Source organism: Thalassospira lohafexi (assembly GCF_002844275.1).
GTDB classification, from domain to species: Bacteria; Pseudomonadota; Alphaproteobacteria; order Rhodospirillales; family Thalassospiraceae; genus Thalassospira; species Thalassospira lohafexi.
The window spans coordinates 461,374-576,716 of the sequence record NZ_NXGX01000002.1 but is presented as its reverse complement, the minus strand read 5'-3'; the positions used below and the strand labels follow the sequence as shown (position 1 = coordinate 576,716).

Annotated in this window: 104 protein-coding genes and 4 tRNA genes (2 of these 108 only partly in view); 74 read left to right on the top strand and 34 right to left on the bottom strand. The window is 53.1% G+C overall.

All coding sequences use genetic code 11. The features are described from left to right. The 10 genes from COO92_RS06480 to COO92_RS06435 all read right to left on the bottom strand — a co-directional run. Window positions 1-271, bottom strand: the 5' portion of a protein-coding gene (locus tag COO92_RS06480; RefSeq protein ID WP_101300755.1) for a RidA family protein. 77 nt of this gene lie to the left of the window's left edge; 271 of the gene's 348 nt are visible here — the first part of the coding sequence; it begins with the start codon at window positions 269-271; the stop codon falls past the left edge of the window. Window positions 272-317: 46 nt separating this feature from the next. Further along, on the bottom strand, window positions 318-1,604 hold the full coding sequence (locus COO92_RS06475; protein ID WP_101300754.1) for a M20 family metallopeptidase: 1,287 nt from the start codon (window positions 1,602-1,604) through the stop codon (window positions 318-320). Window positions 1,605-1,636: 32 nt separating this feature from the next. Next, the gene (locus tag COO92_RS06470) at window positions 1,637-2,782 is read right to left on the bottom strand and encodes an NAD(P)/FAD-dependent oxidoreductase (RefSeq protein ID WP_101300734.1); all 1,146 of its coding nucleotides are present in this window, start codon (window positions 2,780-2,782) and stop codon (window positions 1,637-1,639) included. A 17-nt stretch (window positions 2,783-2,799) separates the two neighbouring features. Continuing rightward, window positions 2,800-3,852, bottom strand: coding sequence for a histone deacetylase family protein (locus tag COO92_RS06465; protein WP_101300733.1), 1,053 nt, complete (start codon window positions 3,850-3,852; stop codon window positions 2,800-2,802). Between the two features lie 90 nt (window positions 3,853-3,942). After that, window positions 3,943-4,872 (bottom strand): 3,5-dioxohexanoate:acetyl-CoA acetone transferase, encoded by a 930-nt coding sequence (kce, locus tag COO92_RS06460; RefSeq protein WP_101300731.1) that lies wholly within the window; start codon window positions 4,870-4,872, stop codon window positions 3,943-3,945. Next, window positions 4,869-6,245 carry an aminotransferase family protein gene (locus COO92_RS06455; RefSeq protein WP_101300730.1) on the bottom strand — a complete coding sequence of 459 codons (1,377 nt, stop codon included), beginning with the start codon at window positions 6,243-6,245 and terminating at the stop codon, window positions 4,869-4,871. The genes kce and COO92_RS06455 overlap by 4 nt, the downstream gene beginning before the upstream one ends. A gap of 51 nt (window positions 6,246-6,296) precedes the next feature. Further along, on the bottom strand, window positions 6,297-7,394 hold the full coding sequence (locus COO92_RS06450) for an ABC transporter ATP-binding protein (RefSeq protein ID WP_101300728.1): 1,098 nt from the start codon (window positions 7,392-7,394) through the stop codon (window positions 6,297-6,299). Between the two features lie 106 nt (window positions 7,395-7,500). Beyond that, window positions 7,501-8,655 (bottom strand): extracellular solute-binding protein, encoded by a 1,155-nt coding sequence (locus tag COO92_RS06445; RefSeq protein WP_101300726.1) that lies wholly within the window; start codon window positions 8,653-8,655, stop codon window positions 7,501-7,503. Window positions 8,656-8,766: 111 nt separating this feature from the next. Continuing rightward, window positions 8,767-9,615, bottom strand: a complete 849-nt coding sequence (locus COO92_RS06440) for an ABC transporter permease (protein ID WP_240626346.1) — start codon at window positions 9,613-9,615, stop codon at window positions 8,767-8,769. A gap of 11 nt (window positions 9,616-9,626) precedes the next feature. Next, window positions 9,627-10,499: an ABC transporter permease gene (locus COO92_RS06435; protein ID WP_101300725.1), complete on the bottom strand. Its 873-nt coding sequence runs from the start codon at window positions 10,497-10,499 to the stop codon at window positions 9,627-9,629. Between the two features lie 163 nt (window positions 10,500-10,662). Here COO92_RS06435 and COO92_RS06430 point away from each other — a divergent pair, with 163 nt between their 5' ends. Together COO92_RS06430 and COO92_RS06425 are read left to right on the top strand one after the other, a co-directional pair. After that, window positions 10,663-11,607: a LysR family transcriptional regulator gene (locus tag COO92_RS06430; RefSeq protein WP_240626345.1), complete on the top strand. Its 945-nt coding sequence runs from the start codon at window positions 10,663-10,665 to the stop codon at window positions 11,605-11,607. 159 nt (window positions 11,608-11,766) lie between these two features. After that, the gene (locus COO92_RS06425) at window positions 11,767-12,453 is read left to right on the top strand and encodes a GntR family transcriptional regulator (RefSeq protein WP_206186368.1); all 687 of its coding nucleotides are present in this window, start codon (window positions 11,767-11,769) and stop codon (window positions 12,451-12,453) included. Here the strand turns inward: COO92_RS06425 and COO92_RS06420 are convergent. The 4 genes from COO92_RS06420 to COO92_RS06405 form a co-directional block, all read right to left on the bottom strand. After that, complete coding sequence (locus tag COO92_RS06420; protein WP_101300721.1) at window positions 12,450-12,908, bottom strand: type II 3-dehydroquinate dehydratase; 459 nt, start codon at window positions 12,906-12,908, stop codon at window positions 12,450-12,452. The two genes, COO92_RS06425 and COO92_RS06420, sit on opposite strands and share 4 nt — an antisense overlap. Before the next feature lie 9 nt (window positions 12,909-12,917). Then, complete coding sequence (locus tag COO92_RS06415; RefSeq protein WP_101300719.1) at window positions 12,918-14,219, bottom strand: TRAP transporter large permease; 1,302 nt, start codon at window positions 14,217-14,219, stop codon at window positions 12,918-12,920. Beyond that, window positions 14,216-14,767, bottom strand: a complete 552-nt coding sequence (locus tag COO92_RS06410) for a TRAP transporter small permease (protein ID WP_101300717.1) — start codon at window positions 14,765-14,767, stop codon at window positions 14,216-14,218. Before COO92_RS06410 ends, COO92_RS06415 begins: the two co-directional genes overlap by 4 nt. A 72-nt stretch (window positions 14,768-14,839) precedes the next feature. Further along, complete coding sequence (locus tag COO92_RS06405) at window positions 14,840-15,841, bottom strand: sialic acid TRAP transporter substrate-binding protein SiaP (RefSeq protein WP_101300715.1); 1,002 nt, start codon at window positions 15,839-15,841, stop codon at window positions 14,840-14,842. Between the two features lie 211 nt (window positions 15,842-16,052). On the opposite strand from COO92_RS06405, the gene moaD reads away from it, so the two are divergent. Next, window positions 16,053-16,304, top strand: a complete 252-nt coding sequence (moaD, locus tag COO92_RS06400) for a molybdopterin converting factor subunit 1 (RefSeq protein ID WP_101300714.1) — start codon at window positions 16,053-16,055, stop codon at window positions 16,302-16,304. Window positions 16,305-16,377: 73 nt separating this feature from the next. On the opposite strand, the gene choV is transcribed toward moaD, so the two are convergent. From choV to COO92_RS06385, 3 genes are all read right to left on the bottom strand, one after another. Next, on the bottom strand, window positions 16,378-17,574 hold the full coding sequence (choV, locus tag COO92_RS06395) for a choline ABC transporter ATP-binding protein (RefSeq protein ID WP_101300712.1): 1,197 nt from the start codon (window positions 17,572-17,574) through the stop codon (window positions 16,378-16,380). A gap of 2 nt (window positions 17,575-17,576) precedes the next feature. Then, window positions 17,577-18,425 carry a choline ABC transporter permease subunit gene (gene choW, locus COO92_RS06390; protein WP_101300710.1) on the bottom strand — a complete coding sequence of 283 codons (849 nt, stop codon included), beginning with the start codon at window positions 18,423-18,425 and terminating at the stop codon, window positions 17,577-17,579. 127 nt (window positions 18,426-18,552) lie between these two features. Next, on the bottom strand, window positions 18,553-19,512 hold the full coding sequence (locus COO92_RS06385) for a choline ABC transporter substrate-binding protein (RefSeq protein ID WP_101300708.1): 960 nt from the start codon (window positions 19,510-19,512) through the stop codon (window positions 18,553-18,555). A gap of 376 nt (window positions 19,513-19,888) precedes the next feature. Between COO92_RS06385 and betI the strand changes: the two genes are divergently transcribed. The 5 genes from betI to COO92_RS06360 all read left to right on the top strand — a co-directional run bounded on the left by betI (window position 19,889) and on the right by COO92_RS06360 (window position 27,033). Beyond that, window positions 19,889-20,479: a choline-binding transcriptional repressor BetI gene (betI, locus tag COO92_RS06380; protein ID WP_101300707.1), complete on the top strand. Its 591-nt coding sequence runs from the start codon at window positions 19,889-19,891 to the stop codon at window positions 20,477-20,479. A 62-nt stretch (window positions 20,480-20,541) separates the two neighbouring features. Then, the gene (gene betB, locus COO92_RS06375; RefSeq protein ID WP_101300705.1) at window positions 20,542-21,999 is read left to right on the top strand and encodes a betaine-aldehyde dehydrogenase; all 1,458 of its coding nucleotides are present in this window, start codon (window positions 20,542-20,544) and stop codon (window positions 21,997-21,999) included. A 60-nt stretch (window positions 22,000-22,059) separates the two neighbouring features. After that, window positions 22,060-23,745 carry a choline dehydrogenase gene (gene betA / locus COO92_RS06370; RefSeq protein ID WP_101300703.1) on the top strand — a complete coding sequence of 562 codons (1,686 nt, stop codon included), beginning with the start codon at window positions 22,060-22,062 and terminating at the stop codon, window positions 23,743-23,745. Window positions 23,746-23,902: 157 nt separating this feature from the next. Next, window positions 23,903-25,492, top strand: a complete 1,590-nt coding sequence (locus tag COO92_RS06365) for an L-serine ammonia-lyase, iron-sulfur-dependent, subunit alpha (RefSeq protein ID WP_101300702.1) — start codon at window positions 23,903-23,905, stop codon at window positions 25,490-25,492. A gap of 224 nt (window positions 25,493-25,716) precedes the next feature. Beyond that, a complete protein-coding gene (locus tag COO92_RS06360; RefSeq protein WP_101300701.1) occupies window positions 25,717-27,033 on the top strand; it encodes an NAD(P)/FAD-dependent oxidoreductase in 1,317 nt (438 codons plus the stop codon). Window positions 27,034-27,043: 10 nt separating this feature from the next. Here the strand turns inward: COO92_RS06360 and COO92_RS06355 are convergent, their stop codons facing one another. The 5 genes from COO92_RS06355 to COO92_RS06335 form a co-directional block, all read right to left on the bottom strand. Further along, window positions 27,044-27,748, bottom strand: a complete 705-nt coding sequence (locus tag COO92_RS06355; RefSeq protein ID WP_101300699.1) for a cysteine hydrolase family protein — start codon at window positions 27,746-27,748, stop codon at window positions 27,044-27,046. A 46-nt stretch (window positions 27,749-27,794) separates the two neighbouring features. Continuing rightward, on the bottom strand, window positions 27,795-28,235 hold the full coding sequence (locus tag COO92_RS06350) for a MarR family winged helix-turn-helix transcriptional regulator (protein ID WP_165792288.1): 441 nt from the start codon (window positions 28,233-28,235) through the stop codon (window positions 27,795-27,797). A gap of 155 nt (window positions 28,236-28,390) precedes the next feature. Then, window positions 28,391-28,876 carry a group III truncated hemoglobin gene (locus COO92_RS06345; RefSeq protein ID WP_101300695.1) on the bottom strand — a complete coding sequence of 162 codons (486 nt, stop codon included), beginning with the start codon at window positions 28,874-28,876 and terminating at the stop codon, window positions 28,391-28,393. 86 nt (window positions 28,877-28,962) lie between these two features. Next, complete coding sequence (locus COO92_RS06340; RefSeq protein ID WP_101300693.1) at window positions 28,963-30,312, bottom strand: NAD(P)/FAD-dependent oxidoreductase; 1,350 nt, start codon at window positions 30,310-30,312, stop codon at window positions 28,963-28,965. Window positions 30,313-30,426: 114 nt separating this feature from the next. Continuing rightward, window positions 30,427-31,797: an aspartate aminotransferase family protein gene (locus tag COO92_RS06335; protein WP_101300691.1), complete on the bottom strand. Its 1,371-nt coding sequence runs from the start codon at window positions 31,795-31,797 to the stop codon at window positions 30,427-30,429. A gap of 315 nt (window positions 31,798-32,112) precedes the next feature. Here COO92_RS06335 and COO92_RS06330 point away from each other — a divergent pair, with 315 nt between their 5' ends. The 7 genes from COO92_RS06330 (at window position 32,113) to pgi (ending at window position 40,305) form a co-directional block, all read left to right on the top strand. Next, window positions 32,113-33,495, top strand: a complete 1,383-nt coding sequence (locus COO92_RS06330) for a glutamine synthetase family protein (protein WP_022732433.1) — start codon at window positions 32,113-32,115, stop codon at window positions 33,493-33,495. 46 nt (window positions 33,496-33,541) lie between these two features. Next, window positions 33,542-34,090: a cupin domain-containing protein gene (locus COO92_RS06325; protein ID WP_022732432.1), complete on the top strand. Its 549-nt coding sequence runs from the start codon at window positions 33,542-33,544 to the stop codon at window positions 34,088-34,090. Between the two features lie 84 nt (window positions 34,091-34,174). Further along, entirely contained in the window at window positions 34,175-35,680 is a 1,506-nt protein-coding gene (locus tag COO92_RS06320) for an aldehyde dehydrogenase (RefSeq protein WP_101300689.1), read from the top strand. A gap of 39 nt (window positions 35,681-35,719) precedes the next feature. Continuing rightward, window positions 35,720-36,691 (top strand): agmatinase, encoded by a 972-nt coding sequence (gene speB / locus COO92_RS06315; protein ID WP_101300687.1) that lies wholly within the window; start codon window positions 35,720-35,722, stop codon window positions 36,689-36,691. 114 nt (window positions 36,692-36,805) lie between these two features. Further along, entirely contained in the window at window positions 36,806-37,390 is a 585-nt protein-coding gene (locus COO92_RS06310; RefSeq protein WP_101300686.1) for a tyrosine phosphatase family protein, read from the top strand. Window positions 37,391-37,551: 161 nt separating this feature from the next. Next, complete coding sequence (locus COO92_RS06305; protein ID WP_101300684.1) at window positions 37,552-38,511, top strand: PfkB family carbohydrate kinase; 960 nt, start codon at window positions 37,552-37,554, stop codon at window positions 38,509-38,511. A gap of 147 nt (window positions 38,512-38,658) precedes the next feature. Further along, on the top strand, window positions 38,659-40,305 hold the full coding sequence (gene pgi / locus COO92_RS06300; RefSeq protein WP_101300682.1) for a glucose-6-phosphate isomerase: 1,647 nt from the start codon (window positions 38,659-38,661) through the stop codon (window positions 40,303-40,305). A 58-nt stretch (window positions 40,306-40,363) separates the two neighbouring features. Here pgi and COO92_RS06295 read toward each other — a convergent pair whose 3' ends face one another. Together COO92_RS06295 and COO92_RS06290 are read right to left on the bottom strand one after the other, a co-directional pair. Then, window positions 40,364-40,537 (bottom strand): DUF2256 domain-containing protein, encoded by a 174-nt coding sequence (locus COO92_RS06295; protein ID WP_101300681.1) that lies wholly within the window; start codon window positions 40,535-40,537, stop codon window positions 40,364-40,366. A gap of 23 nt (window positions 40,538-40,560) precedes the next feature. After that, a complete protein-coding gene (locus tag COO92_RS06290; protein ID WP_101300679.1) occupies window positions 40,561-41,640 on the bottom strand; it encodes an NAD(P)/FAD-dependent oxidoreductase in 1,080 nt (359 codons plus the stop codon). Window positions 41,641-41,825: 185 nt separating this feature from the next. Between COO92_RS06290 and COO92_RS06285 the strand changes: the two genes are divergently transcribed. The 3 genes from COO92_RS06285 (at window position 41,826) to COO92_RS06275 (ending at window position 45,849) form a co-directional block, all read left to right on the top strand. Beyond that, entirely contained in the window at window positions 41,826-43,421 is a 1,596-nt protein-coding gene (locus COO92_RS06285) for a choice-of-anchor I family protein (protein WP_101300677.1), read from the top strand. 163 nt (window positions 43,422-43,584) lie between these two features. Continuing rightward, entirely contained in the window at window positions 43,585-44,328 is a 744-nt protein-coding gene (locus COO92_RS06280) for a response regulator (RefSeq protein WP_028791561.1), read from the top strand. A 9-nt stretch (window positions 44,329-44,337) separates the two neighbouring features. Then, a complete protein-coding gene (locus COO92_RS06275; protein ID WP_101300675.1) occupies window positions 44,338-45,849 on the top strand; it encodes a sensor histidine kinase in 1,512 nt (503 codons plus the stop codon). A gap of 158 nt (window positions 45,850-46,007) precedes the next feature. On the opposite strand, the gene COO92_RS06270 is transcribed toward COO92_RS06275, so the two are convergent. The 5 genes from COO92_RS06270 to COO92_RS06250 form a co-directional block, all read right to left on the bottom strand. Then, the gene (locus COO92_RS06270; RefSeq protein WP_022732422.1) at window positions 46,008-47,120 is read right to left on the bottom strand and encodes an ABC transporter ATP-binding protein; all 1,113 of its coding nucleotides are present in this window, start codon (window positions 47,118-47,120) and stop codon (window positions 46,008-46,010) included. A gap of 4 nt (window positions 47,121-47,124) precedes the next feature. Beyond that, on the bottom strand, window positions 47,125-48,012 hold the full coding sequence (locus tag COO92_RS06265) for a carbohydrate ABC transporter permease (protein WP_022732421.1): 888 nt from the start codon (window positions 48,010-48,012) through the stop codon (window positions 47,125-47,127). Further along, entirely contained in the window at window positions 48,005-48,913 is a 909-nt protein-coding gene (locus COO92_RS06260; RefSeq protein ID WP_022732420.1) for a carbohydrate ABC transporter permease, read from the bottom strand. The genes COO92_RS06265 and COO92_RS06260 overlap by 8 nt, the downstream gene beginning before the upstream one ends. 97 nt (window positions 48,914-49,010) lie before the next feature. Next, window positions 49,011-50,273, bottom strand: a complete 1,263-nt coding sequence (locus tag COO92_RS06255; RefSeq protein WP_101300673.1) for an ABC transporter substrate-binding protein — start codon at window positions 50,271-50,273, stop codon at window positions 49,011-49,013. A 392-nt stretch (window positions 50,274-50,665) separates the two neighbouring features. Continuing rightward, a complete protein-coding gene (locus COO92_RS06250; protein ID WP_101300671.1) occupies window positions 50,666-51,946 on the bottom strand; it encodes an ABC transporter substrate-binding protein in 1,281 nt (426 codons plus the stop codon). 585 nt (window positions 51,947-52,531) lie between these two features. On the opposite strand from COO92_RS06250, the gene COO92_RS06245 reads away from it, so the two are divergent. Further along, window positions 52,532-52,696 carry a DUF1127 domain-containing protein gene (locus COO92_RS06245; protein WP_022732417.1) on the top strand — a complete coding sequence of 55 codons (165 nt, stop codon included), beginning with the start codon at window positions 52,532-52,534 and terminating at the stop codon, window positions 52,694-52,696. Between the two features lie 304 nt (window positions 52,697-53,000). Here COO92_RS06245 and COO92_RS06235 read toward each other — a convergent pair whose 3' ends face one another. After that, the gene (locus COO92_RS06235; protein ID WP_101300966.1) at window positions 53,001-54,575 is read right to left on the bottom strand and encodes a cryptochrome/photolyase family protein; all 1,575 of its coding nucleotides are present in this window, start codon (window positions 54,573-54,575) and stop codon (window positions 53,001-53,003) included. Between the two features lie 266 nt (window positions 54,576-54,841). Between COO92_RS06235 and bfr (COO92_RS06230) the strand changes: the two genes are divergently transcribed. From bfr (COO92_RS06230) to COO92_RS06210, 5 genes are all read left to right on the top strand, one after another. Continuing rightward, entirely contained in the window at window positions 54,842-55,318 is a 477-nt protein-coding gene (gene bfr / locus COO92_RS06230) for a bacterioferritin (RefSeq protein ID WP_101300667.1), read from the top strand. Window positions 55,319-55,338: 20 nt separating this feature from the next. Further along, window positions 55,339-55,830: a bacterioferritin gene (gene bfr, locus COO92_RS06225; RefSeq protein ID WP_022732415.1), complete on the top strand. Its 492-nt coding sequence runs from the start codon at window positions 55,339-55,341 to the stop codon at window positions 55,828-55,830. 184 nt (window positions 55,831-56,014) lie between these two features. Next, window positions 56,015-58,513, top strand: a complete 2,499-nt coding sequence (locus tag COO92_RS06220) for a heavy metal translocating P-type ATPase (RefSeq protein ID WP_101300665.1) — start codon at window positions 56,015-56,017, stop codon at window positions 58,511-58,513. Beyond that, entirely contained in the window at window positions 58,510-58,893 is a 384-nt protein-coding gene (cueR, locus tag COO92_RS06215; RefSeq protein ID WP_022732413.1) for a Cu(I)-responsive transcriptional regulator, read from the top strand. The genes COO92_RS06220 and cueR overlap by 4 nt, the downstream gene beginning before the upstream one ends. 33 nt (window positions 58,894-58,926) lie before the next feature. Beyond that, complete coding sequence (locus tag COO92_RS06210; RefSeq protein WP_101300664.1) at window positions 58,927-59,406, top strand: c-type cytochrome; 480 nt, start codon at window positions 58,927-58,929, stop codon at window positions 59,404-59,406. Between the two features lie 97 nt (window positions 59,407-59,503). On the opposite strand, the gene COO92_RS06205 is transcribed toward COO92_RS06210, so the two are convergent. Both COO92_RS06205 and COO92_RS06200 read right to left on the bottom strand, forming a co-directional pair. Next, complete coding sequence (locus COO92_RS06205) at window positions 59,504-60,616, bottom strand: PAS domain-containing sensor histidine kinase (RefSeq protein ID WP_022732411.1); 1,113 nt, start codon at window positions 60,614-60,616, stop codon at window positions 59,504-59,506. Window positions 60,617-60,654: 38 nt separating this feature from the next. Further along, on the bottom strand, window positions 60,655-61,905 hold the full coding sequence (locus tag COO92_RS06200; protein ID WP_101300662.1) for a D-amino acid dehydrogenase: 1,251 nt from the start codon (window positions 61,903-61,905) through the stop codon (window positions 60,655-60,657). Between the two features lie 230 nt (window positions 61,906-62,135). On the opposite strand from COO92_RS06200, the gene COO92_RS06195 reads away from it, so the two are divergent. The 10 genes from COO92_RS06195 to COO92_RS06150 all read left to right on the top strand — a co-directional run bounded on the left by COO92_RS06195 (window position 62,136) and on the right by COO92_RS06150 (window position 72,861). Then, a complete protein-coding gene (locus COO92_RS06195; protein WP_101300660.1) occupies window positions 62,136-63,593 on the top strand; it encodes an NAD(P)H-hydrate dehydratase in 1,458 nt (485 codons plus the stop codon). A 189-nt stretch (window positions 63,594-63,782) separates the two neighbouring features. Then, the gene (locus COO92_RS06190; protein ID WP_101300964.1) at window positions 63,783-65,189 is read left to right on the top strand and encodes a malonyl-CoA decarboxylase; all 1,407 of its coding nucleotides are present in this window, start codon (window positions 63,783-63,785) and stop codon (window positions 65,187-65,189) included. Window positions 65,190-65,356: 167 nt separating this feature from the next. Beyond that, a tRNA-Leu gene (locus COO92_RS06185) sits at window positions 65,357-65,441 on the top strand. A 115-nt stretch (window positions 65,442-65,556) separates the two neighbouring features. Beyond that, a complete protein-coding gene (gene tig, locus COO92_RS06180; RefSeq protein ID WP_022732407.1) occupies window positions 65,557-66,999 on the top strand; it encodes a trigger factor in 1,443 nt (480 codons plus the stop codon). A 60-nt stretch (window positions 67,000-67,059) separates the two neighbouring features. After that, a complete protein-coding gene (gene clpP / locus COO92_RS06175; protein WP_022732406.1) occupies window positions 67,060-67,689 on the top strand; it encodes an ATP-dependent Clp endopeptidase proteolytic subunit ClpP in 630 nt (209 codons plus the stop codon). Between the two features lie 300 nt (window positions 67,690-67,989). Then, the gene (clpX, locus tag COO92_RS06170) at window positions 67,990-69,255 is read left to right on the top strand and encodes an ATP-dependent Clp protease ATP-binding subunit ClpX (protein ID WP_022732405.1); all 1,266 of its coding nucleotides are present in this window, start codon (window positions 67,990-67,992) and stop codon (window positions 69,253-69,255) included. Window positions 69,256-69,386: 131 nt separating this feature from the next. Further along, a complete protein-coding gene (lon, locus tag COO92_RS06165; RefSeq protein WP_101300658.1) occupies window positions 69,387-71,798 on the top strand; it encodes an endopeptidase La in 2,412 nt (803 codons plus the stop codon). 264 nt (window positions 71,799-72,062) lie between these two features. Beyond that, on the top strand, window positions 72,063-72,335 hold the full coding sequence (locus COO92_RS06160; protein WP_008891813.1) for an HU family DNA-binding protein: 273 nt from the start codon (window positions 72,063-72,065) through the stop codon (window positions 72,333-72,335). A 109-nt stretch (window positions 72,336-72,444) separates the two neighbouring features. Then, window positions 72,445-72,521 (top strand) — tRNA-Val (locus tag COO92_RS06155). Between the two features lie 263 nt (window positions 72,522-72,784). Then, window positions 72,785-72,861: transfer RNA gene (locus tag COO92_RS06150), tRNA-Val, on the top strand. Between the two features lie 14 nt (window positions 72,862-72,875). On the opposite strand, the gene COO92_RS22045 is transcribed toward COO92_RS06150, so the two are convergent. Continuing rightward, entirely contained in the window at window positions 72,876-73,040 is a 165-nt protein-coding gene (locus COO92_RS22045; protein WP_165792287.1) for a hypothetical protein, read from the bottom strand. 219 nt (window positions 73,041-73,259) lie between these two features. Between COO92_RS22045 and COO92_RS06145 the strand changes: the two genes are divergently transcribed. Next, window positions 73,260-73,940: a hypothetical protein gene (locus COO92_RS06145; RefSeq protein ID WP_240626344.1), complete on the top strand. Its 681-nt coding sequence runs from the start codon at window positions 73,260-73,262 to the stop codon at window positions 73,938-73,940. 137 nt (window positions 73,941-74,077) lie between these two features. Here COO92_RS06145 and fliG read toward each other — a convergent pair whose 3' ends face one another. Beyond that, complete coding sequence (fliG, locus tag COO92_RS06140; protein ID WP_022732401.1) at window positions 74,078-75,097, bottom strand: flagellar motor switch protein FliG; 1,020 nt, start codon at window positions 75,095-75,097, stop codon at window positions 74,078-74,080. 312 nt (window positions 75,098-75,409) lie between these two features. On the opposite strand from fliG, the gene COO92_RS06135 reads away from it, so the two are divergent. The 39 genes from COO92_RS06135 to COO92_RS05945 all read left to right on the top strand — a co-directional run. Then, window positions 75,410-75,486, top strand: a tRNA-Asp gene (locus COO92_RS06135). Window positions 75,487-75,772: 286 nt separating this feature from the next. After that, complete coding sequence (locus tag COO92_RS06130; RefSeq protein ID WP_022732400.1) at window positions 75,773-76,138, top strand: NADH-quinone oxidoreductase subunit A; 366 nt, start codon at window positions 75,773-75,775, stop codon at window positions 76,136-76,138. Next, complete coding sequence (locus COO92_RS06125; protein WP_022732399.1) at window positions 76,129-76,671, top strand: NuoB/complex I 20 kDa subunit family protein; 543 nt, start codon at window positions 76,129-76,131, stop codon at window positions 76,669-76,671. Before COO92_RS06130 ends, COO92_RS06125 begins: the two co-directional genes overlap by 10 nt. A gap of 19 nt (window positions 76,672-76,690) precedes the next feature. Further along, on the top strand, window positions 76,691-77,320 hold the full coding sequence (locus tag COO92_RS06120; protein WP_101300657.1) for an NADH-quinone oxidoreductase subunit C: 630 nt from the start codon (window positions 76,691-76,693) through the stop codon (window positions 77,318-77,320). Continuing rightward, window positions 77,320-78,498, top strand: a complete 1,179-nt coding sequence (locus COO92_RS06115; RefSeq protein WP_101300655.1) for an NADH-quinone oxidoreductase subunit D — start codon at window positions 77,320-77,322, stop codon at window positions 78,496-78,498. Before COO92_RS06120 ends, COO92_RS06115 begins: the two co-directional genes overlap by 1 nt. Beyond that, window positions 78,495-79,157, top strand: coding sequence for an NADH-quinone oxidoreductase subunit NuoE (nuoE, locus tag COO92_RS06110; protein WP_101300654.1), 663 nt, complete (start codon window positions 78,495-78,497; stop codon window positions 79,155-79,157). Before COO92_RS06115 ends, nuoE begins: the two co-directional genes overlap by 4 nt. Before the next feature lies 1 nt (window position 79,158). Next, window positions 79,159-80,439 (top strand): NADH-quinone oxidoreductase subunit NuoF, encoded by a 1,281-nt coding sequence (gene nuoF / locus COO92_RS06105; RefSeq protein ID WP_022732395.1) that lies wholly within the window; start codon window positions 79,159-79,161, stop codon window positions 80,437-80,439. A 27-nt stretch (window positions 80,440-80,466) separates the two neighbouring features. Further along, entirely contained in the window at window positions 80,467-82,527 is a 2,061-nt protein-coding gene (gene nuoG, locus COO92_RS06100; RefSeq protein ID WP_101300652.1) for an NADH-quinone oxidoreductase subunit NuoG, read from the top strand. A gap of 87 nt (window positions 82,528-82,614) precedes the next feature. Continuing rightward, a complete protein-coding gene (nuoH, locus tag COO92_RS06095; RefSeq protein WP_101300651.1) occupies window positions 82,615-83,628 on the top strand; it encodes an NADH-quinone oxidoreductase subunit NuoH in 1,014 nt (337 codons plus the stop codon). 31 nt (window positions 83,629-83,659) lie between these two features. Further along, the gene (nuoI, locus tag COO92_RS06090; protein WP_022732392.1) at window positions 83,660-84,148 is read left to right on the top strand and encodes an NADH-quinone oxidoreductase subunit NuoI; all 489 of its coding nucleotides are present in this window, start codon (window positions 83,660-83,662) and stop codon (window positions 84,146-84,148) included. Window positions 84,149-84,231: 83 nt separating this feature from the next. Continuing rightward, a complete protein-coding gene (locus COO92_RS06085) occupies window positions 84,232-84,840 on the top strand; it encodes an NADH-quinone oxidoreductase subunit J (protein WP_022732391.1) in 609 nt (202 codons plus the stop codon). Then, a complete protein-coding gene (gene nuoK, locus COO92_RS06080) occupies window positions 84,840-85,148 on the top strand; it encodes an NADH-quinone oxidoreductase subunit NuoK (protein WP_022732390.1) in 309 nt (102 codons plus the stop codon). The genes COO92_RS06085 and nuoK overlap by 1 nt, the downstream gene beginning before the upstream one ends. A gap of 7 nt (window positions 85,149-85,155) precedes the next feature. Next, entirely contained in the window at window positions 85,156-87,159 is a 2,004-nt protein-coding gene (gene nuoL, locus COO92_RS06075; RefSeq protein ID WP_101300649.1) for an NADH-quinone oxidoreductase subunit L, read from the top strand. A 6-nt stretch (window positions 87,160-87,165) separates the two neighbouring features. Beyond that, on the top strand, window positions 87,166-88,683 hold the full coding sequence (locus tag COO92_RS06070) for an NADH-quinone oxidoreductase subunit M (RefSeq protein ID WP_022732388.1): 1,518 nt from the start codon (window positions 87,166-87,168) through the stop codon (window positions 88,681-88,683). Between the two features lie 11 nt (window positions 88,684-88,694). After that, window positions 88,695-90,134, top strand: a complete 1,440-nt coding sequence (gene nuoN, locus COO92_RS06065) for an NADH-quinone oxidoreductase subunit NuoN (protein WP_420823336.1) — start codon at window positions 88,695-88,697, stop codon at window positions 90,132-90,134. Window positions 90,135-90,136: 2 nt separating this feature from the next. After that, window positions 90,137-90,895, top strand: coding sequence for a biotin--[acetyl-CoA-carboxylase] ligase (locus COO92_RS06060; protein WP_101300645.1), 759 nt, complete (start codon window positions 90,137-90,139; stop codon window positions 90,893-90,895). Between the two features lie 42 nt (window positions 90,896-90,937). Continuing rightward, window positions 90,938-91,732 (top strand): type III pantothenate kinase, encoded by a 795-nt coding sequence (locus COO92_RS06055; RefSeq protein WP_101300643.1) that lies wholly within the window; start codon window positions 90,938-90,940, stop codon window positions 91,730-91,732. Window positions 91,733-91,799: 67 nt separating this feature from the next. After that, window positions 91,800-93,470: a ribonuclease J gene (locus COO92_RS06050; RefSeq protein WP_181951541.1), complete on the top strand. Its 1,671-nt coding sequence runs from the start codon at window positions 91,800-91,802 to the stop codon at window positions 93,468-93,470. Window positions 93,471-93,588: 118 nt separating this feature from the next. Next, window positions 93,589-93,993: a methylmalonyl-CoA epimerase gene (gene mce, locus COO92_RS06045; RefSeq protein ID WP_022732383.1), complete on the top strand. Its 405-nt coding sequence runs from the start codon at window positions 93,589-93,591 to the stop codon at window positions 93,991-93,993. A gap of 84 nt (window positions 93,994-94,077) precedes the next feature. Then, on the top strand, window positions 94,078-94,317 hold the full coding sequence (locus COO92_RS06040) for a DUF1467 family protein (RefSeq protein ID WP_022732382.1): 240 nt from the start codon (window positions 94,078-94,080) through the stop codon (window positions 94,315-94,317). A gap of 487 nt (window positions 94,318-94,804) precedes the next feature. Then, complete coding sequence (locus tag COO92_RS06035) at window positions 94,805-95,296, top strand: hypothetical protein (RefSeq protein ID WP_240626343.1); 492 nt, start codon at window positions 94,805-94,807, stop codon at window positions 95,294-95,296. A gap of 206 nt (window positions 95,297-95,502) precedes the next feature. Continuing rightward, the gene (gene proS / locus COO92_RS06030) at window positions 95,503-96,828 is read left to right on the top strand and encodes a proline--tRNA ligase (RefSeq protein ID WP_101300639.1); all 1,326 of its coding nucleotides are present in this window, start codon (window positions 95,503-95,505) and stop codon (window positions 96,826-96,828) included. 114 nt (window positions 96,829-96,942) lie between these two features. After that, window positions 96,943-98,193 (top strand): lipoprotein-releasing ABC transporter permease subunit, encoded by a 1,251-nt coding sequence (locus tag COO92_RS06025; RefSeq protein ID WP_022732378.1) that lies wholly within the window; start codon window positions 96,943-96,945, stop codon window positions 98,191-98,193. Continuing rightward, complete coding sequence (locus COO92_RS06020; RefSeq protein WP_101300637.1) at window positions 98,186-98,920, top strand: ABC transporter ATP-binding protein; 735 nt, start codon at window positions 98,186-98,188, stop codon at window positions 98,918-98,920. The genes COO92_RS06025 and COO92_RS06020 overlap by 8 nt, the downstream gene beginning before the upstream one ends. 126 nt (window positions 98,921-99,046) lie before the next feature. Beyond that, on the top strand, window positions 99,047-102,532 hold the full coding sequence (gene dnaE, locus COO92_RS06015; protein ID WP_101300635.1) for a DNA polymerase III subunit alpha: 3,486 nt from the start codon (window positions 99,047-99,049) through the stop codon (window positions 102,530-102,532). Between the two features lie 230 nt (window positions 102,533-102,762). Then, entirely contained in the window at window positions 102,763-103,545 is a 783-nt protein-coding gene (rpsB, locus tag COO92_RS06010) for a 30S ribosomal protein S2 (RefSeq protein WP_101300634.1), read from the top strand. An 87-nt stretch (window positions 103,546-103,632) separates the two neighbouring features. Continuing rightward, on the top strand, window positions 103,633-104,556 hold the full coding sequence (tsf, locus tag COO92_RS06005; RefSeq protein ID WP_101300632.1) for a translation elongation factor Ts: 924 nt from the start codon (window positions 103,633-103,635) through the stop codon (window positions 104,554-104,556). A 167-nt stretch (window positions 104,557-104,723) separates the two neighbouring features. Next, on the top strand, window positions 104,724-105,455 hold the full coding sequence (pyrH, locus tag COO92_RS06000) for a UMP kinase (protein WP_022732371.1): 732 nt from the start codon (window positions 104,724-104,726) through the stop codon (window positions 105,453-105,455). Window positions 105,456-105,457: 2 nt separating this feature from the next. Further along, a complete protein-coding gene (gene frr, locus COO92_RS05995; RefSeq protein WP_101300630.1) occupies window positions 105,458-106,021 on the top strand; it encodes a ribosome recycling factor in 564 nt (187 codons plus the stop codon). 2 nt (window positions 106,022-106,023) lie between these two features. Beyond that, on the top strand, window positions 106,024-106,764 hold the full coding sequence (locus COO92_RS05990; protein WP_101300629.1) for an isoprenyl transferase: 741 nt from the start codon (window positions 106,024-106,026) through the stop codon (window positions 106,762-106,764). Further along, window positions 106,751-107,569 (top strand): phosphatidate cytidylyltransferase, encoded by an 819-nt coding sequence (locus tag COO92_RS05985; RefSeq protein ID WP_240626342.1) that lies wholly within the window; start codon window positions 106,751-106,753, stop codon window positions 107,567-107,569. The genes COO92_RS05990 and COO92_RS05985 overlap by 14 nt, the downstream gene beginning before the upstream one ends. A 39-nt stretch (window positions 107,570-107,608) precedes the next feature. After that, the gene (locus COO92_RS05980; RefSeq protein ID WP_101300625.1) at window positions 107,609-108,769 is read left to right on the top strand and encodes a 1-deoxy-D-xylulose-5-phosphate reductoisomerase; all 1,161 of its coding nucleotides are present in this window, start codon (window positions 107,609-107,611) and stop codon (window positions 108,767-108,769) included. A gap of 38 nt (window positions 108,770-108,807) precedes the next feature. Continuing rightward, the gene (rseP, locus tag COO92_RS05975) at window positions 108,808-109,911 is read left to right on the top strand and encodes an RIP metalloprotease RseP (RefSeq protein ID WP_101300624.1); all 1,104 of its coding nucleotides are present in this window, start codon (window positions 108,808-108,810) and stop codon (window positions 109,909-109,911) included. After that, window positions 109,911-112,232 (top strand): outer membrane protein assembly factor BamA, encoded by a 2,322-nt coding sequence (bamA, locus tag COO92_RS05970; protein WP_101300622.1) that lies wholly within the window; start codon window positions 109,911-109,913, stop codon window positions 112,230-112,232. The genes rseP and bamA overlap by 1 nt, the downstream gene beginning before the upstream one ends. 1 nt (window position 112,233) lies before the next feature. Further along, window positions 112,234-112,815: an OmpH/Skp family outer membrane protein gene (locus COO92_RS05965; protein WP_101300620.1), complete on the top strand. Its 582-nt coding sequence runs from the start codon at window positions 112,234-112,236 to the stop codon at window positions 112,813-112,815. After that, window positions 112,815-113,834, top strand: a complete 1,020-nt coding sequence (lpxD, locus tag COO92_RS05960; protein WP_101300618.1) for a UDP-3-O-(3-hydroxymyristoyl)glucosamine N-acyltransferase — start codon at window positions 112,815-112,817, stop codon at window positions 113,832-113,834. The genes COO92_RS05965 and lpxD overlap by 1 nt, the downstream gene beginning before the upstream one ends. 11 nt (window positions 113,835-113,845) lie before the next feature. Further along, the gene (fabZ, locus tag COO92_RS05955) at window positions 113,846-114,295 is read left to right on the top strand and encodes a 3-hydroxyacyl-ACP dehydratase FabZ (protein ID WP_101300616.1); all 450 of its coding nucleotides are present in this window, start codon (window positions 113,846-113,848) and stop codon (window positions 114,293-114,295) included. Between the two features lie 2 nt (window positions 114,296-114,297). Continuing rightward, window positions 114,298-115,101 (top strand): acyl-ACP--UDP-N-acetylglucosamine O-acyltransferase, encoded by an 804-nt coding sequence (lpxA, locus tag COO92_RS05950; RefSeq protein WP_022732361.1) that lies wholly within the window; start codon window positions 114,298-114,300, stop codon window positions 115,099-115,101. Further along, on the top strand, window positions 115,082-115,343 hold the start of the coding sequence (locus tag COO92_RS05945; protein WP_101300614.1) for an LpxI family protein. It continues 587 nt past the right edge of the window; only the first 262 of its 849 coding nucleotides appear in the window; it begins with the start codon at window positions 115,082-115,084; its stop codon lies off the right edge, out of view. The genes lpxA and COO92_RS05945 overlap by 20 nt, the downstream gene beginning before the upstream one ends.

Below are 115,343 nucleotides of genomic sequence, written 5' to 3'. Positions count from 1 at the left end.
CCGGGGTGTGACCCTGCGGAACCCATGCATCCCAAACCGCATTCATGGCGGCGAAATCTTTCATGTCGGCCAGCCAGATGGTGGTCGACAGGATGTTTTCTTTGCTCGAACCGCATTCGGCCAGAAGGGCATCAACCTTTGCCAGACATTCTTTGGTCTGGTTGGTGATGTCGCTGTTGGCATCGCCAACTTGACCGGCAAGATAGATGGTGTCGCCATGGACAACGGCCTGGCTCATGCGTGGGCCGGTGTGAAAACGTTGAATGGTCATGAAACTCTCCTTGTGGGGTTTAGTATATATTATTCAATAATACTAATTAGCTAGCACGCTTTTGCACGCCACACCAGTCGGCAATAAACAGGGCAAGGACCTCGGTGACTTCCATCATGCTGGCAATCGAAACCCGTTCATCAATGCCGTGAATGCGTTCGGCTTTGGGACCATAACAGGTGGCCGGGATGTTGCCGTAAATCTGGAAAAACCGGGCATCGGTTGTTGCGGTTGAGGCATAGTTTTTGATCGTGTTGCCGGTGACTTCCTGATGGATGTCGCCCATCATCGTCATCATCGGATGATTGACATCCATCTCGCATCCTTCGGCCTGAAACCCGCGATAGGTGATGTCAAACGACGCACCCTTGCACGCCGGGTGGTTGTCAATCGCACTTTGTTTAACCGCCTCAATCGTTTCGCGGACTTTTTCAAGTTCCATGCCCGGGTAAAACCCAACCCGGATGTCGGCAGTGCATACCGGCGGTACGGTTGATGCCCATTCGCCGCCGTCAATTTTGCCAAGATTAAAGTTCACCGGATGAACATGCGCGCCATAGGTGGCATGACGGTGGGTTGGATGGTTCCAGATTTCTTCGACTTCTTTAAGAACTTCAAAGAAGCCAAAGGCCGCTTCAATCGCGTTGCTGCCCGCCGAGGTATCGAGAACATGCGCCGGGCTACCCGACACATGAAGCTGAAACCACATCACGCCGAGCTGGGCGGTCATAAGGGTTTGGTTGAACGGTTCGGGAATGATCGCACAATCGGCCTTATACCCGGCATGAAGACAGGCCAGCGCGCCGTTGCCCGTGCATTCTTCCTCAATAACCGATTGTAAAATCACCGGTGCGGCGGGTTCCAGCCCGATATCGTGAAGGGCGCGAAGTGCGTGGCAATAGGCAATAATCCCGGCCTTCATATCCCCGGCACCACGCCCATAAAGCCAGTCACCCTCGACATAAGGATCAAACGGGCCGCGCCGCCATTTGTTTGCTGGCCCGGTTGGCACAACATCCATGTGGCCATTAAGGATCAGGCTGCGCCCGGTTGGGTTTTTGGGGCGGTGCAGGCCAATGACGTTTTCGCGTCCGTCATAATCATCAATCACCGGCGGGGAAAATCCTGGTTGATCGCGCAGAGCGTCGATATCAATCGCAACCCGTTCGACATCAAGGCCCATATCGGCAAACTGATCGGCAATCCAGCCTTGTGCAGAGGTTTCGTTGCCCAGCAGGCTGTCATGACGCACCAGCGCACACAGGTCATCGACCGCCTGCGTCGTGCGGTTTGATACGGCCTTGCGCAAGCTGTTGCGGTCAAAGCGGGTCATTGATGTGTCTCCGTTCGGGGCGGTGCAGCCGGTTATTTCCCGGTCACCAGCGACGGCCGGGTTGCCGAGAGCGCATCCTCGGTAATGCCAAGCTTTTCCATGTGGACCGGAATGCCGCCGCCACAGATCAGGCTGGCGGCATATTCGCCCATGGCCGGTGCGGTTTGAATGCCATATCCGCCCTGACCGGCCAGCCAATAGAAACTGCCATCGGCGGGATCAAATGCCGAAACCGGGTCGCCATCGGCAAAGAAGCTGCGCAACCCGGCCCAGCTTTCGCCGGGACGGCGGACTTCGATGCTGGTTGCAGTCATCAGCCGGTCAATCGTGATCGCGATATCGAGTTCTTCGGGCTGGACATCATGGGGTTCGGTCGGGGTGGTATCGGCGGGGGAGACCAGCAACCGTCCGGCGTCTTCCTTGAAATACAGGCTTTCATCAAGGCTGGCGACCAGTGGCCAGCCATGGGCATTCACATCCGATGGTAAATCCACCATCACGGCGGTGCGGCGTTTTGGCGTAATGCCAAGCGGTTTGACACCGGCCTTGGTGGCGATGTCATCGACCCATGCGCCTGCGGCATTAACGATGATATCACCGCTGTGGGTTTGCCCATTGCCAAGGGTTACCTGCCATGTGCCATCGGTTTTGCTGATCGCACAGACATCGGCCTTGGTGATCAACGTACCGCCCAGTGATTTGAACTGGCGGATAAAGCCCCAATGAAGTGCGTGAACATCAATGTCCATGGCATCAGTTTCATGGGCCGCACTGGCAATCAGATCGGTATTGATCACCGGGATGATTTCTTTGAGCTCGGCCGGGGTCAGGGAAACAAAATTTGCCCCGTTTGCGCGGCCTTCGGTCAGGATTTCGTCAAGTTTGGCTTCTTCGCCGGGGGCGGCGGTCATGATGATGCCGCGCGGGGTCAGGATTGGGTGGTCGGTAAACCCGTCGGGCGGGGTGATGAAGAAATCCCGGCTTGCCGTCGACATCTTGCGAATGATTTTGGGACCATAGGTTTCGCTATACAGGGCCGCAGACCGGCCGGTGCTGTGATACCCGGGCTGGTCTTCGCGTTCCAGAACCGTGACGGACTTTCCGGCCTTTGCCAGAAAGAATGCCGCAGACATACCGGCGATGCCGCCGCCAATAATCAGGATGTCGGAATGGGTCATTTGGGGCCTTCTGATGTCTAAGCGTTTTTTGGGGCGTTTTTGTCGTTGGTGGTGCGAAACGCGCTGATGAATTGATACAGGTTTTCTGCCAGCGTGTTACTGACATACCCCCCTTCCTGCACTAGCACGGTTGGGCACTTAAGGGTGCCAATTTTTTCACCGATTTTGGCAAATCCGTCCGGACTGACGGTCAGGCCGCCAAACGGATCATCGCGCGATGCATCAAGTCCAAGGGCGATGACAACCGCCCCCGGATTGAAATCATCCATCACGGCCAATGCCCGGTCAAGTGCGCCGAGAAAAGCGGTGTCACCGCTGCCAAGGGGCAGGGGATCGTTATGGTTAAAGCCAACCCCGGCACCTTCGCCACGTTCCTGCGCATGGCCCCAGAAAAATGGATAAAAATCACTGGGGTCGGCATGGATCGAAAGCGTCATGACATCATCACGGCCATAGAAAATATGCTGCGTGCCATTGCCATGATGCAGATCGACATCAAGGATCGCCACCCGGTCATATTTGGCGCGCAATTCCTGTGCAGCAATCGCACTGTTGTTGAGATAACAGAACCCACCGGCGATGTTGGAACTGGCGTGATGGCCGGGTGGGCGGCACAGTGCATAGGCGGTGTTGGCCCCGTCATCACGGACATGACGCGTGGCGGCAATGGCGGTTTGCGCACTGGCATAGGCCGAATACCATGTAGTTTCCGATACCGGACAGGATGTATCACCCAGATGGAAGCCTGCCTTACCGACATGATGACGCGGATAGGGACCATTGCGATCAAAGGGGTGAATATTGGGGATCACCAGTTCCGACCCACCAGCGGCCTGCCATTCCGAGTAGATGGTTTGAAGGAATGTCAGATAATTGGCATCGTGAATGGCGGCAATCGGGTCCATCCCGAAATCACGCGGCGTATGCAGAGAAAGCCCAAGGCGCGATACCGCACCACTCAGGATTTCGGCGCGTTCGGGGACTTCGGGGATCGGTTTGCGTTCACCGGCAACAATGAATGTTTTGCCGTGATGGCGTAACTGATCGTCTGAGAAATAGGCATGCATCATGGCTGCCGCCTTTCACGTTAAGCGTGGTCGTAACGGGTGATGGCGTCTTTGTCTTTGTTCCTTGGCGCTGGTCGCGCGATGGTGTTTTGGCTAAAAGGCGACCTTGTCGCCGCCTTTCAACCCAAGTTGAGCACGGGCATCAATGGGGGTTGCGATTTCAAGCGATAATCCGTCAAGAACCTCTCGGATTTTACGGACTTGGGATGCGTTATCGGGGGCCAGTTCGCCCTTACGCAGATAGAGGTTGTCTTCCAACCCGACCCGCACGTTTCCGCCCATGGCCGCGGCCATGCTGGCAAGTGGCATTTGATGGCGACCCGCGCCTAAAACCGAAAACTGGTATTGGTCGCCAAACAGCTTGTCGGCGGTGCGTTTAAGATGGGCGAGGTTGTCCGGGTCCGCCCCGATGCCGCCCAGAATGCCCATGACAAACTGGATGAAAAGCGGGCCTTTGATCAGGCCGCGTTCAACAAAATGGGCCAGCGTATAAAGATGCCCGACGTCGTAACATTCAAATTCGAACCGCGTGCCATTGGCTTCACCAAGATCGGCGAGAATGGTTTCGATGTCGGCAAAGGTATTTTTGAAAACAAAGTCGCGGCTGTTTTCAAGGAATTCCGGTTCCCAGTCATGTTGCCAGTCGCGATCCACCGCAAGGGCGGGGAACAATCCAAAATTCATCGTTCCCATATTCAGCGATGCCATTTCGGGCGCAGCAATGCTGGCGGCGCGAATGCGGTCTTTGACCGTCATGGTCATGCCGCCACCGGTTGATATGTTGATCACCGCATCTGTTTCGGCCTTGATCTTGGGCAGGAATTCTAAAAACAGATCGGGGTCTGGGCTGGGAAAACCGGTTTTGGGATCACGCGCATGCAGATGCAGGATCGATGCCCCGGCATTGGCGGCATCAATGGCCTGTTTGGCAATGTCATCGGGGGTGATGGGCAAATGCGGGCTCATGGATGGGGTATGAACCGATCCCGTAATCGCACAGGTAATGATGACTTTGCGGTTCATGAGAAGGCTCCGGCAAGGGCAAGTTCGTCCTGAAGATCGCTAAGGGCGGCGCGCAGCGGACCCAGAATGTCGGAAAACTGATCTGGAGTGATCGACATCGGCGGGCAGATCATCACGTGATCGCCGCGATACCCGCCGCGTGTGCGGCGCCAGTAAATGATCAGGCCCATGTCATAGGCGATATCGACCAAACGGGCGGCTGCCATATGTTTGGGATCAAGCGGTTCCATGGTGCTGCGGTTTTTAACCAGTTCAATCGCGAGCAACAAACCAAGGCCGCGCACATCACCGATCATGGTGAAGTCATCGGCAAGTTTGCCAAGTTCGGTCTTTAACGCAGCCCCACTGGTTGCGGCATTTTCAAGAAGCCCGTCTTCGTCAATGACATCAAGAACCGCATTGCCCGCCGCACAGGCCAGCGGGTTGCCAGCATAAGTGTAGCCATGAATGAACCCGCCGTGATCAAGTACCGGTCCGACAATGCGGTCGGGCGCAATCATCGCACCGAGCGGGGCGTAACCCGCCGCCAATCCTTTGGACACGGCAAGGATATCGGGCGTGATACCCCAATGTTCGGCGGCGAAATATTTGCCGGTACGACCGGCCCCGGTCATGACCTCGTCATAGATCAGAAGGATGCCGTATTGATCGCAAATTTCGCGGATGCGGTGATAGTAGCTGTCGGGCGCAACCAGTGCCCCAGTCGCGGCCCCGCCAACCGGTTCCATGATGAAACCAAGGACGGTTTCGGGACCCTGTTTTAGGATTTCAGCCTCAAGCAAATTGGCATATTTGATGCCGCGTTCATGGTCGGTCAGATCATCGCGATCCAGATAACAGGTCGGGGCGGGGATTTTCGGTTGATCGACCATCATCGGTGCAAAGGGCGCATGCATTGGCGTATAGCCGGTCAGGGCCAGCGCGCCCAGTGTCGCACCGTGATAGCTTGGAAACCGTGAAATAACCTTGGTGCGTTGGGCATCACCCTTTGCCAGTGCATATTGGCGGGCAAGTTTGATGCAGCTTTCGACAGCCTCGGACCCACCAGACACAAAGAAAACCCGTTCCAGATCACCCGGTGCGCGTTCGGCCAAACGCCACGCAAGGTTTTCCGCCGCATCATTTTCAAAATGCAGGCGATAGGCAAAGCTGGCTTTTTCAAGCTGTGCATTCATCGCGGCAATCACGCGTGGGTCGCTATGGCCGATATTGCTGACCATGGCACCGCTGGATGCATCGATATAGCGTTTGCCATCGACGTCCCACATATAGACGCCTTTTGCACGGTCAATCAGCGGACGGCGCGACCGGCTTTGGTAAAACAGGCGGGATTCCCGGTTGTGACCGACCGGGGCTTTGTCGGTATGCGTCATTTTTGGTGGCTCTCCTGATCCGGTCAGATTGGCAAATCAATCTTGGTGAAATCAATCCTGGTGACCGGGCAACAACACACAATTACGGGCAGCGATATGCATAAAGATATCGGCACCTTCCTGATGGGGGCGGGCATCTATCGGATTTATGACCTGCCAATCGCGGCCATTTGCTTCGACAAAATATCGGGCCTGTTGACCGAGATAATCGACAGTCTTGATCTTGCCGGGAATGGAAATGACGCCGTCTCCCGATCCGTCCTGTTCGGACAGACCAATTTTTTCCGCCCGAATAACTGCGCGGACGTCTTTGGAGCCATTGGCCTTGGCCGTTTGCTCATCGGTGGTCAAAAGCGTTTCGCCCGATTGCAAGTTTACATTGGTAAAGGCCGCATCGGGACCGCCAAGGGCCCCGGCAATGATGTTTGAATGGCCAAGGAAGTCGGCAACAAAGGCCGACGCCGGATTGTTATAGACGTCTTGGGGCGCGCCTTCCTGTTCGACAAAGCCATTGTTCATCACAACAAGTTTGTCAGACATCGCCAATGCCTCGGACTGGTCATGGGTGACGAATACCGTGGCAATACCCAGTTCGCGCTGAATGCGTTTAAGCTCGACGCGCATTTCTTCGCGGAGATTGGCATCAAGGGCCGATAGCGGTTCATCAAGCAGCAAAACATCGGGTTCAATCACGATGGCACGTGCAAGCGCGATACGCTGTTGCTGGCCACCGGAAAGCTGACTGGGATAGCGTTCGGCAACATTGGGCAATTGCACCAGATCAAGGGCCCGATTGACCTTGTCGCGGATGTCAGACTTGCTGATTTTGCGGTATTTCAGGCCAAAGGCAATATTGTCGAAAATCGATTTATGGGGGAACAGGGCATAGTTCTGAAACACAAGGCCCAGATTGCGCTTGTGGATCGGCAGGCTGTTGACCCGCTTACCCCGGATCAGCAAATCGCCCTCTGTGATATCGGTCAAACCGGCAATCATGCGCAATGTCGTGGTTTTGCCACAGCCCGACGGACCCAGAAACGTGACGAAACTGTTGTCTGGTACGGTCAGGTCAATGCGTTTGACGGCAGTAAATTCGCCGTAGCGTTTGACGACATTTTGCAGTTCAACGGCGTTTTTGGTGTCTGCCATTGTTAAATACCCTGTCAGAAATAAGCCGCAGCTTGAAAAAGGCGGCGAAGGTGTCCTGGCCGGTTGTGCAATGGCCAGGACACCGGTTCACGTAAGCAGGCGGGGCTTAGTAGCCGCGCTGCACACGGGAGAAGGTTTTCGACCAGTCAGCTTCGTTTTCGTTCCAATACGCCGGATCGAAGAAGCTGAGTGATGAAAGCGTTCCGGACGGATCGAATGCTGGCAAGGTCGGGATGATCTTGCCAAGTTCGACTTTGTTCGGATCAAGGGCAGGCGGATAGCTTTGACCTTCGGCAACCGCAATCGCGACTTCTGGCTCAAGCATGAAGTTCAAAAGCTCTTCACAGGCAGCCATCGGGCTTCCGCGCAGGACAAAGATACATTCCTGCCACCCCAGACCACCGGCCGGATCATGATAGCCGATGTCATGGCCCTGATCCTGAAGTGCCTTGATACGGCCAGACCAGCCTTCGGTGACATAGATTTCTTCTTCGGCCAGAAGGCTCATCAATTCGGCCCCTGAACTCCAATACTTAAGAGCCAGATCGCGATGCGAACGGATCATGTCCCAAACCGCATCAATGTCCTTGATGTTGTTCGGATCCTGATCGGACTGAAGTGCGCCGTACCAGATACGGGTTTTCCATTCACCCCAGCCGCCGATTTTGCCTTTGTAGGCTTCATCGACCATCAGTTTTGCACCTTTGGCCTTGGCTTCTTCATCGCTGATGTATTTGCGGTTATAGGCAATGCCGGTGGTACCATAGTCATATGGTACAGCCGACAGGGTGCCGCCGGTGATTTTGCGCAACGGCTCAATCAGGCTGGGAATGACGTTTTTAAGGTTTGGAATGTTGTCTTCGTTCAGTTCCGACGTCAGTTCCAGGCCATGATAACGGGCATAGTCAAACACACCGGAAAGATGGGCGAGGTTAAACTCACCCGGCTGACCGGCTTTGACACGCGCGATATATTCATCCGCCCCGCCAAAGGTGCCCGAGACAACGTCGATGCCGGTTTTTTCAGTATAGGGTGCAAAGGCATATTTCTCAAACGCCTCGGACACAACGCCGCCCCAGCCGTCAAAGCGGACCTGTTCAGGTGTTGCGGCATGTGCCTTGCGAGCCAGCATGCCCATCGGGCCACCCGTGACACCGGCAACAACACCGGCAGCACCAAGGGCGGTCAGGAAAGTACGGCGGCTGATGTCACCGTCGCGATAGCGATTAAGCAGGCGTTCGTAACGTTTGGTATCGTCCATTTAGGCCTCCTGGTAAGGAATTATCCGTTAATCGGTTATGTTCTTGGTCGTTGTTATTGTATTGGTCTTGTTGTTGGTTTTGGCGGTTTCCCGCGATATCTAAAGTCCATATTAAGCAGTTTGTTCAGAGCTGTTATTGGCACGGTTATTTGTTCTGTTACTGGCGCGTATTTTGCGCATTGAAAGAACGCGTGATACCGATGCGGCCACCAGCGGCAGCGCAATGGTAAAGATCACCATCACAGCGCCCAGTGCGTTGATTTCCGGGCTAATGGAATTGCGCAGCATGGCGAAAATCTGGGTCGGAACGGTTTCAACGCCACCGGGTTTCCAGAACAGCGTGCCAGTGATGTCATCAAAGGAAATCGTGAATGAAAACAGCATCCCAGCCATCACCGCCGGCAGCATCAAGGGCAGGGTGATTTCAAAGAATGTCTGGATCGGTGTGGCGCCAAGGCTCATGGCGGCTTCTTCGACGTCGCGGCGGATGGAGACAAGCCGGGCCTGAACCACCAGCACAACAAACGGCAGGGTAAAGACCACATGCCCCATCAAAAGAAGGCCAAAGCTTTTGGGCATGGACAGGAACTGCAAGAACAGCAGCAATGCCACAGCCAGAACGACTTCCGGGATCAGGATCGGGGCAACCAACAGGGTCGAAATGGTCCGTTTTCCCGGAAAATCGTATCTGACCATGGCAAGGGCGGCGAGGGTGCCCAATGTGGTCGAAACCGCACTGGTCAAAAGCCCCAGCAAGAGCGATGTTTTAAACGCCCGCACAATGGCATCATTGTTCCAAAGCGCATCAAACCAGCGCAACGAGAATCCCTCGATCGGAAACCCGCCAAACTGATTGGCGTTAAACGCCAGCAGGATCACAACCGCGACCGGGGCAAACAAGAACAGATAGACAAGGATCGTGGCAATTCGGATCAGGGACCAGCCAGACATGATTTTCATCTTCTTGCCCCTTACTTGAAACTCTTGGCGATTTGATCGACGCCAAGATAACGGGTGTAGATGACGACCAGCACACCCAAAAGGGCCAGCAGGACGAGTGAAAGTGCCGATCCAAGCGGCCAGTTGAGCTGGGTGACGATGGCCTCAAACACCAGATTGGCAAACATCGCATCGCGCGGTCCGCCCAGAACAATCGGGGTGATATAGGTGCCCGCTGCCAGCACAAAGCAAAGAAGCGATCCGGCGGCCAAACCCGGCATGGATAGCGGCAAGGTGACTTCGCGAAATGCCTGCCATCCCGTGCAGCCAAGACTTTGGGCAGCTTCGGTCAGGTTTTTATCAATGCCATCAAGGCTGACATAGACATTGAGGATCATGAACGGCAGCAGATAATGCACCAGACCCAACACAACGGTCGTCTGGTTATAAAGCATCTGGATCGGTTCATCGATGATGCCAATCGACAGAAACAGCGTGTTGAGCGCGCCCGATGTGCCCAGGATATTGATCCACGACATGGTGCGGATGATGTAGCTGATCCAGAATGGCAGCATCAGCATCAAAAGCAAAAATGCCTTGGACTTCATCGGCGTATTGGCCACGAAATAGGCCGGGATATAGCCAACAAACGCACAAATTACCGTGGTGTAAAAGGCAATGGCAAAGGTCTGAAACAGGATATCGCGGTAAAACCTGTCGCCCAGCACTTCGATCCAGTTATCAAGATAGAAGCCAACCTGATCCGCCCCGGTTGCGGTGCGCAGCCAGAACGAATACACGACGATAAACAGCATCGGGATGATGAGTAACAACCCGACTGTTGCCAGCGATGGTGATAACAGCACCCACGGGGCTCTGCGCTCCCCGGCGATATCTGCGGCCATTTATGCCTCCCGTTATGTGCTCCGGCTGTGCCGTGCGAATTTATTTGGCCGTGATTAAATGGTGAAGCTATTCCACCCCAGACTTGCATATAGCGCAAATAGATAAGTAGAATAGATCCCATAGCCAATGTCTATGGGTGCAAAGGAATGGGGAGAAACGGGTATGAATGAACTGCTGCGCCGCCAGTTTGACTGGAACCTTTTGCATACCTTTACCGTGATTGTCGAAGAACGCTCCATCACCGGGGCGGCCAATCGGCTGTTGTTGCGCCAACCCAGTGTGAGCAACGCGTTGAAGCGGCTTGAAGACCAGATTGGTGCGCGGTTGATTGACCGCGAACGCGGCCGGTTTGAGGTCACCGAACAGGGGTTGGCACTCTATCATGAGTGCCGGGAAATATGCGGCGCTATTGGGCGATTGTCTGATGTAATGTCAGACAGCGGCAATCAATTGACCGGGCATTTGCATCTTTGGTTGGCCAGTCATGTGGTGTTTCCGCCACTTGATGATGCGTTGTTCGAGTTTAACCGATCCCATCCGGAAGTGACCTATGAGATCAATGTCGCGACATCGGGCCATGTGATTGATCAGGTCCTGTCCCAGCAGGCCAGCTTTGGCATCTGCCTGGTTCGCGAACAGCATCCCCGATTGGAATATCGCCGACTTTACCGCGAACATTTCGGGTTTTTCTGTGGGCCGACCCATCACTTGTTTGGCCGAAAGGACCTCAAACTCGCCGATTTAAAAAGCGAGGCCTTTGTGTCCTTCTCCACCGATCAGCTTTCCGACGCACTGGCACCTGTGGCGGTTTTGCGCGCACAGGAAGGCATGAAGGGTAAGGTGGTTGCGGTCAGTCCCCACCTTGAAGAAGTCCGGCGGTTGATCAATGCCGGGCTTGGCATTGGGCCGCTTCCGATCCACGTTGTGCAGAATGCCACGGAACGGGGGCAGCTTTGGCGGTTGCCGCCCTATGACGCCCCGCCCGCAATTGACATTTACCTTGTCACCAATCCGCGCATGTCGCAAAGCCGGGCGGAGCGGTTCTTCATCGACAATCTAACGGCACGGTTGGAAAACGCGCCTGAGGGATACTTTGTATATCCCTGATGGCTGGTACAGGGTGCGTGGGATGAGTGTGGTCTTCGAAAGACCAAATGAACAATATTGGCAAAATATATATTTTTTCAATTTTGCCTTATATTTTGGATAATATATTGTAAAGTATTGAAATAATGTAATTGAATTGGTTTAGAGACCGTATCGCGCATGAAACACAAGTCATTTTTTATTGCCTCAGAGAACGAAACCGTTGGTGAGGTTGCCTTTCGCAATATTCGTGCGGATATTATCCGTGGCAAATTAAAACCGGGTCAGAAGTTGAAGCTGGAAAAGCTGAAAGCTGATTACGGTGTGGCGGTGCCGACATTGCGTGAAATCCTTAGCCGACTGGCCGCTGAAGAATTTGTCGTGGCCGAAGGCCAGCGAGGCTTTGAAGTGACCAGTGTGTCCGAGGCTGGACTTCGCGATATTGCCGCATTGCGGTTGTTACTTGAAACCCATGCTTTGCGCCAATCCATCGCCACCGGGGATCTTCAGTGGGAAGCCCGGGTTGTGTCGTCGCACTACATGCTTAAGGTTGTTGAAACCAAGCTGATAGACGGTGACATCAGTCAGGTTGAACAATGGGTACAGCAAGATTGGGAATTCCATCATGCAACCATTTCGGCCTGTGCATCCCCCGCGATGATGGCGGCCCATTCAACCGCATTTGACCGTTTCCTGCGCTATCACATGCTGGTTCTTGATTTTCGGGGGAAACCGGCGGCCGATGAGCACGCACAACTGCGTGATCTTGTGATTGCGCGCGATGCCGAGGCCGCGATAAAGCTTTTGACCAGCCATGTCGAAAGCGGATTAAACCACGTACTCGGCACCGGAAAAATCCCTGCTTAGGCGGGGACCGTTTCCTTTTCTGCTTCGGTGATCATTTCCTTTAGGGCCTGAACTGCGGTGGGATACCCACGTGCGCCCAGCCCGGCAATGACAGACGTCACAACCCCTGACATCAATGACTTGTGATACATCGGTTCGCGCCGGTGAATGTTGGTGATGTGCAGCTCAATCGCCGGAGCAGGGAACATTTTCAGGGCATCCATGATCGCCATGGATGTGAATGTATAGGCCGCCGGGTTAATGACAAGTCCGGCTGCCTCGTCGCTGGCTTCATGAAGCCAGTCGATCAACTGGGTTTCAGAATTGCTTTGGCGAAACTCAAGTGGCGTATCACCAGCCGCTGCGCGACACATTTTTTCAACATCAGCAAGCGTTGTGTGACCATAGATTTCCGGTTCACGACGGCCAAGACGGTTCAGGTTGGGGCCGTTCAGGACGTAAATGGGTTTTGACATGGGATCCTCTTAACCTTTGTAACCGAAGACTCTGGGCAGCCAGAGCGCGATGTCGGGCACCAGTGTAAACAACAGCAATGCAACGAGCATGGCCGTTAAGAATGGGAAAATTTCACGGGCAATTTCACGCAATGGGCGCTTTGAAATTGCCGTCATGACGAACAGCAATAATCCGTATGGCGGTGTGATCAGGCCGATCATGATGTTGATCACGCAGACCACGCCAAAATGCACCAGATCAATGCCCAGCATGTTTGCCGTTGGAATAAAGACAGGCACGATCACCAAAAGAATGGTGGTGCCTTCCAGCAGGCAGCCAAGCACAAGCAAGATGACATTGACCATTAACAGGAACGTCACCGGCGAAAGATCAAATCCACCCAGCCAGACGCTAAGGATTGATGGGATGTTTTCAACAGTCACAACATAGTTAAAGACCATTGCGCCTGCGATCAGCATGCCAATCGATGTTGTTGTTCGCGCACTTGATAACAGGGAATGATACAGGTCGCGGAAACTGACGCTGCGATACAGGAACGCCGATACAAGCAAGGCATAAAGGGCCGCGATGGCCGCAGCCTCGGTCGGGGTGGTTACACCTCCGTAAATACCGCCCAACAGGACAACAGGCATCAAAAGTGCCGGAAACGCATTCAGGGTAACTTTGGGCAGTTCACGCAGAGGTACCGGGGCTTCAACCGGGAAATTGCGCCGACGGGCCGAAAACACGATATATCCGGCCTGAAACAGGCCCATAATAATGCCCGGAACGACGCCCGCCAAAAACAGATACCCAATTGATGCGTCGGATACGAGCGCATAGACCACCATCGGAATGGATGGTGGAATAATCGGGCCAATCACGGCGGAGGCCGCAGTAAGGGCCGCGGCGAAGGCGGGCGGATATTTGCCGTCTTTGGTCATCATACGTTGCATCATCTTGCCCGTGCCCGCCGCATCGGCAATTGCCGATCCTGACATGCCCGCAAAGATGATGCTTTGAACGACGTTGACCAAGGCCAAGCCGCCGGGAAAACGCCCAACAACAGCGTTGCAGAACCCCAGAAGACGCATTGTCATGGTGCCGGAGTTCATCAGTTCGGCCGCCAGAATGAACAGGGGAACCGCCAGCAGGATATAGCTTGAAAACATACCGTTCAGCAGCTGTTCGGAAGCCGTCCCCATATCCAGCCCGGATATCAGCAAATACAGGATCGAGGACGCAATCATCGCGTGCCCGATTGGCAAGCCAAGAAGGCTGAGGCAGACAATCGAGATGATGCAAAGTGTGAAAGGATCAACAAAGCTCATGGGCGGGTATCCGTGTCTGAGTGATCCAGAGGATCAGGCGCGTTTTCATGCAGTGTACCGGTGGGGAATGCTTCCTTGCCCCGGAGTGCTGCAATAAGAATCCACGTGTAACGGATCAGGATCGCAACGGCGAAAATCACATAGATTGAAAAAAGCCAGTCAAACCGGATGTCGAGATATGACGTGTCCTGAATTTTCATGAAGGTCACGAAATCCCAAGTCGCTGGGAGCGATACCCCATACAGGAACAGCAGTGCGAGTGCCGCGAGAATGGTCATGACGCGGCGGACTTTTCGCGGTACCGCGCTATAGACGATGTCAAAACGGATTTCATCGTCTTCACGCAAAACAAATGCAGCCCCCCATAGGACGATCCACAGCCACATGATGATTGTGAGTTCCGATGCGCCGCCAATCGGGAAGTTCAGCAAATAGCGACATGCCACCTGAACGATAAAGGCACCGAACATTACCGCAAGCATCAGGGCTGCGATGTTCTCGGCCCGGCGATGTAGCCATTGGCCGATCTGTCTGATCTTGTTCGTCATGTATTGTGACCCAGTCTGCGCGCGCAGGGTTGCCCCTGCGCGCGGTGTTATCTTTACGTCGGAAGACGGTGCTTAAAGCGCATTGATGCGTTCAAGCATGCCTTTCGGCCAATCTTTCGACAGGTCCGATTCAAGATACATCTTCTGGGCATGGGCGCGGAAGGCATCTACATCAGGTGTGTAGATTTCAAGGCCTTGCTCCTTAAAGAAGTCGGCCAGTTTCTGCTCGCGGGCAAGGTGCTGTTCCTGACTCCAGTTGATGGCGTCATCAGCAGCCTTCTGGAATGCTTCTTGTTCGTCAGCTCTCAGATCGTCCCAGACCTTGGACGAAACAACCAGCATGTCATACGCAACAAGATGCGAGGTCAATGCGATCTGCTTCATGACTTCATAGAACTTCATGTTCTCGACATTTGGCAGCGGATTGTCCTGACCATCAATCGCACCGGTCTGAAGGCCGGTATAGACTTCGGCATATGCCATCGGGGTTGGATTGGCACCAAGCGCCTTGCCAAGGAACTGCCATGCATCGCCGCCGGGCATGCGCAATTTGATGTCTGCCATGTCTTCGGGCGTATTGATCTTTTGATCCGTGCGCAGGCCGACCTGACGGGTACCAAAATAGGTTGGGCCGAGAATATGAATGCCCAGCTGGTCTTCGGCCAGTGACTTCATTTCCTGACCGGCGTCACTTTTAAAGAATTTCCGCATGTGATCGGCATCGCGGAACAAATAGGCCGAGCTCAGGATCGAGAAAGCCGGAACCTGTGTCGCGATGTCTTGCGGGGAAACGTTCCCCATTTCGAGGTTGCCGCGCTGGATCGCAAGGATTTCGGTGGTCTGCTTGAACAGGTTGCCGCCGTAATACAGCTCAGTTTCATAGTTGTCGCCAAGATCGGCCGCGAATTTCTTCATCATGTCGGCACGGATGTCTTGTTCCGAGAAAACGGCCGAAAAACGAAGTTTTGTTTTTTCAGCAGCGCTCGCAACATTGCCAAAACCAAGCAATGCGACGGTTCCGATTGCAGCAATGCCTGTTGCCAGTATTGACCGGCGGGTGAAGGTGCGTGTCATCTTATGCCTCCCTAGATGTGTTGTTTGTAAGACACTATCACTTTTGTAAGGTGATTTTGATTATATATGCGAAAAATGATGGTGCTGCAAGGCAGAAGCCCGCACGCGGTCATGAGCGCACCAGTGGTTATCGCGTGCGATGGGGGCTTGTGCGGCGTCTTTGAATGCGCAACGATGCGGCAACAGATGAATTTGAAGTACGGAAAATGAAATGAAGCTGGTCTATTTCTCGTGGGTCAAAGACCGTATCGGCATGGCCGAAGAAACCGTTGAACTGCCAGAAGATGTGAAAACCGTTGCCGATCTTTTGGAATGGTTGCCTGGACGCGGGGCGAATTTCGCCGATGCGCTGGCCGAGCCTGCGATTATCCGGGTTGCGGTTGATCAGGAATATGCCACACCGCAAACCGATGTGACCAAGGCATCCGAAGTTGCCTTATTCCCGCCGGTAACGGGCGGATAGGTTGTATTTGCATTCCTCATACAAAAATGGCGGCCCATGATTGAGCCGCCATTTTTAATGTGATGATTTGAAGTCAGTCCGGTGCAGATGCGGTCTGCGTCAGGCTGTCAAAGAATTCCCGACGGCCCAAGGTGCCCGATATCTTGCCCTCGCGGGTCAGGATGACCGGGTTCTGGGTGATCGACCGCATTTCAATCAGGACCTTAAGCAACACGTCATCAGGTGCGACAAAGATCACCGAGTTATCGGTGGCATCAAGATCGACGGGCAGGGTGCCATCATAAGTGATCAGCTTAAGCTGTCCGCTTTCAGTCGTGCTGGCGGCCTGAACCACCCCATCATCAAGCGTGATGCGAAGATCTTCATCGTCAATCGCGACGTCCCCGGTTGCGTCGCGTTGATCCTTGGTCACGCGATGCATGATTGCCCGTCCGCGCAGGATATTGACCGGATTCATATGGGCGACAAAGTCGGCAACATATCCATTGGCCGGACGAAGCGCGATGTCTTCGGGCGTGCCGTGCTGAACGACATAGCCGCCTTCCATGATCGCGATGGAATTACCAAGTTTCATGGCTTCATCAAGGTCATGGCTAACAAACAGAATGGTCTTGTTCAGCTTTTCCTGAAGATCAAGCAATTCGTCCTGAAGGCGGTTACGGATCAGCGGATCAAGTGCCGAAAACGGCTCATCCATCAAAAGGATCGGCGCGTCGGTGGCAAACGCGCGTGCAAGGCCAACACGTTGCTGCATACCGCCCGACAGTTCATGGGCATATTTATCCGCCCACTGATCTAGGCCGACAAGGGCCAGCTTTTCATCGACGATGTCGCGGCGTTCCTTTGGGGCAAGGCCGCGGAGCTCAAGCCCGAAACCGACATTCTCGGCAACGGTCCGCCACGGCAGAAGGCCAAATTGCTGAAACACCATGGCGACACACTCACGGCGCAATTTGCGCAACGTCGGGCCATCACACTTTGTGACGTCGACCGACCAGTCGCCATCATATACCCGCAGCGACCCGCGTGAGACTTTGTTCAACCCGTTCACACAGCGTAAAAGCGACGATTTACCAGACCCTGACAGACCCATTAGAACGCAAATCTCGCCCTGTGGGACATTGAAGCTGACATCGGCAACGCCAAGAACGTTGTTTGTCACCTTGGCGATTTCTGCGCGTGTTTTGCCTTCATCAAGCAGTTTTAGTGATTCTGCCTGACGGTTGCCAAAGATCACGTCAATATTATCAAATTCAACAGCATTGCTCATGATCACTGCCCCGATGTTTCGTTGTTATCACGACGGCAGATGCGGTCCAGCACAATGGCAAGGATCACAATCGCAAGACCGGCCTCGAACCCTTGGGCAATGTTCACGGTATTAAGGGCGCGCACAACCGGTTTGCCAAGGCCATCTGCCCCGACAAGGGCAGCAATCACCACCATCGAAAGTGACAACATGATGCACTGGGTCAGACCGGCCATGATCGATGGCATGGCGGACGGCAGTTCGACCTTAAACAGCAACTGGCGCGGCGTGCAGCCAAAGCTTTCGCCCGCTTCAAGCAGTGCCTTTGGCGTACTGGAAATGCCAAGATGTGTCAGGCGGATCGGGGCGGCAATGGCAAAGATGACGGTCGAAATCAGACCCGGTACAACCCCTAGGCCAAACAGGATCAGGGTCGGGATCAGATAGACAAAGGTCGGGATCGTCTGCATCAGATCAAGAACCGGACGCATGGCTTGATACAGCCACGGGCGGTGGGCGGACGCCACACCAAGCGGCACCCCGATAACCATGCAAAACAGCGACGCATAGATCACAAGCGCCAGCGTTTCCATGGTTTCTTCCCAATAGCCAAGATTGACGATCAACAGCAGGGAAAGAATGGTAAAGGCGGTCAGTTTCCAGGACCTATGCAACACAGCAGCAAGTGCGCCAAATCCGGCAATAATCAAAAGCGGTGGGAGCCACAGCAGAAAATCGATGGTGTTTTCAATAATGAATTCAAGAACATCCGAGATGGTATAGAAAACGAAATCGGCATGTTCGTTAAGCGCATCCATCAAAGACGAAATCCACTGTCCCAGCGGAATCTTTGTTTCCGTGAGCCATTCCATGGGAATATTTCCGTTTGTTTTTAAAATCAGTTAAATGCACGATACGCCCACGCAAAGGTCCGAATTATCGGGTGCGGGGCGTATCGGCAGGATCATAAAACCGGACGTTGCCGGTTAGATGTGAAGCTTAAAGGCCAAGATCGCTTTTAAGGGCAGCCTTGGCATCGCCACCGTCAAAGGTGGTCACACCGTCAAGCCATGCATATGCCGCGTCCGGGTTGGCTTTAAGCCAGGTGGAGGCTGCTTTGGCCGGGTCGGTACCATCGTTCAGGATCGCATCCATGATTTCGTTTTCCATGGCGAGGCTGAATTTCAGGTTGGTAACGAATTTACCGGCGTTCTGACATTCATCGGTGTAACCGGCACGCAGGTTGGTGTGAACCGTGGCACCGCCAAAGTTCGGACCAAACACGTCGTCACCACCATCAAGATAGGCCATGTCGTATTTCGCGTTCATCGGGTGCGGTTCCCAGCCAAGGAAGACGATGAACTGATCGCGCGATGATTTGCGCTTAACTTCCGACAGCATGCCCTGTTCAGAAGATTCAACCAGCTCAAATCCGCTGAGACCGAACTGATCACCATCGATCATGTCCTGAATCAGGCGGTTGCCATCGTTGCCCGGTTCAATGCCATAAATCTCGCCATCAAGTTTGTCTTTGAACTTGGCGATATCAGCGAAATCTTTCAGACCTGCGTCATAGGCGTTCTTGGAAACCGCAAGGGTGTATTTCGCCCCTTCAAGGTTTGCACCGGCGCTAACAACCGTTCCTTTGTCAAGGTAGGGCTTGATATCAGCGGCCATGGTTGGCATCCAGTTGCCAAGGAATACGTCAACGTCGCCATTGGCAAGGCTGGTGTAGGTTACGGGAACCGACAGAAGTTCGGTTTCGGTGTTATAGCCCAATGCGTCGAGAATAACCGATGCGGTTGCCGTGGTTGCGGTGATGTCGGTCCAGCCAACATCAGAGAACGTCACGGTTTTGCAGGCTTCGCTATCAGCAGCCTTGGCACTTGCCGCACCAAAAAGTGCACCGGCAATAATGGTGCTGCCAAGAAGACGGCCGAAAGTGGAAAGATTGGTCATGTTTCTGGTTCTCCCTTGTGTAAACCTAATGTTACTGCGGACCGCAATCGGCGGTCTGCAGAAGCTCTCGGTTCCGGAGGCCAGACGAACATCAACGCAATATCGTTGTCGCTAACACTCGCCCAGAGCCATACGAAAAGGTTCCCCCGAACCTGTCCGTATGGACCGGAATAATCACAAAAACAGCCGCAAAGCCGCGCAGCAAAGGAAGCACCCTTGATCATTGCGCCGCAAATATCGGCGTGTTTTATTGATTGATTGTTCAATTAAAATACAGCATATTCCCGATACGTCAATTAAGAAGGGTTAAAAAGTACGCTGCATGACGTTGCAGCGGTTTCAAGCCCTTCAGATCGCTTTGAATTGGATTGCTTGAATGCCCAAAGTTGGTATGCAGCCTGTACGCCGCAGGCAGTTGATCGACGCAACGATTGAAACCATTCACCGCCATGGGTTTGCCGATACGACGATTTCGCGTATCGCAAGTGCGGCGGGGATGTCATCGGGCATTATTTCGCATTATTTCGGTGGCAAGAACGCGTTGCTCGAAGCAACCATGCGGTTTCTGATGCAGGAATTGCGCAACGATTACCTCATGCGTCTGGATCGTGCCAAGACGCCGATTGATCGGCTCGAAGCGATTGTAAACACCAACTTTAACGAAGAACAATTCACCCCACAGGTGACTGTGGCGTGGTTGTCCTTCTGGGCGCAGGTGCCGTTTTCAAAGGCGTTGCACCGGATCAACAGCATCTATTTCCAGCGACTGGCATCCAATTTACGCCACGAGCTGCGCCAACTGACAACAGATCAGCGGGCAGACGAAATTTCGGCCGCAATGGCGGCCATGATTGATGGCATCTGGGTACGTTCGGGGCTTTCGTCCGGACGCGCAGATGTCGGGGCCGCGCGTGTGATGGTTCTGGGTACCATGCATCTCTATTTGGCCAATTCGCCGGCGCGCTGAGCCGAACAGACACACCAAGATCACGGTCGCCCGGTTTGGATGCGGCCCGCAGGAGTTTTGACATGAGCCTTTACCAGATACAGAATTTCATCAACGGCAAGAAAGCCAACGGTTCTGGCGCGGAAATGACCACGCTGAACCCCGCGACCAATACTGTTCTTGCCAAGGGCAATGAAAGTACAGCCGCCGATGTTGATGCGGCGGTAAAGGCCGCGCGGGCCGGATTTGAAATCTGGAAAGCGACACCTGCCGCACAGCGCGCGCGCGTGTTGTTCAAAGCAGCCCAGATTTTGCGCGATCGCAACGATGAACTGGCACTGGTTGAAACCCGCGATACGGGCCGCGCCATTCAGGAAACCGAAATTGTCGATGTGGTTTCCGGCGTCGAGTGCCTGGAATATTTCGCCGGTGTCGCCGGGAGCCTTGCGGGTGAGCATATCGATCTTGGGGCGAACTTTGCCTATACCCGCCGCGAAGCGGTTGGCGTTTGTGCCGCGATTGGCGCATGGAACTATCCGATCCAGATCGCCTGCTGGAAAGCTGCCCCGGCCTTGGCGTGCGGGAATGCGGTTGTTTACAAACCGTCCGAAGTCACCCCGCTGTCGGCGATTGCGGTGGCAGAAGCCTTGCAGGAAGCAGGTCTTCCAGATGGTGTTTACAATGTCGTGCAGGGTGCGCGCGAATGTGGTGCTTCGCTGGTTGAGCATCCCGGCGTGGATAAAGTATCGCTGACCGGGTCGGCGGCAACTGGGGCCAAGGTGGCGTCTGTTGCGGCGGGTGGCATGAAGGCCGTGACCATGGAGCTTGGCGGAAAATCACCGATGATCGTGTTTGAAGATGCCGATCTTGATAACGCGGTGTCGGGTGCGCAGATGGCGAACTTCTATTCATCGGGCCAGATTTGCTCAAACGGGACGCGGGTTTTTGTCCATGAAAGTGTCGCCGATGCCTTCATCGAAAAACTGATCGCGCGCAGCAAGGATCTTGTGTTGGGCGATCCGGAAAAGCCCGATACACAGGTCGGCCCGATTGTGACCAAAACCCAGTATGACCAGATCATGTCGTTCATCGAAACCGGCAAGAAAGAGGGCGCGAAATGCGTTCTGGGTGGCCATGCGGTTTCAGACGGCATGCCAGAAGGCGGTCTGTTTATTGCCCCAACGGTGTTTGCCGGATGTACTGATGACATGACCATCGTGCGCGAAGAAATCTTTGGCCCGGTGATGTCGGTTCTGACATTCACCGATGAAGACGAAGCCATCAAGCGCGCCAACGATACGCCATATGGCTTGGCGGCAGGCGTCTTTACCAAGGATTTGTCGCGCGGACATCGTGTTGTGTCGCGCCTTGAAGCAGGGACCTGCTGGATCAACACCTATAACATTACCCCGATTGAAATGCCGTTTGGCGGGGTCAAGAAATCGGGTGTGGGTCGTGAAAATGGCCGCGCGGCGATTGAACATTATACCCGTATCAAATCGGTCTATGTCGAAACCGGCGATGTAGAGGCGCCGTACTGATTGGCTTTTACCAATCAGAGAATGGCTGCGCGCAACGCTTGAAAGATAAAGGGATCAAACATGTCGACCCCGACCAAAACTGAAAAATATGATTACGTAATTGTCGGTTCTGGCTCCGCCGGGGCTGTTTTGGCCAACCGGTTATCTGAAGACCGTGATGTTAAGGTGCTTGTACTTGAAGCTGGCCCCGTCGATCATTGGTGGGATTGGCGCATTCATATGCCAACGGCTTTGTCCTATCCGATGCAGTCGGAAACCTATAACTGGGCCTATTGGACCACCCCACAAACCAATCTGAACAACCGCCGCATGGAAACGCCGCGTGGGCGGGTTTCGGGCGGTTCAAGTTCGATCAATGGGATGGCCTATGTCCGTGGTCACGCGCTTGATTACAATCGCTGGGCCGAAGAAGACGCCGCACTTAAGGAATGGGATTATGCGCGGTGCTTGCCCTATTTCCGCAAGGCCGATACCCGTAATGAAAATACCGGTGGCGATGAATATCACGGCGGGGATGGTCCGCTACATGTGACCACCGGGGCGTGCCAAAACGATCTTCACAAGGCATGGATGAAGGCCGGTGTTGAGGCCGGATATACCCATACTGACGATCAGAACGGCTATCGCCAGGAGGGTCTCGGGACCATGGATATGACGGTCTATAAAGGCCGTCGCTGGTCCACCGCACAGGCGTATCTTCACCCGGCAGCCAAGCGTGATAACGTCACAGTTTACAATAAGGCATTCGCGCAGCGCGTTGTTTTTGAAGGTAAACGTGCGATTGGTGTTGATTTCATCCACGAAGGCGAAACAAGGCGTGCCTTAGTTGACCGTGAAGTCATCCTATCGGCGGGATCAATCAATTCGCCCAAACTTTTGATGTTGTCGGGCATTGGTCCAGCGGCCCATTTGCGCGAACATGGCATTGATGTTGTCGCCGATCTTCCCGGCGTTGGTGAAAACCTTCAGGATCACCTTGAGCTTTATGTTCAAATGGAATGTACCAAACCGGTCAGCCTGAACAGCAAGCTTGATTGGTGGAGCAAACTTAAGATCGGTCTGGAGTGGTATCTGTTTAAAACCGGCCTTGGTGCGACCAACCATTTCGAGGCGGGTGGTTTCATTCGGTCCAAAGCAGGCGTCAAGCATCCGGACCTGCAATATCATTTCATGCCAGCGGCGATTAACTACAATGGGTCGAAGGCCGCCGAAGGTGATGGTTTTCAGGCCCACATTGGTCCGATGCGATCGAAATCACGCGGCACGGTGCGACTGGCGTCAGCAGACCCCAAAGACCGTCCGATCATTGATCCAAATTATATGAGCCATCCCGAGGACTGGGAAGAAATGCGCGCATCGGTGCGCCTGACCCGTGAAATATTTGGTCAGGAAGCCTTTGCCGATTTACGCGGGCGTGAAATTGCCCCGGGCAAAGACATTCAGACAGATGCGGAAATTGACGCATGGGTCGCCGATCACGCCGAAAGTGCCTATCACCCGTCATGTTCGTGCAAAATGGGCAGTGATGACATGTCGGTGGTTGATGCGCAAACCCGTGTGTATGGCGTCGAAGGCCTGCGCGTGGTCGATAGTTCAATCATGCCAACGATTGCCACAGGTAATCTGAATGCGCCGACCATTATGATTGGCGAAAAGGCGGCTGATATCATTCGCGGGCGTGATCCGCTGGCACCATCGAATGCGCCGTATTTCGTGCATCCTGAATGGGAAACCAAACAGCGTTAAAATGCTGCGAAGGACGCTATTTGTTCTTAAAATCCCCGGTCGATTGGCCGGGGATTTTTTGTTTGGGTGATTGCATTCGCATCATAAGCAGGTGATCATTCGAACATATTGTATCGACCACATCGCACTTTCCCGCGCCCCTTTAAAGTATCCTGTCATGCAAGAAATCAGTCTGCTGAATTCCGTTATTGGTCCCGTCATGCGTGGGCCGTCAAGTTCGCACTGTGCCGCGCCCTATATGATGGCGAAACTGGCGCGTGAACTGTCTTGCTCAAACGGGGAAGTGTTGAAAGATGCGGTTGTAAGGTTTGATCCACGCGGCTCTTTTGCGCCGGTGTATAAGGCGCAAAGTTCGGATGAAAATTTTGCTGCCGGTCTTGCCGGGGCGCAGCTTACCGATGCGGATTACCGCGATATCTTGCCGCGCGTGATGCGGGGAGAGGGATTTCAGTTCGCCATTGAGATATGTGAGCTTGAAAACAACAACCATCCTAACCGCGTTGACCTTGAACTGACGGTTGAAACCGTCGAGGGGGAAGCGCGAACCGATCTGTATGCCGGTGCATCAGTTGGCGGGGGGATGTATTACATCGACGCGATGAATGGTGCACCGGTTTTTCAAACGGGTAAAAGTGCCACTGTCTTTATCTGGGGCGAGGCTGCTGTTTTGGCGGTCGATGATATTGCCGGGCAACTGGCGGCTGGCGGCAACAAGCTGCTTGGAACATCGGTTGATCCGGAACGCAACCGCATTGAAGTTTCCCTGCAATCTTTGCCGAGTGCGGCTTTGATTGCCGCTGTGCGTGGGCGTGAGGGTGTTACTGACCTTCGGTATGCTGATGCATCGCAATATCCGGTTTGTGCGACCGATGATTTGTTTTCAACCAGTGATGCTGTGATCTCGGTTGCCGAGGAGCAGGGCGGATCATTGGCCGATGCCGCCCTTGTGCTGGAGGCCAAACGTCTTGGCCTGTCACGCGACGCGACGCGCGTCCTTTTCCGCGAACGGTGTGAGTTGATGTTGCGCGTGGTTGCCGAAGGGTTCGATGCCAAACCTGAAGACAACGTGATGCGGTTTTTAACTCTGCGCGCACGGAAAGTCCGCGATGCCAATCTGCCAGCTGGTCTTGGCGGTGCGGTTTTGCAGGATGCCATGGCGGGCGCACTGTCGGCGATGGAACGGGATTCAAACCGCGGGCTGGTCTGTGCCGCACCAACGGCGGGCAGTGCCGGTGTTGTGCCCGGAACGCTGTATGGCTTGATCCGCCATGAGATTGATATCGAAGGTGCCACCGATTCACTTCAGGTCATGGCTGTGATCGGGGCGGTGTTTGCCGCTCGCGGGACATTTGCCGCCGAATGTGGTGGATGTTCGGTCGAAACCGGCGCATCGGCCGCGATGGCGGCCGCAGGTGTTGCGCAAGCACACGGCGGGGATGCCAAGCAATGCTTTGACGCAGCCGCGATGTGTTTGATGAATACGCTTGGTCTGGTCTGTGATCCGGTCGGCGGGGATGTTGAAATTCCGTGTCATGCGCGCAATGTCGCGGGGGTATCACACGCCTTTTCATCGGCGATGGCCGTTCTGGCCGGGTTCGATGCGGTTCTGGCCTATGACGAACTGGTTGATCAGACAGTGAAAATTGGTGCGATGATGCATCCTGATTTGCGCTGCACAGCGCGTGGGGGCTGTGCCGCAACCAAAACCGCCCTTCGTATGGTCGAAGCTGTGACCCAAGGGGCCTAAGACTCTGTTTTAATTGCGCAGGTCTTGGTCGGTGAGATTAAAAAGGGCCGCAGGTATCGCGTTCTATCGGCGTCTTTGCGCAATCCTTTTTCCTTGGCGATGCCTATTTTGGTATAATCGGTGAAATCCATCCAAATAGAGCTGGAAACGGCTGTTTTCCCTTGATAGATGCCCCTGATCGGGCAGGATGTCGCGATAAAGAACAACCAAATTGAGGCTCCCTCGTGTTTACCCCGAATTTGCTGACCGCCAATGACAAGGCAGGAACCTATCCGGCATCCTATTATGCCGCGACCGCCAATACGACCGCTCCGTTCGAGACAATCGAAGGGGATCAGTCGTGCGATATTGTGGTCATTGGTGGCGGCTTTACCGGGTTGTCGTCAGCCTTGCATCTGGCCGAGCGTGGTTTTGACGTCATCCTGCTTGAAGCGCACCGGGTTGGCTGGGGGGCTTCGGGCCGGAATGGCGGGCAAGTCGGATCGGGCCAGCGGCGTGAACAAGATGACCTTGAAAAAATGGTCGGGCGCGATGATGCCAAAAAACTTTGGGATATTGCCGAGCAATCCAAGGATATTGTCAAATCCCTGATCACTAAACACGACATCAAATGTGATTGGAAACCGGGCATTTTACATGCGGATCATCGCGCGCGGTTTGTGTCAGATACCCATGCCTATACCGAAAAGCTGCAAAACGAATATGGCTATAACCAGATCCGCACTGTTGACCGTGCTGAAATGCGCGAGATGCTGGGGACGGAATTTTACCATGGCGGGTCGCTTGATATGGGGGCGGGGCACATTCATCCGCTGAACTTCGCGCTTGGTATTGCCGATGCAGCCCGCGTCGCAGGGGCACGCATTTTTGAAAATGCGGTGGTGACATCCTATGAAAACCAGTCGGGCAAGGTCATGGTTAAAACCAGCAACGGTGCGGTTGTTAGCGCTAACAAAGTGATCCTTGGCTGCAACGGGTATCTTGATGCTCTTGAAGACCGTGTGGCAAAGCGCGTGATGCCGATCAATAATTTCATCATTGCGACCGAGCCGCTTTCCGATGATTTGGCGCGCGACCTGATTCGCGACGATGTGGCGGTTGCCGATTCAAAATTCGTGATCAACTATTACCGGCTTAGTGCGGATAACCGCATGTTGTTTGGCGGCGGGGAGACCTATGGATATAATTTCCCCAAAGACATCAAATCGTTTGTGTCACCCCACATGATCGAAGTCTATCCGCAGCTGAAAGGCGTCAAAATCGATTATGGCTGGGGCGGGACACTTGCGATTACGATGAACCGCATGCCGTTCTTCCGTAAAATCGAAGATAACATCTTTACCGCAACCGGCTATTCCGGGCACGGCGTTGCCATGGCGACCCTGGCCGGGCAAATCATGGCCGATGCGGTTGCCGGAACGATGGAACGGTTTGATGTGATGTCGAACCTGAAAATTCCGGTCTTCCCGGGCGGCAAAGCATTGCGCTTCCCGCTTTTGGTCGCAGCAATGGTCTGGTATTCGATCCGCGACCGGCTTTAGGGTCTTAATCCTAAGCCGGTTCGTTTTGCTTGGTTGTTCTGTCTGAAACTGCATCGCCGGGTTTTTCTTCAATCCCGTCTTTTGCCCCAAGGGCGATAAGGCGGGATTTTGTTTTGCGCCAGCTTTGCGGATTGTGGGCCAGCGTGGTTGCGTCACTGAACGACACATCATAACCGCGATCAAGGGCGGCCTTCATGGTGGCGTTGACACAAAAATCCCCGTCCAGTCCGACAACGATCAATTTGCCAACATGATGCCGGTCGAGAACCCGCGACAATTCGGGTTCATGAAAGGCATCTGCGCGCGATTTAACGATGTCATGGTCGATATCGCCGTCAATCCGGGCATCAATGTCCAGCCCCTTTGATTTCGGGCTGCCGCGTCCTTCATTGAGCAATTTCACAAGAACGTTGATGTACCAGCCTGCAAATGTCTGTCGGATCGAAATGACCGGAGAACCATTGGCATTGGCGGTTTCGACAAGTTTGTTGATGGCCATGATGCCATTTGTCATCGCATCGGCGGGATAGGTGTGTTTTGCGCTGTCCGATGTAAAATCGTCTTGCAGGTCAATCAACAGAAGGGCGGTGTTTGGGCGTGATGCCGGGTCAATTTTCGGGCCGGTGCTGATGGCCAGATGACGGCGATGTCCGTACAGAGTATAGGCAATCAGTGCAATAAGCGGAATGGCGATAAGGATCATCGTTAGCCACATGGCAGCTTTCCCTGTCGTTCGATTGGGTCCGTGGAGTGATTTTGTTTCAGGATTTCAGGTTCTGCGAGAACCAACTAATGAGTTTCTGCTGTACTTTGAAATGAGCTTCAATCTCGTCTGCGCTAAACTGTTTTTCAAGTTCGCTTAGGCGTGTCATCTCATGATCGCGAATGGTCTCGATGGCAGCGTGACCCGCATTGGTTAGTACATGCATATGGGCGCGTGCATGATCAGGGTTTGGGAGCTGCTCAACCAGACCTGCATCGGATGCCTCGGACAACATGCGCGCTACGAACTGGCGTTTGAGTTCAAGCATTCGGGTTAGTTGAGGTGCTGTAAGCGGGCCTTGATTGTAAAGCACTTCAAGCACGGCGCGTTGCCCAACGGAAACACCCGTGTCTGTTAGTTCCTGTTCAACATATGCCGAAATACGTCGCAACAAGGGGCGCGTCAACTGTATGGCGCGATAGAGATTTTCGGTTTGCAAGACTGGTTTGGTTTCCATTGTGCGATTGAAACGTATCCAATGAGTTTTGTCAACTGAGTTGACAAATCTGGTGTGATAATCGCGAGAAAACCGTTCCTTGTTCTTGTGCCTCGATGATTTCGTTTAATTGAATTCGGTGTGTCCGGGCAAACAGTTTAGCTCGGGTCCCCGTTGGCAACCGGGTCATAGCGTTCGCCTTTGGACAGAATCACGCCGTTATGCGCGGCAATGCCGATTTCAAAGCTTGAAGCAATGCGAAGGGCCCGTTCCATGAAATGTCTGGCGGCAGGTTCGTCGCAATATTCCGACAGTGTTTGGGCAAAAAGCTGCAACCAGCGGTCAAAGTGGTGACGGGTGATTTTAAGCGGCATGTGCTTTTGCATCGGGCGGCCATCATAATTGCCTGTTGCCAGTGCAACCGATGACCAGAACATCACCATGCGATCCAGATGGTTGTCCCAGTTTTCGACTTTCTCATCAAATACAGGGCCGAGTAAATTATCGTCGCGGACCTTGGCGTAAAAGCCATGCACGATGTTTTTGATCATGTCCTGATCAATCCCGGTGTCTTCCTTGATCCGCCTGGTGGCGATTTCGCGGCGTTCCTTGATTTCGGCAAGGGTTGGCTGTTTGTCGGACATGGTCAATCGGCCTGTGATGCGGTCAGAATGTCACAGGATTAGCGCAACCTGCGACGGTTGATCATGACATATGTCAGTTTGCCCAATTACGCAAACCGATCCCGTAATCCGTAATATCGATAGGCCGCTGACCGGGCGACACGGCGCAACTTTGGCAACGGGAAATTATCCATCGGCGTGCCAAGAACCGCGCCCAGATCTTCGTCGCCAATTGCACCTTGCATCCGTTGGGCCAGAAGTTTGCCGCCCTGACTTGCCAGCGCAACACCATTGCCGTGCCAGGCAAGGGCTGTCCACACATCCCGATGACCGGGAACCCGCCCGATATAGGGCCGCCAGCTTTGCGACAGACAGGCAAGCCCATTCCAGTGATGGGTAAGCTCAATATCACGCCATGCCGGGAACATACGGTTAAAGTTGCTCAGCAAGTCACGTTTGCCCGCATCAAAGGCCGCCGGGGTGGCGGTAATGCCGCCGCGTCCACCAAACAGAAACCTGTTGTCGGGCAGTTTGCGGAAATAATGCAGTAAAATCCGGCTATCAAATGCCATCAGGTCGCTGGTCCAGCCCTGTGCAGCAAGTTCATCGTTGCTCATGGGGCGGGTGACAAAAATGCCCGAAAAAACCGGCATCAGCTTGCCCCCAATCCAGTCGGGCAGGTTTTCCGCACTGTATCCGTTGGTGGCGATGATGATCTTGTTGGCAGTGATTTGGGTTGCGCCTGCATGCAGAGTGTATTTGCCGTCAGCTTCGTCAAAACGGCCGATCTTTGCCTGTTCGAATATTCGAACACCGGCCTTGATGCACTGTGCGTGTAATCCGATCAGATACTTCATCGGGTTGAGGCCAAATCCGGCTTTCACATGCAGCCCGCCGTAAGTTTCCCCGGCATTCAGGCCACGTTCCACAAGGGCATCACGATCAAGAAGTTCTGATTTAATGTCAGTGAAATGGTTGAGTTCGTCGATTTCTTCGTGCAGTTCACGCACCCGGTTGGGTTTATGAGCCAGAACGACCTCGCCATCCGAATGGCGGTCGGCATCAATGGTCCAATCGCTCAGGCGTTGATCGACCAGATCAATTGCATCGCGTTGAATACGGGCAAATTTACGGGTTTCATCCTCGCCAAATCGTTTGGCGAGATAGCCGTATCCCTTGCCACTGCCGCCCATGCAACAAAACCCGCCATTTCGTCCCGATGCACCCCAACCACTGCGCCCGGCATCAAAGACGGTAACATTTGTGCCGCTCGTCGCAAGTTCCAGGGCCGCTGACAAGCCGCAGTACCCGCCGCCAATAATCGCGACGTCGGTTTTAAGCGCGCCAACAATCGGAAGCTTTTCGCAATCTGGTAGTGGTGCGGCACTTTCGACCCAATAGCTGTCGGGCAGGGTGTCAGTTTGATAGGCGGCGGGCTGGTAAATGCGTTTGAGCATGGGGCACTCGTTGCGATGGGGTAAAACGATGGGATCGGATGCGCTGGATTAAAAATACCCGGCGATGATAGGTCATGCCGGGTATTTCGTTAAGTCACAGAAATTGTATGATGATTACATTTTGCCGATCTTCTTGGCAGTATCATCCAGTGCCGCACGGAGCCGTTTGACCAGCTCGTCGACTTCGTCGTGAGTAATGCAAAGCGGTGGTGACAGAACCATACGGTCACCACAGGCTCGTGAGATAACGCCGTTGGCAACGCATGCATCGCGGCAGATGGTGCCAACGGTGCCCGGCTTATCAAATGCTTTGCGGGTTTTCTTGTCATCAACCAGCGGCATACCAGCAATCAGGCCAACCGCTTCAACCGCCCCGACCAGCGGATGGTCTTTAAGGGTGTCAAGCTGTTTGCGGAAATACGGGCCGATGTCATCACGGACCCGTTCGACCATTTTTTCATCGCGCATGATGCGGATGTTTTCAAGGGCGACAGCGGCGGCGGCCGGGTGGCCGGAATAAGTAAAGCCGTGGGTGAATTCACCGCACTGGTTGATCAACACATCGGCAACACGTTCGCCAACCATAACCGCCGAAATCGGAAGGTAGCCAGACGACATACCCTTTGCCATCGGCATCAGATCGGGTTTGATGTCAAAGGTCTCAGACCCGAACCAATTGCCGGTCCGACCAAAGCCGCAAATGACTTCATCGGCAATCAGAAGAATGTCGTATTTTTTGCAGATACGCTGAATTTCTGGCCAGTAGGTTGACGGCGGAATGATTACGCCGCCAGCCCCCTGGATCGGCTCGCCGATAAAGGCGCCAACGCGGTCTGCGCCAAGTTCCTCGATTTTTTCTTCAAGCTTGCGCGCGGTCAGCAGACCGAATTCTTCGGGGGTATGGTCGCCGCCTTCGCCGTACCAGTAGGGCTGATCAATATGAACGACATCGCGCAGCAGTGAGCCACCCTGCGCATGCATGCCCGACATGCCGCCAAGCGATGCACCGGCCACGGTCGAGCCGTGATAGGCGTTCTTGCGACTGATGATGTGGGTGCGCTCAGGTTTGCCCTTAAGATTCCAGTATTGATGCACCATACGAACAACCGTGTCGTTCGCTTCAGACCCGGAATTGGCGTAAAATACGTGGTTGAGGCCTTTGGGCGTGATTTCGGCGAGAACTTTGGAAAGCTCAATCGCAGGCGTATTCGCACACTGGAAGAAGTTGTTGTAGTAGGGCAGTTCAAGCATCTGCTTATAGGCCGCTTCGGCAAGTTCCTTGCGACCATAACCGATATTGACACACCAAAGACCCGCCATGCCGTCAAGATAGCGCTTGCCGTTGGAATCCTCGATAAACACGCCCTTGGCGCTGGTAATAACGCGCGTGCCACGATTGTTCAGGTCCGCCGTATCGGTGAACGGATGAATATGGTGTGCCTGATCTATGTCCTGCCAATAGGCGGTTTTGTCGAAATTATTCATAGCGTCTCCTGACAGCGGTACTTGCCTGTTTTGTGCGATATGTTGAACATCTGCTTTTAGTGTTCGTTTTTTTGAACACCTTTGCAAGAGGAAATTTTGGATAATATTTTGCGGTAAAATGCGTTGTTTTTTGTTATCTGCTGGTTGTTGTGGGATGCTGGTGTCAGCTGATTAATTTCACGTATTCAGAAATTGTGCGCTGCGCGAATTGCACGATATATCGCACGAATGGGCTTGACCGGGGCTGTTTGGCACGGCACGATGCGGCAGGGATAAACCCTGCGAATACGAGGCCTTTTCTGGGAGTACAAGACGATGAACAAGTCGTTCGTCGAAGACAGTAGGGCAGAAGCCCAACGATTCTTTGAAGAAAATCCTGATATCGAACTTATTGAATTGCTGATCCCCGACGTTAACGGGGTGTTTCGTGGCAAGCGAATCAGCAAACAGAAATTCCTTAAAAGCTTTCAGGAAGGCGTTAATCTGCCGGGTTCCGTCTGTCTTGTCGATATCACCGGTGACAATCCGGAAGGCACGGGACTTCTGTGGTCCAGTGGTGATCAGGACAATATAGCAAAGCCTATTGCCGGTACGCTGTGCCGTGTTCCATATGGCGAACTGCCTTTGGCCCAAGTGATGATGAGCTTGTATAACCTTGACGGTTCGCGCTTTTTTGCCGATCCGCGCAATGTTTTGCAGTCGGTTGTTGATCGCATGGCCGCGGACGGTTTTTATCCGACTGTGGCACTTGAGCTTGAATTCTATCTTGCCGATCAGGATCGGGAAACAGCCGTGCCATTGCCCCCGCAGCCGCTTGGTGGCGGGATCGCATCGGATGGTGTGCAGGTTTATGGTCTTCAGCAGATTGAGGATTTCGAACGGGTTCTTCATGATGCGGTTGCCGAACTGAACCGTCAGGGTATCCCGGCCGATACCATCGTTGCCGAAGCAGGCCCCGGACAGTTTGAAATCAATCTGGGCCATGTCAGTGACCCGATGATGGCCGCAGACCATGCCATGCAGCTTAAACGCGTGGTTAAGGGCATTTCATGGGATCACGGTGTAACCGCGACCTTCATGGCAAAGCCGTATTCTGATCAGGCTGGTAACGGCTTGCACGTCCACGTTAGTTTGCGCGATGAAGACGGCAATAATGTTATGTCGCCCAAAGGCGATGAAGAAGTGTCAGACAATCTGCGCTTTGCCATTGGTGGCCTGCAGGAAGCGATGTTTGAAAGCATGGCGATCTTTGCGCCGAACCCGAATTCATTCCGTCGGTTCCAGAACAAGGCCTATGCGCCGATGTCGCCGAACTGGGGTTTGAACAACCGGACTGTGGCATTGCGTATTCCCGCAGGCAGTCCGAAGGCCGCACGTGTTGAACACCGTGTATCTGGTGCGGATGCAAACCCCTATCTGGTTTTGGCCTGTGTTTTGGCTGGCGTGCATTACGGCATGAAAAACAAGCTTGATCCGGGTGAGCCAACAGTTGGCAACGGCTATGAACAGCACGGAGGCAAGATCGTCCCACGCAGCATGATTTCTGCCCTCGACCGGTTTGTTGAAGGCGATATCGTCAAAGAATATTTGGGCGAGAAGTTTGTTGAAGTTTTCGACATTTGCCGTCGTGCCGAATATGACGAGTTTTTCTCTGAGGTGACGCAGCTTGAATATCGCTGGTACCTTGATGCGGTCTGACCGCGCATAAAAATATAAAAAGCGTGCGATAGGGAAAAGAACAGGAATGTCACAGAAGGTAGGGGATCGCCTGAAGGCTGTGCGCAGCATGTATGGGCTGTCACAACGGGAACTGGCACGGCGTGCCGGTGTCACCAACAGCACGATTTCGACGATCGAACAAAACCGCGTCAGCCCGTCGATTGATAGTCTGGCCAAGGTTTTGGCAGGAATCCCCATGACCCTGATCGATTTCTTCACCATCGATCTTGATACCGGTGAAGAGATTTTCTTTAACAAGGAAGATCTTGTTGAGCTGGCCGACGGGACGATGTCGATGCGTCTTGTCGGGGCAACGCGCAAGGATCGTAATTTGCGTGTTCTGCATGAAACCTATCCGGCTGGCGGTGACACGGGTGACAAACTGATTGTCCAGAAGGGTGAAGAAGCCGGTGTTATCGTGCGTGGCAAACTTGAGGTAACCGTTGGGGAGCGGGTCAAGATTCTTGGCCCCGGAGACGCATATTATTTCAATGCGGAAATCCCGCACCGTTTCCGAAATGTCGGGGATGGTGAATGCGAAGTTGTCAGTGCCGCGACACCGCCATCTTATTGATCACGTCATAAAACGGGCAAAATGCCCGTGTATGTTTATCTAAATCGAACAAGGCCCAAAGCGCCATCCGTCAGGAGACTTCCGATGACCAATCCGTTGAATTTTGAACAGCTGACCGCACAGGCCGCAGCCCTTGATATTCGCAATAAGGCGTTCATCAATGGCGCCTATGTTGATGCGGCGTCCGGCAAGACCTTTGACTGCATCAGTCCACGTGATGGTTCGGTTCTGACCAAGGTTGCCGAATGTGATGTCGAAGACGTCAACCGCGCGGTGGCGTCAGCCCGTGCTGTGTTTGAAAAAGGCAGCTGGTCGGAAGCAGCACCGGCAAAGCGCAAGGCAATCCTGCTGCATTTCGCCGATCTTCTCGAAAAGAATGCTGCTGAACTCGCCTTGCTTGAAAGCCTTGATATGGGTAAGCCGATCACGCTGGCGTCGCGCGATGATATCCCGCTTTCATACAAATGCATTCGTTGGTATGCCGAGGCGATCGACAAGGTTTATGACGAAGTATCGCCATCGGAAATCAATGCAATTGGCATGATTACCCGTGAGCCGCTTGGCGTGATTGCGGCTGTTGTGCCTTGGAACTTCCCGTTGATGATGGCGGTGTGGAAACTTGGCCCGGCCTTGGCGATGGGCAATTCCATTATCTTGAAACCGGCAGAACAATCGCCGCTTACCGCCCTGCGAGTGGCGGAGATCGCGGTTGAAGCGGGTATTCCCGAAGGTGTCCTGAACGTTGTTCCGGGCTTTGGCCCAACAGCGGGCAAGGCGCTTGGCATGCATGAAGATGTCGATTGCGTGACCTTTACCGGGTCTGGCGAAGTCGGCAAGCTGTTCTTGCAGTATTCCGGTCTGTCAAACATGAAACGTGTTTGGTTGGAATGTGGCGGGAAAAGCCCGAACATCGTTCTGGCCGATTGCCCGGATATAGATGCGGCGGCGGCGGCTGCCGCAGGTGGTATTTTCTATAATCAGGGTGAAGTCTGTACCGCGGGTTCGCGCCTGATTGTCGAAGAAAGCATCAAGGACGAACTGATCGAAAAAGTCATTGCTGCGGGTGCAAAAATGCAGCCGGGTGACCCGCTCGATCCCAAAACCGAGATGGGTGCTATTGTCGATGAAGGTCAGATGAACCGTGTTCTGGGCTACATCGAAAAGGGTTCTGCCGAAGGCGGCGTTTTGCGCACCGGTGGTAAACGTGCGCGCACCGAAACCGGCGGTTATTACGTTGAGCCGACCGTGTTTGATGGTATCAAAAACGACATGACCATCGCCAAGGAAGAAATCTTTGGTCCGGTTCTGTCGGTTATTTCGGTCAAGGACTGGAAAGAAGCTGTTCAGACCGCAAATGATACGCCATATGGTCTGGCCGCAGCCGTCTGGACGCGAGACATCAACAAGGCACATCTGACCGCAAAGAAACTGCGGTCTGGTCTTGTCTGGGTCAATTGTTGGGATGGCGGCTCCATCACCATGCCGTTTGGTGGCTACAAGCAGTCAGGGACAGGTCGCGACCGTTCCCTGCATGCGTTGGACAAATATTGTGAAATGAAGTCGACCTGGATTGCACTGGGCGACGCCTGAGCAGACTTTTAGTCTTCATTCAGAGATAAGGGATGAAAAATGAGCAGCACCGGGGTCATTGATTCCAAAGGCGGCGATAACGCCTTTACGGCGAAATCCGTGCATCAGAACACCAGCGAGCCGATGTATTCCGGCGCACTGTCGTTCATGCGTCGCAAATATTCCCGCGATCTTACCGGCATTGATGTGGCGGTAACGGGCATTCCCTATGATCTGGCGACATCAAGCCGACCGGGCACGCGACTTGGCCCGCAAGGTGTGCGCCGTGCCTCGGCCAATCTGGCATGGGCGCCGCACTTCCCATCAGGTCGTGATATTTTTGCCGAACTGTCGGTGATTGATTACGGCGATATGGTCATTGATCCGGGTCATCCAGAAAAGCTGCCCGATATGATCGAAGATCATGCGCGCGATATCGTGCAGTCAGGATCCAAGATGCTGACGATTGGTGGCGACCATTTCATCACCTATCCGGTGTTAAAGGCCCATGCCGAGAAATACGGCGATGGTATTTCGCTGATCCAGTTTGATGCCCATTCCGATACTTGGGAAGATGACGGCGACCGGATTGATCATGGCACCATGTTCTGGCACGCCGCCCAGAAGGGCATTGTCGATCCATCAAAATCCATTCAGGTCGGTATTCGCACCCACAATGAGTCGGCGCATGGGTTTAACATACTGTATGGCCCGGATGTTCAGAACATGTCGATTGACGCCATTGTCGCGAAAATCAAGGAAACGGTTGGCAATCGTCCGGCCTATATCACCTTTGATATCGATGGTCTGGACCCGTGCTATGCACCGGGGACGGGAACACCTGTTCTGGGCGGGATGACCACCCATCAGGCCGTTTCAATCCTGCGTGGCCTTGCCGGACACATTGATCTGATCGGCAGCGACGTTGTTGAAGTTTCCCCGCCGTATGATGTTTCTGACATCACATCGCTTGCCGGGGCGACAATGGCATGGGAAATGCTAAACATTCATGCGGTTAACCGTTCGAAATAAGCATTGCGACATAAGTGTTTAACGCATTGGGCCGGGCTTATTTCATGAGTCCGGCCCTTGTTTTTTTAGATTGCTGTGCTCTTATGTCGTGAAAACATCACTTAGGAGGACGACATGAAACAGATTTCCATTTCCATGCTGACAATTTGCGGCATTGATGAGCTGCCAACCCATCGCAGCAGTGCTGTTTCACATGTGTTGTCCATGATTGATCCTGATCGGGATGATCCCGATGTTTTTACGCATTACAGCCCGCATGAACGGACCTTGCTGCGGTTTCATGACATTATTGATGATAAAGCCGACATGATTGCGCCGAGCCCCGACATTGTCGAAGAGGTGCTGCGTTTTGGTGAAGCACTGAAAAATACGGTGGATCAGCGGTCAAACGGGCATTTGCTTGTTCATTGCCATATGGGGGTGTCACGTTCGACTGCGGCAATGCTGACATTGATGGCACAAGCGCAGCCTGACCTTGACGAAGATAGTCTGTTTAACGAGCTTCGGACCATTCGTCCGATTGCGTGGCCAAATTCACGCATGATTGGCTATGCCGATGATTTACTGGGCCGTGATGGCCGGTTGGTTGCGGCGTTGCATCGCCATTACCGCGCACAGCTTGATCGCGATGCCAGTTTTGATGAGTGGATGCGGTCCCTTGATCGTGGACGTGAAGTGGATCAGGGGTGGGCGGTCTGAGTGCCGCGCGGTCATAGTTCGAAGATCGGAAAACAGGTCGTTTCGAAAGAAACGGCCTAATTCCTTTGCGTGATGAATTGAATCGATTTAAAAGCGGTGCGTCCCACAGCAAATGATATGATCCCGATCCATGATCCGGGTGATAAAAACGGAGAAACGTAATGACGGCAAAAGCTGTTTGCCTTGGGGAACTTCTGATCGATTTTGTGCCGACTGTGACGGGAACCGGCCTTGCCGATGCGCCTGCTTTTGCCAAGGCTGCGGGGGGCGCGCCGGGGAATGCGGCTGTGGGATTGCAACGTCTGGGTATTGAAACCGGCTTTATTGGCAAATTGGGCGATGATGCCTTTGGTCATTTTCTGGTTGATACGCTTAAAAGTGCCGATGTTGATACATCCGGTATCGTCCTGACCAAGGAAGCCCTGACCGGGCTTGCTTTTGTGTCGTTGCGCGCTGATGGGGAACGTGAATTTTCGTTCTATCGCAGCCCGTCGGCCGATATGCTGCTGTCACCGGCTGATCTTGATCAGGATATGCTGAAATCGACCGATCTGTTCCATTACGGAACGCTGTGTATGATTGATGATGATCCGCGTGCAGCCACGCTTGAAGCAATCAAGATCGCGCGCGAAAACGGTGCGATTATTTCCTGTGATCCCAACCTTCGTTTGCCTCTATGGCCAAGCGAAGAGAAAGCGCAGGAAATCCTGCGTCTGGCGATCAGTCAGGCCGACATTGTCAAAATGTCGGATGAGGAAATCCTGTTTGTATCGGGCAAGGATGACCTTGAAGACGGCATCAAGGATTTGTGGTGTGACGGATGGCGGGCCTTGGTTGTGACCTATGGTCCCAAAGGGTCGCGCTTTATCACCCCGGAATTTGATGGTTTTGTCCCGTCTTATAAAATCACGGCTGTTGATGCGACTGGGGCAGGGGATGGCTGCACGGCGGGTTTCCTGTCGCGACTTTTAAAAGACCCGGCTTTGCTGGGATCAGAAGAAAAGCTGCGCGCCGCATGCGCCTTTGCCAATGCGGTGGGCGCGATTACAGCCACCAAACGCGGTGCGATCAACGCGCTTCCGACCGAGAAAGAAGTCGAAGCCTTTCTTTCCGCGCGTTGAGGATTTAGGAATACCGTGTAAGCGTGGCGGCAGCCCCATCACCGCCACACTCTTTACGCAAACTGTCCCACAAACAGTGTGATCACCGTGCTAGGCTGCCTGGCATGTTGATTGTGTGTGAAATGATTTGAATTGGCCGAGGGTGGTATGTCCGCAGATAAAATGACCGATAGCTGGGAAAAACTTGATCGCCTTGGTGCGGATGTTTCCGAAAAATTGAACCTGCGTCAGGCGTTCGCCGACGATCCCAAACGGTTTGATCGCTTTAACGTGTCACTGGATGACCTGTTTGTTGATTATTCGAAAAACCTGATCAGCGATGACGTCATGGTCGCCCTGCGCGAACTCGCGATGACGGCCAATGTCGAAGGTTGGCGCGACCGGATGTTTGCCGGGGACCGGATCAATGTCACCGAAAACCGTGCTGTTCTTCATACGGCCCTTCGCAATCTTGATGGCGGTTCGATCGAGGTTGACGGCGAAGATGTCATGCCCGCGATCAAGGACGTTCTTAGCCGGCTCAAAGCCTTTGCCGCGCGGGTTCATTCGGGTGCGTGGAAGGGCCATACGGGCAAAAAAATTACCGATGTCGTCAATATCGGCATTGGTGGATCGGACCTTGGTCCGGTGATGGTTAATGAGGCGCTGCGCCCGTATCATGTTGACGGCATCCGGTGCCATTTTGTGTCGAACGTGGATGGTGCGCATATTGTCGATACGCTGAAACACCTTGATGCGCAAACAACGCTTTTCATCATCGCATCCAAAACCTTCACCACCGATGAAACCTTGACCAATGCTTATTCGGCGCGCGATTGGCTGATTAAGGCATTGGGCGACGAAAATGCCGTCGCCAAGCATTTCGTCGCTGTTTCAACTGCGCTTGAAAAGGTAGCGGCATTCGGGATTGATACCGATAATGCGTTTGGTTTTTGGGACTGGGTTGGTGGGCGCTATAGCCTGTGGTCGGCGATTGGCCTGCCGATTATTCTCGCGGTCGGCTATGACAAGTTCGAAGAATTGCTGCGCGGTGCCCAGGCGATGGATACTCATTTCAAGACGGCACCGCTTGACGCCAACATTCCTGTGACCCTTGCCCTGATTGGGGTGTGGTATCGCAATGTGTTGGGCGCATCGAGCCAGGCCATCCTGCCATATGATCAGCATCTTTCGCGGTTGCCTGCCTATTTGCAGCAGGCCGATATGGAAAGTAACGGTAAATCAGTGACCCGTGATGGTCAGCCAATTGCCTATGAAACCGGCCCGATCATCTGGGGGGAGCCCGGCACCAATGGCCAGCATGCGTTTTATCAGCTGATCCATCAGGGAACCGAACTGATCCCGGTGGACTTCATTGTCGCGGCTAAGGCGCTGCATCCGTTGTCAAACCATCATGACAAGCTGGTTGCCAATTGCTTTGCACAGGCCGAAGCCCTGATGCGCGGTAAGACCGAAGCAGAAGTTCGTGACGAGCTTGCTGGTGGTGATTTGACCCCGGCTGAAATCGATGTGCTTGCCCCGCAAAAAGTTTTTGCCGGTAACAAGCCCAGCACGATGATCCTCTATAAGCAGCTTGACCCGTTTACGCTGGGCCGTTTGGTGGCGATGTATGAACATAAAATCTTTGTTCAGGGCATCATCTGGAATGTGAATTCCTATGACCAGTGGGGTGTTGAACTTGGCAAACAATTGGCCAAGGAACTGCTTCCAATGGTGCAGGGCACTGAAAGTGCTGCATCACGTGATGCCTCGACTGCGGGGCTTGTCAAGCAATTGCAATCGTTACGTAGCTGACTGCCGGGGGCGGTCATCGCGTGCATTTAATGCGTGAAAAGATCGACGTTGGCTTTGACTAACATCGCTCTTTTTGTGAACGCTGGTTGCGGCATCTCTCCGAACAATATCGCACAGTATCCCAGCAATCCTTCCATTTACGCCGCCATGAAAATGGTCGATTGCAGGCCGGGCAGGTCTTTTGTGGCAAGTCGGCCTTTGAAGGGCGTTGTCCGTTTGCGTTACGCGGCATGTTGGTACGTTCTGTTGTTAGCGCTACCCTATCAGGGTTTCCATCATGGCGTGCGCGGCGGTTTGGCCGCTGCGCCATGCGGCTTCGACCCGCGCGCCAAGGCACCAGTCACCTGCGGCAATCACCCGACCATTCATACCGTTTAAATAGCTTTTGCCAAGGGGCACTTCCGTACGAGCATAGCGCCAGCGATGGGCGGCGATGCTATGCAGTTCGGGCAGTTTGACACCACTTGCGGCGCGAAGGGCCGATAGAAGCTTTTCAATCACCCGGTCTTTGTCTTCTTCGAGATGGTCGCGCGACCATTGTGGTGTTGCGTGCAAAACCCATGGGTCGGGGGTGCGGGTATGAAAGACGCCTTCGTTTTGTGTGCTGCGCGCCGCCCAGCTAATTTCCGGAGACGGATAGAGCATGGCATCAAAGGCCGTCGGCAGCGGCTTTTCAAATGCCACCATTACCGCCCAGCAGGGTGCCATCACCACATCACCAATCGGATCAAAACGGGGGCTGAGCGGGCGTAAAATATCCGCAGTTTGTGGTGCGGGTGCGGAGACAATCACTCCGTCAAATGGCCCAAATGCGCCATCAAGATCATCATGCAATATGAACTGGCGCGGGCCGGATGGCTCAATCGCGATGATGCGATGCTGTTTTTTGATGCCAAATTCATCCACCAGCGGATGGATCAGCTTATTCATCTGCGGTGCGCCTTGAAACCAGCAATCAACCGCAAGGTTACCGACCGTGCTGGTCTGAGCTGTTTGATCAAGTTGCGATATGGTGTCGGGGTTTTGTGATGTCTCTTTGGTAGGGTATATCGATCCACTTTCTATGTCGCCGCGATGAAGGTTCGGGCGCCAGTTTCGCGCGGATTTATGATCGGTTGCCTGACGCAGGAATGCATCAAATCCGGGATTTCGGGCAGTCACATATTGAGCACCATGATTGAAATGACCAAAATCGGTGCGCCGGGATGCCAGACGGCCGCCAAGACCACGGCTTTTTTCAAAGACGGTGACGTTCATTCCAATATTATACAGCGTGCTGGCGGCTTTTAGACCGGCCATTCCCGCACCTATAACGGCGATGTTAATCTGTGGCATGAAGGCAATCCTGTCTGGCTTGGGTCCTGACAACGCGACGGTTTGACTATTGTTACGGCTTCGCACGCCGATTGGAGCAGTCATTGCCGAAAGATATTTATGAAATGGTCACCATTTGGTCATCAAACCGTTACATCAAATCCGCAGGTTGTCTGTTTTGATGAACCATTTACCAAGGGGGAATTATGCGTTCTTCACTTCTGGCAACTGCCGCCGTTTCCGTACTATTGAGTGCCTGTGCCGGGACCGCCAGTAACAGTGTCATGATGGCCGATGAGAACACCAATGTTGGTGCACATCCACTCACGATTGTCCCGATGGGCGAATATCGGACAGGAATACTTGACGAAAGTGCGGCTGAAATTCCGGCCTTCGACCCGGAAACAAAGCGTATTTTCGTGGTCAATGGTGCCGACAAGGCGATTGATATTCTTGACATGTCGAACCCGGATGAACTGATCAAGGTCGGTGCTATAACACTTTCGGCGTGGGGCAAGGGTGCCAACAGCGTTGCGATCATGAATGGGGTTGTCGCGGTTGCGGTTGAAAATGCCGACAAGCAGGCCTCCGGACAGGCTGTGTTTTTCAATACTGATGGCGACTTCATCTCGGCTGTTACGGTCGGGGCATTGCCCGACATGATCAAATTCAGCCCGGATGGTAAACATGTTTTGGTTGCCAATGAAGGTGAGCCGAACGATGCGTTTACCAACGACCCGGAAGGCAGTGTTTCGATCATTTCACTGTCAGGCGGTGTTGATGGGCTGAGCGATTCCGATGTGCGCACAGTTGATTTTACGTTCCTCAATAATGCCGACCTGCCATATGGCATGCGGACATCAAGCCCCGGCACCTCCAGCGTCGCGCAGGATGTCGAGCCGGAATATATTGCGGTTAGCAAAGACAGTAAAACCGCCTATGTCTCGCTTCAGGAAAACAATGCAGTTGCGATCATTGATATTGAAACAGCCAGCGTAAAACGCGTTGCCGGGCTTGGTTTCAAGGATCATTCGGTGCATGCGTTTGATGCCAGCGACAAGGATGAAAAAATCAACATCCGCCCATGGCCGGTCATGGGCATGTATATGCCAGACACCATTGATGCGATTGAGATTGATGGCAAGACCTGGGTTCTGATCGCCAACGAGGGCGATTCACGTGATTACGACGGGTACAGCGAAGAAACGCGTGTCGGTAAGCTGACCCTTGATCCGGTTGCCTTCCCGAATGCAAGCAGCCTTCAGAAAGATGAAAATCTGGGCCGGTTGAAAACAACAACTGCACAAGGCGACACCGATGGCGATGGTGACGTCGATGTGATTTACAGCTATGGGGCGCGGTCGTTCTCGGTCCTTGATGCCGATGGCCAAATGGTCTTTGACAGTGGTGATGCGTTTGAGCAGTACTTGGCAGCAAATTACGCCAATGTATTTAACGCATCGGATACCGAAAATTACAGCCGCGACAACCGTTCTGATGACAAGGGGCCAGAACCCGAAGGCATCGCATCGGGCTATGTCAACGGCACGCCGTATGCCTTTATCGGTCTGGAACGTCAGGGTGGCTTTATGGTTTATGACCTGACAAACCCGACCAACCCGCAATTTGTCACCTATCACAGTGACCGTCGTTTTTCGGGAAGTCCGGAAGCCGACACTGCTGGTGAACTCGCACCGGAGGGCTTCCAGTTTGTCGCGGCCACAGACAGCCCGACCGGCAATGCGATGCTTATTGTTGCGTCTGAAGTATCGGGCAGCACGAAGGTTTATGACCTGAAATAGTCCATCACATTGCAGGATGTGAAGGCGTTGAAACGCATTGGGGAAAGCCGGGAAACACCCGGCTTTTTCTTTTATCAGCGACAATTGGTAAAATGGTTCAAACCGTTGGCATTATCGACTAAACTCCGCCCAAGGCTCAAACGGGCCTGTCTACCATAGGGAGGTGGGGACTCTGACTACGCGACGTGAACCTCATATTCTGGTTGTCGATGACGATCAGGAAATCCAGAAGCTTTTGAAAAAATTCCTGCTGCAACATGGCTTTCGGATCACCACGGTGTCTGATGGTAATGAGATGCACAGGGCTTTACGCGACTGGAAAATCGATCTGGTGATCCTTGATATCATGTTGCCAGGTGAAGACGGCTTTGCATTGTGCCGTGACGTGCGTCGTACATCCAAGGTGCCGATTGTTATGCTGACGGCGGTGGGTGAGGATACGGACCGTATTCTTGGGTTGGAACTTGGTGCGGATGACTATCTGACCAAGCCGTTCAATCCACGCGAATTGCTGGCACGTATTCGTGCCGTGTTCCGCCGGTTTGAAACCGGTACTGCGGGGCCGGTTGATAATGAAGTCGCGCCAACCAAACGGATCATTTTTGGCGAATGGACCCTTGATATTGGGTCACGCGAATTGCTTGATGCCGACCGCGTGGCGGTTCACCTTTCGACCGGTGAATTTTCGCTGTTGCTGGCATTGGTCAAAAACAACAAGCGTGCGCTTTCGCGTGAACAACTGGTTGATATCGTGCGCGGGCAAAGCTCGCTGCCGTTTGATCGCAGCATCGATATCCAGATCAGCCGCCTGCGCCGCAAAATCGAAAAAGATGCCAAAAACCCCAAACTGATCAAGACCGTGCGCGGTATCGGTTATCAGTTCTGCGCAGATACGCAAACGCTTTAGGGTCGGTTGATGGGCGGTATGTTCGCGGAATTTAGCAACCATCTTCGCCGCTATAAACCGCGTACCCTTGGCGGGCGCATCTTTATGCTCATGATGCTGGGGGGCGTGATCATCGCCATTCTCAGTACCATGGCATCCCTCTATGTCATTGAACGCAACGAGCGGATCGGCCGGGCTTATACACTGGGCTTCACCATCCGCGAATTGCTTCGTATTGCCGAAAATCCCGAATTTGAGTCCAATATCGTTGATATCGCGGCGCGCGATGGCATGGTACTGCGGATATTACCACCCGATGATCTGGGGACGTTGCTTTTGTTCTCACGCCCGGCACAGCACATTGCCCTTCCGGTCAGGTTGGCCAACACCGGGTGGCCGATTTCGGTAAAGGTTCATTTTCTGCGTGGGCGGCTCAGTGCTGAACAGCGCGCCGTCATCGAGGCCACCGAAAATCCCAGCCTGTTTCTCGCCGAGCTGTCGCGCGAAATTGCACGGCTTGGTCTGGAAGCCCAGGTCGAAATCATGATGCCATCTGGCAAACGGTTTCTGGTGAGCCATGATGAACTTTGGGCAAACTATTCGTCGCCGTCGCTTGTTTTCTTGATGTTTTTGATGGGGGTCGCCGCCGTTTTGGCGGTGTTTGCAGCCCTTGCCGATTTACTGGCTGGACCGTTCAAGAACCTGACACGTGCCATCATCAATCACGGAGATGAAGTCGATAATCCGCCAGTCGAAGAACGTGGCCCGACCGAAGCCCGGTCGATGGCAGCAGCCTATAACGATTTGCGCGAACGGATATCGCGCATGCTTGGCGACCGAACCCGGATGCTGGCGGCGATTTCGCATGACTTGCGCACACCCAGCACGCGGTTGCGTCTACGTGCTGAATTCATTGAAAATGATGAGTTGCGCGAAACGGTCCTGCGCGACCTTGATGAAATGGACAGCCTTTTAAACGATGCGCTCGACTTTCTGGGCGACTGGATTCAGAAGGAAGAAGAACGCACCGTTGATTTCGTGTCTGTTCTTGAGGCGATCTGTGACGATTACGCCGATCTTGGTCGCCCTGTGTCCTTTGATGGCCCCCAACCATTGCAATTCAGTTCCGTCCATACGGTGTTTGGCGGCGGGGATGAACCACATTCCTTCGACGGCAAACGCAGCATTCGTTTGTCCTGTCGACCGGGTACTCTCAAACGTGCCTTTACCAACCTGATTGAAAACGCCCTGAAATACGGTCATCGGGCAAAAGTCAGTCTTGAAGCAACAGCCGACACGGTTTTGGTCACGATCCGTGATGAAGGCCCGGGTATTCCCGATGAGCATCAGGATAAGGTGTTTTTACCGTTCTATCGGGTTGAAGGATCACGCGCGCGAAAGACAGGCGGCAGTGGCCTTGGACTGTCGATTGTCAAAACCGTGGTTGATGCCCATGATGGCCATATTGCGTTGCGCAACATGCCGGGCAGGGGGCTTGAGGTGATTATATCGCTGCCCCGTCGGGTTACGGTCAATCCGTGATCTGTTGAATGCGGTAACAAAAAAAAACGGCCCACATCGGGACCGTTTACAATCTACGTGAACCTGCCATTTGATGCATGTTCTGACGCCGCCTTCGATTTGGGCATACGCCAAAAAGAAGAATGGCGGGTGGCCCCCAGAACCACCCGCCAGTCAGATCAGATCCGCAACTCGGAATCCGGGTCAAACAGACTGATCTGAGACATGTCGGCCGAGAACGTCATGCTCTCGCCCGGTGTCGGTGCCCGGTCTGGCCGGACACGTGCGACGATTTCTTTGCCGGCAATTTCAATCACAGTCATGGTGTCGGCACCTGTCGGTTCGATCACTTCGACTTTGCTATCGAAATTGACGTACTGGCTGTCGGCAGAGTCTGAGCTACTACGTTTGTGCGTAAGCGCCTCAGGACGGATGCCAAAGACAACCTTCTTGCCAGCATATGCGCGGTAGCTTTCCGGTGCTTCAAACAGCGGAAGACTGATCGGGCTGCCTTCGCGGTCAATATGAACCGAAAGCGTGCCGTTTTCATCGCGCAGGGTCGCATCCATGAAGTTCATCGACGGTGAGCCGATGAAGCCAGCAACAAACATGTTGTTCGGGCGCTCATAGATGTTCTGCGGGGTATCAAACTGCTGCAGGATGCCGCCCTTCATGACAGCGATCCGCGATGCGAGGGTCATGGCTTCGATTTGATCGTGCGTCACATAGACAATGGTCGATCCAAGACGCTGATGCAGTTTCTTGATCTCGGTACGCATGTCGACGCGCAGCTTGGCATCAAGGTTTGACAGCGGCTCATCGAATAAGAAGATGTCCGGATCGCGCACAAGTGCGCGACCCATGGCAACGCGCTGGCGCTGACCACCTGAAAGCTGGGCTGGTTTGCGATCCAAAAGCGGTTCGATCTGCAGAAGTTTCGCGACATCGGCAACTGCCTTGTCACGTTCCGCGTTTGAGACGCCACGGATTTCCAGACCAAAGGTGATGTTCTTACGCACCGTCATATTCGGATAGAGTGCATAAGACTGAAACACCATGGCGATGTTACGGTCTTTGGGATGCACGTCGTTAATGACGCGATCACCAATGCGGATTTCCCCGTCCGTGGACGTTTCCAGACCTGCAATCAGGTTCAGAAGGGTCGATTTACCGCAACCTGATGGACCGACAAGGACGAGAAACTCGCCATCGTCAATCGACAGGTTGATTTCCTTGAGAACTTCAACAGGGCCAAATGCCTTGCGAACTTTATCGAGGGTGAGTGATGCCATTTGCTTATCCCTTCACCGAACCAGCGGTCAGGCCGCGGACGAAGTATTTGCCTGCCAGAACATAAACCAGCAACGTCGGAAGACCCGTCAGCAGGGCTGCGGCCATATCAACGTTGTATTGCTTTACGCCGGTAGTGGTGTTGACGATATTGTTGAGTGCGACAGTCATTGGTGCGTTTGCGCCAGAGGCGAATGAGGCACCAAACAGGAAGTCATTCCAGATCTGGGTGAACTGCCAGATGACCGAAACCACGATGATCGGGGTCGAGATCGGCAGAATGATACGCCAGAAAATGGTGAAGAAACCCGCACCATCAATGGTGGCTGCTTTAACCAGTTCGTCGGGGATCGAAACATAGTAGTTCCGGAAGAACAGGGTGGTAAAGCACAGGCCGTAAACGACGTGGACCAACACAAGGCCCGGGGTCGAACTGGCAAGACCAAGCTTGCCAAGAACCTGCGACATTGGCAGCAGAACGACCTGAAACGGAATGAAGCAGCCAAACAGCAGAAGGGCAAAGACGATGTTCGCACCCTTGAACCGGAATTTGGTCAGCGCATAGCCATTGATCGCACCAAGGAAGGTCGAAATCAGAACAGCGGGAACCGCCATTTTGACCGAGTTCCAGAAATAGATTTTGATACCCGTACATTCCACGCCGACACATGCCTCGTTCCAGGCATAGTTCCAGGCATCAAATGTGATGACACGCGGAAGTGAAATCAGGGAGCCTTCGCGAATTTCGTCAAGCGACTTCAATGAAGTTGAAATCATGACAATCAGCGGGAAGAGGTAGTAGATCGCAAACAGGATCAAAACGAGATACAGCAACCCGCGCAGTACGACGTTTTTCCAGCCTGCGTCTTGGCTATAGGTCTGAATATCAGCCATTTTTCTTGCCTCCGCGCAGTTCGGAATACAGGTACGGCACAATGATCGCCATAACGGTTGCCAACATCATCATCGCACTGGCCGCGCCAATACCAAGCTGGTTGCGCTGGAATGCCATGGTGTACATGAAGGTTGCCGGAAGATCGGATGAATAGCCCGGGCCGCCACCGGTAAGGGCGATGACCAAATCAAAGCTTTTGACGGCCAGATGGGCCAGAACGACAATCGCGCTCAGGAAGACCGGGCGAATTGACGGAATGATAATGCCGAAATAGATGCGGGGCAGGCTGGCACCGTCCATGTAGGCTGCGCGAATGATGTCTTGATCAACGCCGCGCAATGCCGCAAGGAACATTGCCATGACAAAGCCCGATGCTTGCCAGACGGCTGCAATTACAACGGTGTAAATCGCCATGTCTGAATTTACCAGCCAGTCGAACTTGAAGCTCTCCCAGCCAAGGTTATGCATCATGCTTTCAAGACCAAGGCCCGGATTAAGTAGCCATTTCCAGACAGTACCCGTCACAATGAACGACAGGGCCATCGGATAGAGAAAGATCGTGCGAAGAGCGCCTTCGGCGCGAATACGCTGATCGAGAAGAACTGCCAAAAGGCACCCGATAAACAGGCAGGTCACAATAAACAGACCGCCAAATATAAACAGGTTTTCAATGGCAACATGCCAGCGTTCCATCTGCCACAGACGTTCGTATTGCCGCAAGCCTGCCCAATCCCAAACGGGAAGCATGCGCGACTTGGAAAACGCCATATAGCCGGTCCACAGGATAAACCCGTAAACGAAAAACAGGGACGCAGCAAAGGACGGTGCAACCACGATCTTGGAAAGATGACGTTGGATGCTGGCCGCCAGGTTGCTTTCGGTGCTTTGAGAAGCCCCCATACCCTTTGCCTCAAAAGTTAAAGTAGTGGGAAGCAGGCCCCGGAAAACCGGAGCCTGCGCGCTATTCAGACAGAAATACTGTTCTGATCAGATGAGATTAGTCTTTGGCCAATTCAACAGCTTCGACAAGACGTGAGACAGCTTCGTCAGACGTCATGTCGGAGTTGAAATGTGCTGTCACGACGTCAACGATGGCACCCGAAAGGTGACCGCGAAGCGCCATGCCATGTGCCATCGACGGCAGGAAGCCGCCAGCATCCTGAGCAGACTTGAGGTCAGCTTCGGATTTTTTCGCACAATCATCAAACTTGTCCATCGGAACGCCAAGACGTGCCGGGATCGAACCTTTGAGAAGGTTGAAGGTTTCCTGGAATTTTTCACCAACAATCAGCTCAGCAAGCAGTTTCTGACCAGCGATTTTGTCGTCGCCCGAAACGTTGAACATTGCAAAGCTGTCGGTGTTGAACAGGTAACCATTTTCTGACGGGGTCGGTGCGCAAAGGAAGTCTTTGCCCGGGACTTTACCAGCAGCAAGGAATTCGCCTTTGGCCCAGTCACCCATGATCTGCATGGCGGCATCGCCATTCATGACCATTGCGGTTGCAAGGTTCCAGTCACGACCCGGGAAGTCAGCATCGACATACCCGCGGATTTTGCGCATCTGGTCAAACACCGCTTTCATGGTGTCGGAATTCAGTGCGTCGTCGTCCAGATCAACCAGTGCTTCCTGATAGAATTCCGGGCCGCCAAGGCCAAGAACAACGGTTTCAAAGATGGTTGCGTCCTGCCAAGGCTGACCACCATGGGCAACCGGCGTAATGCCAGCAGCCTGCAGTTTGTCAGCAAGGGCATTGAACTCGTCCCAAGTGGTCGGAACCGTATCAGCACCGACTTTCGCCAGAAGGGTCGGGTTTGCCCAGATCCAGTCAACGCGGTGGATGTTCACCGGAACAGCAACATAGTCGCCTTCGTACTTCATGACGTCCTGGATTGCTGCCGGAATGACATCATCCCAATTTTCGGCTGCGGCAACGTCGTTGAGATCAGCAAGTGCGCCTTCTTCGGCCCATTCCTGGATCGCCGGACCTTTAAGCTGCACAGCAGCCGGTGCATCACCCGACAGAACGCGCGAACGCAGAACAGTCATGGCTGCATCGCCAGCACCACCAGCGACCGGGCTATCGACCCATTTGCCGCCTTTGGCTTGAAAATCTTCTTTAAGAGCTGCGACAGCTTTTGCTTCGCCGCCCGAAGTCCACCAATGCAGGACTTCAGCGGTTGGCTCGGCATGAGCAAAGCTGGCAGTTGCGAGAGCTGATAACGCCACACCTGTGGCGAGGATGGTTTTGCGCAGATACATTATATGTTTCCTCCCTGGCTTTAAACCAATTACAGCGACAACATGCTGCGAGAGGCGATCTATTGCATCCACAAAACTGTAACAGGGCGTTTCCAGAATGCGAACTGAAACAAAGTGTTACAAAAATAACATGATAAATGCTGATAATACACCAGCAGGCGATTATTTTTATCCACCACATCGGAATGACAGTTGTTCCGCATGGGAATAATTGTTGGTGGACTGGCCTCGAACCTGTGCGCCTTTGTCCGAAGTGGGTAGGTGCAAGTTTATCAAGCTACCAAGTTATCAAATTTTTTTTGTATGAAAGATCGGAAATTCTGTGTTGCTGAAATATGGAAATGACCCGTTGCACACGCATTGAAGCTGACATGCAACGGGTCCGTCCTGTTTTAGTCGCGTGCAAGGTTGATATTTTCAAGCAGCTTGGCGACAGCACTTTCTGATGCCATGTCTGAATTGAAATGTGACGTGACTGTATCGACGATCGCCCCGGTCAATGCACCAGGCAATGCCATATCGACCCCAACTGATGGCAAGAACCCATCAGACACCTGAGAATCCTGCATGTCTTTTTCCGATTGCAGGGCGCACTCGTCGAAATCGTCCATCGGCACCCCAAGGCGGGCAGGGATGGAACCTTTGAGAAGGTTAAAGGTCTCTTGGAACTTTTCGCCAACGATCAGTTCGGCCAAAAGTTTCTGACCCGCAATTTTGTCGTCGCCCGAAACGTCAAACATTGCAAAGCTGTCGGTGTTAAACAGATAGCCATCGTTTGATGGTGTTGCTTCACACAGGAAATCCTTGCCCGGTTCTTTGCCAGCAGCAAGGAATTCGCCTTTGGCCCAGTCCCCCATGATCTGCATGGCCGCCTTGCCATTCATCACCATGGCCGTCGCAAGGTTCCAGTCTCGACCGGAAAAGTCGGCGTCTACGAAACCGCGCAGGGTGCGCATTTGATCGAACACCTTTTTCATCGTGTCCGATTTCAGGGCATCTTCATCAAGGTCGATCAATGCCTTTTGATAAAAGTCGGTGCCACCAATTCCCAGAACGACGTTCTCGAAAAGAATAGTTTCCTGCCAGGGCTGACCACCAATTGCGAGTGGGATGACACCTTTCGCCTGAAGTTTTTCGGCCACGGTGTTGAATTCGTCCCATGATTTGGGAACTTCCGTTGCTCCGACACTGGCAAGAAGTTTGGGATTTGCCCAGATCATGTCTGTCCGGTGAATGTTCACCGGTACTGCAACATAATGGCCGTCATACTGCATCAATGTTTGCAATCGTTTGGGCAGGACATCGTTCCAGTGTTCTTTTTCTGCGACCTCATCAAGGTTCGCCAATGCGCCCTGATCCGCCCATTCTTGAATGGCAGGACTTTTAAGTTGTACGGCTGTTGGGGCGTCTCCTGAAAGAACCCGTGACCGCAAAACGGTCATTGCGGCGGATCCGCCACCACCGGCAACCGGGCTGTCGATCCATTTTCCACCGTGATCTTCAAAGTCCTTTTTGAGTGCCGCTGCAGCCTTGGCTTCCCCACCGGACGTCCAGTAGTGCAGAACCTCAACTGTTGGTTCTGCTTGTGCGGCGGTTAGGTTCAGGAGCAAAGCGGGCAGACAGATCGCTGCGCGTAAGGCAAGGCGTTTTGAAAATTTATATGTGCGGTTCATTTTTTCCTCCCGGAATTTTTTATTTTGACCGGAGGACCTTAACAAGCAGATCAGAATGTTTGCACTTACAGAACTGTAACGAATTACGTCTAAGGGGCAAATTGAAACAAATTGTTACCAAAAAATGTTAGCGCTAACATGGTCTGTATCTCTTTGTTTTCCTCAATAAATTGATGTCGCTGTGTAAATGTTTCAGCTCTAATATATGGACTGTGAAGTGGGTGTCTTTCTAGCATCAGCGCGGAAAATTAATGCAGATTATATGGTGTTAGGGGGAGAGAAGAAATCGTTAGGCAATAGCGAAATTGTTGCGTTGCGGTGTAGTTTGGCCATGTGTGGCTGTTACCAATGTCGCGCGAAAAACATGGCTATTAGTCCAAAGCTTAACGGTAAGTTCCAGCGATACGCTGCTATCTGTGAATTTTTGGAATAGATGATATGCAAACTTAGGTAATTGAGGATCGAAAGAGTTTTGGGCATATTGCATCGCAGAAGTTGACGAGCAGAACGCGCCAACAAATACAGAAGCTCAAAACGATCAGGCTTTAGGCCGCGTTCTTTTTTAGTAACCCAAGGAGGTTCAACATGATCTTATCTAGTATTTTTGTTGCTGTTCGCCGTTGGGCCTATGCTCGCTCTGTTGCGAATGAACTTTACGGTCTTGATAAACGCGACCTTGATGATGTCGGGATTTCCCCATGGCAGATCCGAGACGTTGCACGTAAGGCAGCTCGCGACGCGATTGCATAACGCCAGCGATATATAGGCGCCCTTTCAATAAGGGAATGCCATGCGAAAGCCGGACATCTGTCCGGCTTTTTGTGTTTCTGGAGGTGTGTTTGGGGCGGGGACTTAAGAGCCCAAACCGATCTGCACGCCGTGCACACACAGAAATTTGGGCCATTCGCAAGAATGACACCTTCCGCGATCAAGCCCGCCAAATTGTTGATCAGCGCGGCAGTCGTACCATCAAATAACGCAGACCCGCCAGTGGTCGTGATACGTCAGATACGCAGATTCCCTTTGATTTCTGACATGTTTCGAAAAGTACCCTTCATAACAAGGTGGGTTGTTCCGGACGTTTGATCAGCTTGCCGCCATCAAGCTGGCGCAGGAAAATATCAGCCTGCGTGATCAGATCGCGTTTCGTATCATCTTTCATTCGGGCCCAGTTGCGATAGGGCATGCCAAGGCGCGGGTTTTTACCAAGTTTATCGGCATTACGATCAAGGAAGTGCCAATACAGCGCATTAAACGGACAAGCATCCGGACCAGTGTTCTTGCGCGGTGAAAACTGGCATTCAGCGCAATAATCCGACATTCGGTCGATATATTTACCACTGGCGGCATAGGGTTTTGATGCCATGACCCCGCCATCAGCATAAAGCGCCATGCCGAATGTATTGGGCAACTCGACCCATTCAAACGCATCAATGTAAACGCCAAGATACCAGTCGCAGACCTCTTTGGGGTCAAGTCCAGTCAGCAATGCAAAATTACCAATGACCATAAGGCGTTGGATATGATGACCATAGGCGTTTTCAAGAGTCTCACCAATCGCCTGATGCAGGCAGTTCATCGGCACATCCCCAGTCCAGAAAAAATCAGGAAGGGGTCGTTCTGCCTTGAAATAATTGTCTTTTCCGTAATCTGGCCCCACGAACCAATACAGCCCGCGAACATATTCCCGCCAGCCCAGAATTTGGCGAATAAATCCTTCAACTGCGTTTAAGGGGGCCATGCCGTCATAATAGGCCCGTTCGGCCGCGCGACAGACTTCATCGGGTAACAATAGGCCAACATTGATATAGGGGCTGATCAGGGAATGATAAACGGTGGGACTTTTAACCGTCATCGCATCCTGATAATCGCCAAACTTGGGCAGTCGATGGGTGATGAAATGATCAAGTGCTTCCAGTGCATCTTGTCGCGTTACCGCCCAGCCAAATGTATCCACCGTACCAATCGCGTCTGGAAAATCGTCGGTCACTGTCGCCAGAAGTTTCTGGGTAAGATCGTTTGGCGAAAACGATTTTGGGGCAGGGGGCGTGACATCGTCGGGCAGACGTTTGCGATTGTCGTGATCAAAATTCCACTGACCGCCGACGGGCGTACCATCGGGTTCCATCAGAATTCCGGTGTCACGTCGCAAGCCGCGATAGAAATATTCCATCCGCAATTCTTTTCTGCCCTCGGCAAAGTCTGCAAAGGCAGACAACGGAGCAAAGAAACGGTCATCAGGGCGAATGGTCAGTGAGACATTGGCTTCTTGTGGCCATCGATCAATCTCGCGCCGGACCCGCCATTCGCCGGGTTCGGTAATGATCACGGACGATATATCGTGCTTGGACACCGCCAATTGCAGCGCATCGGTGAAACTGTCTGTTGGGTGATGTGTGTAATCAAAATATTCGACAGTGAAGCCTTGTTCGCGCAACTCGGCGGCAAAATGGCGCATGGCCGATAGGACCAGGACAATCTTTTGACGATGATGCGCAACATAGCGTGCCTCGCACCGTGGTTCGGCCATGACAATCAGGTCATGATCGGGATTGGCATCAGACAGGCTCGACAGGGATCGGCTCAGCTGATCGCCAAGTACGAAACGGATGGTGCTATAATGGGACATTATATTCGGCATCACTTGGTTGCATAACAGTTACGACTCGTACGAACCAAAACCACCAAAAGATCGAAATTCGTTGGAAATTTCGCTAAGCGATTTGCATTCTCATGTGGCAGTGTGCGAATGATTTTTACTAAACCGAGATTGAAACCGGATTTTGGGAAAAACGCCTAAATTATTGATAATGGTAATCAAAGGCGTGGTTTTCCCTTGAAACAAGGGTGTATGGTTACCAATATCTGGTCAGCCGAACCATCAGGAGAGCCACGATGAAAGGTGATCCCAAGATCATCACGTATCTTAATCGCATTTTGACCAGCCAGTTGACTGCGATTAACCAGTATTTCCTGCATGCCCGTATGCTCCGTGACTGGGGTGTCGAAGAAATGGGCGAGTATGAATACAAGCTCTCGATCCAGGAAATGAAACGCGCCGATGATACCATCGAGCGCATTCTGTTCCTCGAAGGGCTGCCCAATCTTCAGAACCTCAATAAACTCATGATTGGTGAGAATGTTGAGGAAATCGTCACCTGCGACATGAAGTTTGAATTGGCATCCTTGCCGCTGCTACGCGAAGCAATCACGGCCTGTGAAACCGCCGAGGATTTTATAACCCGCGACCTGCTGGTTAAATTCCTTGAAGCACAGGAAGAGCATGTCGATTGGCTTGAGACCGAGCAGTGGCAGCTTGAGAACATTGGAATGCAGAATTACATCCAGAGCCGTTCGGGCGACGGCGATTAATCAGATCAGGAGCTTACGCCATGAAGGGCAGTAAAAAGGTTATCGCCGCGCTAAACAAACAGCTTACAGCTGAATTGTCGGCAGCCGATCAATATAATACCCACGCAGAAATGTATGCTGATTGGGGTCTGCACGCACTTTATGAACGCATGCATCATGAAAAGGACGAAGAGCTTGAACACGCAAAGCGTTTGATCGAGCGTATTTTGTTCCTTGAAGGTGTGCCAGATACCGCATCACGTGAGCCGATCAAGATTGGCAAAACCGTGCCCGAGATGATGAAAAATGATCTCGAACACGAGTATCATGTGATCAATCTTCTCAAAAAGGCGATCAAGGTTGCCGAAGCAGAAGACGATTTCCAGACCCGGAACATGCTGACCGTGCTGCTTGATGATAGCGAGGAAGACCATGCATATTGGATCGAACAGCAAATTCGCCTGATCGATATGATGGGTCTGCCAAACTACATCCAGTTCAAAGCCGCAGGTGAACCAACCCCGCAGGGGTAAGGCTTGATACGTTAAGATCAAAAAGGCCCCGATGCAGTGTTGCATTTCGGGGCCTTTTTGTTTGTGGCGACCTTGCTTTGGCATTTGGTTTGCGGCTGTTTGATTTTCCTGCTTGACCTTCCAGTTGCTGGAAGGTCTATCGTCGCCTATATCAGACATGAAACCACGTTAAGGGTTCAGGAAAATGAATAGCCGGACAAAAGCAAAAGACGCCGCGATCAACGATCCTGCGTCAGACGCGAAAACACCACAAAGCCCAAGCGCCAACAGCCGCGACGTGAACCTTGAAATCACCGGTATGAGTTGTGCCGGATGTGCCGGACGGGTGGAAAAGTCGGTTGGTGGACTTGAGGGGGTCACAAGCGTTGATGTCAATCTTGCCCTCAATACCGCACATGTCGCCTTTGATGGCGACAAAGTGGATGTGCGGCGCATTGCGCAGGCGGTCGCGGATGCCGGTTATTCCGTCGCCGAAGAAACCTGGTCCTATGACATTGATGGCATGACCTGTGCCAACTGTGCCGGTCGTGTGGAAAAGGCATTGGCCGCATTGCCCGGTGTGACAGAGGCCACTGTGAACTTTGCTCTTGAGCAGGCCAGCATCACCGCACTTCCCGGTCAGATGAGTGACGACATCGCCATTCGTTCGGTCGAAGGCGCCGGGTATCATGCGACATCACGGAATAAATCATCTGCAAACGACAATAATGATAGCGAAACCGCGGCGCGGTCAGACAAACCGGTTGACCGGTCGTTGCTGTTGCTGGGCGCGTCGGTAGTTCTGACCGCACCGCTGGTGCTTCAGATGGTCTGGATGTATCTCGGCGTTGAATATCATTTACCTGCGTGGGTTGAACTTGCCTTGGCAACACCGGTTCAGTTCCTGATCGGGTGGCGGTTTTATCGCGGGGCGTTTGCCGCATTACGCCATCGCAGTGCCAATATGGACGTTCTCGTCGCATTGGGCACGTCATCGGCTTATTTCCTGAGCCTGTACAACATGATTGTCGCCCAGAGTGGCCAATCACATCTGTATTTTGAGGCGTCTGCCGCCATCATTACCCTGATCCTTGGCGGTAAGATCATGGAAGATCGCGCCAAACGCGGGGCATCTGCCGCCATTCGCGAATTGATGGCATTGCGTCCGCGCCGTGCCCGTAAAATCGTCGATGGCAAGGATATTGATGTTGCCATCGACGAACTGAAGGTTGGCGATATCGTGCGGGTATTGCCCGGTGAACGTTTGCCTGTTGATGGCATTGTTGACGCGGGCGAAAGCGAACTTGATGAAAGCCTGATCACCGGTGAAACACGCCCGGTTGCACGCGTGGGCGGGGATGAGGTTGTCGGTGGGGCGGTCAATGGCACCGGACGGATTGATATCAAGGTCAGTGCTGTTGGCGATGACACCACGTTGTCGCGCATCATTCGCTTGGTAGAAAAGGCACAAACTGGCAAGGCACCCGTTCAAAAACTGGTGGATAGGGTTTCTGCTGTCTTTGTCCCCGTCGTCATCGTTATTGCGCTTGTGACGCTGGCTGGTTGGTTGTTCGCCGGTTTCGGGATGGAAGAATCCATCGTGGCCGCTGTGTCAGTGCTGGTGATTGCGTGCCCTTGTGCGCTTGGTCTGGCAACACCAACGGCGCTGGTTGCCGGTACGGGCAGTGCAGCGCGTGCGGGTATTCTGATCCGCAATTTTGATGCGCTTGAACAGGCTCATAACATTGATACCGTCATCTTTGATAAAACCGGCACCCTGACCGAAGGCAGCCCGACGGTGCGCGATGTCAAACCTGTTGACGGTGTTGATCAAAATGATCTTTTGCGTCTTGCCGCTGCGGTTCAGGCGGCCAGCGAACATCCATTGGCCCGTGCTGTGGTGTCGATTGCTCGTGATAAGGGGATGGATATCCCAGATGTGATCGAGTTCCGGGGCAAAACCGGTGCTGGCGTGATGGCAACGGTCGAAGGCAAATCTGTTGTCATCGGAACGGACACCATGTTGCGCGATCAATCAGTTTCCATGCCGGATGCCGATGCCATTTCGGCTGATATTTCGCAACATGAGGCGCGTGGGCGAACTGTCATCCTGATCGCGATTGATGGCAAATATGGCGGTTTTATAACCCTTGAAGACCGCATTCGCGAAAGTGCCAAACAGACGATTGCCGACCTTAAGGCGCGCGGGATTAACAGCATCATGCTGTCAGGTGACAGTCAGGAAGTTGCAAGCTATGTCACCGAACAACTTGGTCTTGAACGCGGTGAAGGGCGTATTCGTCCGCAGGACAAGGCGCTGGCAGTTGAAAAACTGCGTAAAGAAGGCCGTCATGTCGCCATGGTTGGCGACGGGATCAATGATGCACCAGCGTTGGCCGCAGCGGATGTCGGTATTGCTATGGGCGGGGGAACCGATGTTGCCATGGAAACGGCTGGCATTACACTGATGCGTTCCGATCCAGCGTTGGTGGCCGACGCCATTGATATTTCAATCGCAACCCGTCGCAAAATTGCCCAGAACCTGTTTTGGGCCTTTGCCTATAACGTCATCGGTGTTCCTTTGGCTGCCTTTGGTGTGCTGAGCCCGGCGATTGCCGGGGCGGCTATGGCACTTAGTTCCGTATCGGTTGTCAGTAACTCTGTGATGCTGCGACGCTGGAAAGCGCGGGGGGCACAAAAATGAATATTTCCGACGCTGCAAGTGCCTGCGGGTTGCCCGCCAAAACCATCCGGTATTACGAAGATATCGGTCTGGTGACGCCGGGACGTCTTGCCAATGGTTATCGCGATTATGGTGAGGATGATTTGCACAAGTTGCGCTTTTTACAGCGTGCACGCGGGCTTGGGTTCTCGGTTGAGGATTGCCGCGTGTTGTTGTCGCTGTATGAAGACCGCAACCGCGCGTCATCGGACGTCAAAAACATCGCAAAAACCCATCTGGCGGAAATCGAACGCAAGATTGCTGAGCTGCAAAGCCTGCAAAAGACATTGTCTCATCTGGTGCATGCCTGTCATGGGGATGATCGCCCGCATTGCCCCATCATCAATGATCTCGCCAGTTAAAAACGCGCGATATAAACAAAGAGAGAGTTCACAGTGAAAGATAAAGGCGTTTTCGTCATCGGCGGGGTGGTTGGTGCCGCCATTGTTTATGGCATCATCACTTTCTTCGGGCCGGGGGCTGGTGGAGATCAATCCGTTGAACTTCGCCCGGATGATTTGAAGTTGGTCGCACTTGGCAAGAAAGTCTATGACGCCAATTGTGCGTCGTGCCACGGTCGGCAATTCGAAGGACAGGACAACTGGCGTGAACGCGATGCCAACGGATTGCTACCTGCACCACCTCATGATGAAACCGGACATACGTGGCATCATCCTGATGCGGTGCTGTTTGCTCTAACCAAATATGGGCCATCGGTCATGGCCGGGGAGGATTATCAGTCGGCGATGCCCGGGTTTGAGGATGTCCTAACGGATGAGGAAATTCTGGCCAGCCTTTCTTACGTCAAAAGCCGTTGGCCCGCCGAAATCAGGCAACGCCACGATCAAATAAACCTTTCTGCCAAGCAGCAATAAGCCAGACCAGAGGCCAACAGACAGCAAAGCCCGCATCAGAGCCAAAGTGCTCCGTTGCGGGCTTTGCGTGTTTTGGGTCGGTCTATTCAGGCGGTGATCAGAGACGGGGCAGGGTAATGCCCACAGTCGTTCCCTTGCCAAGCGCACTTTCGATGCTCATGCGGCCACCATGCAGTTCGACCAGAAGCTTTGCCAGCGGCAAACCAAGACCGGTCCCTGTGCTTTCCTTAACTCCGGAAGGATGAAGCTGTGCAAACCGCGCAAAGGCGCGCGGGATGTCATTTGGGCTCATGCCCACACCAGTATCTGCGATGGAAATCGTGATGTCCTTGTCCGTCTGGGCAAGTTCAACGGTTATGACACCGCCGTCGGGGGTGAATTTTGCCGCGTTGCTCAGGATGTTGATCAGGATTTGCTTGATCTTGAGCTTGTCACAGCGCATCGGAACTGGTGTTTCGGCAATATTGAAGTGCAGGCTGTGCTGGTGGCGGGAAATATCTTCACGTGCAAGCTTTGTGGCTTCTTTGATGACGCACACAAGGTCTTCGTCGTTTAACTGCAACGTCATGGACCCTGCCGACAGCTTGGAAACATCAAGAACGTTGTTGACCAGTTCCAGCAGGTGCTTGCCAGCCTCAAAAACATCGCGTCCACAATCACGGTATCCGTCGGTAATATCGCCAAGCACACCTTCGGCAATCAGTTCGGAATTGCCGATAATTGCATTCAGCGGTGTGCGCAACTCATGGCCCATATTGGCGATAAAGTCGGATTTTGACGCATTGGCATCGGACTGATTGCGGTTTTGTTCCATCAGGCTGCGTTCGGCCTGTTTTTGACGGTCATTTTCAAGAAGTGTCATCAAGACAGCCGTGCGGGTCTCATTGTTCTGGAAGTATTCCAGCGGCGCAATCGACAGGTCACAGACGTGGCTGTCGTTATTTGCGCTGACCAGCACAATGTCACCGCGCCAGGACCGCCCGGATGCGAAAACATCTTCAATGTCGTTCAGAAGGCCTTTGGACAGGAAGCCGGCGGTGGTGCCCAGCATGCGTTCCTTGGAAACGCCAATCATCCGTGCAATGGCTTCGTTACATTGCAGGACCTTTCCGTTGCGGTCACAAATGATCGCGGCATACGGAAGGGCGTTAAGAACGACCTGATCTGCCAATGGTACGGTATGCGTGCCAATCGGTGTATTGCTGGTCATGTCGTCCCCTGATCCCATCATTCGTCAGTAACGCCCGTTCAAAAACGTTCGATACCTAACCCCGTTAGTGGAATGTCTGGGCGTTTGCGGCTTATCAGGTCGGCGATTGCCTTGCCTGATCCACAACTCATTGTCCAACCCAACGTCCCATGCCCCGTATTTAGAAATAGATTACCATATTTTGTGCTCCCAAGAATAGGGGCAGAATCCGGGGTAACCGGGCGCAGGCCTGACCAAAACTCAATTTTGGACCGATCTCCGGAATTCGGGAATAATTCGAATGCTTTATCAACAATCAACTGTTTGCGACGTTCGGACATCCGCAGGGAATATCCATCCAGTTCGGCTGTTCCCGCCACGCGAAGCCGGTTGCCAAGGCGCGCATAAACCATTTTCACACTGTCATCAATCAGGGCGGTTTGCGGAGCACCATCATGCCCGGTGGTGTCGATGCTGATGGAGTAGCCCTTACAGGGATATATCGGAAGATGGATACCAAGGGGTTTGGTCAAAAACGGGCTGTAACTGCCCAAGCAGACGGCAAAGGCATCGCCGGAAATCTTCCCTTGATCGGTGCGCACAGACGTAACGCGCCCCTGATCATGGTCAAGGCCCGTGATCGTGGTGCCAAATTTGAAAATTGCGCCACGTTCGATACATTTTTCTGCCAGAAGGCTGGTGAATTTTTGCGCGTCCCCGCTTTCATCGTCGGGGGTAAAGCTGCCGCCGATGATGCGGGCCTTGCTGTGACGCAAGGTTGGTTCAATTTCGTAACATTCTTCGGCACTGACCACGCGCCGGTTCAGACCAAAGTCACGCATTTGCGCGGTGGCTGTCTCAACCGCGGTTAATTCATCGTCATCACGGCATATGTGCAGGATGCCCTGTTGGCGGTGATCATAGTCAAGACCGGTATCCTCGCGCAGTTGCCTTAGGCAGTCACGGCTGTAGACCGCAACCCTCAACGCCTTTTCAAGGTTTTCTTTTGCCCGTGCATCGGTGCAATTGCGCAGGAAACGAAGCCCCCAGGCAAACAGCTTTGGGTCAAAGCGCATCCGAAACAAAAGGGGTGCTTCTTCGCGGCCCAGCCATTTCAGGATTTGTTTGGGAGTGCTTGAATTGGCCCAGGGTGTTGCATGACAGGCCGAAATTTGCCCGCCATTGGCAAAGCTGGTTTCCTGTGCGCTGGCATGTTGGCGGTCTATGACAGTAACCTGATGGCCATTTTCCAAAAGATACCAGGCCGCCGTCGTCCCAATGACGCCAGCGCCCAAAACGACAACATGCATGCCGGAAAAGCCTCGTTGTGAATTCTCGCGTATGCGGGCCGATCAGACCAAAACACCGATGCAAATGATCGTAACTGTCTTAACTGTCTGACTCGCGAAATCGTTTGCAATATACTGAGCCGAAAAACAAATGGCTACCGATGTCTGTTGCTGATTTACAGTCGGTGCTTAGGTTGACTGAGCAGAGGATGTTGATAGGGAATGTTGGTAGGGAATTTTGAGGGTGAAAAATGTTTGAAATTCTAACAACCGACCAGATGTATGACGCTGACCGAAAGACGATTGACGGTGGCATTCCCGGTGATGTCCTGATGGAAAATGCCGGGCGGACGGTGTTTGAGGAAATCATACGCCATTGGTCACCCAGATCAGTTTCGGTTCTGTGTGGTCCGGGCAATAACGGTGGTGATGGTTTTGTCATTGCCAGATTGCTGCGTGACGAAGGCTGGTCAGTACGGCTTGGGTTACTGGGTGAGATTGAACACCTTGGCGGTGATGCAGCCTTTCATGCCAAACAGTGGGACGGTGCAACCGAACGCTTGTCACCGGCATTGGTGGTTGGTGCGGATCTGATTGTTGATTGTATTTTTGGCGCGGGGCTGGCGCGTGACATTACCGGCGACGTTGCCGACCTTGTTGCATCGGTCAATGACAGCATATCTGTGGTGGTTTCGGTCGATGTGCCAAGCGGTGTTGACGGAAACAGCGGCTGCATTATGGGGTGTGCGATCAAGGCGGATCTGACGGTGACATTCTGTCGGGCCAAGCCGGGGCACTATTTGTTGCCGGGACGGCAGCTGTGCGGTGAACTTGCCATCCGTGATATTGGCATTTCCGATCAGGTGGTGTCGGAAATCCGTCCGACATGCTGGCGCAATGATCCGGTGTTGTGGCGGGCTGGTATTCGCTGGCCGGGGCTTGATGGTCATAAATATCATCGTGGCCATTTGCTGGCTTTTGGCGGGACCATGATGACGGGTGCGACACGACTTGTCGCGCGCGCCGCACGGCGTTCGGGCGTTGGGTTGTTGACCATTGTTTCCGATGCGTCTGTATTGCCGGTCTATGCCGCCGATGCCCCGGGCACTATGACGGCATCCATTTCCGGGCTTGAAGCCCTTTTGAACGACTGTCGGCATAATGCTTTTGTTGTTGGGCCGGGCTACGGGGTTGGTGACAGTACGCGCAGTCTGGTGTTGCAGCTTTTGCATCTTTGCCGATCAACCGTTTTGGATGCGGACGCGCTGACCAGTTTCTCCGACGATCCATCCACATTATGTTTTGCCGTTCAGGGACCAACGGTTGTGACGCCGCATGAAGGCGAATTTACACGCCTGTTTCCCGATATTGACGGCGATAAGCTGGCCCGTGCGCGTGCGGCGGCCAAGCGCAGTGGTGCCACGGTCCTGATAAAAGGGGCGGACACCGTTATTGCGGCCCCGGATGGACGTGCCGCCATCAGTGCGGTTGATGCCCCATGGTTGGCAACAGCCGGGTCGGGGGATGTTTTGGCCGGGGTGATTGCAGGGCTTATGGCACAAGGCATGGAGATGTTTGATGCGGCCTGCATGGGTGTTTGGTTGCACGGGCGCAGTGGCACGGACATCGGGCCGGGTTTGATTGCCGAGGACATCCCCGATCATTTGCCGGTGATCTTGCGCGAATTGTGGCTGGCATCGCGCAAATAGCTTTTACTTAGCCTTTGCGTGGTCATTTCGATGACATCTTTGTTGCGATGCTGGACGCAGAACAAAACAACACCGATATATCAGGACATCAAGCATGACGAAGCGATGCGTATCTTGTTGTTGTCATGCCAGATTTTGAAATTGCCGGCGCAGTACAATATTTCTCCCAACAGAGCGTTGGAGGCCATCATGTCGCAAACATTTCTCGACAGAACACTTGATAATTTGCGTGGTGCGTGGCGTGAACTGCGTGACAGTTCGGTCGTACGCAGTTTGGGACGCGACGAAAACCAGAGCCGTCAGGAACACTGGCGTCGGCAGATTGCTGATTGTCTTGCCGGGCGCGGTGGGGCGGTGTCGGCACGGGGGCGGGCGGCCGCCCTTGGTCATGATTTCTTGCGTCTTGATGACGATGGCAAGCGGGCGTTCTTGCATTTGCTGGTCAATGAATTTGGGATTGATCGTGACCGGGTTGCGGCCATCATGACAGATTGGGATATGGCCGATGATCTGGCGGAAAGGGCGTTGCTCGAATCTGAACTGCGCGATGCGCTTGTGCCGCCATTTCGATCAATTCTTAAGGAATTCAATTCATTACCGCAGGGGGTGAAGTTTCTGGTTGATCTGCGCGGTGATCTTTTGCGGTGGCGCAAAGAAGCCCCCGGACTGGCAATGTTGGAACGTGATCTCAAGACCTTGCTGGCGGGATGGTTTGATATCGGGTTTCTTGAACTCGAACGGATTACGTGGAATTCACCCGCGTCGCTTTTGGAAAAACTGATTGCCTATGAAGCCGTTCATGCCATTCAAAGCTGGGATGATCTGAAACGTCGGCTTGCACCCGACCGGCGTTGCTTTGCCTTTTTCCATCCGGGAATGCCAGATGAGCCTTTGATCTTCGTCGAGGTTGCCTTGGTCAACGGAATTGCCGGAAACATCGACAAGCTTATTCAAGCCGACGATGATGATGAAGGTCATGATGGCGATGACGCGGGATCAGTCGAGCGGGCTGATACAGCAATTTTCTATTCCATTTCCAATGCGCAGGCCGGTTTGGCCGGGATCAGCTTTGGTGATTTCCTGATCAAGCGGGTGGTAAGCCAACTACAACGCGATTTGCCGCATCTAAAACAGTTTTGCACCTTGTCCCCCATACCGGGGCTGCGGACATGGATGGATCGTCAGCTTAATGCCATGGCAAAGGGTGCGGAAACAGGCTTACCGAAGGTTATCGAAGCGGCATTAAACGATTGTGATGAATTGATGGGGCCAAAACCACCTGCACAAAGCCCTGATGCGGTGGGGGAACGCACCAAAACCAATATCGAGTTTCTGACTGCATGGTATCTTTTGAATGCCAAACGACCAGAAACCGGGTCGGCATTTGATCCAGTCGCACATTTCCATCTCAGCAATGGCGCACGCATCGAGCGTTTAAACTGGAACGGTAATGGTAAGCCGGACGGCTGGGTGCAGTCATTTGGTATGATGGTCAATTATCTTTATCACCTGCCGATGATCGAAAAAAATCATGAAAACTATGTCGGGCAGGGCGAAATCGCTGTTTCAAGCAGTGTGAAGCGCCATTTGCGTTAGTTTCATGACATAACGAAGCCAGCAGAACCGCAAGGTTTTGGGGTGTTGAAGCGGTTTAATTGAAGCCAGAACGCAAATGTCGAAAGGCGATGCTTGCATGAGGTCAGCGAAGTTTGTATTAAGGCGCACTCATGCCGGTTCGTCCGGCGTGTTTGGTATGCTTGTGTGCGGGCGTGGCGGAATTGGTAGACGCGCCAGGTTTAGGTCCTGGTGAAGCAATTCGTGGGGGTTCGAGTCCCTTCGCCCGTACCACTCTGCAGACCATACATTTGGACCAGATTACATATTCGTTTAGTCATTTTGACTTTCTGACGTCCGGACTGCGTCGCGTAACGGACATTATTCGAACCAAGCAAAAGAGTTATCTATGCAGGTTACTGAAACCAAAAACGAAGGCCTGGCGCGCGAGTTCAAAGTCGTGGTGCCAGCCGCACTTATCGAAGAAAAAGTCGTCGCCAAGCTTGACGAGATCAAAGACCAGGTTCGCCTTCCAGGATTCCGTCCGGGCAAAATCCCGGCGAAACTCCTGCGTCAGCGCTACGGTCAATCGGTCATGGGCGAAGTTCTTGAAGCCACTGTGAACGAAAACACAGGCAAAGTTCTTAACGACAATGACCTGCGCCCGGCCGTTCAGCCGAAAATCGAAGTAACCAAATTCGATGAAGGCGGGGATCTTGAGTTCGACATTGCTGTTGAAGTCATCCCGGCGATCGAAGCCATGGACTTCAAAAAGCTGAAGCTGACCCGCGAAGTCGTTGAACTCGACGATGCCAAAGTCAATGAAACGCTTGAGCGTATTGCAGCGGCACAGGGCACCACTGCTCCGTTGGCGCGCAAACGCAAATCGAAAACCGGTGATGTTGTCGTTATCGACTTCCTCGGCAAAATCGATGGCGAAGCATTCGAAGGCGGCAAAGCCGAAGCCTACGAACTTGAGCTGGGTTCCGGCTCGTTCATCGAAGGTTTCGAAGAGCAGCTTACCGGTGTTAACGCAGACGACGAACTCGTCGTTAAAGTTAAATTCCCGGAAGAATACGGTGCTGCTGAACTTGCCGGCAAAGATGCCGAGTTCGACGTAACCGTCAAAGAAATCAAAGAAAAGAAACCGGCTGAGCTGGATGATGAACTGGCCAAAAAACTCGGTCAGGACAGCTTTGAGGCGCTCAAAGACGCAATCCGCAAGGATTACGGTCGTGAGTACGAATCGGTCGCGCGTCAGAAAATGAAGCGCGAACTGCTTGACGCGCTGGCTGAGAACCACAAGTTCGAACTGCCGACCTCCTTGGTCGACAACGAACTCGAAGGTATCATTGGTCAGATCAAACAGGCCCGTGAAGCTGGACAGGAAGACGACGAAACCAAAGGCAAGTCCGAAGAAGAGCTGACCGCCGAGTTCCGCGAAATCGCAGAACGCCGCGTTCTTCTTGGTCTGCTTCTGGCTGAAGTTGGTCGTAACAACGACATTCAGGTTACTCAGGAAGACGTCAACAAGGTTCTCGTTGCCGAAGCCCAGAAATATCCGGGTCAGGAACAGCAGGTTATTGAATTCTACAAAAATAACCCGCAGGCCTTGCAGGCGCTTCAGGGCCCTGTATATGAAGACAAGGTCGTTGATTTCATCGTTGAGCTTGCCAAGGTTGAAGAAAAGACCGTTACCGTTGAAGAGCTTCTGAAGCCTGAAGAGGAAGAAGAAGCTCCGAAGAAAAAATCGGCTGCCAAAAAGGCACCGGCGAAAAAGGACGCAGAGAAAAAGGCTCCGGCCAAGAAAGCTGCTGCCAAGAAGCCGGCTGCTAAAAAGAAAGCTGACTAATCGGAAGTGAATACATCCTTACCGGAATCGGTTTGGGATCATGCAGGAGGATTGCAGTTGATGATTGAAGAACGGATGAACTCGCTCGTACCGATGGTGGTTGAACAGACCAGCCGTGGTGAACGGGCCTATGACATCTTTTCGCGTTTGCTCAAGGAGCGGATCGTCTTCATCAACGGTCAGGTTCATGACGGCATGTCGTCGTTGATCTGCGCGCAGCTCCTGCATCTCGAATCGGAAAATCCTGATAAGGATATTTCGCTCTATATCAACTCTCCGGGCGGTGTTGTGACTTCTGGTCTCGCCATCTATGACACCATGCAGTACATCCGTTGTGATGTCTCTACGGTGTGCATGGGGCAGGCGGCTTCCATGGGCTCACTGTTGTTGATGGCCGGTGCAAAAGGTAAGCGTTATTGCCTGCCAAATGCACGTGTCATGATCCACCAGCCGTCTGGCGGCTTCCAGGGGCAGGCATCGGACATCGAAATCCATGCCCGCGAAATTCTGGCACTGCGTCAGCGTCTTAACGAGATCTATGTCGAACATACCGGCCGCGATCTCAAGACGATCGAAGATGCGATGGAGCGTGATAACTTCCTGACCCCCGATCAGGCCAAGGAATTTGGTCTGATTGACGAGGTGGTCACGTCGCGTCCGAAGACGGAAAGCGCCGAAAAGAAAGACTGATCGTCTGATAACGGTCGGTGAAAACGCCCCGGTCGTTGGCCGGGGCGTTTTTTTATGACTTGCCTCATGGCAGTTTTAAGTCATAGACAAGAGGGTGCGTGGCTTTTTGGCCGTTGATTGGAACTTGCGGGTTACTCAAACGTTTGGGTGATTAGAGTAAGGGGTTTCGCAACCACAATGGCGATCCCATATCAATCAAGTAGCCAAATGGCCGAAAAGCGCAGATTAAACGTTGAGATCGGTATCGTTTACCGGCTAACATGGCGATAAAAGATAACGTCAAACGTAATTGGGGTTTGTATGAGCAAATCGAATAGCGGGGACTCCAAGAACACTCTGTACTGTTCTTTCTGTGGAAAGAGCCAGCACGAGGTTCGCAAGCTCATCGCCGGTCCAACCGTATTCATCTGTGATGAATGCGTAGAGCTTTGCATGGACATCATCCGCGAAGAGCACAAAACCCATCTCGTCAAATCGGCTGACGGGGTGCCTTCTCCGCAAGAGATTTGCAAGGTCCTTGATGACTATGTCATTGGTCAGGGCCATGCGAAAAAAGTTCTCTCGGTCGCGGTTCACAACCATTACAAGCGTCTGCATCACGCCAGCAAGAACGAAGATATCGAACTGGCAAAATCCAACATCATGCTGGTAGGTCCGACCGGTTGCGGTAAAACGCTTCTGGCCCAGACCTTGGCACGGATTCTTGATGTTCCCTTCACCATGGCGGATGCCACGACACTGACCGAAGCCGGTTATGTCGGTGAAGACGTCGAGAACATCATTCTTAAGCTGTTGCAGGCTGCAGACTACAACGTCGAACGCGCCCAGCGCGGCATCGTCTATATTGACGAAGTCGACAAAATCTCGCGCAAGTCGGACAATCCGTCGATTACGCGTGATGTTTCGGGCGAAGGCGTCCAGCAAGCATTGCTGAAGATCATGGAAGGCACTGTTGCCTCTGTGCCGCCGCAGGGTGGCCGGAAACATCCGCAACAGGAATTCCTCCAGGTCGACACGACCAACATCCTGTTCATCGTAGGTGGCGCATTTGCGGGCCTTGATAAGGTGATCTCGCAGCGTGGCAAGGGCAGCGCAATTGGCTTTGGTGCCGATGTTCGTAGCCCTGAAGAGCGGCGCACGGGTGATGTCTTGCGCGGTGTCGAGCCGGAAGATCTTTTGAAATTCGGTCTTATCCCGGAATTCATTGGTCGTCTGCCGGTTTTGGCAACGCTTGAAGATCTCGACGATGATGCTTTGGTCCAGATCCTGACCGAGCCGAAAAATGCGTTGATCAAGCAGTATGAGCGTCTGTTCGATATGGAAGACGTTAAACTGACCTTCCAGACCGATGCGCTCAAAGCAATTGCCGAGAAGGCGATTCAACGTAAAACCGGTGCACGTGGCTTGCGGTCGATCATGGAAGGCATCTTGCTTGATACCATGTTCGACTTGCCAACCCTCGAAAGTGTCGAGGAAATCGTCATCAGCGCTGATGTTGTCGAAGGAAAAGCAAAACCATTGCTGATCCATGCGGAACGTCAAGAAGGTGTCGAGCACTCTGCCTGATATCAATTTCCCGCACCGGCAACCTATTGCGGTGCGGGAATTTCAGATTATCTTCTGAATGTTCGCGTTGCTGGCGGGGCCTAAAGCAGGACCGCAGCAACGTTTTGGCTCAGATTAGGGAATAGAACATAATGGTCGAATTAGCGCGTGGCGAAATATATCCGGTGCTGCCGTTGCGCGACATTGTCGTGTTCCCGCACATGATTGTCCCCCTGTTTGTGGGACGTGAAAAGTCTGTGCGTGCGCTCGAAGATGTCATGCGCGAAGACAAGCAGATCCTGCTTGTCACACAGAAAGACGCCGGTCTTGATGATCCGGCAGTCGAAGATCTCTATGAAGTTGGTACTGTTGCAACTGTTCTGCAGCTTCTCAAGCTGCCGGATGGTACGGTAAAGGTATTGGTCGAAGGCGGTAAACGCGCCGAAATTTCGGGATACGTTGATAATCCGGAATTCTTCCAGGCCCATGCCGGTGTGCGTGAGGATACTGACGAAGACGACAGCGAACTCGAGGCCCTTGCCCGTTCTGTGGTCACACAGTTCGAACAGTACATCAAACTCAACAAGAAAATTCCGCCAGAAGTCCTGGTTTCGGTCAATCAGATCGAAGAACCGGCGAAGCTTGCTGACACGGTTGCATCGCACCTGTCGCTTAAGATTTCCGAAAAACAGGAACTTCTGGAAACCGCCCTTGTTGGTGACCGTCTGGAACGTATTTTCGGGTTCATGGAATCCGAAATCGGTGTGCTGCAGGTCGAAAAGAAGATCCGCAATCGCGTCAAACGCCAGATGGAAAAAACCCAGCGCGAATACTATTTGAATGAGCAACTTAAAGCCATTCAGAAAGAACTGGGCGAGGGTGAAGACGGCAAGGATGAAGCTTCTGAACTCGAAGAGAAGCTGAACAAAGCCAAAATGCCCAAAGAGGCAAAGGAAAAGGCCGAAGCCGAACTCAAGAAACTGCGCAATATGAGCCCGATGTCGGCAGAAGCCACCGTGGTGCGCAACTATCTTGACTGGATGGTGTCTATTCCATGGAACAAGCGTTCGCGCGTGTCGCACGACCTGAAAAAGGCTAAAAAGGTTCTGGATAAGGATCATTTTGGTCTGGAAAAGGTCAAGGAACGCATCCTTGAGTATTTAGCGGTTCAGGCACGAACCAAAAAAGTCAAAGGCCCGATCCTGTGTCTTGTTGGTCCTCCCGGCGTTGGTAAAACCTCGCTTGGTAAATCAATGGCCAATGCGACCGGTCGCAGCTTTGTGCGGATGTCGCTTGGTGGCGTACGTGATGAGTCTGAAATCCGCGGTCACCGCCGGACCTATATCGGGTCCATGCCGGGCAAGATCGTGCAGGGCATGAAAAAAGCCAAATATTCGAACCCGCTTTTCCTTCTTGATGAGATTGAAAAAATGGGATCGGATTTCCGTGGCGATCCTGCGTCGGCATTGCTTGAGGTGCTCGATCCCGAACAGAACTCGACCTTTAATGATCACTACCTTGAAGTCGATTACGATCTTTCTGATGTCATGTTCGTCACCACGGCGAACTCGCTTCGGATGCAGCAGCCGCTGTTGGATCGTATGGAGGTCATTCGTCTTTCGGGGTATACCGAGGACGAGAAGGTCGAAATTGCCAAACGTCACTTGATCCCCAAACAGGTCAAAGATAACGGCTTGAAAAAGGATGAGTGGAGCATTTCGGACGACGCGTTGCGTGATCTGATCCGTTACTACACCCGCGAAGCCGGGGTGCGTAGTCTTGAACGTGAACTTGCCCGTCTTGCCCGTAAGGCGACCAAGCGGATTTTGCTCGAAAGCATCAAATCTGTGCGTGTAACGCCGCGGACCCTTGGTAAATATGCCGGGATCCGTAAGTTCCGCTATGGCGCAACCGAGGGTGAAGATCAGGTCGGTGTTGTTACCGGTCTTGCCTATACCGAATTTGGCGGCGATCTGTTGCAGATTGAATCGGTCACTGTACCGGGCAAAGGCAACATGAAAACCACCGGTAAGCTTGGTGAGGTCATGACTGAATCGATTCAGGCCGCAACATCGTTCGTGCGCTCGCGTGCCGTAGACTTTGGCATCAAGCCGACCCTTTTCCAGAAACGTGACATTCACGTTCACGTTCCTGAGGGCGCAACACCAAAAGACGGTCCGTCCGCTGGTGTTGGCATGGTGACGTCGGTTGTTTCGGTTCTAACAGGAAATCCGGTGCGCAAAGATGTCGCTATGACAGGCGAGGTCACCTTGCGTGGTCGTGTTCTTCCGATTGGTGGTTTGAAAGAAAAACTTCTGGCCGCATTGCGCGGCGGGGTGAAAGTTGTCCTGATCCCGCAGGAAAACGAAAAGGATCTCGAAGAGATTCCCGATAACGTCAAACGCGGTATGGAAATCATTCCGGTGTCGCATGTCGACGAGGTTCTCAGCCACGCACTGGTCAATCCGCTGGTGCCGATTGAATGGGAAGAGGGTGTCGATGACGTTGTCGTCAAATCCAAAGACGACGAAGAATCGGATGTTGGTGGTGTGACCACGCATTAACAAACGCCCGAACTGGCAGAAATCAAAGGGGAGCAGCATGATTGCTCCCCTTTTTCTGTGGATAACTTTGGCCAAGAATCGACAAAGGTCTATGTCTGGGGGAGTGTAAAGTGCAAAAAATTGAAAAAAACGTCGAAAACCGCAGAAAACTGCGTCTCTCGCATTGACGAGGTGTTTGCGACCTGCTTACACTGCCCATGCAACAGGTTTGGGGCAAACCAAATTTCCTCATAACTCCGAACGTCCAAACAAGGGGGCCAGGAAGTGAATAAAAACGATCTCGTTGGAAGTGTAGCTGCTAAAGCCGATCTTTCAAAAGCTGACGCCGCTAAGGCAGTTGATGCTGTTTTCGATTCCATCACCGATTCTTTGAAATCCGGCGACGAAGTTCGTCTGGTTGGTTTCGGTACCTTCGCTGTCGCTGCTCGCGCTGCTTCAAAAGGTCGCAACCCGCGCACCGGTGAAGAAATCGACATCCCGGCATCGAAACAGCCGAAATTCAAGGCTGGTAAAGGCCTTAAAGACGCCGTCAACTAAGTTTGGCGATGTTTTGAATAAAAATGCCGGTGACATTAGTCACCGGCATTGCTTTTTCTAAAATCCATGCTATGTTCCGCCCGCTTTCGCAAAATAGCGCGGAAACATCGGGTGATTAGCTCAGCTGGTTAGAGCATCTCGTTTACACCGAGAGGGTCGGGAGTTCGAATCTCTCATCACCCACCATGATTAAGGCACCCCTAAAGGGTGCCTTTTTTCTTTGTCTGTTTTTGATCGAATCACATCGCCATTAAATTCGTTTCGAGCTGTTTCGATATCGCGCCATTTTCTGCTGTAAAACGCGTAAAACAGGGTGCCACGGTTGACCATGTGGCAATGTTAAATACCCTTGAAATAGAAGTTTCAATTTTCTGCAATGTATCGATTGCTTTTTGCAAAAAGCATGCTAAGTTCCGCCCCGCTTCCGCAGAATACAGCGCGGGAACATCGGGTGATTAGCTCAGCTGGTTAGAGCATCTCGTTTACACCGAGAGGGTCGGGAGTTCGAATCTCTCATCACCCACCACGATTAAGGCACCCCTAAAGGGTGCCTTTTTCTTTGCCTGTTTCACATTCCCGATAATTCCTGCATTTCCCCACATAACGCCAGTTTTCACAGTGCGTCCAAAACAGCCACGCTTTTGGTGTACCAAATCCATTTTGCGGATCAAACGGCGTCAGGACATCCTGCAGTGCGTCATCCATAAAATGTATGATCCATATGGATGTTGGGCCCACAGTGTCGCAGTGTGATGATATTTGCGGTGCATACGCACAAATCGCGCGAGGCCTGGCGAATCGGATCGGTGGCGTATCAGGGCCATTCATGGCGCTGGCCGGTGTAAATGACTGTAAAAGTTGACGCTTGCCAGCCTGACAGGCAATCTTGCCCTTATGGCCATGAGAAATTGGAAAATAACCATAATGAACGACCGTCAATCCAAACTGATTTCAACGTGGCTCACACCGTTTTGCCTGGATCTGTCATCACTGGGCGGCAAAGTCGCTCTACGACGCCTCAGGAGCTTCCTGCTAGCGCTGTTGATGCCTGTGGTCCTTGTTGGCTGTTATCTCCCCGAAGCCTTCACCATTGATCTCAGTATGGAGCGCAACGGTGATTATCGGCTGAGCTACCGGGGCTTGCTTGTGCAGCCAACCATCACAGAGGGCCTTTTGGATGGCACCCTTGATGCTGATGCGGAAAAGGAAAAGGTCGCAGTTGTTTTGGCCGACCTGAAACGCGATTCCGGTGTGCGGCAGCTAACGTACAACGGGCGCGGGGTGTTCAACATTGTTTATGAACGCCGCAGCAATATCATGCGCGATAAAAGCTTTGTGTTTGTGCGCCGCAATTCCCGTATTCTCGAGATGTTCTTTTACACAGACTCCAATACCGTCGAAATTCGTGGCGGGTTCGTTCCTGATCGCTATGAGGAGCGCCTGACCGCATTGGGCTATCAAATGACCGGCAAGATTGAAGTTCGGACGTCTGCTGGCATCCGCAGCCATAACGCAGATGAGTTTACCAAGGTTGGGGGGCAGAACCGCCTGCGTTGGGAAATCAAGTCGATTACCGACCCGGTCCCGAACGTCATCATTGGATGATCAAAGCACATAATTAAAATGGCGGGCAGGGGTAGGCTGCGCTGCAAAGCAGCCTTAGCCATTGTTGAGGGTGCATAAGAGAAAAAGGACAGCGCGAGGCTGTCCTTTGTGAAATCGTTTTGACGTGGCCGCGAGGTTTAATAAACCATTTCGTCTTCGCCGCCGCCTTCGGAAATAACGATTTGGCCCTGTGCCGCCAGTTCCTTGGCCAGTTGCACAATCATCATTTGCGACTCTTCGACATCCGACAGGCGGACAGGCCCCTGTGCGTCCATGTCTTCGCGCATCATCTTGCCTGCACGTTCGGACATGTTCTTGAAGAACAGGTCGCGCATCTGATCGGTCGACCCTTTGAGCGCCAAGGCCAGTTTGTCTTTTTCCACCTGACGCAGCAGGGTCTGAACACCGTTGTTGTCCAGGCGTGCAAGGTCTTCGAAGGTGAACATGAGGGCTTTGATCTTTTCCGCAGAGTCACGGTTACGTTCCTCAAGTGCGGTAAGGAACCGGTCCTGACTCTGTCGATCAAGGCTGTTGAAGATATCGGCCATAAGTTCGTGGTTATCCCCGCGCGAACCGCGCGCAAGGTTGGACATGAACTCGGTGCGAAGCGTTTTTTCGATATTGTCGAGGACTTCTTTCTGCACGGCCTCCATGCGCAACATACGCATGATCACTTCCATCGAGAAGTTTTCCGGCAAAAGCGACAGCACGGCCGCAGAGTGGCCAGGTTTAAGCTTTGAGAGCACAACACCGACTGTCTGTGGGTATTCGTTCTTAAGGTAGTTGGCCAGAACGGCTTCGTTAACGTTGTTGAGCTTGTCCCACATGGTGCGACCCGCAGGGCCGCGGATCTCTTCCATGATGCCGTTAACACGGTCTTCGGACAGAACTTTCGAGAGCAGACGTTCGGTTGTATCAAACGAGCCGACAAGCGAGCCGGTTGAAGAAAGCTGATCTGCAAATTCGACAAACAGGCGTTCAACGATGTTGGACCCGATGGTGCCAAGGCTCGACATGGTTTGGGAAATCTCTTTGATTTCCTCATCATCCATCATGCTGAACATTTTGGTCGCGTGTTCTTCGCCAAGTGCGAGCATGAGAATCGCAGCTTTCTCAGGACCGGCCAGTGATCTGTATTCTTCTTTAACGCGCCCCACGAGTGGTCTTCTCCGTCCTAATGACTCTGTTCGAAATCAGTTGTGGGATGTTCGAACTTGCCCCTATCGCACCGTAAGATAGGAGAAATTTGTCAACAATTCTATAAAAGCTGACGCCCCAATGCAAAACCCCAAACGAATTGAGGGCGTAAAATGTGCAGAAAGGGTTAATTCAGTACAAAAGGAGGCGAAATTGTCATTCACAGGGTGATGTTGGCGCGCCTAAATGTCGAAAGGGTTGAAAACACTGCTAGCTGCTTGACTTGGTTTTGGGTGTGGTCTAACAAAGGCGCGCCGAATGATGGTCATTTTGCGGGCGTAGCTCAGTTGGTTAGAGCGCCGGCCTGTCACGCCGGAGGTCGCGAGTTCAAGTCTCGTCGCTCGCGCCATGACCCTTCATCTGTTGCCTTTTATCGGGCGTTTCGTCTTTTCCGCGATCGCCTTTTCATGTGTTGCTAACGTTGCTTCGCACGATTGGGTCTTGATCATATTGATGTGCGGCCCGATATCGGACGATAGTAAACGGTACGAAAAGATTAGAAAGTTTCTGGACTTAAGGCGGGTCAAACTGTTCGAATGTCTGGAACTTGTGCGGTGCATACGCTATGGTGCGCCGATATTGGCCAGGTGGGGACCTGGTCGGGTCAGAAGGCCTGTTCTTGAGAGGTCAGAGAGATGCAAGAGCTTCTTTCGGAATATCTTCCGATCCTGGTGTTTATCGGGATCGCCGTCGGTCTTTCGGCGGTAATCATCATCGCGTCGCTGGTTCTTGCCAAACAGGCACCGGATGTCGAAAAACTGTCCGCATATGAGTGCGGTTTTGCGCCGTTCGAAGACGCGCGCATCAAGTTTGACGTGCGGTTCTATCTGGTTGCAATCTTGTTCATTATTTTCGACCTTGAAGTCGCGTTCCTGTTCCCGTGGGCTGTTACCCTCGGTGATATCGGCACATTCGGCTTCGTTTCGATGGTGATCTTCCTGGCCGTTCTGACGGTCGGATTTATCTACGAATGGAAGAAGGGAGCTTTGGAATGGGAGTGAGCACCAATACAGGCGCATCCCTGGCACCCGGCACGGATCAGGATACCCTGCTTAAGGGCGTGTTTGACGAGATGAATGACAAGGGCTTTGTCCTTGCCAATCTTGACAAGCTCGCAAGCTGGGCAAGCACTGGTTCGATGTGGCCAATGACCTTTGGTCTGGCATGCTGTGCTGTTGAGATGATGCATTCGGCTGCGTCGCGTTATGACCTTGACCGGTATGGTCTTGTCTTCCGCCCAAGCCCGCGTCAATCAGACGTCATGATCGTTGCTGGTACACTGACCAACAAAATGGCCCCGGCACTGCGTAAGGTCTATGACCAGATGGCAGAGCCGCGCTGGGTTATTTCGATGGGGTCGTGCGCCAATGGCGGCGGTTACTATCACTATTCCTATTCGGTGGTGCGCGGTTGTGATCGTGTTGTTCCGGTTGACGTATATGTTCCGGGGTGCCCGCCGACAGCCGAAGCGCTGATTTACGGCGTGATGCAGTTGCAAAAGAAAATCCGCCGAACTGGTGTTTTGACACGCTGATCCGTAATAGGGGGCTTGCATGAGCGAACTGCTCAGCGATAACAGCGCCGCATTGAAAGATCTTAAAGATCTTGTGGTGTCCCAGCTTGCAAACGAAATTCTCGAAACCGAGATTCGTTACGGCGAGTTGACCGTCATTGCCAAGCGCGATGACATTCTAAAAGTTCTGACCTTCCTTCGGGATGATACCGGCTGCTTGTTCAAGCAGCTTATCGACGTTTGTGGTGCGGATTACCCGGAACGCGTAGAGCGTTTCGACGTCGTCTATCATATGCTGTCGCTTAAGCATAACCTGCGCATCCGCGTTAAGGTACGTACCGACGAAGAAAGTCCGGTACCAAGCTGTGTCTCGCTTTTCAGCGTCGCCGACTGGTTTGAGCGCGAAACGTGGGACATGTACGGTATCTTCTTTGCCGGTCATCCCGATCCCCGTCGTCTCCTGACCGATTACGGTTTTGAAGGTCATCCGCTGCGTAAGGATTTCCCGCTGACCGGTTATGTCGAAGTTCGTTATGACGATGAGCAAAAGCGCGTCGTCTATGAGCCGGTCAAACTGGTTCAGGATTTCCGCAATTTCGATTTCGAAAGCCCATGGGAAGGCATCCAGAATGTTCTTCCGGGCGATGAAAAGGCGGAGGGCAAGGCCTGATGTCCGAGCAAAAAATCAAAAATATGACCATGAACTTCGGCCCGCAGCACCCTGCGGCACACGGGGTTCTGCGTCTGGTCCTGGAAATGGACGGCGAGGTCATTGAACGTGCGGATGCCCATATTGGTCTTCTGCACCGTGGTACGGAAAAGCTGATCGAATATAAAACCTATATTCAGGCAACGCCGTATTTTGACCGTCTCGACTATGTCGCACCGATGAACCAGGAACATGCGTATTGCCTGGCCATCGAAAAGCTGATGGGCGTCGAAGTTCCCAAGCGTGCTCAGTATATCCGTGTTCTGTACGCCGAAATCGGCCGTATCCTGAACCATATCCTGAATATGACGGCATTTGCGCTCGACGTTGGTGCGATGACGCCGCTTCTCTGGGGCTTTGAAGAACGTGAAAAGCTCATGGAATTCTATGAGCGCGCCTGTGGTGCCCGTCTTCACGCCAACTATTTCCGTCCGGGCGGTGTTGCTGCCGATCTTCCGGCTGGTTTGCTCGAAGACATCGATGCCTGGGCTGATCAGTTTGACATCTTCCTGAACGATTTTGATCGCGTTCTTACCGGCAACCGTATCTTTAAACAGCGTACGGTTGATATCGGGACCGTGACCGCCGAAGAGGCGCTTGATTGGGGCTTTACCGGCCCGAATATTCGCGCATCCGGTCTGGCATGGGATCTTCGCAAGTCGCAGCCTTATGACTCGTACGAAGATTTCGATTTTGACATTCCGGTCGGCAAGAACGGTGACTGCTATGACCGTTTCCTCGTGCGTTTCGAAGAAATGTGGCAATCTCTAAAGATCATCAAGCAGGCCGTCAAGAATATGCCTGATGGTCCTGTTATTGTTCAGAATAACAAAGTGGCACCGCCGTCGCGCGCGCAGATGAAGCGTTCGATGGAAGCCCTTATTCATCACTTCAAACTCTTCACCGAAGGGTTCCACGTTCCGGCTGGCGAATGCTATGCCGCGGTCGAGGCACCTAAAGGCGAGTTTGGTGTGTATCTTGTTTCGGATGGCTCGAACCGTCCGTATCGTTGCAAAATCCGCGCCCCGGGGTTCCCGCACCTTCAAGGCATCGACTTTATGTCAAAAGGCCACATGCTGGCCGACGTCGTTGCAAATATCGGGTCGCTAGATATCGTGTTCGGTGAGATTGACCGATGAGCCATTTGAGAAGACCAGCTCCGAAAGAGCTTCAGCCTGTCAGCTTCGCCTTTACGCCAGAAAATCTGGATAAAGCGAAAAAGATCATCGCCAAGTATCCGGAAGGCCGCCAGCAAAGTGCGGTCATGCCGTTGCTTGATCTGGCACAGCGTCAGACCGAAGGCAATTGGGTTCCGACAGTCGCAATGGATTACCTTGCCGACATGCTCGAAATGCCTGCCATTCGTGTCTATGAGGTTGCGACCTTCTATACGATGTATAACCTTGCCCCCGTGGGTAAGAACTTCATCCAGGTCTGCACCACAACGCCGTGCTGGCTTCGCGGTTCTGCCGACGTTGTCGATACCTGTAAAAAGGAACTCGGCATTGGTGTTGGCGAAACGACGCAAGACGGTCAGTTCACCATGATCGAAGTTGAGTGCCTTGGCGCGTGCGTTAACGCACCGATGATGCAGATCAACGACGATTATTACGAAGACCTGACCGCAGATACGACCAAGGCCATCCTTGATGCCCTCAAAAAGGGTGAAAAGCCAAAAGTCGGTCCGCAAAGTGGCCGTAAAGGTTGCGAGCCGATTGATGGTCCGAAGGTTCTGAAAGCATTCTGTGGTTGCGGTGCTGCACCGCAGGACGCCGATGCAAGCAAAGGGGACGCCTGATATGCTGCAGGATAAGGATCGTATCTTTACCAACCTTTATGGTTTTCAGGACTTTGGCCTTAAGGGCGCGCAGTCACGTGGGAACTGGGATGGTACCAAGGGTTTGATCGAGAAAGGTCGCGACTGGATCATCGATGAAATGAAATCATCGGGGATGCGTGGTCGTGGCGGTGCCGGTTTCCCGACCGGCCTTAAATGGTCGTTCATGCCCAAAGAATCCGATGGTCGTCCAAGCTACCTCGTGGTTAATGCCGATGAGGGCGAGCCGGGCACCTGTAAAGACCGTGAGATCATGCGTAATGATCCGCATACTCTGATCGAAGGGTGCCTTCTGGCCAGCTTCGCGATGAATGCGCATGCGGCCTATATCTACATTCGTGGTGAGTTTTATCACGAGGCATCCAACCTGCAGCTGGCCATTGATCAGGCATATGAAGCAGGGCTCGTTGGTAAAAATGCCTGTGGGTCGGGTTGGGACTTTGACATTTACCTGCATCTTGGTGCCGGTGCTTACATCTGCGGCGAAGAAACCGCATTGATCGAAAGCCTCGAAGGTAAAAAAGGTCAGCCGCGCCTGAAACCACCATTCCCGGCGAACTCGGGCCTTTATGGTTGCCCGACCACGGTGAACAACGTTGAATCCATTGCAGCGGTTCCGACCATTTTGCGTCGGGGCGGTTCGTGGTTCTCAAGCTTCGGCCGCGAGAACAATCACGGCACCAAGCTTTTTGCCATTTCCGGTCACGTCGAAAAGCCGTGCACCGTCGAAGAGGCCATGAGCATTCCGTTGCGTGAACTGATCGAAAAGCATTGCGGCGGTGTTCGCGGCGGCTGGGATAACCTTCTGGCGGTTATTCCGGGGGGCTCGTCAGTTCCGTTGATGCCTAAAGACGTTTGTGACGACGTGCTGATGGACTTTGATGGTCTGCGTGAAGTGGGCTCGGGTCTGGGTACGGCGGCAGTGATTGTCATGGATAAGTCGACTGACATTGTTTATGCCATCGCGCGTCTGTCGGAATTCTACAAACATGAAAGCTGTGGCCAGTGCACGCCGTGCCGTGAAGGTACCGGTTGGATGATGCGCATGATGACGCGTATGGTCCGCGGCGAGGCTACGCTTGATGAAATTGATCTGTTGTGGGATGTGACCAAACAGGTCGAGGGCCATACCATTTGTGCGCTTGGCGATGCTGCTGCATGGCCAATTCAGGGCCTTATCCGTCATTTCCGTCCCGAAATGGAACGTCGGATTAAGGAATATCGCGCGCGGATCGCGGCCTGAGAAGGACCTGTTGAGAGGGATTGAGACATGCCGAAACTAACAGTTGACGGTATAGAAGTTGAAGTAGAAGCCGGGGCGACAGTCCTTCAGGCCTGTGAAGAGGCAGGTAAGGAAATCCCGCGTTTCTGCTATCACGAACGCCTGTCAATCGCCGGCAACTGCCGTATGTGTCTGGTTGAAATGGAACGCGCGCCGAAACCGGTCGCATCCTGTGCCATGCCTGCAGCAGATGGAATGGTGATTAAAACCGATTCTGATCTGGTTAAAAAAGCGCGTAATGGCGTGATGGAATTCTTGCTGATTAACCATCCGCTTGATTGCCCGATTTGTGACCAGGGTGGTGAATGTGACCTTCAGGATCAGGCCATGGCCTATGGTTTTGACTCTTCACGTTACGCCGAGAAAAAACGTGCCGTGAAAGACAAGGAACTGGGCCCGATCGTTAAAACGATCATGACCCGTTGCATTCACTGTACCCGTTGTGTGCGCTTCTCCGAGGAAGTCGCCGGTGTTGGCACCATGGGTGCTGTCTACCGCGGCGAAGATACCGAAGTCGGGCCTTACATCGAAGCATCGATCAACTCCGAACTTTCGGGCAACCTGATTGATCTTTGCCCGGTCGGTGCCTTGACCTCGAAACCATATGCGTTCACCGCCCGTCCTTGGGAATTGAAGAAAACCGACAGCATCGACGTTATGGATGCGGTTGGCTCGAACATTCGCATTGATGCGCGCAGCTCCGAAGTTCTGCGTGTTCTGCCGCGCATCAACGAAGACGTGAACGAAGAATGGATTTCGGACAAAACCCGTTACGCCATTGATGGCCTGAAACGTCAGCGTCTCGACCGTCCTTATGTCCGTGTCGATGGCAAACTCGTTCCGGCAAGCTGGGACGAAGCCTTTGCCGCGATCAAAGCCAAGGTTTCCGGTCTGGATGGCAAAAAGATTGCCGCCATTGCCGGGGATACGGTCGATTGTGAATCGATGACGGCGCTTAAAGATCTGATGGGCAGCCTTGGTTCTGCGAACATTGATTGTCGTCAGGACGGATCAAAAGTTGGCGGTCCGCGGAGCTCTTATATCTTTAACACCACCATTGCTGGCATCGAAGAGGCAGACGCCTGCCTGATCGTTGGCGCAAATGTGCGCGCCGAAGCACCAATCATCAATTCCCGCCTGCGTAAGCGCTGGCGTGCGACCAACGGTGATTTCCGCGTTGGTATCATCGGCGAGAAGTGGGACCCGACCTACAAGAACGATTATCTTGGTGCCGGTCCGGAAACCCTTGCCGAAATTCTTGATGGTAAAAACGACTTCGCCAAGGTTCTTAAAGCCGCCGATAAACCGATGATCATCGTCGGCATGGGCGCTCTGAACCGTGAAGATGGCGATGCTGTTCTGGCCGCAACCCGCGCAATTGCCGAGAAATTCGGCATGGTTGCCGGTGAGTGGAACGGCTTTAACGTTCTCCATACCGCAGCATCGCGTGTCGGTGGCCTTGATCTGGGCTTTGTCCCGGGTGAGGGCGGTCTGGCAACCAACGACATCCTTGATGGTGCTGCAAAAGGCGCTGTTGAAGTTGTTTATCTGTTGAGTGCCGACGAAGTCGACATGAGCAAACTGGAAAAGGCATTTGTCATTTACCAGGGTGCGATGGGGGATGCCGGTGCGCAGGCAGCGGACGTGATTTTGCCCGGTGCTGCCTATACCGAAAAGAACGGAACTTACGTCAACACCGAAGGCCGCGCCCAGCAGGGCTGGCGTGCAGTCTTCCCGCGTGGTGATGCACGTGAGGATTGGGCGATTGTTCGGGCACTTTCCGGTGCGTTGGACAAAACCCTGCCGTACAACAATATCGATGCCGTTCGCGCGCGCATGGTGGAACTCAGCCCGACCTTCGCGTCACTGAACGTTCCGACCAAGGCCGAATGGACCGATTTCGGTAAAGCAGGCGAGATGAAGTCAGATGGCTTTATGTCCCCGGTTCGCAATTTCTATATGACCGACCCGATCAGCCGTGCATCGGTGACGATGGCCAAATGTACTGAGGCCTTTGTCAAAGATACGGCTGCCGAGAAGGTTGCCTGAGTAAGGGGGGCGGCGATCTGATCGTCGCCTATTCCGCAAGGGGGTGTCCCAATTCAGGGACGAAACGCAAAAGATACGGTTTGACCGATGGAACTTCTTTGGGACGGATATATTGAACCACTTGTCTGGATCGTCGCCAAGATTTTGGCGATTGTGGTCCCGCTGCTGGTTGCTGTCGCCTATCTGACCTACGCTGAGCGTAAGGTTATCGGTGCTATTCAGCTCCGTAAGGGCCCGAACGTTGTGGGGCCGTTTGGCCTTTTGCAACCGCTTGCCGATGGTCTGAAGCTGTTTCTGAAAGAAACAATCATTCCGACAAGTGCAAACAAGGGCGTGTTCATCATCGCCCCGATGCTGACCTTCATTCTGGCCATCATTGCTTGGGCGGTTATTCCGTTCGACGAGGGCATGGTTCTGGCAGATTTGAACGTTGGTATTCTGTACCTGTTCGCGATTTCTTCGCTGGGTGTCTATGGCATCGTGATGGCGGGTTGGGCTTCGAACTCCAAATACGCATTCCTCGGCGCGCTGCGTTCTGGCGCTCAGATGGTCTCGTACGAGATTTCGATTGGCCTGATCATCATCTCGGTTCTGCTAACAACCGGCTCACTGAACCTGAGCGACATCGTCCGCGGCCAGATTGGCGGCGTATGGGAGTGGAACTTTATCTATCACTTCCCGATGTTCATCGTCTTCATCGTGTCCATCCTGGCAGAAACCAACCGCGCACCGTTTGACCTTCCCGAAGCGGAAGCAGAACTGGTTTCAGGCTATAACGTCGATTATTCGGCAATGACCTTTGCGCTGTTCTTCCTGGGTGAATACGCCAACATGATCCTGATGAGCGGCCTGTGTGCTGTTCTGTTCCTGGGGGGCTGGACCGCACCGTTGCCGTTCCTTGACTTCATCCCGGGCGCGATCTGGTTCATTCTGAAGATCTGTTTCGTTCTGTTCATCTTCCTTTGGGTCCGTGCAACATTCCCGCGTTACCGTTATGACCAGCTGATGCGTCTGGGTTGGAAAATCTTCCTGCCGCTGTCGTTTGCCTGGGTCATGCTCGTTGCTACGTTCCTGGTAGTTTTTGACAAGGTCCCGGCCTGATCGCCGCGCATCGGAAAGAGAGAGGTATACGATGTCATTTATTGATCGGACGGCCCGGAGCTTCCTGCTCGCGGAACTCGTATCGGGTATGGCGCTCACCTTGAAATATATGTTCAAGCCAAAAGTGACGCTGAACTACCCGTATGAGAAAGGCCCGCTGAGCCCGCGTTTCCGTGGTGAACATGCCCTGCGCCGCTACCCGAACGGGGAAGAGCGCTGCATTGCATGTAAACTGTGTGAAGCAATTTGCCCGGCACAGGCCATTACCATTGAGGTAGAGCCGCGTGACGATGGTTCACGTCGTACAACCCGCTACGACATTGATATGACGAAATGCATCTATTGCGGTTTCTGCGAAGAAGCCTGCCCGGTGGATGCCATCGTCGAAGGTCCGAACTTTGAGTTCGCAACCGAAAACCGCGAGGAGCTTCTTTATGACAAAGACAAGCTTCTCGAAAACGGCGAGCGCTGGGAAGCCGAGCTTGCTGCACGATTGGAGGCAGACGCACCTTATCGGTAAGTGTCGCGTCTGATCGTTATAAAGAGAGTTCATGGATCGTTGTTTGCCAATGGGGCGGCAACGATTCGCCAAGGGGGTACCTTATGGTCGTACAGGCTTTGGCTTTTTACCTGTTTGCTACCATCGCGGTTCTATCCGCGACAGCGGTTGTGACCGTTCGCAACCCGGTGCATTCGGTACTGTTGCTGATCTTGACATTCTTTAACGCAGCCGGGCTTTTCGTCCTGCTGGGTGCTGAGTTTCTCGCCATGCTGCTCGTCGTCGTCTATGTCGGCGCGGTCGCGGTTCTGTTCCTGTTCGTCGTGATGATGCTGGACATCAACTTTGTTGAAATGCGCCAGGGTTTCCTGAACTACCTGCCGATTGGGGTTCTGATCGCGGTTGTTCTGTTCGTCGAACTGGCGTTTGTCGGTGCCGGATGGACGCTGACCGACGAGGCGGTTGCGGTTCTTGCCCAGCCAACGCCCGCAGGGGTCGGAAATGTCGAGGCACTTGGTCGTTTGATCTACACCGATTACGCATACATCTTCCAGTCGGCTGGACTGGTTCTGCTTGTTGCGATGATTGGCGCAATTGTTTTGACGCTGCGTCACCGTGAAGGTGTCCGCCGTCAGAAAATCTCCGAGCAGGTCAAGCGTACCCGCGCTGATACGCTTGAAATCAAAAAAGTTCCGGTCGGAAGGGGGATCTGATGGAAATCGGTCTTGCACATTATCTGACCGTCGCGGCGATCCTTTTCACACTCGGGATCTTCGGCATCTTTATGAACCGTAAGAACGTCATCATCATCATGATGTCGATCGAACTGATGCTGTTGGCGGTCAATATCAACTTTGTGGCGTTCTCGTCGTTCCTTGGCGACCTCGTCGGTCAGGTTTTCACCATCTTCGTTCTGACGGTTGCGGCGGCCGAAGCTGCAATTGGTCTGGCGATCCTGGTCGTCTACTTCCGTAACCGCGGCACCATCGCGGTTGAAGATATCAACATGATGAAGGGGTAAGGCAGATATGTATCCGTTGATTGTATTCCTGCCCCTGATCGCGGCAGCCATTGCCGGGACCATCACGCTGGTCGGCGCCATGTCGACTGCGAAAGATGCCCCGCATGACGCGCACGGTCATCACCATCATGGTGTTTCCTCCGCCGACCGCGTGGCACAGCTTGTCACCGTTTGCGGCGTGGTGATTTCCTTTATCATTTCGATCTTTGCCTTTGTCGATGTTGCCCTTGGCGGCAACCCGGTGACGATTGAACTGTTTACCTGGATTACCTCGGGCAACTTTGATGTCTCATGGGCGCTGCGTATTGATACGCTGACCTGTGTGATGCTGATTGTTGTGACCGGCGTTTCCTCGATGGTTCACATCTATTCCATCGGCTATATGTCGCATGACCCGGACAAGCCGCGCTTCATGGCGTATCTCAGCTTGTTCACCTTTGCGATGCTGATGCTGATTACCGCCGACAACCTGATCCAGCTGTTCTTTGGCTGGGAAGGGGTGGGGCTTGCGTCCTACCTTCTGATCGGTTTCTGGTATTCAAAACCGTCGGCATCGGCCGCTGCGATCAAGGCATTCCTTGTTAACCGCGTTGGTGACTTTGGCTTTGCCCTTGGTATCTTTGCGGTCTATGTGCTGTTTGATAGCGTTCAGTTCGATGTGATCTTTGGCAATGCCGAAGAAGTCGCGGGCACGACGCTGATGTTCCTTGGCCATGAATTCTCGGCTTTGGAAATTACCTGCTTCCTGCTGTTTATCGGTGCGATGGGTAAATCGGCACAGCTTGGTCTGCACACTTGGTTGCCTGACGCAATGGAAGGCCCAACCCCGGTTTCCGCCCTTATTCACGCGGCAACCATGGTGACGGCCGGTGTGTTCATGGTCGCGCGTCTGTCGCCGATCTTTGAATATGCTGAAACCACCTTGATGATCGTTACCATCGTTGGTGCGTCGACCGCGTTCTTTGCGGCGACCATCGGCTGTGTTCAGAACGACATCAAACGCGTTATCGCCTATTCGACCTGTTCGCAGCTCGGCTATATGTTCTTTGCCTGCGGTGTGTCGGCTTATTCTGCGGGTGTGTTCCACCTGATGACACATGGTTTCTTCAAGGCGCTTTTGTTCCTTGGGGCCGGTTCGGTCATTCATGCGATGTCTGATGAACAGGACATGCGCAAAATGGGTGGCATCTGGAAAATGGTTCCGCTGACCTTTGGTGTGATGATGATCGGTACGCTGGCCATCACCGGTGTTCCGGGGCTTGCGGGCTTCTATTCCAAGGATCTGGTCATCGAAAGTGCCTATGCGGCCCATACCAATGTTGGTCTTTATGCCTTCTGGGCAGGGATCCTTGCGGCCCTTATGACCTCGTTCTATAGCTGGCGTTTGATCTTCATGACCTTCTTTGGTGCCCCGCGCGCTGATGAACGGACCATGGCACATGTGCATGAAAGCCCGGCTGTCATGACAGCACCGCTTCTGTTCCTGGCTGTCGGCGCGATCTTTGCCGGTTGGTTTGCCAAGGACTGGTTCGGTGGCGGCAACTACGAAGAAATGCTGAACTTCTGGAACGGTGCGATCTTCATGGCCGAGGGCCACACAGCCCTTGAAAGTGCACACCATGTTCCGGGCTGGGTTAAACTGGCACCGTTTGTTGCGATGATTACCGGCTTTGCCATTGCGGTTGTGATGTACAAGCTTGTTCCGTCGTTGCCACGCACGCTTGCGAACACCTTCAACGGTTTGTATCGCTTTGTGCTGAACAAATGGTATTTCGACGAACTCTACGACAAGATTTTCGTAAAACCGGCCTTTGCACTTGGCTACGGCTTATGGAAATCGGGTGATGGTGCGATCATTGATGGTTGTGGCCCTGATGGGGTTGCTGCTGCCTGCCGTAACATCGCACGTCGCGTCAGCGCCATTCAGAGTGGTTTTGTCTATCACTATGCATTTGCAATGCTGATTGGCATTGCTGCGCTGGTCTCCTACACAATTTGGAAGATGGGTTAACGGGCGATGAGTGATTGGCCAATTCTTTCGATCGTCACCTTCTTGCCGTTGCTGGGCGCAGTTCTGCTGCTGTTCATCAATGGTGAAGAGGCGAATGTCGCCCGCAATTCCCGCGGAGTTGCGCTTTGGACGTCGGTGTTTACCTTCCTTGTATCTTTGATGCTGTGGGTGAACTTCGATAAAACAACTGCTGACTTCCAGTTCGTCGAACAGGCGGACTGGATGCCGGGCCTGAACATTTCCTATCACATGGGCGTGGACGGTATTTCCGTTCTGTTCGTCCTGCTTGCGACCTTCCTGACCCCGATTTGTATTCTGTCGGCATGGGAAGCGATCCAAAAGCGCGTGAAGGAATACATGATCGCTTTCCTCGTTCTTGAAACGATGATGATCGGCATGTTCAGCTCGCTTGACGGTTTGCTGTTCTATCTGTTCTTCGAAGGCGTCCTGATCCCGATGTTTATCATCATCGGCGTCTGGGGCGGTCAGCGCCGCGTTTACGCTGCATTCAAGCTGTTCCTCTATACGCTTCTGGGCTCGGTCCTGATGCTGGTTGCGCTGCTCGCGATGTATTTCGAAGCAGGCACCACCGACATCCCGACCCTGATGGCATACGGGTTCGACTATAATATGCAGTTGTGGCTATGGCTGGCGTTCTTTGCATCCTTCGCGGTGAAAGTTCCGATGTGGCCAGTTCATACCTGGCTGCCGGACGCCCACGTCGAAGCACCAACAGCTGGTTCTGTTATTCTGGCTGGTGTGCTTTTGAAAATGGGCGGCTATGGTTTCCTTCGGTTCTCGTTGCCGATGATGCCACTGGCGTCTGAAACCTTTGCACCGCTGATCTTCACACTGTCGATTGTTGCAATTATCTATACGTCTCTGGTGGCGCTTGCCCAGCAGGACATGAAAAAGCTGATTGCCTATTCGTCGGTTGCCCACATGGGGATTGTGACGATCGGTGCCTTCACCTTTAATCAGCACGGTATCGAAGGTTCGATCTTCCAGATGCTCAGCCACGGTGTGGTATCGGGCGCGTTGTTCCTGTGTGTTGGTGTTGTCTATGACCGCATCCACACCCGCGAAATCGACGCCTATGGCGGTCTGGTTCATCGCATGCCAAGCTACGCGCTGATCTTCATGTTCTTTACCATGGCATCTGTTGGTCTTCCGGGTACCGGTGGTTTCGTCGGCGAAATCCTGACGTTGCTCGGTGCGTTTGAAGCCAACACCTGGGTCGCGTTCTTTGCTGCAACCGGTCTGATCCTTGGTGCGGCCTATGCGCTTTATCTCTATCGCCGGATTATCTTTGGGGCCCTGACAAAGGATAACCTCAAATCGATCCTCGATCTGAGCCCGCGTGAATGGCTGCTTTTTGCACCGCTTGTGATCGTTGTTGTCTGGATGGGGGTCTATCCGGTCTCCTTCCTCGACATCATGCATGTCTCGGTTGAGAACCTCGTCAACCAGGTCGAAACGGCCCAAGCTGCCGCGGCAAGTGCCGCCCAGCTGGCTGTGAATTGAGGGGAATGATCATGGGAGTTTCTATGCTCAACCTCGGGGCCGCACTGCCCGAAATCTTTATGGCAGTCTCTGCCTTGGCTCTGTTGATGCTTGGGGTTTTCGCCGGCAAGGACAAAGCGTTCCGCACCGTGTCCTGGCTGGCCGTTGCCGCCCAGGTCATCACCATCATCCTTGTGGTGACGGGCGAGGGCGGTCCTGCCTTCTTTGGCCAGTTCACGGCTGACGCCTTTGCACAATTCTGCAAAGTCATGATCCTGATCGGCTCAAGTATCGGCATCATCATGTCGATGAAGTTTGCCGAACGTGAAAACATGGCACGTTTCGAGTTTCCGATCCTGATCACCCTTGCCACGGTCGGCATGATGGCGATGGTTTCGGCATCCGACATGATGTCGCTGTATCTTGGTCTGGAACTGCAGTCGCTGGCACTTTACGTGGTTGCTGCTATCCGCCGTGACACGATCCGGTCGACAGAATCGGGCTTGAAATACTTTATCCTTGGCTCGATTGCTTCGGGCATGCTGCTGTATGGCATGTCAATGGTCTATGGCTTTACCGGGACCACCAATTTCGCAGTTCTTGCCGATACCCTTACGGGCGGTGATCTGCCGGTTGGGGCGATGGTTGGTCTGGCATTCATGTTTGCCGGTCTGTGCTTTAAGATTTCCGCCGTTCCGTTCCACATGTGGACGCCCGACGTTTATGAAGGTGCACCGACCCCGGTAACGGCCTTCTTTGCGGTCGCACCAAAGATCGCGGGTCTTGCACTGTTTGTCCGTGTTGCGATTGGACCGTTTGGCGGCGTCGTTGCAGACTGGCAGCAGATCATCGTTCTGATCTCGATCCTGTCGATGCTGGTTGGTTCGTTTGCCGCCTTGCGTCAGGAAAACATCAAACGTCTGATGGCCTATTCGTCCATCGGTCACGTTGGGTTTGCGCTGGTCGGTCTGGCCGCAGGCACCGAGGAAGGTGTGACCGGTGTTCTGGTTTATCTGGGTATTTACCTTGTGATGAACCTGGGCACGTTTGCCGTGATCCTCTGCATGCGTCGTAATGACCGGATGAATGAGGAAATCACCGATCTTGCTGGTCTGGCCAAAACCAAACCGCTGATGGCGGCGATTACCGCAATCTTGATGTTCTCGATGGCGGGTATCCCGCCGCTCGCCGGGTTCTTTGGCAAGTTCTATGTCTTTAAGGCCGCCGTTGATGCTGGTCTTGTGACGTTGGCTGTCATTGGTCTGGTGACCTCGGTTGTCAGTGCGTACTACTATCTGCGCATCATCAAGGTCATGTATTTCGACGAGCCGGTCGAAGGGTTTGATCGCAATGGCACGGAAATGAACGTTATCATGGCGGTTGCCACGATCGCCATTCTGGCCTTTGTCTTCTTCCCGAACCCGTTGATGGATAGCGCAGCTATTGCTGCCGCTTCACTGTTCGGCCAGTAAGTATGAAGTCGAACACGATCCGTCTTCCAGAAGGTTTCTACCTTCACCAACTGGACTCGGTCGATAACACAAATGAAGAGGCCAAACGCCTCGCAGACAAGGGCGCCCAGAGTGGCGCCCTTGTTTTAGCCAAAACACAAACGTCCGGTCGCGGTCGCCGCGGGCGGGCATGGTCGTCCCCGGTGGGCAACCTGTATTCGTCGTTGTTGCTGCGTCCGACCTGTTCACTTGCCGAGGCCGCACGCCTGACGTTCCTGATTGCCGTTGCCATGGCCGAGGCGATTGAAACGGTCACGGGGATGCAGGTCCGACCTGACTGCAAATGGCCTAATGATCTGATGGTCAATGGGCGCAAGATTTGCGGTATTCTTCTGGAAAGTGCATCCAATCACCTGTCGTCGACCGACTATCTGGTCATTGGAACAGGGGTGAATGTGGCGTTTTATCCAGACGATTCCGAACGTCCGGCAACCTCGCTTGCATCCCTTGGCGCACCGGTTTCGGTTCATGAACTTGTTTCTGTCTATGTCGAACGTATTGCATACTGGTTGCCGATCTGGGAACAGCAGGGCTTTACGCCAATCCGCGAAGCGTGGTTGACACGGGGATATGGCATTGGCGAGCCGGTGGTTGCCCGATTGACGGAACGTGAGTTGCAGGGAACTTTCGTCGGACTTGATGATGATGGTTCCCTTATCCTAAGAGAAGGCAGCGGGTTTGAGCATCGAATTGGTGCTGGCGAAGTTTTCTTCAGGGGCTAAATTGAATAATATCTTGCTGCGAAGTGGAGGCGTGTAAGCTTCATGTTGCTTGCGATTGATGCCGGGAACACAAATATCGTTTTTGCTGTCTTTGATGGGGATACCATCAAGGGGCAATGGCGTTGCTCGACCACAACCGAACGTACTGCCGATGAATTGGGCGTTTGGCTGCATCATCTGTTCACGCTTTCAGACGTGCCGGTTGATGCGATTTCCGGGGCGATTATCGCAACGGTGGTACCGGCCGCGGAATTTAGCTTAAAGACCCTGTGTCGTCGGTATTTCAATGTCGATCCGATGGTGGTTGGTGATCCGGATGTTAAACTGGACATGAACATCATCATGGACCGGCCAAGCGAGGTTGGGGCAGACCGTCTTGTCAATGCGGTTGCCGCCCATAAGCTGTTTGGTGGTCCGCTTGTGGTTCTCGATTTCGGAACTGCGACCACCTTTGACGTTGTTGATCACAACGGCGACTACCTTGGCGGCGTGATTGCGCCAGGCGTCAATCTGTCGATCAAGGCATTGCATATGGCAGCTGCCCAGTTGCCGATGGTCGCAATTGAAGCACCACGCAATGTTGTTGGTAAAAACACCGTTGAAGCCATGCAGTCTGGCGTGTATTGGGGCTATGTTTCGATGATCGAAGGGTTGCTCGCGCGTATTCGCCAACAGCAGGGCCTTGAAACCATCAAGGTGGTTGCAACCGGTGGGCTTGCGCCACTGTTTACCAAGGCAGTAGACGAAATTGAACATTTGCATGGCGATTTGACCATGCTTGGCCTGTTGATGATTTACCGTCGCAACAGCCAGGAAAAAGATACTCAGGCCCAATAAGGGTTTGCACCGGGCAGGGGCATAAGCCCCGCCTGATCAGAATGCCGAATGTAAAGGAAGACCGTCCGTGGATTTGTATTTGCCAAAAGACGAAGTGCTGTTTGTGCCGCTAGGCGGTTCTGGCGAGATCGGCATGAACATGAACCTTTACGGGTATGATGATCAGTGGTTGATGGTCGATATGGGGGTTTCCTTTGGCGAGGAAGGCCTGCCGGGTGTCGATGTCGTCATGCCCGACCCAACCTTTATCGAGGAGCGTAAGGACAAGCTTCTTGGGCTGGTGCTGACCCACGCACACGAAGATCACCTTGGGGCCATTCCGTATTTGTGGAAACGCCTTAAGTGCCCGATCTATGCGACGCCCTTTGCCGCAGCATTCCTCAAAGCCAAGCTTTCGGAAACCGATTTTGCCGACGAAGTTCCGATCCATGTGATCGAACTGGGCGGCCGGTTTACCTTGGGATGCTTTGACATTGAATTTGTCACCATGACCCATTCGATCCTTGAGCCCAATGCCTTGGCCATTCGCACGCCAAAGGGCTTGATCGTTCATACCGGCGACTGGAAATTTGACCCTGATCCGCAGATTGGCGAAGCATCCGATGTCAAAAAGCTCGAAGAGCTTGGCGACGAGGGTGTTATGGCGCTGGTTTGTGACTCAACCAATGTCTTTTCCGAAGGCCAAGCCGGCTCCGAAGGCGATGTTGCCAAGAATCTGTCGAAATTGTTTGCCGAACATCCGCAAGGACGCATAGCGATTGCGTGTTTTGCCACCAATGTTGCGCGTCTGCAGTCTGTGATCGAAGCGGCCCACGAAAACAACCGGTGTGTTGGTTTGGTCGGGCGCTCGCTATACCGCGTGACCGAGGCAGCCCGCGAAGTCGGCTATCTGACATCCTATCCGAACCTTCTGACCGATCAGGACGCGATGGAAGTGCCCAAGGATCAGGTGCTGTTTCTCTGCACCGGGTCACAAGGCGAACCGCGTGCGGCACTTTCGCGCATTGCCAAGGGCGATCACCCGATGGTCGAACTCGATCCGGGCGATACGGTGGTGTTCTCTGCGCGTGAGATTCCCGGCAATGAAAAATCCATCGGTTATATCCAGAACCTTTTGATCCGTCGTGGCATTAAGGTCATCACCGCACGCGATGAACCGATCCACGTATCGGGGCATCCGGGCCGTCAGGACTTGGCGCGGATGTATCAATTGACCCGTCCAAAAATCCTGATCCCTGTGCACGGTGAAACCCGCCATTTGTGCGAACAGGCCGCCCTTGGGGCAGAATGCCAGATCCCTGAACAGGTGATCCCGCATGATGGGACGGTCATCCGTCTATCGCCGGGCAATTCGCAGGTCATTGGGGTGGCCGAAGCTGGCATTCTTGCCCTTGATGGCGGACGCTTGCTCAAACGTGATGCAAACACCATCCGTAACCGCAATCGTATCGTCTGGAATGGCGTGATGTTTGTCACCGTGGTGCTCAATCAGTTTGGCGAAATGGTCAAGGATCCGATGATTTCCGCACCTAGCCTGTTTGATGAGGCAGATGACGATGTCCGTCTTGATCATTTTGCTGCTGAGATCGGCAATCGGGTAGATCGGTTGGGTGATGAGGAAGTCCTTGATGATTCTGCTGTGATCCTGGCGATCCGCCAAGCTTTGCGCCGTCCTGTGCGTCAGCGTCTTGGCAAGCGTCCGCTGATCGAAGTCCATCTGGTCCGCGTTAAGGAATAGCAAGGGGCTTTGAAATCCCGTTTGGTGGCCATATTCGACCAAATGGGCAATTGTCACGGGTACTGACGCTAACCTAGATTAGAAGTGATCGGGCAGATCACTTTGCAGGAGTAAGAATATGATCGGACGGCTGAACCATGTCGCCATCGCAGTCCCCGACCTTGAGGCAAGCATTGCGCAATATCGCGATGTGCTGGGGGCTAAGGTCTCCGAACCGCAAGATGAACCGGATCACGGGGTGACGGTCGTTTTTGTTGAACTGCCCAACACCAAGATTGAATTGTTGTATCCGCTGGGGGAAAATTCCCCGATCAAGGGATTCCTTGAAAAGAACACCTCTGGCGGTATTCATCATGTCTGTTACGAGGTCGATGATATTCTGGCCGCGCGTGATAAGCTTAAAGCGACTGGCGCACGCGTCTTGGGAGACGGGGATCCGAAAATCGGGGCGCATGGCAAACCGGTTCTTTTCCTGCATCCCAAGGACTTCAACGGCACACTGGTTGAACTCGAACAGGTTTAGCTGATTGTGGGGCTCCCGATTAACCGCCTTGCAATCTGATCAAGTGATCTACACACGCTTCACCATCAACAAAAAGAGCATTTCATGAACTGGTTTTCCGGAACTCTGGTCTATATCGTCATCTGGTGGCTGGTTCTGTTTATGGTGTTGCCCTTTGGCGTCAAACGCACCGAAAATGTCGAAGCCGGTCATGACAGTGGCGCACCGCAGCAAGCTCATATGTGGAAAAAGGTTCTGGCCACCAGTGCCATTTCAGGCATTTTATGGGTGGTGGCATGGTTCGTGATCACCAGCGGTATGATTGAAGTCCGTCCGCCACAATAAGCGTTACGGTCCTTTGCCAAAACAGAAAACCCCGCACATATGTTGCGGGGTTTTGTCGTTTGGGCCTGCACAAAAATGATCGAGAAGGCGATAAGCCCAAAAAAAAAGCAAGATCCAAAGGATCTTGCTAAGATGCTATTTTTATAGCTGTTTTTCCCGTAATCTTCTTATGCTTCCTCCTAAGACCTGGGCATCTAGCACAGGTTTTAATTCGACGTCGCGCCAGCTTCTTGTATGCTTATTGGCAACTAAAGCCTCCCGCAATTTTATGAGCGGCTGCGATACGCCTACCGCAACGATCTTGCGCCGTTAGCGGAGGACTAAAAAGCCACATGTTTCCGTTTTATGCAAGATGTTTTGACGAATATTCACAAATGATTCGATGCTGCATTGCACACAGATAGGGCGAAACTAAAAGATGAATAAGAATCCATTGGCTGAACCTATTAGATGCCATGTTTCTGGTCTTAACATCAGACTATTGAAGGTGTTGGCGTCAGTCGTTCTGATTTCTGTTTTGCCTTCTACGGGGTGGGCGCAAGCCGATTCTCCTTTTCCGTCATCGCAGCAAGATGGCGTTGGCGCGGGCAATGATGCTGCAGCAATGCCGCAGGGCGAAGACGCCAAACCGACGATTACGGTTACGCGTTCGGCCTGTAAGCAATTGGTCAAACATATGCCCGACGACGATGTTGCCTATCAGTCGGGTGTGGATGTGCGGGGCAACAAGGTTGCACCGGCTGATCTTAACGGTGGCAGCAACATTCTGAACTCCTTGCCAAAGGAAATTGAGTTTCCGGTAACGATTGATTTCTTCGAATATTCCGGGATTTCCGTCCCTGAGGGCGTCAGTGGAGAGCAAAGCATTGGCAAGATTTCCTATCGTAACGGCCGGGTTTATTTTAACGATCAGCCATTGGACGACGATGGTGCAAGTGCCGAACTGATCGAAGCCTGTCGTCAGGCGGGGTTCAGATAACGCCGCCCGTTGGGCGTTATGGGGGCAATCTGTACACATAGATGCAGGCCTTCGTGGACAATCGTAGTTTTGCCATCATTGGAAACTAATCAGACTGCGATCAGATAACATAAGTTCCAGCTTGCGTTTCGCGCGATGCTGTCGCATTTTCCGGGCAAGGTAATTCATAAACCCAACAATTCAGATTTGTTCATCACGAGGCATTGATGCGTCTTTCCCAGTTCTTTCTGCCGACCCTGAAGGAAACCCCGTCAGAAGCCCAGATTGCTTCTCACCGTTTGATGCTGCGCGCTGGTATGGTCCGCCAGCTCACGGCGGGTATCTATTCCTGGCTGCCGCTTGGCCACCGTGTTCTCAAGAAAATCGAACAGATCGTTCGTGAAGAACAGGACAAGATCGGCTTTAACGAACTGCTGATGCCAACCATTCAGCCCGCCGAGCTCTGGCAGGAAAGTGGTCGTTACGATGATTACGGTCTGGAGATGCTGCGCATTACCGACCGTCATGATCGTAAAATGCTGTTTGGGCCGACCAACGAAGAAGCCATCACCGATATCTTCCGCAATGATGTGCGTTCTTATAAGCAGCTGCCGCAGATGCTCTATCACATTCAGTGGAAATTCCGTGACGAGATCCGCCCGCGCTTTGGCGTGATGCGGGGCCGCGAATTCCTGATGAAGGATGCCTATTCGTTCGACATCGATTACGAAAGCGCGCGTCACACCTATAACAAGATTTTCCTGGCCTATTGCCGGACCTTTACCCGTTTGGGTGTGAAGGCGATCCCGATGGTGGCTGATACCGGCCCGATTGGTGGTGATTTGAGCCACGAATTCATCATTCTTGCCGAAACCGGTGAAAGTGAAGTTTTCTGCGATCAGAAATGGCTGGAAAAAGATCTGAGCGGGCAGGGTGTTGACCTCAATGACCGTACCGGCCTTGAAAGCTGGGTGCAGACGACACTTAAAGATTACGCCGCGACCGAGGACATGCACGATCCAGAACAGGATGCGGTAAAGTCCTTGGGGAATGACCTGGTGACGACGCGCGGGATCGAAGTTGGTCATATCTTCCATTTCGGTGCGAAATATTCCGAACCGATGGGCGCAACTGTTCTTGGCCCGGATGGCAAGGATACCCCGGTGCAGATGGGGTCTTACGGAATTGGCGTTTCGCGTCTTGTCGGTGCGTTGATCGAAGCATCCCATGACGAAAACGGTATCATCTGGCCCGACGCTGTTGCCCCGTACAAGGTTGGTCTGATCAATCTGCGTACTGGTGATGATGCTTGTGACGCGGCCTGCGAAGACGCCTATGCCAAGCTCACCAATGCTGGTATCGAGGTTCTTTATGATGACCGTGACATGCGTGCCGGTGGCAAGTTTGCCGACATGGACCTGATTGGTTTGCCATGGCAGATCGTCATTGGTCCGAAGGGGCTTAAAAACGGTGTGGTTGAGCTTAAAAACCGCAGAAGCGGCGAGAAAACCGAAGTTACCTTCGATGCTGCTCTGAACCAGCTTAGCGCCTGATCAAATATTAAAACACGGGGCAGCGATTGCTGCCCCGTTGTGATTTCCGGCTTCGTTTGATGTTTAGGCATGCGGGGCCATTTCCTGACCAGCTTCCACAAGGATAGAGTGCCCATGTTCAGTCCGTTCGAACGTATGGTGGCCTTTCGCTACCTGCGTCCACGTCGGCAGGAAGGTTTCGTTTCCGTTATCGCCATTTTCTCGTTGCTGGGCATCATGCTTGGTGTGGCAACGCTGATTATTGTGATGTCGGTCATGAACGGTTTCCGCGCCGAATTACTTGGTCGGATTTTGGGTTTGAACGGGCATATATCGGTCTATGCACAAAGCAATGACGGCATTGCCAATTACGATGCGATTGAAAAAGAGATCGCTGAAACCGGCAATGTAAAGCTGTCTGTTCCTGTCGTCGAAGGACAGGTCATGGCATCGAAAAATGGCCGGGCAAGCGGTGCCATTGTGCGCGGCATGCGTCCTGACGATGTTAAACAGCGTAAAACTATTGCCGATAACATCGTGTTTGGGTCGCTTGATAATTTTAAGGGTGATGACAGCATCATCATGGGCGCACGTCTTGCGATGAAGCTTGGTGTCGGGGTCGGTGATACCGTCAATCTGATTTCGCCCAAGGGCAATGTCACCGCATTTGGCGCCGTCCCGCGTGTACGCGCCTATACCGTGGCCGGGCTGTTTGATATTGGCATGTATGAATATGACAGCGGGTTTATCTTTATGCCGCTGTCTGCCGCACAGCTTTATTTCCGCCTGCCCGAGAAAATCACACATTTTGAAGTGATGCTTGATGATATCTCGTCACTCGATGACACCATGGATACGCTGTTGACAACGCTTGCCAGTGAAAAGCTGCGGCTGGTCAATTGGCAACAATCAAATTCCGGATTTTTCAATGCATTACAGGTCGAACGTAATGTGATGTTCCTGATCCTGACATTGATCATTCTTGTTGCCGCCTTCAATATCATTTCGGGCATGGTCATGCTGGTCAAGGATAAGGGTCGCGATATCGCCATCCTGCGCACCATGGGGGCGACCCGCAAATCAATCATGAAGGTGTTCTTCCTGGCGGGCGCATCCATCGGGGTTTTGGGCACGCTGAGTGGTTTGATCATCGGTGTGTTGTTCTGCCTGAACATCGAAAACATCCGCCAATTCATTCAGACCCTAACGGGCACCGATTTGTTTAATGCTGAAATCTATTTCCTGTCGCAACTGCCGGCCGATATGGATACGGGCGAGGTCGTTCTGGTTTGCGTCATGTCGCTCACACTGACCTTCCTTGCCACGGTTTATCCGGCATGGCGCGCGTCGCGTCTCGATCCGGTGGAGGCTCTGCGCTATGAGTGATCAGGTCAAAACAACCGCTCAGGAACGCTCGCGTACTGTTGTTCTGCGCCTTGAAAAGATTGATCGTGTTTTCAATCAGGGCCCCGATCAGCTGGAAATCCTCAAATCAGTCGATCTTGAAATCCATCAGGGCGAAATTGTCGCCCTTGTCGGGCCGTCGGGTGCGGGTAAATCAACCTTGCTTCAGATTGCCGGATTGCTTGAAAAGCCTGACGGCGGTTTGGTGTCGATTGGTGGTCAGCGCAGCACGGACTTGTCCGATCTCGCGCGGACCGAAATGCGCCGTCGCCATATCGGCTTTGTCTATCAGTACCATCATTTGCTGCCGGAATTTTCTGCAATTGAAAATGTCGTCATGCCGCAAATGATCAATGGCCTGAAACGCTCCGAAGCCGAAGTGCGCGGTCTTGAACTGCTGCGCTGTCTTGGTCTCGAAAATCGGGCTGAACATCGTCCCGCACGCTTGTCGGGTGGTGAGCAGCAACGGGTTGCCATTGCGCGTGCCCTTGCCAATGTGCCAGACGTTTTATTTGCCGATGAGCCGACCGGGAATCTTGATCCGCAAACCGCGGCAACTGTCTTTGGCATGTTGATGTCGCTGGTGCGTGAAACGGGTCTGGCATCCTTGATCGCAACCCATAACCCGGCACTGGCAAGCCAGATGGACCGGGTTGTGACCTTGCGTGACGGTCATTTGGTCGAACTTGATCCAGCCGAACTCGCCTAGGTTCTGTCCCTAAGCGATCTTTCGCAACGGCTCAAAATTCTCTAAGCTGATCGAACGCGGTGTTTCGCCAGTGTGCGAAACACCGCGTGACCAGTCTTTTGTCTTCTTTTCCGGGGTAAAATTACGATGGAAAACGGTTTCGTCCATCTTCGTGTTCACACCAACTATTCGCTTGCCGAAGGTGCCATCACGACGAAGGAGCTTGCCAAACTTTGCGCAGCCGACGGCCAACCCGCCGTTGCGATGACCGATACCGACAATATGTTTGGCGCGCTTGATTTCGCTGGCGCCATGAGTGGTGCGGGTATTCAGCCGATCCTTGGCGTCCAAATGGGTTTTGAGCGGTTTGGTGATAAGCCTGCTGTTGGCAAAATCATGCGCGAACCGATGCCCGATCGCCTTGTTCTGATCGCCCAGAATAAGGAAGGTTATTTCAACCTTCTGAAAATTGTTTCGCGCGCCCATATGACGTCTGAGGCCGGAAGCGAGCCCAAAGCGTTATATGAGCACATCGAAAAATATTCCGATCATGTGATTTGCCTGACCGGGGGCCCAACCGGGCCGCTGGCGCGTCTTCTGGCCGAGGAACAGCTCGATAAGGCCGAAGCCTGCCTGACGAAATTAAAGGGCATCTTTGGCAACCGCCTGTATATCGAGTTGCAAAGACACGGTGAGGCGCTTGAGGAGCAGGTCGAACCGGGTTTGGTCAAGCTGGCCTACGATCATGACGTGCCGCTTGTTGCGACCAACAATTGCTATTTCCCGTCGGGCAAGATGTATGAAGCCCATGACGTGTTCATCTGTATCGGGCAGGGGGCTGTTGTCGGGCAGGATGAACGCTGGAAACTGACGCGCGATCACCGGTTTAAGACCGCAGATGAAATGCGCAACTTATTCGCCGATATTCCTGAGGCCTGTGATAACACCGTGGCGATTGCCAAACGCTGTTCGTGGCACGTCGAAAAAATCGATCCGATCCTGCCGCCCTTTGATTGTGGCGAAGGCCGCACCGAGGTTGATGAACTGCGCCATATGTCCGAGGAGGGCCTTAAGGGCCGGTTGGAAAAATACGTCTATACCCCGGACATGTCGGACGCGGATAAGGAAGAAACGGCCAAACCCTATTGGACGCGTCTGGAGTATGAGCTTGGCATCATCAATCAGATGGGTTTCCCGGGCTACTTTCTGATCGTTGCTGATTTCATTCAGTGGGCCAAGGATCATGAAATCCCGGTTGGGCCGGGCCGTGGGTCGGGTGCAGGGTCGCTTGTGGCCTATGCACTTCTGATCACCGATCTTGATCCGCTACGGTTCTCGCTTCTGTTCGAACGTTTCCTTAACCCGGAACGTGTGTCGATGCCTGACTTTGACGTTGATTTCTGTCAGGATCGACGCGGCGAAGTGATTGAGTATGTGCAGAAAAAATACGGTCATGACCGCGTTGCACAGATCATCACATTCGGTAAGCTGCAAGCCAAGGCCGCCGTGCGTGACGTTGGGCGTGTGCTGAGCATCCCGTATGGCTATGTCGATAAAATCTGTAAAATGATTCCCGGTGACCCGGCCAAACCGATCCCGCTCAAAGAAGCGATCGATATGGAACCGGACCTGCGGCGGATTGCGCGTGAAGACCCCGACATCGACCGCTTGCTCACCATCGCCATGCAGATCGAAGGGCTGTATCGCAACTCCTCGACCCACGCGGCCGGGGTTGTGATCGGTGACCGCGATCTTGATGAGCTGGTCCCGCTCTATCGCGATCCGCGCTCGGATATGCCGGTGACACAGTTCAACATGAAGTATGTTGAAAATGCCGGGCTGGTAAAGTTTGACTTCCTGGGGCTTAAGACCCTGACGGTGATTATCGAAGCCGTGAATTTAATGCGTCAACGCAAAGACGTCCCGCAAGACTTTGATATCAGTGCGATTGAGCTTGATGATCGTCCATCGTTTAAACTGTTGTCTGCCGCTGAAACCGTCGGCGTGTTCCAGCTTGAATCGCAAGGCATGCAGGACGTTTTGCGCGGTCTGAAGCCAGATACGCTTGAAGATATTATCGCTGTCGTGGCGCTGTATCGTCCGGGCCCGATGGATAATATCCCGCATTACATCGCGCGTAAGCATGGTCAGGAAGAACCTGACTACATGCACCCGATGTTGCAGCCGATCCTGCAAGAAACCTATGGCATCATGATCTATCAGGAACAGGTCATGGAGCTGGCCCAGATCATGGCGGGCTATTCGCTTGGTGGTGCAGATTTGCTGCGTCGTGCGATGGGTAAAAAAATCGCCGAGGAAATGGAAAAGCAGCGGTCGCTGTTTGTCGAAGGATCCGAAAAGAACGGTGTTGATCGCGGACAGGCATCCGACATCTTTGATCAGGTCGCCAAATTCGCATCCTACGGCTTTAACAAATCACACGCCGCCGCCTATGCGCTGGTGGCCTATCAAACTGCGTTTCTAAAGGCCAACTATCCGGTCGAATTCATGGCCGCGTTGATGACGCTTGATATGCACAACACCGAAAAACTTGCGGTGTTTAAACAAGAAGTCGAACGGCTTGAAATCGAAATTCTGCCGCCCTGCATCAACCATTCGCAAGTCGCCTTCTCGGTCGAAAACCACGAGAGCGGCGGTAAAATCCGCTATGCGCTGGCGGCAATCCGCAATGTCGGCGATGCGGCGATGGAAAGCCTTGTGGCCGAGCGTGAAGCCAACGGGCCGTTTAAAGACCTCACCGATTTTGCATCGCGCATCGATAGTCGGGCCGTCAATAAACGACTGCTTGAAAACCTTGTCCGTGCCGGTGCGCTGGACTGTCTGGCAACCAACCGCAAAGTCATGCTGGAGCATGTTGATAAAGTCATCGCCGTTGCCCAGCGCGAAATGCAGGCGCGCAATGATGACCAGATTTCGATGTTTGGTGATGAAAGCGCCTTTGCCAAGGACGCGATCAAACTGCCTGATGAGCGTGACTGGGTGCCGATGGAAAAACTGACCGAGGAATTCTCGGCCATTGGTTTTTACCTGTCGGCCCATCCGCTTGATACGTTCGGCAAAAGTATTCAGCGGATTGGCATTGCACCGATCAAGGAATTGCCTGCCCGCATGCGTGCGCAGAACAAAGGCGCGATCAAACTCGCCGGAACCTTGATCAATGCCCGTGAAATGATTTCGAAAAAGAACGGTTCGAAATTTGCCTTTGTCATGTTTTCTGACCCGACCGGCAGCTTCGAAGTTGCTTTCTGGGCAGAAGCCTGGGCGGCATACAAGGAAATCATCAATGCCGGACGCCCGGTCTTGTTGATCGTGGCAGCCGAGATGCGCGAGGGGCAGCTGCGTATTCAGGGTCAGCGGGTCGAGGACCTTGAACAAGCCGTATCTGGTGCGGCCGAAGGCATTCGCATTCGGTTGAACCGCCCTGATCCGGTTTCAGAAATTCGCGAGTTGCTGGAAACGGCGGGTAAGGGAAGGGGCCTTGTGACCTTGTCGTCCATGTGTGGCGATGGCCGCATGGCCGAGATCGAGCTTGAAGACAGTTATAAGGTCGGGCCATCTCTGATCGGTGCCATCGGGGCTATTCCAGGCGTTGAATTTGCCGAGGAAATCTGATGGTTTCGGGGGGAATTGTAATGCGAACAGTCCAAAGGTTCACAAACCGCGCATTTGCAGGTACTTTAGGGCTTGCATTCTTTACGGGACGGGATTAAAACCCGCTCGAACATCGCACGCGAAAGAGCGGCGACTGCCGTCATATGGCAACTCGTCCATCCGGTGTTTCATGCATGAGGCATGAAATTCCCTTTCGCGGAGGTATTAACCGGAAAAAGGTAGGAATTATCATGGCTTTGCCAACCTTTACCATGCGCCAGCTCATGGAAGCTGGTGTCCACTTTGGTCACCACACCCGCCGTTGGAACCCGAAGATGAAGCAGTTCATCTTTGGTGCACGTAACGACATCCACATCCTGAACTTGCAGGAAACTGTCCCGATGCTGCATCGTGCGATGCAGGCCGTTCGTGACGTTACCGCTTCAGGTGGTCGTGTTCTTTTCGTTGGTACCAAACGCCAGGCATCCCCGATCGTTGCTGAAGCTGCAAAACGTTGCGGCCAGTACTACGTGAACCATCGCTGGCTCGGTGGCATGCTGACCAACTGGAACACTGTTTCCAATTCGATCAAACGCCTCAAAGAACAGGACGAAATCCTGACTTCGGGTGCCGAAGGTCTGACCAAAAAAGAAATCCTGAACCTGACCCGTTCGCGCGACAAACTTGAACGCGCTCTGGGCGGTATTAAGGACATGGGTGGTCTTCCTGACATCATCGTCGTGGTTGACACCAACAAAGAAGCACTTGCCATTCAAGATGCCAAGAACCTGAACATCCCGGTTGTTGCGATCCTCGATACCAACTCTGACCCGGCGAACGTTCAGTACCCGGTTCCGGGCAACGATGATGCGATCCGTGCGATCCAGCTGTATTGCGATCTGTTCGTTGGTTCTGTTCTTGATGGTATTCAGGAAGAAATGACCGCTTCTGGCGCGGATCTCGGTGAAGCGGAAGAAGTTCCGACTGAAGCGAACGCGACGAAAGAAGCAGCTGCAGAAGCAGCTTCCGCATAACTTTCATTTTGTACCCGGGGAAACGGCGGCTAGGATGCCGCCGTTTCTTTAGGTGTTAACTTGATTGCGTAATAGGGGCTTTAAGAAATGGCTATTACCGCTGCTCTCGTAAAAGAGCTTCGCGAAACCACCGGCGCTGGCATGATGGATTGCAAAAAAGCGCTTTCCGAAACCGATGGCAATGTCGACGCTGCTGTTGATTGGCTGCGGACCAAAGGTCTTGCAAATGCTGCCAAGAAAGCTGGCCGCGTTGCTGCCGAAGGTCTTGTTGCCGTTGCGGTTAACGGTACCAAAGGTGCTGTTGTCGAGCTGAACGCTGAAACTGACTTCGTTTCGCGTAACGAAGACTTCCAGAAATTTGTCAACGAAGTTGCCGTTCAGGCCGTTTCTGTTGATGGCGACGTCGATGCGCTGAAAGCTGCTGCTTTCCCGGGCACATCGCGTAACGTCGAAGAGCAGGTCACCCACATGATCGCCACCATTGGCGAAAACATGTCGCTTCGTCGTTCGGCTGGCCTGTCAGTCGAAAAAGGTGTTGTTGCTTCTTACATCCACTCTGCTGTTGCTACCGATCTCGGTAAAATCGGCGTTCTGGTGGCTCTGGAATCCGAAGCAGACGCTGCTGTTCTCGAAGGTCTGGGCAAACAGATCGCGATGCACATTGCGGCAACCAACCCGGCTTCGGCAACCGTTGCCGATCTTGATCCGGAACTGGTCGAGCGTGAAAAAACCGTTCTGACCGAACAGGCTAAAGAATCGGGCCGTCCGATCGAGATCATCGAAAAAATGATCGAAGGTCGTATCCGTAAATATTACGAGCAGGTTGTTCTTGTTGAGCAAACCTTCGTGATTGACGGCGAAAACAAAGTTAAAGACGTAATCGAGAATGTCGCTAAAGAAGCTGGCAAGCCGATTACCCTTAAGGGCTTTGTTCGCTTCGAACTCGGTGAAGGCATCGAGCGAGAAGAGAAAGATTTTGCAGCCGAAGTTGCTGAGCAGCTGAACAAATAAAACATCTTTTCGAAATGGTGCGTTACGCGCCATTTCGTGTATGATCCAGACCGGCGAGGTCGGCAGCGCAAATCCGCCCTGTTACTCGCCGGTCTTTTTATATCTGAATTTTGCATTCCCCGTCGTTTTGGGAATGTGTGACATCGGCATTAAGAGGCATTGAAGACATGGCAGAAAACGACCAACTGAAATTTCGCCGCGTCCTTTTGAAGCTCTCGGGTGAGGGACTTCTAGGTAAACAGCAATATGGTATCGATCCTGAGACGGTCGACCGGATTGCCAGCGAAATCAAGGTCGTTCATGACATGGGGGCTGAAGTTTGCATGGTGATTGGCGGCGGGAACATTTTCCGTGGCGTCAAAGGTGCCTCTCAGGGCATGGAACGTGCCACAGCCGATTACATGGGCATGCTGGCAACCATCATGAATGCGCTCGCGGTTCAAAACGCGCTTGAGCGCCATGGTGTCCAGACTCGCGTTCAGTCTGCCATTCCAATGTCTTCCGTTTGCGAACCCTATATTCGCCGCCGTGCTGTTCGCCACATGGAAAAAGGTCGCGTTGTGATCTTTGCTGCGGGAACGGGCAATCCGTTCTTTACCACCGATACTGCTGCGGCATTGCGTGCGGTTGAAATGGGCTGTGATGCGCTGCTTAAAGGCACGCAGGTCGATGGTGTTTATACCGCTGACCCGAAAACGGATCCGACCGCGGAGCGCTACGACTCACTTACCTATATGGAAGTTTTGTCCAAAGATTTGCGTGTGATGGATGCATCGGCTATTTCTTTGGCACGCGAAAATGATATTCCGGTTATCGTATTTTCTTTGCATAATCCGGGTGCCTTCGCAGATGTTGTCTCTGCAAAGGGGACGTTTACGATTATTTCGAATGGAGACTGAACGTGTCTGACGTTGCTGGCCTAAAAAAGGACCTGTCCCGCCGTATGGAAGGGGCCGTAGAAGTACTGCACAAGGAGTTTACCGGTCTGCGCACCGGACGTGCCAGTGTAAGCCTTCTTGAGCCGGTCATGGTCGAAGCCTATGGCGTTCCGACCCCGCTCAATCAGGTGGCTTCTGTCAGTGTTCCTGAATCCCGGATGCTTTCGGTTCAGGTATGGGACAAAACCATGGTCAAATCCGTTGAAAAGGCTATCCGCGATTCTGGCCTTGGCCTCAATCCGGCGGCTGATGGCACCCTTGTTCGTGTTCCGATTCCGGCATTGAACGAAGAACGCCGTGCCGAGCTGTCCAAAGTTGCCGGCAAATATGCCGAGCAAGCCAAAATTTCAGTACGTAACGTCCGCCGCGATGGCATGGACCAGCTGAAAAAATGGGAAAAGGACAGCGACATCTCCAAAGACGAGATGCATGACGAAGAAAAAGAGATCCAGAAGCTGACCGATAAGGTCATTTCCGACATCGACGAGACGCTGTCGCACAAAGAACAGGAAATCATGCAAGTCTGACCATGGCTGTTCTGTCTTCGCAAACTCAACAACAAGAACTGCCGTGTGTTCCGCGTCACGTTGCCATCATTATGGATGGCAACGGTCGTTGGGCCCGTGGGCGTGGAAAACCCCGTACGATGGGGCATCGTGCCGGGGTTGAAGCAGTGCGTCGCACGGTCGAGGCATCTGCCGAGCTTGGCATTGAGTATCTGACGCTCTATGGGTTCTCGACGGAAAACTGGAAACGCCCGGAAAGCGAAGTCAGTGATCTGATGGGACTTTTGCGGCTGTTTTTAAAGCGTGAGCTTGCGACGTTGCACCGAAACAACGTGAAAATTCGCATCATCGGCGACCGGACACGTTTTGCCGATGATATTCGCGATCTTCTGGCCAAGGCCGAAGACCAAACCCGTGACAACACGCGCCTTAACTTGACGATTGCGTTGAGTTACGGGGCACGGGCCGAAATTACGCAGGCCGTGCGCGAGATCGCGCGCAAAGTCGCATCGGGGGAGGTTTCAGCAGATGCTGTAACCGAAGACTTGATCGAACAGAACTTGTCGACCGTTGGCATGCCCGATCCTGATCTTCTGATCAGAACCAGTGGTGAACAACGGATCAGCAATTTCTTGCTGTGGCAATCGGCCTATACAGAGTTTGTCTTTGAAGACGTTCTCTGGCCTGATTTTGACCGCAGCCATCTGGAAAGAGCCATTGACAACTTTGCCGGACGGGAGCGGCGTTTTGGTGCAGTCATCTGAAACCGAACGTCAAAAAGATACGAATTCCGGACTAAAACCACGCATTCTTTCTGCGCTGGTCATGACACCAGTGGCAATTGCCGCTGTCTGGTTTGGTTCACCCTATTTCGACATTCTGTTATTTCTGTTTTGTGCGGGTATGATGTGGGAGTGGGCGCGCATGTGCGTGCCTGCCCATTATAACGGTGTGTCTATTGTCGCGGCTGTGGCCGTTGGCGTTGCCATGCTGATGCAAATGACCGGGCAGGGTCCGCTTACATTTATGCCAATTGCGATCGGTGTGATTATTGCGGTTGCCCGTGGGGGCAAAAATTGGCTGCTGGCTGGATTTGGTGTTCTTTACATCTCACTTGCCGGATTGTCGGCATTATGGTTGCGCAATCAGGATGCTGACGGTCTTCTGACCATCATGTGGTTATTCTTCCTTGTCTGGGCGACCGATACAGGCGGCTATGCCTTTGGTCGGGCGATTGGTGGACCAAAACTGGCACCGCGTTTCAGCCCAAAGAAAACATGGGCTGGTTTGATCGGGGGCATGTTCTGTGCTGGCGTTATTGGCGGTCTTGTGACCTATTTCAGCAATGATGCGGTCAACTGGCTCATTGTTCTGGTCAGTATGGTTCTGGCGATTGTGGCTCAGATCGGTGATCTGGGTGAGTCTGCTCTTAAACGGCGTTTCAAGGTTAAGGACAGCAGCAATTTGATCCCGGGGCATGGTGGGCTGCTTGATCGCGCGGACGGAATGCTGACGGTGTTTCCAGTTGCCTTTGCCATTGTCTGTTTCGCTGGACTCACATTGCGATAGAGCCTGATATCCATCAGGTTCTTTTCTGACAGGTGTTTGATGAATTTGAAGAAATCCGTCAGTGTTTTTGGCGTCACGGGATCTGTCGGCACAAGTACCGTCGATATTCTAAAAACGCACGCTGACAAATATTGCGTCGATGCGGTTACCGCGCACCGCAATGTTGATGCACTTGCCAAAACCGCCCGTGACCTTGGCGCAAAATGTGCTGTCATTGGGGATCCCGACTGTTTCTCCCAACTGCGTGACGCATTGTCAGATACCGACATTGAGGTGACGGCTGGCGAAGATGCCCTTGTCGAGGCGGCTTCACGGCCGTCTGACATTGTTATTGCTGCCATTGTCGGGGCGGCGGGCCTTAAGCCAACGCTTGCGGCCATTCGCCGTGGTGCGCGGGTCGGGCTTGCCAACAAGGAAACGCTCGTCTGTGCGGGCAGTCTTATGTCCCGGGAAGTTGTGGCGCACGGCGCAACCCTTATTCCCGTCGATTCGGAACATAGTGCTATTTTTCAGGTCCTCGAAGACCGCGCCGAAGACCAGATCGAGCGTATCTTGCTCACCGCATCCGGGGGGCCGTTTCGGGCATGGTCACTGAACGAGATGAAATCGGTGACCCGCGCGCAGGCGCTGGCTCACCCAAACTGGGACATGGGGGCTAAAATCTCGATTGATTCGGCAACCATGATGAACAAGGGGCTTGAGCTGATTGAAGCGCGCCACCTTTTCCCGGTTCCCGAAGAACGGATCGAAATTGTTGTCCATCCCCAGTCGGTCGTGCACAGCATGGTCGAATATGCTGATGGATCTGTGCTGGCCCAGCTTGGGTCGCCCGATATGCGAACACCGATTGCCTATGCGCTTTCATGGCCTGAACGGATCAAGGTTGACGTACCGCGTCTTGATTTTGCCACGATCGGAGGTTTGAACTTCGAGGCGCCAGATATTGTTCGCTTCCCGGCACTGCGTTTGGCACGAGAAGCCTTGCAGGCGGGGGGCACACTGCCTACTGTCTTGAATGCGGCAAACGAGGTTGCGGTTGCAGCGTTCCTTGGCGACAAAATCGGCTTCCTTGCGATTGCGGAAATCGTCGAGGACATGATGGATAAAATCGGCAAGGAAGACCTTGTCGATCTGGATCAGGTATTTGCGACAGATACCATGGTCCGACGTGAAACAGCAGCACGCATTGCTGCTGTTTAAGTAAATAACACCGGTTTTACCGGATAAGGGACGTCTTGATGGAAACCTTGCTTTCTTTTCTATTTGTGCTCTCGGTTCTCGTTTTTGTTCATGAGTACGGGCACTACTGGGTTGCGATCAAAAACGGCGTGAAAGTCGAAGCCTTTTCAATTGGTTTCGGGCCGGAACTGTTTGGCTGGGTTGATAAAAAAGGAACCCGCTGGAAAGTCAGTCTTCTGCCGCTTGGCGGATATGTGAAGATGTTTGGCGATATGAACCCGGCAAGTGCCGGGCAGCGTGATGACCTTGCCGAAGACGAAAAACAGTTCGCGTTCCATAACAAAAGTGTTGCCGCACGGGCTGCCATTGTTTTTGCGGGCCCGCTTGCCAACTTCCTGTTTGCAATCGTTGTTTTCACCTTTCTGTTTGCTGCCGTTGGTCAACAGCGCGCTTTACCCGTGGTTGGCGAGGTCATGGACAACAGCCCGGCCGCGAGTGCCGGCCTTATGGCCGAAGACCGCATTACCGCGATTGATGGTGATCAGGTCGAATGGTTCTCCGATCTATCTGAAATTGTCCGCGCTCATCCGGCCGAAGAACTGCGTTTGTCGGTTGTTCGCAACGATGCACCGCTTGACCTGCTTGTTACCCCGGAAGCTGTAACGCCCGAAGATGGCGATGGAACGCAGACGTTCGGGCGTCTTGGTATTACAGCCGGGGCTTTTGAAACCAGTCGGGATGGTGTGATTGATGCCGCGGGGCGGGCCTTTACGTCGTTCTATACCTTAACAACGCAAACATTCTCGGCCATTGGCGAAATGATCAGTGGTGATCGTGATAGTTCGGAATTGGGCGGGCCGATCCGCATTGCGCAAATGTCTGGCGAAGTTGCGGAAGGTGGCTTTGGTCCCTTGCTGTTCTTTATGGGGTATTTGTCCATCAGCCTTGGGTTGATTAACCTGATGCCTGTTCCGGTTCTTGATGGGGGCCATCTGGTGTTTTATGCGATTGAGGCAATTCGCGGTAAGCCATTGGGCGCAAAAGCACAAGAATATGGTTTCCGTATCGGCGCGGGTTTGGTATTCAGCTTAATAATTTTCGCAACCTGGAACGATTTGACGCAGTTGGGCGTCTTTAGTTTCCTCAAAGGACTTGCTGGCTAATGAATGACGGCAAAAGGGGGGTTAACTTGCTGCGTACGGTAAAAGCGGCCGCGATTGTTGCGGCTCTGCTCGGCGCGACGACGCCAATGATTGTTTCCACGGTTGCTTATGCCCAAAGTTCGGGTGTAATCCGCGACATCAAGGTGGATGGGAACAATCGTATCGAAAGTGCGACGGTTGATGCCTACCTGACGGTTGCAGCAGGCGACCCTTACGACGCGCAGAAAATCAACGATTCCCTTAAAGCCCTGTTTTCGACAGGACTTTTTGCCGATGTGTCGATTTCATTCAATCAAGGTGTGCTTCTGGTTAATGTCGTTGAAAACCCGATCATTAACCGTATTGCCTTTGAAGGTAATCAGCGCCTGAAAGACGATACGCTCAGCACCGAGCTTCAATTGCGTCCACGTGTGGTTTACACGCGCACCAAGGTTCAGTCCGATGTGCAGCGTATTCTCGAACTTTACCGTCGCAATGGCCGGTTTGCCGCCACGGTTGAACCCAAGGTCATCCAGCTTGAGCAAAACCGTGTCGATCTGGTTTTTGAGATTGAAGAAGGCGAGGCGACAGGCATTCGGAAAGTCAACTTCGTTGGCAATAAGGCCTTTGACGATGGTGAGCTTCTCGAAGTCATTCGCACCACCGAAAGTGCTTGGTGGAAAATCCTGACATCTGACGACAATTACGACCCGGACCGCGTGACGTTTGACCGTGAACTGCTGCGTCGTTTTTATCTTTCGGCGGGCTACGCTGATTTTCAGGTGCTGTCTTCTGTTGCGGAATTGACACCGGATCGCTCGGACTTCTTCATCACATATACCGTCAGCGAAGGGCGCCGTTACCAGTTTGGCACGATCAATGTTGTGTCGCAGATTGATAAAATTGATGCCGAAGCATTGGTGCCCTTGATCGAAATCGAGGCTGGAGAATGGTACAATGCCGATATGGTCGATGAAGCCATTGAAGTTTTGACCACCCAGGTTGGCGATCAGGGCTATGCCTTCATTGATATTCGGCCAAATGTTGAGCGTAACCGTGAAAACGGTACGATTGATGTGACCTTTACCATTGCCGAAGGACCAAAGGTCTATGTCGAGCGCATCAACGTGGTTGGCAACGTACGGACACTTGATGAAGTGATCCGGCGTGAATTCCGTCTTGTCGAGGGCGATGCATTTAGCAGTTCCAAGATGAAACGGTCTAAACAACGTATCGAGAACTTGAACTTCTTCAAATCGGTTGACGTCAAGACCTTGCCGGGCACAACGCCTGACCAGACCGTTCTTGAAGTCGACGTCGAAGAAAAATCGACAGGCGAATTCTCGATTGGGGCCGGGTACGGTACGGACAATGGTGCGTTTGGTCAGCTTGGCATTCGTGAACGTAACCTTCTTGGCAAGGGACAGGATCTGCGCCTTAACTTTACACTTGGGTCCTCAGATCAACAGGTCGATCTTTCCTTTACCGAACCGTATTTCCTGGACCGCGAAATTGCCGCTGGCTTTGATGTGTACCGTCGCGAAACAGATAATCAGGACGAAAGTTCCTATGATGAAGAGCAAACAGGTGGCCGCCTGCGCGCCGGGTTTAAATATTCAGAGGAATTGTCACATTCGTTCCGTTACGGCCTGGAACAGAATTCATATTCTAACATTAGCAGTGATGCATCACGTCTTCTGCTGGCAGAAGAAAATGAGTTCGTTGAATCTTCGATCGGTCACACGCTGACCTATGACAAACGTGATAGCTCTTATTCTCCCACCGAAGGTTATTTCGCACGGCTGTCGAACGATTTCGCCGGGCTCGGTGGTGATGAAACCTATCTTCGCACGCGTATTGAAGGTGGATATTATTATCCGCTGGATCGGGAAAATGAGTGGGTGCTCTCGACACGTGCGTCGACGGGGTACATCTTTGGTATTGGGGACGACACGCGCATTTCCCAGCGCTTCTTTACAGGCGGTGCAAACCTGCGTGGGTTTGAATCAGCTGGCGTTGGGCCGCGGGACATCGCCACAGGCGATGCTCTTGGCGGAAAAACCTACTATACGGGGTCTGTGCAAATGGACTTCCCGCTTGGACTGCCGTCTGAGTTTGCCCTGAAAGGTCGCGTCTTTAGTGACTTCGGTTCGTCCGAAGGTGTAGACGGTGCCCGGCCTGGCGAAATCTATGACGAAGGTTCACTGCGTGGATCTGTCGGGGTTGGCGTTGGTTGGGAATCGCCGTTTGGCCCCATCGGTGTCGATCTGTCACAGGCCGTTTTGAAAGAAGATTACGACAAAGAGGAAGTGTTCCGTCTTAACTTCGGGACCAGATTCTAATATGAGCATTATGAAATCGATCCGTAACGTCGCGTTCGCTGTTGCAGTTATCTCGGGCATCGGTCTGTCGACCGAAGTTCGGGCGCAAGATGCGCTTTCGACGGAGACGCTTGCAAACGTCATGATCGTCGATATCGACGGTATCTTGCGTGAATCGTCGGCAATGCGCGACGTCAATAAGCAGCTTAAAGAGCGTCAGCAGGCCTATCAGCAGGAAATCGAAACCCGCCAACAGGCCCTGCGTGAAGAAGACAAACAAATGGCCCAGCAGCGAACCCTGCTTGCCAACGATGTCTTTCAGGAAAAACAAAAAGCCTTTCAGCAGAAAGTTGCCGATTTTCAGAAATTCGCACAGGGACGTAACCGCGTTCTTGACGAAGCACGTGCGGTTGCCAACGGCACGTTTCAGAAAAAGCTGATTGAAATCGTTGCCACACTGGCCGAAGAACGTAAATCAACCTTGGTTTTGCGTAAAAGTGAGGTCATCCTCCATGCCAAGGGGATGAATGCATCGGCTGAAATCCTCAACCGCATCAATGCGCAACTGCCAACTATCCAGGTTGAATTCAAGGAAGGCTCGTAATGGCTGATCCGCGTTTCTTTCATCGCAAAGGACCGTTCAGCGTTAAGGATATCGCTGAGCTGACTGGTGCGACCCCGGTAAATGCACCGGACGCGGAACGCCGTTTTGATGATGTCGCACCGCTGCAAATCGCCGACAGCACAATCCTGAGCTTCTTTGACAATCGCAAATACATTGATGCGTTTGTCGGAAGTCATGCCGGTGCGTGTTTCGTGCGTCCCGAATTTGCAGATCGCGCCCCCCAAAACATGGTGCTGTTTACCACCGATGACCCGTACCGCGCCTATGCTAAGGCCGCGACCGCGTACTATCCATTTGAAACCGGTAATGGCGTCATTTCGGATCGCGCGGTGATTGATCCATCGGCCAAGCTTGGCGCCGGGGTTCAAATTGATGCCTGTGCGGTGATTGGTGCCAACTGTGAAATCGGTGACGGCACAATCATTGCGTCCAATGCGGTGATTGGCGACGGTGTTATTATTGGTTCGGGCTGCAAAGTCGGTGCCGGTGCCACCATCAGCCACAGCCTGATTGGCAATCTGTGCCTGATTTATCCCGGCGCACGTATCGGTCAGGATGGTTTTGGCTTTGCCATGGGCCCGCAAGGCCATGCAAAGGTTCCCCAACTTGGCCGCGTTGTCATCGGCAACGATGTCGAGGTTGGATCAAACGCAACGATTGACCGCGGGGCAGGGCCAGATACCGTGATCGGGAACGGGTGCCGTATCGACAATCTGGTGCAAATCGGCCATAACGTCGAACTTGGCATGGGCTGTGTTATTGTGTCCCAGGTCGGGATTTCCGGTTCGACCAAGCTTGGCAATTTTGTTGTTCTTGCCGGTCAGGCTGGCATAACCGGGCACCTTGAAATCGGCGATGGCGCCAAAGTTGCCGCGCAATCAGGTGTCATGAAAAATATCGGACCGGGTGAGACCGTGGGCGGAAGCCCCGCTGTCCCGGTCATGGACTATCATAAGCAGACGGTGGCCTTGTCGCGTCTGATACGAAAAAAGAAATAAGGACGATACGCATGACCGAACTGTTAAGTGTTGATATTCAGCGCATTATGGAAATGATTCCGCATCGTTACCCGTTCTTGCTGATCGATAAAGTAATCGATATTGCCCCGGGTGAGTCGGCGACCGGCATCAAAAACGTCACGATGAACGAGCCGCAGTTCACCGGTCATTTCCCGCAGCAACCAATCATGCCGGGCGTTCTGATTATCGAAAGTATGGCGCAAACGGCGGCCATTCTTGTTGTTCAGACCCTTGGTGAGGGTGCCGAAGGCAAACTCGTCTATTTCATGAGCATCGACAGTGCGCGTTTCCGCAAACCGGTAACGCCGGGGGACGTCATGCACATTCAAGTGGTCAAAAAACAAAGCCGTGGTCCGGTCTGGAAATTCGAAAGCCAAGTCAAAGTGGATGGGCAAGTCGTTGCCGAGGCCACAATCGCCGCGATGATCCGGGATAACTGATAATGTCAAAAGTGCATCCAACCGCCGTCGTCGAAGATGGCGCGCAGATTGGTCAGGATGTCGAAATCGGGCCCTATTGCGTGGTCGGCCCGAAGGTTGTCTTGGGGGACCGGGTAAAACTGCACAGCCATGTGGCAATGGCGGGCGTGACAACCCTTGGCGACGAATGTGAAGTCTATCCGTTTGCCTCTGTCGGCCATGCCCCGCAGGACCTTAAATTCAAGGGCGAACAAAGCCGCCTGATTGTTGGCAACCGTACCAAAATCCGCGAGGGTGCCACCCTTAATCCCGGCACCGAAGGCGGCGGGATGGAAACCACAATCGGCGATGATTGCCTTTTGATGACCGGGGCCCATGTCGGTCACGATTGTCATGTCGGGAACCATTGCATTCTGGTAAATAACGGAACCTTGGCGGGCCATGTCCTGGTCGAGGATTTCGCCATTGTTGGCGGTCTGTCGGCCGTTCACCAGTTTGTCCGCATCGGCAAACACGCCATGATCGGCGGCATGACCGGTGTTGACAGCGACGTGATCCCGTATGGATCGGTGATTGGCAACCGGGCCTATCTTTCCGGGTTGAACATCATTGGTCTGAAACGGCGCGGGTTTGATCGTGAAACGATCCATTCCCTGCGCAAAGCTTATCGCTTGCTGTTCGCACAGGAAGGGACGCTTGCCGAACGTGTCGAAGAAGTCTCCAAGGATTTCGAAGGCCTCGGTCCGGTGATGGAAATCATCGACTTCCTGAAAGCAGAAAGCATGCGTTCCGTATGCACACCAAAATATGACAGCTCCTCAGGATAATTCGCCGCCGAAATTGGGCATCATTGCGGGGGGCGGCGCGCTTCCGGCCCGTTTGGCTGCTGCTGCCAAGGCTGCCGGGCGGGCTGTTTTCGTTGTGATGCTTGATGGTCATGCCAATGACCCGACGCTTGAAAGCTACCCGCAAACCACCTTGCGCCTTGGTGCCGCAGCTAAAATCCTTGATGCCATGCGCGCAGAGGACTGCGTTGATATTGTGTTGGCAGGCAAGGTCGCACGACCAA

Excerpts from the sequence above, each read along its gene's own strand:
- COO92_RS06475 (WP_101300754.1), bottom strand. The coding sequence starts at position 1,604 with ATGACCCGCTTTGACCGCAACAGCTTGCGCAAGGCCGTATCAAACCGC.
- COO92_RS06470 (WP_101300734.1), bottom strand. The coding sequence starts at position 2,782 with ATGACCCATTCCGACATCCTGATTATTGGCGGCGGCATCGCCGGTATG.
- COO92_RS06465 (WP_101300733.1), bottom strand. The coding sequence starts at position 3,852 with ATGATGCATGCCTATTTCTCAGACGATCAGTTACGCCATCACGGCAAA.
- kce (WP_101300731.1), bottom strand. The coding sequence starts at position 4,872 with ATGAACCGCAAAGTCATCATTACCTGTGCGATTACGGGATCGGTTCAT.
- COO92_RS06455 (WP_101300730.1), bottom strand. The coding sequence starts at position 6,245 with ATGACGCATACCGACAAAGCCCCGGTCGGTCACAACCGGGAATCCCGC.
- COO92_RS06450 (WP_101300728.1), bottom strand. The coding sequence starts at position 7,394 with ATGGCAGACACCAAAAACGCCGTTGAACTGCAAAATGTCGTCAAACGC.
- COO92_RS06445 (WP_101300726.1), bottom strand. The coding sequence starts at position 8,655 with ATGGACGATACCAAACGTTACGAACGCCTGCTTAATCGCTATCGCGAC.
- COO92_RS06440 (WP_240626346.1), bottom strand. The coding sequence starts at position 9,615 with ATGAAAATCATGTCTGGCTGGTCCCTGATCCGAATTGCCACGATCCTT.
- COO92_RS06435 (WP_101300725.1), bottom strand. The coding sequence starts at position 10,499 with ATGGCCGCAGATATCGCCGGGGAGCGCAGAGCCCCGTGGGTGCTGTTA.
- COO92_RS06430 (WP_240626345.1), top strand. The coding sequence starts at position 10,663 with ATGAATGAACTGCTGCGCCGCCAGTTTGACTGGAACCTTTTGCATACC.
- COO92_RS06425 (WP_206186368.1), top strand. The coding sequence starts at position 11,767 with ATGAAACACAAGTCATTTTTTATTGCCTCAGAGAACGAAACCGTTGGT.
- COO92_RS06420 (WP_101300721.1), bottom strand. The coding sequence starts at position 12,908 with ATGTCAAAACCCATTTACGTCCTGAACGGCCCCAACCTGAACCGTCTT.
- COO92_RS06415 (WP_101300719.1), bottom strand. The coding sequence starts at position 14,219 with ATGAGCTTTGTTGATCCTTTCACACTTTGCATCATCTCGATTGTCTGC.
- COO92_RS06410 (WP_101300717.1), bottom strand. The coding sequence starts at position 14,767 with ATGACGAACAAGATCAGACAGATCGGCCAATGGCTACATCGCCGGGCC.
- COO92_RS06405 (WP_101300715.1), bottom strand. The coding sequence starts at position 15,841 with ATGACACGCACCTTCACCCGCCGGTCAATACTGGCAACAGGCATTGCT.
- moaD (WP_101300714.1), top strand. The coding sequence starts at position 16,053 with ATGAAGCTGGTCTATTTCTCGTGGGTCAAAGACCGTATCGGCATGGCC.
- choV (WP_101300712.1), bottom strand. The coding sequence starts at position 17,574 with ATGAGCAATGCTGTTGAATTTGATAATATTGACGTGATCTTTGGCAAC.
- choW (WP_101300710.1), bottom strand. The coding sequence starts at position 18,425 with ATGGAATGGCTCACGGAAACAAAGATTCCGCTGGGACAGTGGATTTCG.
- COO92_RS06385 (WP_101300708.1), bottom strand. The coding sequence starts at position 19,512 with ATGACCAATCTTTCCACTTTCGGCCGTCTTCTTGGCAGCACCATTATT.
- betI (WP_101300707.1), top strand. The coding sequence starts at position 19,889 with ATGCCCAAAGTTGGTATGCAGCCTGTACGCCGCAGGCAGTTGATCGAC.
- betB (WP_101300705.1), top strand. The coding sequence starts at position 20,542 with ATGAGCCTTTACCAGATACAGAATTTCATCAACGGCAAGAAAGCCAAC.
- betA (WP_101300703.1), top strand. The coding sequence starts at position 22,060 with ATGTCGACCCCGACCAAAACTGAAAAATATGATTACGTAATTGTCGGT.
- COO92_RS06365 (WP_101300702.1), top strand. The coding sequence starts at position 23,903 with ATGCAAGAAATCAGTCTGCTGAATTCCGTTATTGGTCCCGTCATGCGT.
- COO92_RS06355 (WP_101300699.1), bottom strand. The coding sequence starts at position 27,748 with ATGTGGCTAACGATGATCCTTATCGCCATTCCGCTTATTGCACTGATT.
- COO92_RS06345 (WP_101300695.1), bottom strand. The coding sequence starts at position 28,876 with ATGTCCGACAAACAGCCAACCCTTGCCGAAATCAAGGAACGCCGCGAA.
- COO92_RS06340 (WP_101300693.1), bottom strand. The coding sequence starts at position 30,312 with ATGCTCAAACGCATTTACCAGCCCGCCGCCTATCAAACTGACACCCTG.
- COO92_RS06335 (WP_101300691.1), bottom strand. The coding sequence starts at position 31,797 with ATGAATAATTTCGACAAAACCGCCTATTGGCAGGACATAGATCAGGCA.
- COO92_RS06330 (WP_022732433.1), top strand. The coding sequence starts at position 32,113 with ATGAACAAGTCGTTCGTCGAAGACAGTAGGGCAGAAGCCCAACGATTC.
- COO92_RS06325 (WP_022732432.1), top strand. The coding sequence starts at position 33,542 with ATGTCACAGAAGGTAGGGGATCGCCTGAAGGCTGTGCGCAGCATGTAT.
- COO92_RS06320 (WP_101300689.1), top strand. The coding sequence starts at position 34,175 with ATGACCAATCCGTTGAATTTTGAACAGCTGACCGCACAGGCCGCAGCC.
- speB (WP_101300687.1), top strand. The coding sequence starts at position 35,720 with ATGAGCAGCACCGGGGTCATTGATTCCAAAGGCGGCGATAACGCCTTT.
- COO92_RS06310 (WP_101300686.1), top strand. The coding sequence starts at position 36,806 with ATGAAACAGATTTCCATTTCCATGCTGACAATTTGCGGCATTGATGAG.
- COO92_RS06305 (WP_101300684.1), top strand. The coding sequence starts at position 37,552 with ATGACGGCAAAAGCTGTTTGCCTTGGGGAACTTCTGATCGATTTTGTG.
- pgi (WP_101300682.1), top strand. The coding sequence starts at position 38,659 with ATGTCCGCAGATAAAATGACCGATAGCTGGGAAAAACTTGATCGCCTT.
- COO92_RS06295 (WP_101300681.1), bottom strand. The coding sequence starts at position 40,537 with ATGCCGCGTAACGCAAACGGACAACGCCCTTCAAAGGCCGACTTGCCA.
- COO92_RS06290 (WP_101300679.1), bottom strand. The coding sequence starts at position 41,640 with ATGCCACAGATTAACATCGCCGTTATAGGTGCGGGAATGGCCGGTCTA.
- COO92_RS06285 (WP_101300677.1), top strand. The coding sequence starts at position 41,826 with ATGCGTTCTTCACTTCTGGCAACTGCCGCCGTTTCCGTACTATTGAGT.
- COO92_RS06275 (WP_101300675.1), top strand. The coding sequence starts at position 44,338 with ATGGGCGGTATGTTCGCGGAATTTAGCAACCATCTTCGCCGCTATAAA.
- COO92_RS06270 (WP_022732422.1), bottom strand. The coding sequence starts at position 47,120 with ATGGCATCACTCACCCTCGATAAAGTTCGCAAGGCATTTGGCCCTGTT.
- COO92_RS06265 (WP_022732421.1), bottom strand. The coding sequence starts at position 48,012 with ATGGCTGATATTCAGACCTATAGCCAAGACGCAGGCTGGAAAAACGTC.
- COO92_RS06260 (WP_022732420.1), bottom strand. The coding sequence starts at position 48,913 with ATGGGGGCTTCTCAAAGCACCGAAAGCAACCTGGCGGCCAGCATCCAA.
- COO92_RS06255 (WP_101300673.1), bottom strand. The coding sequence starts at position 50,273 with ATGTATCTGCGCAAAACCATCCTCGCCACAGGTGTGGCGTTATCAGCT.
- COO92_RS06250 (WP_101300671.1), bottom strand. The coding sequence starts at position 51,946 with ATGAACCGCACATATAAATTTTCAAAACGCCTTGCCTTACGCGCAGCG.
- COO92_RS06245 (WP_022732417.1), top strand. The coding sequence starts at position 52,532 with ATGATCTTATCTAGTATTTTTGTTGCTGTTCGCCGTTGGGCCTATGCT.
- COO92_RS06235 (WP_101300966.1), bottom strand. The coding sequence starts at position 54,575 with ATGTCCCATTATAGCACCATCCGTTTCGTACTTGGCGATCAGCTGAGC.
- bfr (WP_101300667.1), top strand. The coding sequence starts at position 54,842 with ATGAAAGGTGATCCCAAGATCATCACGTATCTTAATCGCATTTTGACC.
- bfr (WP_022732415.1), top strand. The coding sequence starts at position 55,339 with ATGAAGGGCAGTAAAAAGGTTATCGCCGCGCTAAACAAACAGCTTACA.
- COO92_RS06220 (WP_101300665.1), top strand. The coding sequence starts at position 56,015 with ATGAATAGCCGGACAAAAGCAAAAGACGCCGCGATCAACGATCCTGCG.
- cueR (WP_022732413.1), top strand. The coding sequence starts at position 58,510 with ATGAATATTTCCGACGCTGCAAGTGCCTGCGGGTTGCCCGCCAAAACC.
- COO92_RS06205 (WP_022732411.1), bottom strand. The coding sequence starts at position 60,616 with ATGACCAGCAATACACCGATTGGCACGCATACCGTACCATTGGCAGAT.
- COO92_RS06200 (WP_101300662.1), bottom strand. The coding sequence starts at position 61,905 with ATGCATGTTGTCGTTTTGGGCGCTGGCGTCATTGGGACGACGGCGGCC.
- COO92_RS06195 (WP_101300660.1), top strand. The coding sequence starts at position 62,136 with ATGTTTGAAATTCTAACAACCGACCAGATGTATGACGCTGACCGAAAG.
- COO92_RS06190 (WP_101300964.1), top strand. The coding sequence starts at position 63,783 with ATGTCGCAAACATTTCTCGACAGAACACTTGATAATTTGCGTGGTGCG.
- tig (WP_022732407.1), top strand. The coding sequence starts at position 65,557 with ATGCAGGTTACTGAAACCAAAAACGAAGGCCTGGCGCGCGAGTTCAAA.
- clpP (WP_022732406.1), top strand. The coding sequence starts at position 67,060 with ATGATTGAAGAACGGATGAACTCGCTCGTACCGATGGTGGTTGAACAG.
- clpX (WP_022732405.1), top strand. The coding sequence starts at position 67,990 with ATGAGCAAATCGAATAGCGGGGACTCCAAGAACACTCTGTACTGTTCT.
- lon (WP_101300658.1), top strand. The coding sequence starts at position 69,387 with ATGGTCGAATTAGCGCGTGGCGAAATATATCCGGTGCTGCCGTTGCGC.
- COO92_RS22045 (WP_165792287.1), bottom strand. The coding sequence starts at position 73,040 with ATGGATGACGCACTGCAGGATGTCCTGACGCCGTTTGATCCGCAAAAT.
- COO92_RS06145 (WP_240626344.1), top strand. The coding sequence starts at position 73,260 with ATGAACGACCGTCAATCCAAACTGATTTCAACGTGGCTCACACCGTTT.
- COO92_RS06130 (WP_022732400.1), top strand. The coding sequence starts at position 75,773 with ATGCAAGAGCTTCTTTCGGAATATCTTCCGATCCTGGTGTTTATCGGG.
- COO92_RS06125 (WP_022732399.1), top strand. The coding sequence starts at position 76,129 with ATGGGAGTGAGCACCAATACAGGCGCATCCCTGGCACCCGGCACGGAT.
- COO92_RS06120 (WP_101300657.1), top strand. The coding sequence starts at position 76,691 with ATGAGCGAACTGCTCAGCGATAACAGCGCCGCATTGAAAGATCTTAAA.
- COO92_RS06115 (WP_101300655.1), top strand. The coding sequence starts at position 77,320 with ATGTCCGAGCAAAAAATCAAAAATATGACCATGAACTTCGGCCCGCAG.
- nuoE (WP_101300654.1), top strand. The coding sequence starts at position 78,495 with ATGAGCCATTTGAGAAGACCAGCTCCGAAAGAGCTTCAGCCTGTCAGC.
- nuoF (WP_022732395.1), top strand. The coding sequence starts at position 79,159 with ATGCTGCAGGATAAGGATCGTATCTTTACCAACCTTTATGGTTTTCAG.
- nuoG (WP_101300652.1), top strand. The coding sequence starts at position 80,467 with ATGCCGAAACTAACAGTTGACGGTATAGAAGTTGAAGTAGAAGCCGGG.
- nuoH (WP_101300651.1), top strand. The coding sequence starts at position 82,615 with ATGGAACTTCTTTGGGACGGATATATTGAACCACTTGTCTGGATCGTC.
- nuoI (WP_022732392.1), top strand. The coding sequence starts at position 83,660 with ATGTCATTTATTGATCGGACGGCCCGGAGCTTCCTGCTCGCGGAACTC.
- COO92_RS06085 (WP_022732391.1), top strand. The coding sequence starts at position 84,232 with ATGGTCGTACAGGCTTTGGCTTTTTACCTGTTTGCTACCATCGCGGTT.
- nuoK (WP_022732390.1), top strand. The coding sequence starts at position 84,840 with ATGGAAATCGGTCTTGCACATTATCTGACCGTCGCGGCGATCCTTTTC.
- nuoL (WP_101300649.1), top strand. The coding sequence starts at position 85,156 with ATGTATCCGTTGATTGTATTCCTGCCCCTGATCGCGGCAGCCATTGCC.
- COO92_RS06070 (WP_022732388.1), top strand. The coding sequence starts at position 87,166 with ATGAGTGATTGGCCAATTCTTTCGATCGTCACCTTCTTGCCGTTGCTG.
- nuoN (WP_420823336.1), top strand. The coding sequence starts at position 88,695 with ATGGGAGTTTCTATGCTCAACCTCGGGGCCGCACTGCCCGAAATCTTT.
- COO92_RS06060 (WP_101300645.1), top strand. The coding sequence starts at position 90,137 with ATGAAGTCGAACACGATCCGTCTTCCAGAAGGTTTCTACCTTCACCAA.
- COO92_RS06055 (WP_101300643.1), top strand. The coding sequence starts at position 90,938 with ATGTTGCTTGCGATTGATGCCGGGAACACAAATATCGTTTTTGCTGTC.
- mce (WP_022732383.1), top strand. The coding sequence starts at position 93,589 with ATGATCGGACGGCTGAACCATGTCGCCATCGCAGTCCCCGACCTTGAG.
- COO92_RS06040 (WP_022732382.1), top strand. The coding sequence starts at position 94,078 with ATGAACTGGTTTTCCGGAACTCTGGTCTATATCGTCATCTGGTGGCTG.
- proS (WP_101300639.1), top strand. The coding sequence starts at position 95,503 with ATGCGTCTTTCCCAGTTCTTTCTGCCGACCCTGAAGGAAACCCCGTCA.
- COO92_RS06025 (WP_022732378.1), top strand. The coding sequence starts at position 96,943 with ATGTTCAGTCCGTTCGAACGTATGGTGGCCTTTCGCTACCTGCGTCCA.
- COO92_RS06020 (WP_101300637.1), top strand. The coding sequence starts at position 98,186 with ATGAGTGATCAGGTCAAAACAACCGCTCAGGAACGCTCGCGTACTGTT.
- dnaE (WP_101300635.1), top strand. The coding sequence starts at position 99,047 with ATGGAAAACGGTTTCGTCCATCTTCGTGTTCACACCAACTATTCGCTT.
- rpsB (WP_101300634.1), top strand. The coding sequence starts at position 102,763 with ATGGCTTTGCCAACCTTTACCATGCGCCAGCTCATGGAAGCTGGTGTC.
- tsf (WP_101300632.1), top strand. The coding sequence starts at position 103,633 with ATGGCTATTACCGCTGCTCTCGTAAAAGAGCTTCGCGAAACCACCGGC.
- pyrH (WP_022732371.1), top strand. The coding sequence starts at position 104,724 with ATGGCAGAAAACGACCAACTGAAATTTCGCCGCGTCCTTTTGAAGCTC.
- COO92_RS05990 (WP_101300629.1), top strand. The coding sequence starts at position 106,024 with ATGGCTGTTCTGTCTTCGCAAACTCAACAACAAGAACTGCCGTGTGTT.
- COO92_RS05980 (WP_101300625.1), top strand. The coding sequence starts at position 107,609 with ATGAATTTGAAGAAATCCGTCAGTGTTTTTGGCGTCACGGGATCTGTC.
- rseP (WP_101300624.1), top strand. The coding sequence starts at position 108,808 with ATGGAAACCTTGCTTTCTTTTCTATTTGTGCTCTCGGTTCTCGTTTTT.
- bamA (WP_101300622.1), top strand. The coding sequence starts at position 109,911 with ATGAATGACGGCAAAAGGGGGGTTAACTTGCTGCGTACGGTAAAAGCG.
- COO92_RS05965 (WP_101300620.1), top strand. The coding sequence starts at position 112,234 with ATGAGCATTATGAAATCGATCCGTAACGTCGCGTTCGCTGTTGCAGTT.
- lpxD (WP_101300618.1), top strand. The coding sequence starts at position 112,815 with ATGGCTGATCCGCGTTTCTTTCATCGCAAAGGACCGTTCAGCGTTAAG.
- fabZ (WP_101300616.1), top strand. The coding sequence starts at position 113,846 with ATGACCGAACTGTTAAGTGTTGATATTCAGCGCATTATGGAAATGATT.
- lpxA (WP_022732361.1), top strand. The coding sequence starts at position 114,298 with ATGTCAAAAGTGCATCCAACCGCCGTCGTCGAAGATGGCGCGCAGATT.